Below are 115,343 nucleotides of genomic sequence, written 5' to 3'. Positions count from 1 at the left end.
GGAAACCAACCATCTTTAGTATGTTTTCCTAATACAAAACTTCCTTTACTATCAATTAATAAATAATAAAAATTTTCCGATGATTTACCATTAATTCTAGCCGTTATCCCATAAGGACTATCTTCAGCACCTTTTACTTTAGTCACATCCGTTGCAAAATCTACATTTGTAAAGTTTTTTCCTTTCCAGATTGAGGCTCCGTAATGATAAGGAATAGGTTGTTGTTGAAATAAACTTCCTTTTTTAACCATTGAGCCATCGGTTAAAGACCAATTTTTAGAAGATTTAAAGCTTTCTTTTATAACAATTTTTTTGAAATCATTTGTATTAAATTGTTGTTGCCATAACCAATATCCCAAAACTCCAATAACACCTAAAGCAATCAAAATGATTTTATAAAAGAATTGGTTTAAATTTGGTTTTTGAGAATAACTTGGTTTTGGCGATAATTTTTTATAAGATGAGGCTAAATTAGAAGAACTTGAATAAAGGGGTAAAGTCGGTTCAACATAAGTTTTTTGATGTTTGATGGCAGGAGGAACAATCAAAGAACTATTATCTATTTTTTGATTTGACTTTTTTCCTGTTGAAAAATTCGTTTTAGAAATTTGTTTAGAAGTTGATTTGAGCGAAGATGAATTTAGTTTAGATGTACTACCAGACGATAAATTAGAAAAACCTTGACTCAAATTACCACTTAAAGGTTTAGAGTTTTTTGGACTACTGATGATAAATTGACTGGCCCCGCAAATTTGGCATTGTCCAGGTTTTATCGATAAAATGATTTCATTCCCACATTTTCGACATTTATAAGTAGGCATGATCGTACTCTGAAGTAAATAGAAAAACCCTGATTGAGTAATTGAACTAAGAATTGTCTTGGATTGAGTACGTTAACCATGAAAAACTACTTACAAGTAGTTGGGGAACAGGAGAGCCGAAACTCTCCTTATTATCTAAATGTGTGAGAGGGTGAATATTCATCAAGAATTTAAAATAAGCATTTGATACTAATGATGATTACACCTTGTGACGGGAGTAGTCATCTTGGAAGCGGATGATGTCATCCTCTCCTAAATATTCCCCATTTTGCACTTCAATTAACACTAATCTGATCACACCTGGATTTTCTAGGCGATGGGCGGTACATTGGGGTACATAGGTCGATTGATTCGCTGCTAAGATTTTCTCGCTTTCTCCACAAGTAACTTTAGCTGTACCCGAAACGACGATCCAATGTTCACTCCGATGATGGTGCATCTGTAAACTGAGACGGTGACCAGGGTTAACTTCAATTCGTTTAATTTTATAGCCTGGGCCTTCTTCTAGGGTCGTAAAAGAACCCCAGGGACGCATTTCTGTAGCTCCAGTCGGTTCAACAACAGAGATCATTCGAGTCATTGTAGAATTAGCTTCTTTCGTCATAAAATTTATCTCCTAAGTAACCAGACAATAGCAAAAAAAAAATTCAAAAAGTGAGTATGTGTATACCTTTGTCTAAAGATAACAGTTAATTTATAAAATGGTGCAAAATCATTATTATAAACTTCCAAACCAGAATTTATGATAAATTGCTCTACAATATGCTATTATAAGAAATAGTGTCTAAATCAAGAAACTTTAAAAGAATTCAGATATGGCTAAAAAGTCCATGATTGAGCGCGAGAAGAAGCGCGATCGCCTAATTGCTAAATACGCTGCAAAACGGGAAGATCTAAAAGAACAATTCCGTCTGGCAGAAACTCTAGACGAAAAACTAGAAATTCACTCTCAGATTCAACAACTTCCCCGTAATAGCGCACCGAGTCGCCATCGTAACCGTTGTTGGGCAACTGGAAGACCTAGAGGTTACTACAGAGATTTTGGTTTATCCCGTAACGTTTTAAGAGAATGGGCGCATCAAGGTTTACTTCCTGGTGTTGTTAAATCTAGCTGGTAGTTCACTAACAACCAGTTTCTCTAGTCGTTAGGATGTTTGTCTAACGACTTATTTTTTAGAATTTAGTTTTTGTCTCTTAAATTCCAGCATGGCCCAGAGCTAGTCCTGTGACTAACATACCCAAAACTAAGAAAGGTTGTGCGCTTGCTTGATATTTCACATCATTTTTTAGCGGATCACGTAAAAAATACATATCCTGAAAGGTGATTTGAGGAATAATCAGCAATAAAAGTATCGTTGCATAGAGTCTTTGATCGATACTAATGAGATATCCGGCAATTCCCGCTTGAAAAAGATCGATCATGATCACACAGATCCATGCTGCAGTAGTAATACCGAACATAACTGGTAAAGATTTTAAACCAAGTTGGCGATCGCCTTCCACACTCTTAAAATCATTTACAACAGCAATACCTAAACCTGCCAAGCTATAAAACAGAGTCAGTACTATAATTGTCGTATTCAATTGACCAAATAACGCATGACCCGCCCACCAAGGTAAAGCGATATAACTCGAACCAAGGGCATAATTCCCTAACCAGCCATTTTGTTTAAGCTTAAGTGGAGGAGCCGAATAAATATAGGCAATAAACGCCCCAAATAGGGTTAAACAGGTCATAATCGGGAATGCGTGGTCAGCCCAAAGATCCAACAGATAGGAAATTCCGATCCCAGCAATGAGTAAGACTATAATTTGTGTAATGACTTGGGGAACTGAAATCGCACCCGATGGGATAGGGCGATAGGGTTCATTAATTGCGTCAATTTCTCGATCGTAAAAATCATTTAGAGTTTGGGTATAACCTGCCATCAAAGGGCCAGATAACAGCATACAGGTTAAAGCTTTGAGGAAATCTTCTAGACCCCAAACATAGCCACCCGAAGACGCAGCACCACAGACCACCCCCCAAATTAAAGGAATCCAAGTAATCGGCTTCATTAATTGTAGGCGAATCTTCCAAATTGAAGTTTCTCCAGGTGCTGCCCCTTTCATGCCTAAAAGTTGTCGAGTTTTGGCAGAGCGATCATTAGATGTGCTGCTTTGCAGTTCGCTTTGGGGTTCTGGTGTTGGGTCAGAAGTCACGTTAGACATAATATATTTTTAGAACGAAATAATTAAATAACCATCTTGAAATTTAGCCCCTTTTACGGACTGACCACTTAAAGGAGCGGGAACATTAATATTGCGTCGTTGATCCCCTGCTTCAATGGTAATTTCTGGGCCGAATTGGGTCAGTTTTACTTGTTTTTTGTCAAATCCTGGTAAAAAAACTTTAACTTGTCGGGCTGCACTATCGATCGTTAGCGGTTGAGGAATTGATATAGATTCTCTAAAGTTTGGCAAGGCATCAATCACAGAATTCCAGTCGGAACCTGTGCGAGATTGTACTGCAATGACTGATAGAGGTGTAAATTGATTGGTAATGGTTTCAGAGGGTTCCCCCTGATTGAGTAAAACTCCTTTGACGCTTAAACCGATTTGTTGTGCGCTTCCCCAAAGATATTTGGCTGTAGCGACAGAAATAGGATCATCCGTTGTCACTAAATAAGCGGCGAATCTCGATGGATCTGCCATCACGGCTTTTCCTTCTTCAAGGATATTATTAGCTGGATTATTGGGATCTTTTACCCAATCTTCAGGGTTTAAAGAAACATTGAAAATAGTACTAGCTAACGGTTGGATAAATGGAGAAATAGCGCGACCTAAATCTGAATCCGCAAAAACTTTACGAAAACGACGGACATACCAGCTTGTTACTTCTGGTATCCCTAGCATTCTCAGCATATTGAGATCACCAGTTCCATCATAAACGATCGCATCATATTTTCCGCTTTTCTCGTATTCTCGGAGGGCGTTCAGTGCTAAACCATTATCCATTCCTGGTAATATTCCTAATTCTTGCCCATAGACATTTTTTAGAATTGGAGATCTTAAATATTTTTTTTCTAGTTCTTTAACTTCTTCCCAGTTGCGCTCTAATAAAACTGTCGTCACTAATTGAACAACGGCTAAATTGGGGGCAATCTCGATGGGAGAGGCACTTGGAGGCACTTCGAGAAGCATCCCCCAAGCTGGACTAGGATCTTGTCCGACCAGAAGTACACGAACTCCTGTGTTAGCAAGTTGTTTTGCGGCTGCGATCGCCATTGTACTGCGACCACTGCCCCCCTTACCCAAAAATGTCAAAATCAAGGTCATAGTCAAAAATTCTCTCTCGTTAGTGCCTCTCTCCTTCTTTCTATTCTATCGGTTTCAATTCGTCTTCAAAGAACCAGATAGAGGTCTTGTCACTAAATTCGACAAAAGCACCTATACCGCTACCATCTGTCATTTTAAAGTCTTTGATCACGCCGACTTTACCGAGTTGGCCAGCTATTTGGGTAGATACCCGATCTCTTAGACGATAGACCTTAACTTTTTGTCCGATTTCCATTCCCAATTAATCTCAATTGTATAATTCTACAGATCATCACTCAGTGTAATATAAATTTGCTATCGCCAAATCGTTTTTGTGTTTAGACACTGCTGGTGAAGCAAATCAAAAAAGCGCACTGCGAAAGCGCATCTCTTCCTTATCGCTCATTCTCGTTTACGTTTGATTAAGCGAGTAAACAATCAACAGCCAGATTAACTGTTAACTGTTTACTATTTACTGATGACTTTTAATAAGCATCTTGTAACTCATAAAAGTCTGGTGAAATATAATCTTTACGAAGCGGCCAACCGACCCAATCTTCTGGCATTAAAATCCGTTTTAGGTTAGGATGTCCTTCGTAAATAATACCGAACATATCGTAACTTTCTCGTTCTTGCCAGTCGGCTGCTTTCCAGATCCAATAAACCGAAGGTACTCTAGGATTATCTCTTGGTAAAAAAACTTTTAGTCTAACTTCAGTAGGTTGTACAACATCATCACCGACTTTCAGCAAATGGTAAAAACTGACTAACTCTTTACCAGGACCTAAATCATAAGCACCCTGACATTGAAGATAATTAAATCCATTCGCATACAAAGCAGTGGCAATCGGAATTAAAAAATCTGAATCGACTTTTATTAATTCAATCCCTAAATGATCGGGGGCTAATACTTCATGGTCAAAACCATTATCATTGAGCCAAATAGAAGTAGGCCCAGCCTGAACTATACTTGAGGTTTCGGTTACTGCTTCTGGTGCATTATCTTCAGCCACGAGCAATTTCCTCCTTTTCAATTTGTGCTTCACTGAGTGCAGAAGAGATCGGCATTTCGGATGCTGCTTCTAAAGATGGTGGTGCGATTCGAGTTGCCGCCTGAAGATATGTTCCCGTAAGAATGGGTGAAACGGGGGTCATTTCGTGAGTTGTACTATAGTAGCGGTGGGTTTGCTGCATCAAACTAGAGCGTTCTTGAACGGATTCATTTGATACTTTTTTCCGTAGTTTAATAATGGCATCAAAAATCGCTTCAGGACGCGGGGGACAACCTGGAATATATACATCGACGGGAATTAGTTTATCGATTCCTCGAACGGCGGTTGTCGAGTCACTGCTAAACATTCCCCCAGTAATGGTACAAGCGCCCATCGCTATCACGTATTTAGGTTCGGGCATTTCTTCATAAAGTCGAACCAATGCTGGAGCCATTTTCATTGTAATTGTTCCGGCGGTAATGATTAGATCCGCTTGTCGTGGACTTGAGCGCGGTACTAACCCAAAACGGTCGAAGTCGAAGCGAGAACCAATTAAAGCGGCAAATTCAATGAAACAACAAGCTGTCCCATATAATAACGGCCAAATACTTGACAATCTCGCCCAGTTATGCAGGTCATCGACGGTTGTTAAAATAATATTTTCTGAGAGATCTTGGGTAACTTGCGATCGACTAATCGGATTAAGGATTTTTTCGGTTTGTTGTTGAGCCAAACGCTCTAGTTCACTGGTAGGATTGGGACTCATAATTTTAGTTATCAATGGACGAAATAATAAAGAACATTAAGACCATTCCAAGGCACCTTTACGCCAAGCATAAACGAGAGCAATTACTAAAATAGCAATAAAGATGAGAGCTTCGACGAAAGCGAGTAAACCCAACTGACTGAAGGCAACTGCCCAAGGGTAGAGAAAAACCGTTTCTACGTCGAACACAACAAAGACGAGGGCAAACATATAATAACGGATATTAAATTGTATCCATGCTCCGCCGATCGGTTCCATCCCTGATTCATAAGTGGTTTTACGTTCAGGTCCACCCCCACTCGGACGTAAGAGTTTAGAGGCGGTTAGTGCTAGGATTGGAACAAGACTACAAGCCAGCAGAAACCCTAATAAATATTCGTAACCTTTTAAAACAAACACGGTTTTGCTATTACTCCTCTATAGATGAGTATCTCTCGTTACGATAAACGCGAGGCATACATTTCTTTACATTGCATAAGTTTTATTATAGGGGGTCTGTCGATTTTTGCGATTGGTGTTGACGCTTAACTTGAGTTCGGCTAAAAACTGGATAATTATATCAATATGAGAAGATCGCTGATTGATTTCGCCCCTTTTGCTTGGCCAAATAGAGGGCTTGATCGGCTTGATGGGTCAGATGATGCGGTAAGATTTTGATGATGGGGCTGACATAACTGATTCAACAAATTCCTAAGTTGTCTTTTATTTTAGCTTTGAGCAGAAGTAAAAACCGTTAAAAACAAGGTAAAAACAGGGTAAATCCAGGTAATACGTTTTCACCATCTAAAGTAGCAGGAAGATTAATGATCTCGACAGATTGGTTAGGGCGATAGATTTCGACCTCTCCCCCGTCCCCTCTCCTGCAGGATAGGGGTGCCGCAGGCGGGGTGAGGTTAATCAGCCATCCTAGTCGTAAACCACTGTTGAGATATTCTTGCATTTTCTCGCGTAGGGGAGACAGATCATCCGTACGAGAACGTAATTCAATGACGAAATCAGGACAAATCGGGGGGAATTTTTCTTGTTGTTCTAAGTTTAGAGATTCCCACCGTTCTAGACTAACCCATGCAGCATCAGGCGATCGATCTCCGCCCTTGGGTAAGCGAAAAATCGTCGAAGAACTAAACACTTTGCCGAGTCTTGTCTGACGATTCCACAACCCTAAATCAGTAATAAAATCCGCTTCTCTTTCTCCACTAATTCCCCCAACAGGTGGCATAACGACTAATTCTCCTTTAGCGGTTCTTTCGAGTTGCCAATCACGATTAACTTGACAGAGGCGATAAAATTGCTCGTCAGTTAGTTCTACAGTATCTAGATTTAAAATGACGGCTGACATAACTTATACAACGAATTCCTAAGTTATTTTTTATTGTAGCTTTGAGGATAAGTAAAAACCGTTCTCGCAATAAGACTCAAATGATTAGATACAATATTGTCAATGAGGCGTGATCATTTTAAAATCTTTTACTTTAAAAACGCGACGATCAATTTGGAGTAGCTGGAGAACAAAACAAGCATGGGTAGAGTAGTCGGCATCGATTTAGGGACAACAAACTCAGTAGTAGCCATTATGGACGGGGGAAAACCTCTTGTAATTGCTAACTCAGAAGGTATGCGGACAACTCCTTCTGTGGTAGGTTTTAATAAGGATGGAGAACTCGTCGTCGGACAAATGGCACGCCGACAAGCGGTATTAAATCCACAAAATACATTTTATGGGATCAAAAGATTTATGGGTCGTCGCTACGCCGAACTTAATCCCGAATCTAAACAAGTCCCTTACACCGTGCGGCGCGATGAAGAAGGTAATATTAAAATTAAATGTCCGAAACTTAAAAAAGAATTTTCGCCAGAAGAAGTTTCCGCTTTGATTTTACGACGGTTAGCCGAAGAAGCAAGCCGTTATTTAGGGGAAGAAGTGACAGGTGCAGTTATTACCGTACCCGCTTATTTTAACGATTCCCAACGACAAGCGACCAGAGATGCAGGACGTATTGCCGGGTTAGAAGTTCTTCGTATTATTAATGAACCCACCGCCGCGTCATTAGCTTATGGTTTAGATCAACGAGAAAGCCGCAAAATCCTCGTTTTTGACTTGGGTGGCGGAACTTTTGATGTTTCTATCTTAGAAGTGGGTGACGGTGTTTTTGAAGTCAAGGCAACCAGTGGCGATACTCAGTTAGGGGGCAATGACTTTGATAAAAGGATTGTAGACTGGTTAGCTAATCAATTTTTAGAACTTGAAGGCGTAGACTTAAGAAAAGATCGCCAAGCCCTACAACGTCTTACAGAAGCGGCAGAAAAAGCAAAAATTGAACTCTCTGGCGTGAGTGTGACTGATATTAATCTTCCCTTCATTATTGCGACCGATGACGGGCCAAAACACATAGAAACCCGTCTCACACGCACAGAATTTGAAACCCTCTGCGGTGATCTAATTACTCGGTTACGCCGTCCTCTAAAACGTGCTTTATCGGATGCTGGTTTAACCCCTGTACAAATTGACGAAGTTGTGCTAGTCGGCGGGGGAACTCGAATGCCGATGGTACAAGGTTTGGTTAGAAGCTTTATCGACAAAACCCCCAATCAAAATGTTAACCCTGATGAGGTTGTAGCGGTCGGTGCAGCCATTCAAGCGGGAATTTTGGGCGGACAAGTCAAAGATATTCTTTTACTCGATGTTACGCCTCTTTCCTTGGGTTTAGAAACTATTGGCGGTGTAATGAAAAAACTAATACCCAGAAATACGACGATACCCGTCCGTCGTTCTGATATTTTCTCGACTGGGGAAAATAATCAAACCCTCGTTGAAATTCACGTCATGCAGGGGGAACGAGAAATGGCAGCCGATAATAAATCTTTAGGACGGTTCAAGTTAACGGGTATTCCACCAGCCCCGCGAGGCATTCCACAAATACAAGTCGCTTTTGATATCGATGCAAACGGTATTCTACAAGTGACGGCACGGGATAAAATGACAGGACGTGAGCAAAGTGTTGTGATTCAAGGGGCATCTACTTTAAGTGAATCTGAAATTGGCCGAATGCTTCGAGAGGCGGAGGAATTTTCCTCTCAAGACAGAGAACGCCGCGAACGGGTCGAAAAACGTAACCGCGCTAAATCTTTGGCCGACCAAGCCCAACGCCGCTTAAAGGATGTTACTTTAGACTTCGGTAATGAATTTACACGCCCCTATCGTCGGCAAGTCGAAACCCTGTGCGCTGAAATTAACGAAAGTCTTGACAAAAATGACGAAACACGCTTAGACCGGGCGCAAGCCGATTTACAGGATGTATTGTACGAAATTAACCGAGAAGTTCGTTTACAGTACGAAGAAGATAACGAAGGTTTCTTTAGTTCAATTCGTAAGACTTTGACTGGGGATAATGATGATGATTATCTTTATCCTTCTTCACGCAATAATTACCGTGATGATTATCCTTCGCGTCCTGGATCGGGCTATTCTGATTATCCCTCTCGAAAAGAACCTTATCGAGATGATTATCCGTCTCGTCCTAACCCCGGTTATCAAGATTCGAGAGCAAGTTCTAATTATCGCAATGATTCTTCGACTCGCCCAAATTCGGGTTATTCTGACCGAAGAGGGGGTTCGAGTAATGATGACTATCGTAACAATTCTAATAATTCTGAGTCCTATCGTTCACCAAATCAAGATAATTACTCAGATGGGCGAGAGAACAGACGTTCTCGTCAACAAGATGATTATAATGATCAAGATCGCCGTAACACAAGGTCTAGCCGTTCCCGCAATATTCCCCCTCAAAATAACTGGGATGACAGCGATGATGACTGGTTCTAAAACGTCATATTTTTAAAGGTTTGAGTGAAGGGGAGGTAATCAATGTTAAGTTAGAACCAATCGTTTTGATTCGTTAATTATTCTTCCTTTTCGTTACTGAATTAACAATATTAATCACTGTTTTATGCAGCAAGTTCGTAACTATTATGAAATTTTGGGTGTTCCTCGCAATGCTTCTAATGATGACATCAAAAAGGCATTCCGAAAACTAGCGCGTCAATATCATCCTGATGTTAATCCAGATGATAAAGCCGCCGAAGAAAAATTTAAAGATATTAACGAAGCTTACGACACTCTTTCTGATGACCAAAAGCGATCGGAGTATAATCGATCGTTACTCGGTGCAAGTCGTCGCAAAACCACCAAAGCGAGAGATCAAGTTACAGCAAACGGTAACGGTACATCTTCAGATTATCGTCAAGAATTCGATCTGTGGAAGTTTAAAGATTTTAGTAATACCAGTACCAAACGTGCTAAAGTAGCCCCTGCACCCCCTCCCCCTCGTCTTTCTCGTCGAGATGTGGAAGCACGATTAACTTTACCACTTGAAAGAGCCTATCAGGGTGGTAGACAGCGTATTCGTTTAGAGGATGGACGTTCTCTAGAAGTGGATATGCCATCTGGTATGATCGATGGTCAAAAAATTCGTCTCAAAGGTCAGGGCATTGATGGCGGTGATCTTTATCTCAAGATTACGGTTGCACTTCATCCCCTTTTTAAGGTACAAGACTTAGATATTTTCTGTCAAATTCCAGTTACACCCAGTGAAGCGACTTTAGGAGGTTTGATCGAAATTCCCACTATTGATGGTTTGGTTAAAATGAATGTCCCTAAAGGCATAAAATCAGGGCAAAGATTACGTCTTGCTAATAAAGGATATCCTGGATCTGAAGGAAAACGCGGTGATCAATTGGTAGAACTTCAAATCGTTAGCCCCCAACAACTAAGCGATGAAGAACAGGCATTATACCAAAAAATTCGAGAAATGGAAACCTTTAACCCACGTCAACAATTACTCAGTTATTTTTAGTTGCGCGAATTCCGATGATTATTACTGTAATGAAATCTGGCTCCTGCCCATTGTAATTTATCTCGCAGGGTTTCATAAAAAGAATAATTTTCTCGCAAAATAATAAATCGTGCTGGACGTGATGCCATTCTAACACCGACCCATTGTCCAGGCCAGATCGATGTACTTAAAGAACCATCCGCCCAAAGTTTCGTATACAAATCTTTATCTTCTAGCGGCCATACATTGACTGATGAACCAGGCGGAATTACAATAGGACGACTCGATAAACTTAATGGACAAATGGGTGTAATAACGATCGCATTCATTCCAGGATGTACAATTGGCCCGTTAGCAGAAGCAGTATAACAGGTTGATCCGGTTGGTGTCGCTACGAGTAAACCATCTCCTTGATATTGATCGACGACTTCTCCATCGACTTCGAGTTCTAAAATTGAAGTGGGCATTCGATCGATACTGGCGGGCTTGACACACATCTCATTTAGTGCATAGAAACAATCACTTACTGCTTCAGGTTGGATGCGATCGCCTTCATAGATCCTCGCTTCTAACATCATACGTTCTTGGACTGCATAACGGTCAGATTTGATGCGTTCCCACACTTTTTCGCTATCTTGAAACAATTCAAACGGTTCCGTCAAAAACCCTAAATGTCCCCCAACATTCACCGCTAATATGGGAATACCTTCTGCTGCTAAATAGCGAGAGGCAGCCAAAACGGTACCATCACCCCCCAAAACAATCGCTAAATCGATTTTTTCGGATGCAGAGGCTAAAAAAACGGGATAGGGATTATCTTTAAAACCACTTGGCCCCATCAAAACTTTACAATTCATCGCCTCTAGTTGAAGAGCGCATTTTTCGGCCCAAGCTTTACTTTCAGAATGATTTGCTTTATGGGCAATAAGTACCTGTTTTAGATCCACGTTTTTGTATTAGAGATATCAACATTCTAGCTTTTACAATAACTCAGTTCTGCTCTTAAAGACCTATTCGTTTTTTGGCATGGAACGAATGTTACTACAACAAAGTCTCAAAAAATTGCACTAATCCAGTATCATATTAGGCTAGTGTTTTTAATTTAACATTATTTTAGTACATAAATATTAAAAAAATAGGTTAGAGATGTCCTCTTCTAAACGAATTTTATTTATCAGTAACGGTCACGGAGAAGATAACCACTCTTCCCATGTTATTCAAACATTGCGAGAATTATCTCCTAATTTAGAGATAGCTGCGATGCCCATTGTTGGAGAAGGGAAAGCTTATCGCGCTTTGGATATTCCTATTATTGGGCCAACGCAAAATTTACCCTCTGGTGGGTTTACTTACATGAACCGTCTACGGATGATTAAAGATATCCAAGCGGGAATTATTGGTCTAACTTGGAAACAGTTACAAGCAGTACAGCGTTATGCTCCAAGTTGTGATTTAGTAATGGCAACGGGTGATACAGTTGGTCAATCTTTTGCTTATTTATCTGGTCGTCCTTATGTGTCTTTTATTTCCTGTTTATCGAGTCTCTATGAAGGTCGTTTACAGTTGGAATTAGTTTTATCTTATTGTTTGCGATCGTCTAAATGCTTGACAATTTTTACAAGAGATGCTTATACAGCCGAAGATTTACAAAAACAGGGTTTTAAGAAAGCAAAATTTGGCGGTATCCCATCACTCGATCGACTTATTCCCACCAGAAAAGATTTACAGTTATTGCCCGATGTTCCCATGATTGCACTTTTCCCTGGTTCCCGTCTTCCTGAAGCAGAAAGAAACTTTAGTTTACAGCTACAACTCGTTTTAGAAATAGCGAAAGTCATGGGACAACAACCAGTAGCATTTCGGGCGGCTTTGGTGTCGAGTTTAATGTCACAATTAGGTGAAATTGCCTCTAGTTTAGGATGGCAGCATGATAACGGGAAATTAACTTATACTGACGAAAAAGGTTCGATTGTTGCCGAAGTTTTATGTTATTGCGATGCCTTTAACGATATTGTAAATTACTGTACATTGGTTATTGGTATGGCAGGTTTAGCCGTAGATCAAGCAGTTGCGATCGGTAAACCTATTGTACAAATTGCCGGAGAAGGGCCACAATTTACTTATGCGTTTGCTGAGGCACAAACAAGACTTTTAGGATGTTCAGTACAAACAGTTGGCACTAAAGCCGCAGATGCAGAAATATTAAAAGAAGCAGCACAAGTTGTTAGTAAAACTTTATACAATAAAGACTATTTTGAGGCTTGTCTAGAAAACGGTAGCCGTCGTTTTGGTCCCTTGGGTGCATCCTACCGCATTGCTAATGAGTTACTAACTTATTTAGGTGAAAGACCAAATCAAGCTATAAATTTAGATTTGTTGACCGATAAAAGTCGATAAACTACTGATTTGTTTAAGAAAGTTGGAAAAATAGTTAAGAATTGCAGAAAAATCTTATTTATCGATATGATTGTCTAAAAAAATGGGCAAACTAAAAGATAGACTATTTTATTCCTTGACCTTGTTTCGTCCAAAATTATAGACATGAACCCTCAGTCTCAATTGCTCACTGAAGATAGCTTAATTCCTGATTATTGTACTCAAGTTGAATACCTGATCGATGTTGTACAACAACTGTCTCTGGCTCGAAATTTACAAACCATTATGGATATCGTTAAAAAGGCAGCCCGTCGCTTGACGAACTCTGATGGTTCTACTTTCGTTTTGCGAGATGGGGACAATTGTTATTATGCTGATGAAGATGCGATCGCTCCTTTATGGAAAGGTTCTCGTTTTCCCTTAGAAATTTGTATTGGGGGTTGGACAATGAACAACCGTACTAATGCAGTGATTGTAGATATTGTGGGTGATCCTCGTATTCCCTATGAAGCTTATCAACCCACTTTTGTAAAAAGTCTTGTCACAGCCCCTATTCGTACAAAAGATCCCATCGGGGCGATCGGGACTTATTGGGCGCAACGTCACCAACCCACCCAAAAGGAAATTAAACTATTGCAAGCTTTGGCGGATTCTACTGCGATCGCTATGGAGAATGTTCAATTGTACTTAGAACTCGAACAACGAGTTAAAGAGCGTACACTTGAACTATAAATTACCAATCAACAACTCAAAACTGAAATCATCCAACGCCAAAAAGCCGAAGAAGAAGTACGTCAACTTTCTCTGACTGATGAATTAACAAAACTTTACAACCGTCGGGGTTTTATTTGGTTAGGAGAAAGAGAAAGAGAAAAAGCTCATCGACACGAACAATATTGCGTTCTCTTTTTTATTGATCTAGATGGACTCAAAAAAGTTAATGATAACTATGGTCATGAAATGGGCGATCAAATGATTATTGAAACGGCTAATATACTTAAACAAACATTCAGAGTCATAGATGTCATTGCTCGTTTAGGAGGAGATGAATTTGCTGTGCTTGCCATTGTAGATGATTATTCTACTATTGAAATCCTAGAGCAACGACTACAAAATAATTTACAAAAGTTTAATCAGTCTTCTTGTCACGTTTACCAACTATTAATGAGTATTGGAAAAGTCGCCGATAACAATTGGCAAAAACCTCAGCCTTTAAATACTTTGATGATGCAAGCTGACGAGCAAATGTATCATCAGAAAAAGCAAAAGAAACAGTGCAGATCTTAATTTATTTTAAATTTGGATAAATTATAGGGATTTGGTATCACATTATAGTTATGTAGAATTGAAGATTTAGTATCAGTGATTGGTATTTTAGCCCTTCAGATAGAAGATGCTTATGAAGCAACTTTAGATAGAACTAGAGGCCAAATCCTCTAAAGTCATTACTAGACAAAGATTGATCTGAATGGAGAATAGGAGACTCGAACCCCTGACCTCTGCGGTGCGATCGCAGCACTCTACCAACTGAGCTAATTCCCCATTATTTTTAGAATAACATTTATCGCAATAAGGATGTCAAAATTAAGATAGCGTTCTTGTACTGTGATGTTTTTCTTTGTCATCTGCTGCAACTGTCTACTGAGTTTATTCAATTTCTATCTAGTTTTTCGTTTAATGCAATTACATCGGGTATTAACGAGAGTGACAAAAACCTTAATATATGTAGAAAGTCGTCTTCATCGAATTTTCTATCCCGCGCCAGATTATATTTTAATTGGACAGCAAGGAACACAACGGCTGCGAGTATACTATCAAGTTCTCGGATTGCAAATTAAAAGCTTTCAATCTATCTTTATGTTATTTTCTCTCGGTGTTCGTTTTTGGCATAAGCAATCTAAGCGTCAAAAAAATTTATCAACTCATAATTTTCCCCTATCTTTGCTCACAGGTCGATTTTAGAGAAATAATAGAATTAGATTTTTACTCAACTAAAAAACGATGAGCGATCTAACACAAGCTAAATGTATACCCTGTCATGGTGCTGCTGCTGCTGCAACAAGTGATGAAATTGCAGAACTCAAATCTCAGCTTTCAGACTGGAATGTGATCGAGTATGAGGGAGAACTACGCTTAGAAAAGGTCTATAAATTTCCTGATTTTAAAAGTGCGATCGCATTTACTAACGCTGTGGGAGAGGAAGCGGAAAAGGAAGGACATCACCCCGCTTTACTGACACAATGGGGTAAGGTTACAGTAACTTGGTGGACACATGCAATTAATGGTCTACACAAGAATGATTTTATTATGGCAGCTAAAACCGATGCAATTAAGTAAGGACGCATCTTAGTTCTATTGATCTAACCAACGACTGGCGATCGGCATTCGCCAACCTGTGCCGAAAGCTCTATCTGTTATTTTAAGTCCTGGGGGGGCTTGTTTGCGTTTAAATTCAGCACGTGTAATTAATTTAACTACTTGTTGTACCACTATTGGATCATGTCCTGCCTGTATAATTTCAGTCGAGGATTGATGTTCATTAACGAATCTTTCAATAATATCATCTAGGATCTCATAAGGGGGTAAAGAATCTTGATCCAATTGATCGGGTTTTAATTCTGCACTTGGCGGTTTAATTAATACATTATAGGGAATAATTTCTCGATTTCGGTTTAACCAGTGACAGAGTGAATATACTCTTGTTTTAGGCACATCGGCAATAACGGCTAATCCTCCATTCATATCGCCATACAATGTACAATATCCAACCGCCATTTCAGATTTATTACCAGTTGATAGTAATAAATAACCAAATTTATTAGCAATAGCCATTAAAAGTGTTCCTCTAATGCGAGATTGCAGATTTTCTTCGGCAATACCGAAACTTGTTCCAGTAAAGATAGGTTTTAGTAATTCTTCATAACTATCCATCACTTCAACAATGGGTAATTGCTCACTTTTAATACCCAAATTATTAACTAATTTTTCGGCATCAATAATCGAATATTCCGAACTAAAAGGAGATGGCATTAATACACCTAATACGTTTTCTTTTCCTACTGCTTCTGTTGCTATAGCTGCTACTAAAGATGAATCAATTCCCCCACTTAATCCCAAAATTACTTTAGTAAAACCACATTTATTCGTATAGTCTTTTACTCCTAAAACTAAGGCTGACCATATTTCGGCTTCTTCTAATTCTGGAAGTGATACAATAGAAGTAGGAAGTAAATCTTGTTTTTCAGGATCAAATTCTAAAATTACTAAATCTGTTTCAAATGATTTGGCTCGACATATTACTGTACCTTCGCGATTAAAAGCGACACTATTACCATCAAAAATTAAGTCATCATTTCCCCCAATTTGATTAGCATAAACAATCGGAATATTATAATGTTTAGCACTATGAGATAACATCGCTTCTCTCAGTTTTTGTTTACTCACTCTATAAGGTGAAGCAGATAAATTAACAATAAAATCAACTCCCAAATTAGTAAGATCTTTCATGGGATTAACTAGATATTGTCGTTTACCCCAAAAAAGTTCATCATTCCATAAATCCTCACAAATCGTAACACCAATTGATAAATAATCATCTTTTTCTGAAGAGAGTTGAATTTTATAAAATTCGCTTTCTTCTCCTGGTTCAAAATAGCGAGCTTCATCAAAAACATCATATGTTGGCAATAAACGTTTAGAGAAAATTTGTTTAATTTCGCCATTTTCTAGACAAGCGGCACTATTAAATAATGGTTTTTCGCCCGACGAACTAGCATAAGGATTAATTGTCGCTATTCCAACTAAAACAGCGATATTTTTCGGGATTCTTGCGGCTAAATCTTCTAATTTTTTATTCATTTTTTGAATAAAACTATGATTGAATAATAAATCTTTTGGAGGATAGCCACATAATGATAATTCTGGTGTTAATAATAATCTCACACCTTGATTTTCTGCTTCTTGTGCCGCTTGTAAAATTTGTTGGGCATTCTTTTCTAAATCACCAATTGTTGGATTAAGTTGAGCGATCGCTATTTTCATATTTTTTTACTTAAATAAATAATAATGGTTGATCTTTTAAAGGAGCAAAAGAAGGCGCATCAAAGCGATATAAACTAGCGGGACGACCTGCACCTTTTGTCACTTTAACACCTGTATCAAACAAAAAACCTAATTTTAATAATTTGTTTCTAAAGTTTGAATAATCAGAAAAGTTTTCCCCCAAAATAGTTGTATAAAATTGATATAAATCATTTAAGGTAAATAATTCTGGTAAAACATCAAAGACAATTGGACTATATTTAAGTTTACTTTTTAATCGTTGATATCCATAGTCTAAAATTTGATTGTGATCGAAGGCTAATTGAGGTATTTTTTCGATCATATACCAACTTGGAAAATTTGATTGTTTTTGAATTAATTCTGCTTCTTCATAACGAACTAAGGCGAAATAACTAACAGAAAGATAGCGCACACCAAAAGATTCTGGTAATTCTCTGGGATCTCGATTTGGACCACCAAACGTATATAATTGTTCTAAATAAAGATTATTAACTCGAATCAATTCTGATAATGTTCTATAGGCGGCTTTTTCTAATGTTTCTCCTTGACGTACTAGAGTTCCGGGTAAACTCCAATAACTCGAAAAAGGATAATTTAATCTTTTAATTAATAATACTAAAAGGCGATTTTGTTGGGTATCCACTGAAAAAATAACGTTATCTACACCAACTTTAAAATCAGCTAATTCTATAGGCTCAATTGGATTCATGCGTATAATTTTTCTTTATGTATATATTCTCTAATCGGTTGAGTAACTACTGTATAATCGTGTTGTTCTCGATAAGCTGTAGATGAGGCTTCAGGTGCATTTAGATCAGCAATTTGACAACTTCCTCCTATTTTTTCTAATGCGGTAATATCTTCTGTATAAATTGGATATCCACGACGAGGAACTATAACTATTTTAGCTTTTTGTAAGAGTTCTTCGCTTTGATACCAACGTCTAATCTGTTGTATTAAATCAGAACCGATGACTAAATAATATTCAGCATCATTACCCCAAATTTTTCGAGCTTTATCGACACTAACTAAACTTCTTCGATGACTTAAATCTTTTCGCAATTCAATATTATTTTTTGAATTATTAATCTCTTGAATTAATAAATTCAGCATTTCCATTCGATGTTCTAAAGAGGTTTGATGTGTTTTAAATGGGTTATCAGATGCCCAAACTGCTACCCAATCAAAATGATAGGACAACCATTTTAAGATTGCTTGATGTCCTGCGGTTGGTGGATCAGCACTGGTTCCAAAAAGAGCAATTTTAAGCATGATCAATCAGGTTTTTTAAAGCAGTAGATAAAGAAATAGAAAGAGAATTAGGTGCATTAATTTGGCGAGTTGATGGGGGAAGTTTTGTTACATTTATTCGAGTTCTTTGTTGAATTGTTGTTAGAGATTCGGGTTGCTGTATCACTTCGCCTTGTTTCATCACTAACTCTAATAAAGGGATTTCTTGATGATTCGGTGTTTCTTCTATTAAGGCTATACGATCGCTATAAATTTGTAAGTCATCTTGGCTACGGAAAATTTGTTTACGCCCAGGATAAGTTATTTTATCCGTTGATTTTTTCATCGTGGGAATTCCTTTAATTTCCACTAATTTATAAACGCCATTGACGGGTGTACCTGTGACTAATTTTGTTCCTAAACCATAGCCATCAAAACACGCCCCTAATTCTTTTAAACGGGTAATTTCCCATTCATCTAAATCACCACTCGCAAAAAGTAGACTATCGGGTAAAAATCCTCTCACTTTTTGTGATAAAGTCACTAAATCACCCGAATCAATTCTGACACCAGAAACCTGTATTTTCCCCGCTTTAATTTGTTCTGATAATCGTTTTGCCGCTTCAATTGTGTCATAGGTATCAATAAGTAAAGGTGCATTGGGAAAATAGCGATGAAAGATTCTAAACGCTTCATCTTCTCCCCCTTCTAACGCCCCAACTGCCATAATAAATGAATGTGCCATTGTGCCACTGGGTTTAATCCCTAATTTTAGGGCGGTTGCTACATTCGATGTACTGTCTAAACCTGCGGCTAAAGCTGCACGTGCTGCCCACATCGCCCCCTGTGGACTAAATGCCCGTCTTGTGCCAAACTCTAATAAGATGGCATCATCTCCCGCTACATCGCGTATTCTGGCTGATTTAGTCGCAATTAGGGTTTGATAATTAATGGTATTCAGTAAATAGGTTTCTACTAATTGGGCTTGCCAGAGGGGGGCTTCAATTCGTAAGATCGGTTCATTGGCAAAAATTGGCGATCCTTCTGCAACGGCATAAACATCCCCCGTAAATTTTCCCGATGCTAATGTTGACCAAAATTTTTTAGGTGCATGAGTAAAAATACCTGTTTTTTCTAGGGCTTCTAAATGGTTCGAGGTAAAGTGGAAGGATTGTAAATACTCTAACCCTTGGGCTAATCCCATCGCAATTAGATAACCAAAATTGGGGGGTAAACGACGGGTAAACAGTTCAAAACTAGCGGGATAATTTTCGATACCCTCACCACAATAACAAGCAATCATCGTCAGTTGATACAAGTCGGTTAAAAGACTGTAATCATCAGGGGTAGGGTTCAGCGTTTGAGCATTGGGTGTCATTAATGTCGTTGTTGGTGATGTTGTTTCTATTATAGTAAAATTTACCAAAATTAGTGAAAATATTTTTAAGCAATCAGACTTAAGTATAAATGCTTGTTTTTTTGATGGGATAAAACTTATCAAAACATATAAAGTATTATGTCGATCCTTCAATATTTATGTAGCCCTGAGCGATATCTAGTTTTTTTTTGGATAATAAAAATAGAAGGAATAAATAAGACATAACCTTCTAACTAAGTTAAAGTTTACCCAAAAATAACGCGAGAAGATGGAGGTCAGAAATATGAACGTATCGCCCAGTCTTTTTCTAAGCTTAACAAGAACTTTCGTTAAATTATTTAGTTTGGTTCAATATTTAACCGAAGGCTTTGCCAGAATTTTTAGCCCCACCGATGATCATTATCCAGAAACAGGAGTACAGCCATTTGATAGCGAACCTTATGCAACTCCTAAGAGTTAAATTTTTTAATGTGTTTGCCTTGATATGATGATCATAAAGGTGGTTTATTCCCACCTTATTTTTTTGAGATTCTTTTTACGGGTTGGATGGAACATACAATTAAAGTAGATAATCTAGAAGCAAAAAGTAAAATTAGATTTTGCTCCTATGAAACTACGCGAATTATTAGCTAACCTATCTATAGACTCTCCTGTAACCGATCATTCTACCCTAGATGCAGAAATTAAAGGAATTTGTACGAATTCCCATGCTTGCAAAGCGGGAGATTTATTTATTGGAATGCCTGGTACTCGTGTCGATGGGGGGGACTTTTGGCAAAGTGCGATCACGAGTGGTGCGATCGCTGCTATAATTTCACCAGAAGCAGCCACAAAATACCCCCCAACAGAGAATGATTGTGTGATTCAATGTGCTGATATGGTGACAGCTTGCGCGAATATTGCCGCCACTTTTTATCATCATCCCACACAAAATTTAAAACTGATTGGGATCACAGGAACCAACGGCAAAACCACCACGACACATTTAGTTGAATACTTTTTAGAACAAACCAACCATCCTACCGCTTTACTTGGAACCTTATATACTCGTTGGAAAGGATATCAAGAGACAGCGACGCATACAACTCCTTTTGCAGCAGACTTACAAAAACAATTTTTTAATGCAGTCAAAGCAGAAAATGAATATGCAGTCATGGAAGTTAGTTCACACGCACTAGCCCAAGGACGAGTCAAAGCTTGTACTTTTGATGTGGGTGTTTTCACGAACCTAACACAAGATCACCTCGATTTCCATAAAGATATGGAAGATTATTTCGAGGCAAAAGCAAAATTATTTCATCCAGATTATCTTACAGGAAAAGCAATTATTAATTTAGACGATCCCTATGGACAACGTTTAATTAATTCTTTACCTTCTGATCAAGTCTGGAGTTACAGTGTAAGTAACAGCGACGCAGATTTTTATACTAATGCGTTAACCTATGGTGCGACGGGTGTCAGTGGTGTTTTATATACTCCCATTGGTGCGTTTAATTTTCGTTCTCCCTTAGTAGGACAGTTTAACTTATCTAACCTACTCGCCGCGATCGCATCTACTACACATTTTGGTTTAGATATACCAACATTGTTACAAAAATTACCCGACTTTTCTGGCGTTCCAGGAAGAATGGAACGGGTTCAAATTAGTGATAAACAAGATATTAGCGTCATTGTTGATTATGCACATACGCCCGATAGTTTAGAAAATCTCCTCAAAGCATCTCGCCCTTTTATTTCAGGTAAAATGATCTGTGTGTTTGGTTGTGGAGGGGATCGAGATCGAACAAAACGCCCAAAAATGGGAAAAATTGCCGCAGAATTAGCCGATGTAGCCGTCGTTACCTCAGATAATCCTCGAACCGAAAATCCAGATCAGATCCTACGTGATATTTTAGATGGTATTCCTGCATCTGTTAAGCTACTGGTAGAAAAAGATCGATCTACGGCTATTCATACAGCAATTTTACAAGCCTCATCAGGTGATGGTGTGATTATTGCAGGAAAAGGACACGAAGATTATCAAATTTTAGGAACAGAAAAAATTCATTTTGACGATCGTGAACAAGCTAAAGACGCTTTAATGAAGAGGTTAAAATAATTCTATATTGTGGAGAATTTGGATACCTCAATAATATATTTACTAGCCGTCGTGTGGATGTAAAAATCCACTTTACAATTTCTTTTTAAGGTTAACCCCTGAATGCGTCGGCTGGTTTTTTGTTCTTTTGGTAATTCTGATTTTAATAAGTGCTAGTGTTTTGTTGTACTTTTGATTGCATGATTTTTCGGTAATCCAAACTGGGGATTAATTGTAGGAGAAAGGAAAATTGATGAACTCTATCGGAACCGCCTCAACTAACCAGACACCGTTCTCGGATAAGTAAAATTGAATCCCCGACCGCCACATCTCCCCCGCCCGAACTTGTAGAACGACGGGTTTACCATGCCTCTGACTAACAGCGCGAGCCGTTGCCTCATCGAGCGATAGATGGACGTGCCGACGACTCTGGGAATGTAACCCCTGACTCTTAATCGACTCGATAAACCGCGTAGCTGTACCGTGAAGAAGGATTTCAGGAGGTTGCCGCACTTCGAGTTCTAGATTGATCGCGATCGAATGACCCTGATTTGCTCGTATTTTTGTCTCATCATCATTGAACGAGAATCGCTGTTTATCATTGGTTCTAACTACCCTTTCCAGTTGAGAAAGAGTGAGTTTCCACCCTTGAGCATTAGTGCTTATTATTAGCTCGTCCACATCCGCCCACCCGTTTTCATCCAAGGTCAGGGCGATAACTTCGGGTTTATGCCTCAGTACCAAACTGAGAAACTTACTAATCTTCTTGTCCTCTCGTTCCATAGTATATCAGTTGGCATAACCTTACTTACTCTATTTTTAATTGTTGTAGACTAAATTTGGATAGTCCGCCCACTCTTATAGTTTAATATTGAATGACAACCGATTTTAAGATAATTATCGTATTACAAGTAAATTTTGACAAATTTTTTTGAGAAGTTGTAAACAAAGCGATTGTGACACCAAGGAAAAATAAGGCTTAAGTTAATAGTATAAGTGTTCTAAGCTAAATTATTTAAATTTGATAGGCAAGAAAAGTTTAATTTTTGCCAAACTATTAAGCAAATTTAGATAACTTGCAAAAGTATAATAATGTTTAATTGGACGGCAACCACACAAAATAAAGATGAAAGCTATAGCAATAAAAACCGCAGGAGATCCAGACGTTTTACAATTACAGGAGATACCAACCCCTAAAATTAAAAATAGCACCGAAATTTTAATTCGTCTAAAAGCGGCAGGAATTAACCCAATTGATACGAAATTACGTCAGCGAGGGACATTTTATCCAGAACAAATGCCAGCTATTTTAGGGTGTGATGGTTCGGGTATTGTCGAAGCGGTAGGATCACAGGTACAACGTTTTAAAGTCGGGGATGAGGTTTATTTTTGTGCAGGGGGTTTAGGCAAACAAGGAACGGGAAATTATGCAGAATATACGGTTGTCGAAGAATATTTAGTCGCCCGTAAACCTGTTTCTTTATCTTTTGCCGAAGCAGCGACAGCACCTTTGGTTTTACTAACTGCATGGGAATCATTATACGATCGCGCTCTTTTAGAATCAGGTCAAAAAGTCCTTATTCATGCGGGGGCGGGTGGTGTTGGTCATGTGGCGATTCAACTTGCTAAACTAAAAGGGGCTAGGGTTTGTACCACTGTAGGATCACCCGATAAAGAACGATTAGCGCGTCAATTTGGTGCAGATTATCCGATTTTCTACAAACAAACTGATTTTATCCAAGCGGTGTTAGATTGGACGGATGGTAATGGGGTTGATGTGGCGTTTGATACAGTAGGTGGCAAGGTTTTTTTTGATACTTGTCAAGCGGTGAAAGTATACGGAGATGTTGTAACTATTTTGGAACCAGATGCTAAAATTGGTAATTTAAAAGAAGCTCGTAATCGTAATTTACGCATTAGTCTAGAATTAATGTTAACGCCTGCTGTTAAAGGTTTAGTCGATGCCCAAAAACATCAAACCAAAATTTTAGAACAATGCAGCAGATGGTTAGATGAAGGAAAACTCAAAATTCATTTAAGTCAATCTTTTCCCCTAATAGACGCAGTAAAAGCCCACAAACTCATCGAAACGGGTTCAACGACTGGAAAAATTGCTTTAATTATCGATTAAAACTAATACTGATTTTACAGGGCGTTTAATGGTTTTTCCCTCTGGATCGACTTTGCCATAAAATGTTTTACCTTGATAATAAAGGCTAGAAGAACTACCACCATCTAAATTTAGGGCTTCTTTTGCCCCTAAACTTTTTAGAAAATTAGCTAATTCAGGTAAAGACATTCCAGAGTCTTTCGGTAATTCGGGTTTTTGGGCAATCATCACCCAGATTAAATGATTTTCAGTAATCCCGATCGCTGTTCTGGCATTGCGTCGATTATAGCCTAAAGCATCTCTAATCATTTGTCCATTCTGCATCGTGATAAATGCTTCGGTTTGGGCCGTTAGAGAGGGTAATAAACGGGGCCCACCTCCGATAGAATTGATTAATTTACAGCCTGCTGGAATGGGATCTTGATGAAAAGCGATTGAGTATTTTAGTGTATTCTGACATTGATACTGTCGCCATTCGCTTCGATTTAAAATTGCTTTTAGATAGGCTTGTAAATCAGGATTATTCATTAAACGTTCATTTTGCTTAGGATCTCCAGTGATTTTGCCATTTTGGATAATATAAGAGGTGGTTTTCTGATTTTTTGGATCGAAAAAACCCGCATTCAAGACAGCAATAGCGTTCGTTTGGGCGGCAAATTGTTCGACATACTCAACTTGGGGCGAAACTTTGAGATTTATAGAATAAGAATTGTTAATAGGGATTGACAAAATGTGTGCAATACTACTTGGTAAATCTTTTTTTTGATAAAGAATCTGATCCTGAGAGGACACGGGTGTGGACGCAGGTTCCGCACCTTGAGATGTCCGTACGAGTTGATTAGAATTGGAGCAAGTTAGTAAAGTGATGCTCAATCCTAAAGATAAAGAAGCGATACGGAAAAAATGGATCAGTTTCATATTAGCTTGAATGATAGATATTTTTGAATCGAATACCCAAGAAACACTTTAAGACTTTGTGTACAGACTTATCAGACGCAATACAGTATATTTTGATAATTAAAAGATTATTCAGTTAAGAGCCATTACCATTAATCCTATGCCAGACGAAACTACTCCAACTCCAGACTCTGAAATATCCTCAGAGGTTGCGGAAGTCGCCGAAGCTAAACCCGAAGCCAAACCTAAAGCTAAACCAGCAGAAGCAGGGGAAAAACCAGCCGCCGCACGGACATCTCAAGGTGGGGACGCAGGTTCCGCACCCGTGTCCTCAAAGAAACCCAAAGCACCAGCTATAGAAGATAAACCGTTTACTGAGTTTATCGAACAACATTTTATACCTGGGTTAAAAGAAGCGATCGCAAAAAAAGGCATTTCTGATGTAGAATTGTCTTTTAAAAAAGAACCGCTTCCTATTGCAGGATTGTCTACTAATGAGCAATACTGGCAAGTAAAGGGAAACTTACAAGCAGGAACACGTCAATTTAATCTTTATTTCTTTGATGAAGATATTAACGGTAAAAAAGGCTTTTCTTATGCAGTGAATGACTTAAAACCTAGTACCCTAGAGTCTTTCATGATCGATGAAAAGAAAGCCCCATTAGATTTATTGTTGCTGTATACGATGCAACGATTGAACGCTCAAAAATGGTTTTCAGGTAATTAAACTGTTTAAGGTGGGATTTCTCCCGCCTTACGGTTTATGATTGAGTTATTAAAGATTCTGAGTCAGGGTTAGGTAATTCTTCTGAATCACTGACCGAATTAAGGTTTTCTTCTAAAATATTGAGAACGACTTGAGGATCGGTTGACTGTTTCATAATCTCAGCTTCCCAGTCATAGCGATTTTTTAAATTGGGTAAGTCGGTTCGCATTTCTTCGAGTAAGGCAATAATCTTAGCCGTTTTCTGCTCAGTGAGAAGATTAATTTGTAACATTAAATGCGATCGTTGTTCGGCTAAATTTTCTTGATGTGACTGACGAACTAATACACCTGTTGAAATCAATAAAGCAGCCATATCGAGGGTTTGGTCTTGAAAGTTGTATTTAGGAAAATTGAAGGGTAAGGCCGCATTACCTGTAAGATAGCTCAAAGCGATCCAAATAGCAAAGAAAATTAATTGAGCGTATAAAAAATTAGATTTACCAAAAATAGCGGACACTTGATGTAATAATTGTTCGTGCCGAGGTGCTTTTTGTTCTTGTTTGGCTTGAAAACCAATAATCGTTTCTATATTATCAATGACTTGCTGTGGTAGAGGGTATTTTTCTCCTTCAATGTATACCGAGCCTGACGACTTTTGAAAAAAATTCTGGTTTTGAGAGCGAGTAGTCATCGTTGTTAAAAATTTTTTATAGTCTTAGTTATAGTCATACGATACAAGACTGAACAACATACTCCAACTACACACGGATAGATATTCCTTATGATTTCGCAGCATCTTTTATCTGTCTTTAGACTAACTCATAAACTCATCTTATTTTAAAGTTTAGAATTATTGATTGTGCATTTGTTCACACGCCCCAATACTTACCCAATTACTCGAACCATCCGACCAAAATTCTTTTTTCCAAATGGGTACATTATGTTTAAGGGTATCAATTGCATAACGACACGCCTCAAATGCTTCACCACGATGGGGACAACCAACGGCGACTAAAACACTAATTTCACCAATTTTTAGTTTACCAATTCGATGATGGATTACTACTTGATTCGCATCTTTCCATTGTTGACGAAGATTAGTCGCTATAGTCCGAAAAACTTCGATCGCCATCGGTTCATAAGCTTGGTATTCTAGATATAAGACGGGCTTTCCATCGGTTTGATTGCGAACTGTGCCACTCATCACAATGATCGCACCATTAGCCGGATCATCCGCTAGTTTATATACTTCTTCTAAAGAGAGTGGTGCAAAACTGATTTTAAAGTGATCTTGAGAAACCGTTGGTAAGCTCATGGTTATTTCTTTGAAGAGTAATTTTGTTGATTGTATCAAACCTGACAGACAGCATCAAAGTTACTCACCCTAAATTAATAGTGAGCATTAAGAAGATCTAAAAAATCAAGAATTAATGACTTTTCTTGAGGCAAACATTCTAATTTTAGCGACATAATTAAATTAGTCTACCAAAGTGTTTGTCGGCTCGATAAAATGCGACGGGACAAAGAAAAATTGTTAAAGGTTATGACGGACATCTGACACGAGTCCGCCAAATCTATGTCTTTGGGCGTACTACCAACAGACAGTTAAGGTATAATGGATGACCAATTAACAATCATTTACCCGATTTTCACGCTCTCTGGCTAGGGTGTGATATCTACCACTGAAATGCTTTGCTTTTTCTGCAACACAACCGTTTATTAAATTAGTTTCTATAACCAGAATGGAGCCTCGAATTAGAATGAATAAAGACGATCGCCATTTAGCTACTCACTCAATAGATCCTTTTTGGGGCCCAAGATGGCTCGTAGATGAACGAGATGCGTGCGGAGTCGGGTTTATTGCCGATGTTAAAGGAAAAGGAAGCCACAAACTGATACAACAAGCTCTTTTAGCATTAGGCTGTATGGAACATCGGGGCGGATGTAGCGCGGATTATGATTCGGGTGATGGTTCTGGAGTGATGACAGCCATTCCTAGAGAGGTTCTAGCTTCATGGTTTAGCGAAAATCAGATGGAAATGCCCCCACAAGAGCAACTTGGTGTAGGAATGGTATTTTTACCCCAAGATCTCACCAGACGAGCCGAAGGCAAAGCACATATTGAAGAAATTGTCAAGAAAAATAATCTTAAAGTTTTGGGATGGCGCGAAGTTCCCGTGCGTCCAGAAGTTCTAGGAAAACAAGCCAAAGAAAATCAGCCTCATATAGAACAAATTTTAGTGACATCCGAGACGGGATTAAAAGGAACAGAATTAGATCGAATTCTCTACATTGCTCGTTCTGAAGTGGGCAAACGATTAGCAGATGATTTTTATATCTGTACTTTTTCTTGTAGCACGATCGTCTATAAAGGTATGGTGCGATCGGTCATCTTAGGAGAATTTTACGAAGATCTGAAAAAGAGCGCTTATTCGAGTCCCTTCGCCATCTATCATCGTCGTTTTAGTACTAATACGATGCCTAAATGGCCTCTAGCTCATCCGATGCGCTTACTCGGTCATAATGGCGAAATTAATACCCTTTTGGGAAATATTAACTGGATGGCAGCACGAGAACTCAATTTAGAAGTTCCAGGCTGGACACCAGAAGAACTCCAAGCATTAACCCCGATCGTCAATCCCGCCAATAGTGACTCCTATAATTTAGATAGTACAATGGAACTATTAGTGAGGGCAGGACGTAGCCCGATGGAAGCAGCAATGATCTTAGTTCCCGAAGCTTATAAAGATCAGCCAGACCTTAAAGATAATCCAGAAATTACCGATTTCTATGAGTACTACAGTGGTTTACAAGAGCCTTGGGATGGGCCAGCATTAATTGTATTTAGTGATGGAAAAATGGTCGGAGCTTGTTTAGACCGTAACGGTTTACGACCTGCCCGTTATAGCATTACCAAAGATGATTATATTGTAGTTTCTAGTGAAGCCGGAACCGTTGCGATCGACGAATCGGAAATCATCGAAAAAGGACGACTAGGGCCTGGTCAAATGATCGCAGTTAACCTAGAAACACAAAAAATTCTAAAAAACTGGGAAATTAAACAACAAGTCGCCGAACAATACCCCTATGGTGAATGGGTGAAATTAAACCGCGTCGTACTAACTTCTCACGCTTTTGACATCTCAGAACCGACTAACGCATCAGCAGAAAACTTATTATCTTCTCAAACAGCTTTCGGTTATACCGCCGAAGATGTTGATATGATTGTAATTCCGATGGCGCGAGAGGGAAAAGAACCAACTTTTTGTATGGGAGATGATACGCCTTTGGCCGTTCTCTCGGATAAACCTCGTCTGTTGTATGACTACTTTAAACAACGCTTTGCTCAAGTCACTAACCCCCCGATCGATCCACTACGGGAAAGCCTTGTTATGTCCTTAAATGCCTATTTAGGGGAACGGGGAAACCTGATGAGTCCGAGTCCTGAAGCGGCTAAAGTGCTTCAATTGAATACGCCAGTACTAAATGAAGCGGAACTCGCAACAATTAAAGCATCGGAGTTTAATACAATAGAATTATCGACTCTCTATGATCTCACCAGTGGACCCAAAGGCTTAGAAACAGCCATTAATAATCTGTGTGAACAGGCGAGTCAAGCAGTCAAAGGGGGAGCCAAGATCCTAATATTAAGCGATCGCGCTGCGGGTCAGACCATCGGCGAACACACCAGTTATATACCCCCTCTCTTAGCCGTTGGTGCTGTCCAACATCATTTGATCCGCACGGGTTTACGTCTTTCTACTTCTTTAGTCGTCGATACCGCTCAGTGTTGGAGTACCCATCATTTCGCCTGTCTCATTGGTTATGGAGCATCCGCCGTTTGTCCCTATCTCGCCTGGGAAACGATTAAAGCGTGGTGGTATGACCCCAAAACTAAAAAACTGATGGAAAATGGCAAAATCGCTACCATTACTCTCGAAAAAGCTTTAGCTAACTACCGCGTTTCCGTAGAAGCAGGATTACTGAAAATTCTCTCAAAAATGGGAATTTCTTTACTCTCATCCTATCAAGGCGCACAGATATTTGAAGCGATCGGACTTTCGGCCGAAGTCATTCGTTTAGCCTTCAATGGTACTACGAGCCGTGTTGGAGGCTTAAGCTTAGTTGAAGTAGCCCAAGAAGTGATTAACTTCCACAGTCGCGCTTTTCCCAACCTCACCGCGAAAAAACTCGAAAACTACGGCTTTGTTAACTACCGTCCAGGGGGTGAGTATCACATGAACTCGCCAGAGATGGCTAAATCTTTACACAAAGCCGTCGCCACTTATAAAATCGGAGCCAATGGAGCCAACGCCGAAGCATACGATCACTATGAACTCTATCATAAGTATCTAGAAGATCGTCCCGTCACCGCTTTAAGAGACTTACTCGATCTCAATAGCGATCGCCCCAGCATTCCCATCGAAGAAGTAGAACCCATTGAAGACATCGTTTCTCGTTTCTGTACAGGTGGAATGTCCCTCGGAGCATTATCCAGAGAAGCTCATGAAACATTAGCGATCGCCATGAACCGTTTAGGCGGGAAATCCAACTCAGGAGAAGGCGGCGAAGATCCCACCCGTTATATCACCCTCTCTGATGTCGATGAAAACGGTCATTCTCAAATTTTCCCTCATCTTAAAGGTTTAAGAAACGGAGATATTGCCAGTTCTGCCATTAAACAAATTGCATCAGGACGGTTTGGCGTAACTCCAGAATATCTGATGAGTGCCAAACAACTTGAGATTAAAATGGCACAAGGCGCGAAACCTGGTGAGGGTGGACAACTGCCAGGGCCAAAAGTTAGCCCATACATCGCCATGTTACGCCGTTCCAAACCCGGTGTATCCCTAATTTCTCCGCCACCTCATCACGATATTTATTCCATTGAAGATCTCGCCCAGTTGATCTTTGATCTCCATCAAATTAACCCCAAAGCGCAAGTCTCCGTTAAACTCGTCGCCGAAATTGGCATCGGAACCGTAGCCGCAGGTGTCGCTAAAGCTAACGCCGATATCATCCAGATTTCGGGTCATGATGGGGGTACAGGTGCATCACCTTTATCGAGCATCAAACACGCGGGCGGCCCCTGGGAACTCGGAGTTACTGAAGTTCACCGTCTCTTGATCGAAAATCAACTTCGTGAACGGGTTATCTTACGGGCTGACGGGGGCATAAAAACCGGATGGGATGTCTTGATGGCCGCATTAATGGGGGCAGAAGAATTCGGTTTTGGTTCCATTTCAATGATTGCCGAAGGTTGTATCATGGCGCGAATTTGCCATACTAATAACTGTCCGGTTGGAGTCGCAACCCAACAAGAACGCCTACGCCAACGCTTTAGCGGTACTCCCGAACACGTGGTAAACTTCTTCTATTTCATTGCTCAAGAAACTCGTTCTTTATTAGCACGTCTGGGATATCGATCGCTTTCGGAAATTATCGGACGTAGTGATCTACTCAAAGTTAAAGAAAACGTAAAACTTACCAAAACGGAAGCTTTAAACCTTGATTGTTTGCTCAATTTACCAAATGTTAAAGAAGATCGATCTTTCTTAAAACATGAAACTGTACATAGTAATGGCCCAGTTCTCGACGATGAAATCTTAGCCGATGCGGATATTCAAAACGCGATCACCACTCAAGGAACAGTCACTAAAGAATATAAGATTGTTAATACCGATCGTACAGTCGGCGCGAGAATTTCGGGTGTCATTGCCAAACAGTATGGAAATGATGGTATGACGGGCGAAATCAATCTTAAATTCAAAGGTGCGGCGGGTCAGAGTTTTGGGGCATTTAACCTACCAGTCATGTCTTTATTTCTTGAAGGCGAAGCGAATGATTATGTAGGAAAAGGGATGTATGGCGGAGAAATTGTCATTGTTCCTCATCAAGAGGCTACTTATGATCCGTCTTTGAACGTGATTATCGGTAATACTTGTTTGTATGGTGCAACAGGTGGTGTTCTTTATGCCAACGGACGCTCTGGCGAACGTTTTGGGGTACGCAACTCCAAAGGTCAAGCCGTTATCGAAGGTGCAGGGGATCACTGTTGTGAGTATATGACTGGCGGTGTGATCGTTGTTCTGGGTACTGTAGGCCGAAATGTTGGTGCAGGAATGACGGGCGGTTTAGCTTACTTCCTCGATGAAGATAATTCTTTTAATGAGAAAGTCAACACCGAAATCATCAAGATTCAACGAGTACAAACGGCAGCAGGTGAGGCTCAATTAAAGGGTTTAATCGAAGCTCATGTCTCACGCACAGGTAGTCAAAAAGGTCAAATGATTCTCGATAATTGGTCAACCTATTTACCGCAATTCTGGCAAGCAGTACCCCCAAGTGAGGCTAATAGTCCAGAAACTAACCCTAATGTACAACTAGAACAAGAGAAAACCTTGACTTCTGTTTAATTCTGTTTAAAGGGTGGGAAAATCATTCCTACCCTTTGAGTCCGCCAGTCCGCCAGGGATTTAAATCCCTGTCTTATAGCTTAAGTCGGCGGGGCTTACAAGCTGGGCGCGCAGGTCGCCCAGACAGCCCCTTGTTAAAACCGACTAACCTTTAATACATTCAAGTCCATTTTAATGGACTTATGCTATGAGACAGTGAATTCATTCACTGGCTGCCTTAAACGCTCCGTAATTACTTCTATGTTAATTTCTTGGCCTTCTTCTAGAAGAGTAGTAAATTGATTGGGATCATCAAAATTAATAGTTTGGATTCGCTGTAAAGCTTTTCCCTCTGCTGAGTTAGGATCTAAATAGATGATTTCGCCATCTATCTCTAAAGGAATTTTGGCTTGATTAGTTTGAGTCATGGTTAAAAAAAGTGTTATGACTTTTATTCTACTTCAAAATATTTATTCTAAGTTCTTGTATAACACCTTCTTGATCCTCTATTTGAGACTGAATTGTTAAAGTTTTTGTCTCTTTTAGAGGTTTTTGTCGTAATCTAAATAAATAATAGCCATGTTTTTCTATTGGTTTTGTTAGATAAGTTTCTTCCGTAATCTGACACCAATATAAAGGAAAACTAGAGCGATCGTATGTCGTAAAATAAATATCGTAGTCATTAATAATTAATGGCTCGATCATAATTTTTAATGACTGATTTTTCGCTAAATATCCATAGACAAATTCTGTATCGGGTGCGCCAACGGGTAAAAACTCTTGTTTAACAAAAGATTCACCTAACCATTTTCTGTATTTTAGAATCGTAAAAATATAATAATGTAATGCTAGATAAAACCAATTTTTCTGATTAATTAAGTTTTTGTAAAAATCATTGACATTTGGTGAAACTTCTGATTTATCTACCAATAATTTGTCATCAACTTTAACCGTAGGTAATTCCAGAGAATCAGACCAATGATAATATCGTAATCCTATACTGTATAAACCTGGTTTTACAGTAATTGATATCCAATCTTCTTGGGAAACAATTTGATTTGAATCTAAATTTGTAATTGTTTCGTAACTTGGAAAACTATAAATTACTACAATCCAAGATTGAGCCGATTTTTTAAGAATATTTAGATCTAAACTAATTGTTTCTTGGACTTGAAAGGGGCCGAGGGTTCCGATGATTGCGTGAGTATTCCAGCGTGGGCCTTTGGTCATCAAAACTGGTAAACTGAGAAAGGTTTCAAGGGTTTGGGCTGATAAAACTCGCCATTGTTTGGCTTTGTTTTTTTTAATGAAGAGAAAAATAGTATAAAGAATTCCAATAAAAAATTTATTTATTTTGTAAAAGATAAAAGAAAGAATAGCTAAGGGAATTTCTAGGATATTAGTCATCTCAAATCGCTCGCTCTTTGAATATTATTAAATAGTACCATTTCTATTATTTACCACCTAAGTTACAGTGCAGGACAAATAGCAGATTTTTTTCGTATGTGTTGGGTTTCAGTCACAGTAGGATTATAAGCCGCCTTTTTCATTAAAAATCCATCCTTGAGCGGGTTCAAGAGTTGTAGGTGTAGGAATTGTCGTCTGTTCAGTTTGTCGAGTTTGTGTGGGTACAGGTTCGACTAAATCGACTTGAACCGCACCACTACTAAGATTATCATCGATGCTAGGAGGCAACCCACCCCGTCCAGTAATTATTAATTCACTTTTTCTTCATTTTTGACAGGGATTTTGAATCACTAAAGTAGTAGGATTAATTAATGTTTCGGGTAATTTGATTAATCCTTGACTGGGGTCAATTTCTGGCGTATTTAGTTCTACAATTACGTTAAATTTAAGACATAGAGCCGATGCTGCAGTATTACTAATGTCTAGAGTTAAGAATTTTTCTTGAGTGTTAATAATGATTTTTCCGCCTACGGTATTTACGGCATTAGCTGTAATATTGCTATTATTAAAGGCAGCTAATACACCAGTAGTGCCTGTACCATATGTGCTGTATTTAAAAATAATAAAACTCCGCCAGCGAGACGGAATTGCTCAATCAAGTTTTTTGACATACAGAGTTTAAGAACAGCCAGCGATACAAAGACATTTACTTCCTGATTGGCCGCCAGATAGAAGGCCGCGTCCGCAGTTACAATTACATTATGATGGTGTAGCAGTAATAGTCTCAGATGCCTCAGCTTCTTTTTCAGCTTCTTTCTGTTGTTTTTTAGCTTCTTTTTTAGCTTCTTTCTGTTGTTTTTTAGCTTCTTTTTCAGCTTCTTTCTGTTGTTTTTTAGCTTCTTTCTTTAGCTCTTTAGCCGTTTTGATGTCAGTTTCAGGTGTAACAACTTCTGTAGGTGCTTGGGCTATCTGCTCGGCTAATGCAGTAGTTGTCGATACAGTAAAAATCCCTAAAGTCAAAGTTACAGAAAAAAGGATGGACAGTGAAATTGTAATGAGTGTTTTAATTTTCATTAATCAAATAACTACCTTTCTTAAAGATGTATACAAATTATACAGTAATCAATTTTTATTGACTCTATTTTAAGATTATTTTAAGAAATAAAAAATATTAAGATTTGCAAAATAAAGATTTTTTTTATGTTTATAAATCTGTAACTACGGCTGTCTATCAACCCACTAGAAAACTTAGTATCTGAAGAGTGGAACGAGTATGGCGACTCCCCATGTTGCGGGCGTAGCGGCTCTTTGGGCTGAAAAACTGAAGAAAAACGGACAATTTAATACACAAGAACTGATTAAATGTGTCAATAATTCTGCAACGACTGAAAAACTTGATCCCGATGAATGTGATGTTTCTGACGTGGGAAAAGGACTGATCCGCGTTCCACAAGATTAAGTTTTTATAAAAAGTATAAATCATTGCAGAATAATTTTAGCTAATTCGGTTGGTCGTTCGATGTGTAAGTTATGTCCTCCTGATAAAATAATTTTTTTGGCGGTTGACATGGCTTTTTCTTGTAAGATTAAATCTTCGGGGCGATTAAATTCGCTCATGTCGCCATAAATCAAAGTAATAGGACATTGAATCGATTTTAAAAGACTTAAATATTTTGCTTGATTAATACCATTAAATTCTAATCCAGCGCGGGTTCTTAATTTAGCATCCCAACGCCAATGTATACCATTTTGAGCGGGTTCGGTAATACGTTGGGCCAGTCGTAAAGAAAATTCTTCAGACATCGCAGGAGTCGCTAAACGTAAACGTTCGGCCGCTTCTTTAAGATCTTTAAATATAGGATAAGAAGGAGGTGATAAAAGATAGTCTAAATGAGTGGCTAATTGTTCGACGGTTTCGCTTTCGTTAGAATTAGGAGGAATAACGGGATCGACTAAAATTAGTTTTTTCACTTTTTGGGGACGGATACTCGCATACATTGAAGCGAGAACAGATCCGAAAGAATGACCAACGAGGGTAAAGTTTTGGTCTGTGATCATTGATGCGATCGCATCGATATCCCCTAAGAAATCTAACATATTATACGATCCACCACACCCAACATGATCAGATTTTCCGTGACCGCGTAAGTCTGGGGCAATAATGCGATATCCAAGTTCAGCTAAAGGAATAGCCACATTTTCCCAAGCTAACCCTTGTTCTAGAATGCCATGTAAACAGAGGATCGGTTCTCTATCTTGGTTATGCGTACTTTTTGCCGTCCCGTGTTCTCCCCAGTTACACAAACAAAGGTTAAGAGAACGAACCCAGATCATTTCTTCATTCATCTGTGTCCGATCGCTTTTTTGTTCGGGTAACTGATAATTTAAAGACATAGCAACTTTTCGGGTTGTTTCTGTCAGGGGCTGCGGTAGTTTAATATTTTTCCAACTATCAGCAAGGGTGGGATCAATTTTTTTACGTTTGAGGAAGTTTGGATCACCGACGGACATCGACTGGTTATAAACTCCATCCGTCATCCGTTGTCCTTCATAAGGGTTAACTAGAGACGGATCAAAGGATATCCCTAAAAACTCAGATAACTTTTGCATTACCTGAGTGGGGTTTTTCACCAACTCTTCATACACGATCAGATGATGGCGATCGTTACTAATATTGCATAAAAAGTCTAATATATTTTGGTTACTCTTTGTCCAGATTAACTCAGCAATAGAGTAAGGATCGCCGTCTTTTGCACCGACTAGCTTATCCATCCGGAGACGATAGAATGACTCGATCACCGCATAAGGATGACGTACTAAATGGATGTATTTTGCATTGTCGAACATTGCTTCGGCCCGGTCAAGGGTTTCGCGGTGAAATGCGTAGGTCGGTGACTTATCGATGAGAATACGATCGCCTGCTAATTCCTGTAATAATGTATAAACTTCAGGAATAGAACGATTATCTTTAACGAGTTCTGCTATTAAACATTCACTTTCTGTTGCATCTATTCCTTTTAGATCAATAAATGCACGTTGTAAACCTTCACCTAAATGAGATAGGGTTAATTCTTTTGAGCGTTGTTCCATTGTATCGAAGGGAAGCAAATGAAGTTCAGGAGGTGACGCAAGTTCCCGATGTCCTGCTAACATGACTCGTAATAGAGTCGATCCTGATCTCGGACTAGAAAGAATAAAAACAATACCAGGTAGTTTTTGTTCTAATGTATAAGGGGTGGGTTGCGAGGAAGAAACAAAAAACTCTTCATTATGAGATGTCTGTTTTGGTTCTTGTTTAAGAGGTGTTTTCTTTTCGTAAGTTCTCTTAAACTCACTCGCTAAATATTTTGCTAAACCGTTGATGCGAGGACGTTCATAAAATTCTCTGGGATATAGCATTAACTGAAGATCGGTTTTAAGTTGGTTAATGGCTTCCATGACCATCAGTGAATCCATCCCTAAATCGAGTAGACTATCGGTAGGGGAGATCTGATTATCGTTTAGCTGCATGATCAGAGCGATCGTTGTCTGTAAATAGTTAACTAGAAATGCTTCTCGGTTGTTGTCTGGTGTTTCTAAAAGGGTTTCAAAAATGGTGGGTTTGGATACCAAAATCGAGGGTTCTGTTACTAAACCCCGACTGGTTTTCTTCGATGGTTTAGATACGGATGTTAGGATGTCTTGGAAATAGGGAGACTCGGTAAAGTTAGGAAACTGCTGACTTATTGTGTCCCAATTAGCAGAAATAACTCCTATTTGTGTGCTATTCAATAATTGCGGTAATACATTTAATGCGTCTTTTGTCAAGATTGGGTTTAGTCCTTTTACGGCAACGCGAGAATGAGTCGCCATTCCATCAGAAAGTATTCCCCAGTTGATCGAAGTAGCGGGAAGGTTTTGTGCGTGTCGATAATGTGCGATCGCATCTAGAAAACTATTCGCAGCAGCATAGTTTCCTTGTCCTGGCGATCCGATACTGGATGCAGCCGAAGAGAATAGAATAAAGAAGTCTAGGGGTTCATCTTTGGTGAGTTGATGTAAATTCCAAGTTCCTTGTACTTTCGGGGCTAAAACTAACTCAAATTTTTCCCAAGATAAACCTTGTAAAAGACCATCATTTAAAATTCCTGCACAGTGAACAATTCCCCGCAAGGATGACATATTACTCTTAACGGTAGTCAGAATATCTTTTAATTCTTGTTCTTTTGTAATATCTGCTTGACAAACAAATAGATTTATGCTTTGTTTTTCTAAAGTTTGTAAAATTGAAAACGCTTTTTCAGACGGTTTTTTTCTTCCCAATAATACCAATGATTTCGCGCCTTGAGACACCAACCATTGAGCAACTTTTAAACCGACTGCACCTAAACCACCTGTAATTAAATAAGTTCCTTCACTATAATCTATTTTTTTGCTTATTTTAGGAATAATACTATGTTGAAGTCTAGCAACATATCGCTTACCTTGGCGGAATGCGATTTGATTTTCACTATCTGAGTTAATAATCTCATTTAACAATAAAGTGACTTCATTTCCATCTGTTGTCGAGGAAAGATCAATAATTCCTCCCCAGTATTCAGGATATTCTAAGGCGATAACTTTACCAAGTCCCCATAAAGTTGATCCTGTTAACAAAAGTTTTTGCTCATTTCCTGTAACAGATTGAGTATTATTAGTTGTAATCCACAGTTGAGAATTGATGGAATATTCGGTTAAAGTTTGCAGAAGATATAATATGCTTTGGGTTGTTGTCTTTTGGCTATTTTCTAAGACGCTTGTGGATAACTCTTGATTTTGCTCTAAACTCCATAGATGAATAATACCCTGTAAGTTTAAATCTTTAATCTCTTTACATAGAGTTTGATAATCTTCTTTGGATGCTGGATTAATTTTATAGATTTCGGGTTCAGTTTTTTGGTAAGTTTCCCCAGGATAAACCAGAATACAAGACTGATTTATTTTTTTGAATTCTTCCACTAAAGTAGAGACGAGACATATCGCGTCTTCACCCTTAGCTTGTTCAGCAAAGATTAACCAGTTTCCTGCAAGAGGTTTTATCGTAGTAGCAGAAGGATTAGATTTTTGTATCCAGTTAATCTGATAAAATTCTTCATCAAGATTATTAGATTCTCGTTTTCTTTTCACTTCTTCTAACCAGTATCTTTGACGTTGAAAGGGATAAGACGGTAAATCGGTTATTGTTTGATGGGGATAATCTTGTGTAAAGCCTTGCCAATCGATCTTAATTCCTAAATAATATAATTTAGCAAGACTTTGTAAGATTTGTTGCCAGTCATCTTGATCTTTTCTTAAACTGGGTAGCCAATAATAAAGCTTATTATTACTTTGCTCACTTTCTAAAACTAATCTTCCCATACCGAGTAGAGTCGGTTGTGAACCAATTTCGAGAAAGATTTGGTATTCTTTAACAAGATATTCTATACTCGCGGCAAATTTTACGGGTTCAACAATATGATTTACCCAATATTCAGGTTTAGTAATTTCCGATGTAACTTTTTCCCCTGTTAAATTAGAAATAATTTCAATCGTTGGAGTTTGATAATTAATTTTTTGAGCTATTTTCTCAAAATCTGACAAAATAGGACGCATGAGATGAGAATGGAAAGCATGAGAAACTTTTAATTTCCTCGTTTTAATATTTTTCTCTTTAAAACCTTGTAAAACGTTTTCTACTGCTTCTATTTCTCCCGAAATAACAATATTATTATTTCCATTAATTGCAGCAATATTTATTTTTTCACCGTAATCTTTAATCGCTTCTTGTACGGTTTGTTGATCAGAAAAAATGGCTACCATCACGCCATTCTGGGGTAAACCTTGCATTAATTTAGAACGATGAGCAATTAATTTTAATCCATCTTCTAAACTAAAAACACCAGCAATACAAGCAGCAACATATTCACCAACACTATGTCCCATCACAGCACTTGGTTTAATTCCCCAAGATAGCCATAATTGAGCTAAAGCATATTCTAGAGCAAAAATAGCTGGTTGAGTATAGAGTGTTTCATGAATTAAATTATTGTCTGAATAGAGAATCTCTAATAAAAGTATTCCTTGTTGTTCTCCCTCTTGGTAGGAGGGGGCTAGGGGGCGGTACGGTTTATCAAGATAAGCTTGTAAAATTTCTGCACATTGATCGATGGCTTTTTTAAAAGTGGGTTGGGTTTGATATAATTGTTGTCCCATCCCTGTATATTGCGATCCTTGTCCAGTAAATAAAAAAGCAATTTTTGGGTTAATTTCAAGAGAAATAGCTTTATTTTCTTGTACCGTATTCAATTGTTGTAATAATTGTTCGCTCTTATTAGCAATATAGCATTGACGATGATTAAAGTGGGTTCTTCCCGTCGCTAAAGTATATTCTAAATTGGTTAGATTAATATTTGGATTAGATGTCAAGTAATCTTTATAAGACTTAACTAATTCTTGTAAAGCGGGTTCCGTTTTAGCAGAAAAAGTGAACAAATATAAGGGTTTTTCCCTTATCCCCTCTCCTCGTAGGAGAGGGTAGGGTGAGGTGGAGGGTGTTAGGGGGAGGTTGGAGGGTGTAGGGTGAGGTGTGATTCCTTCTTCTATAATGATATGTGCATTAGTTCCCCCAAAACCAAAGGAACTAATACCCGCTAAACGAGGTTGATCTGATTTTTGCCAAGATTGAACTTGAGTCGGAATTTTTATGGGTGTATTTTGTAAATCTATATGAGGGTTGAGTTTTTGTAAATGTAGATGCGGTGGTATTTCTTCATGTTGCAAGCTTAGAATTATTTTAATTAAACCTGCGATCCCTGCGGCTGATTCTAAATGTCCTATATTAGTTTTAACTGATCCTAACCATAAGGGTTTTTCGGTAAAGATCGCTTTTAAGGAACTAACTTCGATCGGATCGCCTAAAATTGTACCTGTGCCGTGTGCTTCGATATACTGGATTTGAGAAGCTTTTAGATCAGCATCAAATAACGCGCTTTTAATGACTGCTTGCTGAGAAAGTCCATTTGGTGCAGTTAAACCGTTACTCCGTCCATCTTGGTTAACCGCAGTTCCCCGAATCACGGCTAAAATGGGATTACCGTCACGCACTGCATTACTTAGACGTTTTAGAACAATTACTCCGCATCCTTCCCCTCTGACGTATCCATTGGCACTTTCATCGAAGGTTTTACATCTTCCATCAGGTGACATCATTCCTGCTTGGGTAAAGGTTTCGGTTAATTCAGGAGATAATAATAAATTAACACCACCTGCGATCGCTTGTTCACATTCTCCCGTCTGTAAGCTTCTCACTGCTAGATGTACTGCAACCAACGAGGAAGAACAAGCAGTATCAACGGTTAGAGAAGGGCCATTAAAGTCATACCAATAGGATAACCGATTTGCGGCGATGCTGTGGGCATTTCCTGTACCTGCATAAGCATTCGGATCTAAGTCATTTTTTAGGCGAATTTGGGAATAATCTGAACTACTAATGCCAATAAAAACACCAGTTTGACTTGAGCTAAGTTTTTCAGCAGCAATACCCCCATTTTCTAATGCTTCCCAACTGACTTCTAAGAGTAAGCGTTGTTGGGGGTCCATTTCTTGCGCTTCTCTGGGGGAAATACCGAAAAATTGCGGATCGAATTGATCGACATTTTCTAAAAAACCACCCCAAGTTTGAGAATAAAAGCGATCGCTTATACTTACTGCATCAATACCATTGCGTAATAATGTCCAAAATGCTTTTGTATTTTTCGCACCAGGGAAACGACACCCCATCCCAACAATGGCAATTTTTTCGTTTATAGTTCCCTCTCTTTTTAGGACAGGGTTAGGGTGAGGTACAGGTGCTCCCGTCTCTACAACTCCTAAATAATTCGCTAAAGCTTCAATGCTAGGATAATCATAGGCTAAAGTGGGCGATAATTTGCGTCCTAACCAGTCTTCTAATTCTGCGGATAAACGAACTGCTTGTACTGAGTCTAAACCATAACTCGCTAACGGTTCTCTAATATCAATCTCAGAAGGTGACACATCTAAACGTTGTGCAATATTCGTCACCAACCAAGTAATAATTTTTTGCGTCGTTTGATCAACTTTTCCTATATCCTGTTTTCGTGTCTCTTTTTCTGCTTGTAATTTTGTTGTTTTATCTCCTTGCTTCCATTCTCCAACACTTGCTAATGTATTTTGTAAAAACTCTGCTTTACAAGCGTGTCTCTGAATTTTGCCGCTAGAGGTTTTGGGAATACTACCCGTTTTCAGTAAGACAATGGCGTAAGTTTGTAACTCATGGGTTTGTAAGACTGCTTTGACTATAGCCTGAGTCACTTCTGTTGCGTCGAGTTTCCGTAGATAACTCCGCTTCACCTCATAAGTAATAACTAATTTTTCTTCTCCTGCGACATCGAGTGAAAAAGCAGCGCCACAACCTTCTCTTAATGCAGGATGACTTTGTTCAACGGTAGATTCAATATCTTGGGGATAATGATTTCGTCCTCGAATAATGATTAAATCTTTTAGACGACCTGTAACGAAAATTTCTCCATCTTGAACAAATCCTAAATCACCTGTTCGTAAAAAGGGTCCCTCTTGAGTATCAACAATATAAGCTTGAAATGTTTCTTTGGTTTGAGTTGGACGGTTCCAATAACCTTGGGCTACACTATCATTACTGACCCAAATTTCCCCAATTTCATCGGGAGAACAGAGGGTTAAGCTTTCTGGGTTAACGATGCGAATTTTCCCTTCGACAATTTGCCCGCATCCTACTAAGGTAATACTATCAGGTGTATCGGTTTCTTGGGTGATGACTTGATTTTTTTCGATTCCTTTGCTATCGAAGGTTTTAAAAATGGGGGGATTTTCTTTTCTTCCTCCTGATGTTAGCAGTGTGGTTTCTGCCATCCCATAACAAGGATAAAATGATTGAGCGCGAAAACCATAGGGTCCGAATGCTTGTACGAAGTTTTGTAAAGTTTGTGTGCGAACTGGTTCTGCACCACTAAACGCTAATGTCCAACTACTAAGATCTAAGGTTTCTCGTTGTTCGGGTGGAATCTGATTAATACAAAGATCATATGCGAAATTGGGACCGCCGGTTGTCGTCACACGATACCGAGAAATTGTTTCTAACCAACGCGAGGGACGTTGTAAGAAGGCGACAGGAGACATTAAAATCTGAGATGCACCGACGTAAACGGGTTGTAGAATACCGCCAATTAAACCCATATCGTGATAGGGTGGCAACCATGAAACAGCAATACTTTCTGAGGTGTCTTGAAAGCATTGATTGATCATACGGGAATTATGAATTAAGTTGCCATGATTGACCATGACTCCTTTAGGTGTTCCTGTTGAGCCACTGGTATACTGTAAGAAAGCGAGTTGGTCTTCTGTAATCTTTGTTTCCTGCCACGATAAAGCGAGATCTAAATCAATTTCGTCTGTTGTTACACAATGTAAATTTTCATGAGTAACTGATTGCGTTAATCTCCCTTCTATGGTATCAACAAGGGAGGATGTTGTTAAGGCGAGTTGAGCAACTGAATCAGAAACGATCGCCTGTAAACGTTCAAAAGAGCGATTCGCACGAGGTGGATAGGCAGGAACGGCAATGACTCCAGCATATAAACAGCCAAAATAAGCGGAAATAAACTCTAAACCTGGTTGATAGAGTAATAAGGCGCGTTCTCCTTGCGCTTTTAGCTGTTGTAATTTGAATGCGATCGCTTGAGCTTGTTGATCTAACTGTAGATAGGTTAGGGAAGATGACACACTTTCCCCATCTGACAAGAAGGTAAAAGCAAGTTTTTGAGGTGTTTCTGTGGCTCGATAACGAAGTACATCAACAAGATTGGAGAATGTCCGGCTCATCTATGGTTTAGTGTTTGGGTTAGGCTATTAAGAACGCTGTGTATGGGATGATTTATTTATAATCCTCTCTAGTCTACAGGCTAGTGTTCCCTCTAAGGAAGGATCACCGCTCAATCGTCGGATAGAGGAACAATAAAAAGAACTAATTCTTCGCTCTTTCTGACTCTCCTGTTCTTTTTCATCACGATTAAATGTAGTTTTTAGTTTTAAGGGAAAAATTTGGCACTATTCCCATTTTATCCTAATTTTTGTATTTTTTCAGAATACAGTCTCTAATTGAAGATATGCGAAAGCTATCAATAAGCGTCACTTGGGCTGGCTTGATCTGCTGTTTGTTCGGTAGTAATTAGAGTCAAACTATTAGAATTTTAAAACTTGATCGTTTAGTTTTCAGTAATTTACTAATGTTAAATCAATCTTATTAGTAATTTTAATCACTACTATTTAAAATCATAAAATCAGCAATCAGGCTCAAAATAACTAAAGTGATAGTGATGTAGCCTAGTTTTATTCCTGATACCGCTATTGAGAGAAAAAAGCTAAGATTGACAGAGTTTAGGATTAAGAATAGCTTCAACAAGCTGTGTGCTGACAAATTGACAAAGAATGATGACTCAAATTGTGAGAAAAATTGCTTTAGGTATAATTGGTTTACTGATGATTAGTGCGATCGCTTTTTGGAAACTCCCCGCATCAGCACAGACTTTTTTTATCCCCTCACAACCGCGTTTTTCCTTGACACAACCGAGTCACAGAATTGCTATAACTGGAGACATTGAATACACTTCGGTTTATTTGGATGGATATGCTTTATTTCAAATCGCTTCTCAAGATATTACAACCGCAGAATCAGAACAAAACGGAAATTTATCACCCATCCAAAGAAGGGCGAGGCGCATTGAAAGAACACTAAACAGCATTGTTAATACAGGTTTTGACCCAAAAACTCTCTTAATTACAACAGCGACTCTTAATAACTTAACGGTCATCGTTGCTTATGATCAAAAAGATTTATCTCGGCAGGTTATATTAACTGTAACTGAAATAGATGCTTTAATCGATTCATCCTCCGTTTCTACTTTAGCCGAGCAATGGAGTAATATTATTTACAATGCTCTTATTGAAGCTTGGAATGCCCGTCAACCTAAAGCGCGACAACGTCAGATCGCAACAGTAGCGATAATTGCGATCGGGTTAATTATTATAAGCTGTTTACTAACTTGGGTACAAAAAATCTTAAAAACTCGCTTTAACTGGCTGAAAAAAAGAGCTAAAGAGCAATCAAGCAGAGAATTAGAAGCCGTAGCACCATCCCATAAAGCCGAGCGCTTTTTCTATGAACCTCTAGGGGTTTTGAATGCGTTTCACAATCAAGCAAATATCCAGCAGCAGCTAATTCTAAATATATTGCTACAAAGACTAGATCAAATCGGATTAATCTTACTTTGGTTTGGTGGTGTAGCGGCTATTTTATATGTATTTCCTGAAACACGTTTAGAAGGGCGTGGCGTAATTCGGATACCCTTAAATCTTTTTATGATCTGGTTAGTTTTAACACTGGTCAGCAACTTAGTTAGCTTATATGTTAATTATAAATTACGAGAATGGGTTGAACAGGGATCGGTCGTTTCTGGAGATCCTCAACGCCGAATTCTACGCGCACCGACTTTACTCACAGTATTACGGGGAATTATTGGCTTTGTTTCCTTCTGTATTGGAGTGATTTGGTTTTTGACTTGGAAGGGGTTTTTACCTAGCTCATTCTTGACGGGAGCGGGTTTAGTCGGAGCCGCACTTACTTTTATTTTCCAGAATTTATTAAAAGATTGGGTTAATGGGATTTTAATTATCTTTGAGGATCAATATGCAGTTGGCGATATGATCGAGTTTGAGGGATTGATCGGAATTGTGGAAAATATGAGTTTACGAGCGACTCAAATTCGTACAGCCGATGGACGTTTGAGTACAATTCCCCATAATCAGATTATCGTCGCCCACAATTTGAGTAAAGATTGGTCACGCGTTAATTTTACAATTGAAGTGGCTTATCAGACTGATCCGACTGTAGCGATCGAGTTAATGAAACAAGTCTCTCAAGAAATGGCAATCGATCAACAATGGCAGGATGATATTATCGATCCAGTTAACGTTATAGGTGTCAGTCGCGTCGCCCATACAGGAATTGAAATAATGATGCGGATCACCGTTAAACGGTTGCGTCAGTGGGATGTAGAGCGCGAGTTTCGTCGTCGTCTGAAACTAGCATTTGATCAAAAAGGAATTGCGATCGGTATTCCTCAACAAAGTCTATTCTTTCATGGGGATACTTAGTTAAACGAAGTCACAGCCGAATCATCGATAATATGAGTAATCCCCTAGAGATAGGAACTCTGGGGAGTTGATGAAAAATCTTTCTCTTTCTAGGAGTGTAGCAAAAATGACCACAGTTACAGAAGCCGATTTAAAAGAACTAAAAGACTTAATTAATAATCGGTTTAGTGATTTAGACCGCAAAATTAGTGATTTAGACCACAAAATTAATGATTTAGACCGAAAAACAGACGCGATAGACAAGAAATTAGAAGTTTATATCGCCAAAACGGATGAACAGCTAAAGGGTATTGAAAAAAGACTAGATGAAACAAATAAACGAATTGATGATAGTAATAGCCGTCTCAATACATTAACCCTTGGGATTTTTGGCATCGTTGGAGTTTTTGCCACAGGAATTTTAGGAATTATCGGAAAAGTCGTATTTTTTCCCAACCCTTAAATCATATCAAAAGTAGCCCACTTTCATACCGCGATTGTTTAACGAAATCACAGCCGAATAACCCATAATATGAGTAACCCCCTAGAGATAGGAACTCTGGGGAGTTGATGAAAAATCTTTCTCTCTTTAGGAGTGTAGCAAAAATGACCACAGTTACAGAAGCCGATTTAAAAGAACTGAAAGACTTAATTAATAATCGGTTTAGTGATTTAGACCGCAAAATTAGTGATTTAGACCACAAAATTAATGATTTAGACCACAAAACAGACGGGATAGACAAGAAACTAGACTTACATATCGCTCGTACCGATGAACAGCTAAAAGCAATAAATAACACGATATCTTTATTGGATAAAAAAACCGATCAACGGTTTGATGATCTTAATAGACAAATGAATCAACGATTTGACGATAGCAACAGACGCATCGACGATAACAGTTCTCGTCTTAATACTTTTAGTATTGGCTTTTTGGGGATTGTTGGGGTTTTAGTGACAGGTTTATTAGGAATTCTCGGAAAAGTTGTATTTTTTCCCAACCCTTAAATCACATCAAAAGTAGCCCACATCAATTAAAAATTAATCTATCTTCTACGCTGAAAAGTACTGAGGGATTCCTGTAAGATGGGCTGTGCCGACGCATCAATTAGCAAAAATCTAAATTTTTGATCTTGACTGAGATATTTTCCGTAAGCAGAGGTTAAAAAAGGTTTAAACTGCTCATTTTTAGCGAGATACACCTCAAAAAAAGCTACAACAATTGGATCTCGGTAACTATTGAGTAAATCAGCATCGGGTAAGATGAGTCCAGGCATAGAATCTAATACTTGAGTGATCCCTGCATCGAGTTGAGAAAAGTCTACATGAGCTTGTCCTTCTGCTAATGCTAAATATTTATCGGGTGTTGTTAACCAAGTAAAAGCGCGAACTTGTTCTAAAACAAACGGGGTTGCTGGATCGTAGTTTCCCCCAGTAATCATGACAGGAATCTGAATTTGTGCGAGTCCTGATTGACCAAAAATCGTGCTATTAACGGGGTTTTTCCCGATTACCGCTTTAACTCTTGGATCTCTAAACTGGTAGGTAGGAAAGGACACATCTAAAGCGCGACACTGAAGTAATAATGAGACATTGAGTCCACTAAAGGGTTGATCGCAGACTGATTTAAGATAGTCTAAATTAATCTCGGCTCCAGCAACCGCTAAGGCACCATATCCCCCAAAAGAATGCCCGACAACTCCAACATTTTCTAAGTCCAATCGTCCGCCAAATTTCGCTTGATTACGGCGTTCTAGTTCATCTATGACAAAGCTAATATCTTTGGGGCGATCGTAAAATTCGCTTTTCTCGAAAACTTCTCTAGATAAACCATTAAGTAAATTTAGTTTTTGTTGAAAATCACTCCCAGGATGCTGCGGTAGGGCGACGACAAAACCATAAGATGCTAAATGTTTGCCTAGATCCGCGAAATCTTCTGGCCTAGATGCTAACCCATGAGAGATAATGACAACAGGCGTTTTCCCCGATCGATATGTTTCGGGGGTGATGAGAATCATATAAAAAGTACGCTTTCTACTCGCATCCGTTAAAGTCAAGGTTTCTTGACGAACTTGAAATGATCCTTTGTTGCGAAGCTCTGGAAGTTTGCTAAAATCTACGGTGCTAGATTCGGCTTGTTGTGTCGCTATTTCACCCATTTGAGCGGTAAAATAGTTCGTTGCTTCAACAATGAGATCAACTGTGTTTGAGAGTCCTATCAGATACTCTCCCTGTAACTGCATATTGGTGGGAAAATTACGCAAAACATTCAGTAATGTCAGTCCTTCTGGCTCAAAAGCAGCTTTTATGATGGCAGATCGTAGAGCAAATTTACCATTGCTTCCACCCTGAATGGTAATTCCTCGACCCGCACGTGCTAATATATCTGCGCCCAATGCACTGTTAAAAAAACGAGAAAGCAAAACAGGACTAACATTAACTTGTTTGACTAAAGCTTGTCTAAACTGCTCTCGTTGTTCTCTGTTAAGACTTCTCATATAAAATCTTAGATTACTATTAACTGTGCCATCTTTAGCAAATGTTTCTAATGATTCAACTCTAATTGATCCTTTCCAAGGTCCATAAGATACCAGAATTTCCCCTGCTGCAAATACAGGTAAAGCGGTAAGAATAGTAGTAAAAACAGATAGAGTTAGGGCTTTTATCATTAGATTTAATATTCCTTTATCCTGACAATTTTATTTTAAATTAATCTTTTCAGTTTTTTATTTATGCTATTTATTTGTTCAATTAGCAAAATCCATATTATCATATTACAGAATGATGAGCGAGCCAATTTTTTTAATTATTAATTTAACAATTGTCACTTTCATTTCCAGTAGCCTCGATAATTTGTTATTACTAATCGGCTTTATGGGGAATTATAGTTCTTATAAAAGAGAAGTAGTTATTGGCTATTTAATGGATATTTTTATTGTTAATATAGTGGCTTTAGTATTTTCATATTGGTTGGGTATTTTTCCGATTCATTTTCTTAAGTATTTGGGAATTATTCCCATTTCATTAGGCATCTATCAAATTTTACAGATCTTTAATAGATCTTCAACTAATGAATCAGTTAAGCAATTAGATGTATCTAAATCGAAAATTAAAATTATTTTAACGGTTTGTGGAATTATGTTAGCTAATAGTGGCGATACCCTTGCTGTTTTTTTAGCTTTTATGACGGATACACAACAAGGTTTAAGGTGGCTCGTTTTAGTGACATCATTATTCATGGGGGTTTTGTGGGGGATTATTGCAAGAATCTTTTTGTCTAGCAGTCGCTTAAAATCTCTCATTGAACCGATTTCTAAATATGTTTTACCTTTTGTTTTAATTTTCATTGGTTGGTATATACTAACTGATAGTTCAACTGATACTGAAGCCCTAATACAACAATTTAATAACTATGCTTATTTCTGATGATTGAATGATAACTATGCTCAATAAATCAATTACTTTATCGATTTTAGGATTAATATCTATTCTCGTTTTATTTCCTTTAGGTGTTGTTTTTATAACTTCTATCGTTCCGATAGGGATGACAATAAAAGAGGCAATAACACAAAACTATTATACTTGGGAAAACTATCAAGAAGCATGGAAACAAGGTAATTTTATTTTAGCATTTGCTAATTCTACAGGAGTTGCGATCGCTGTTACTTTTTTTCAGATTGTTACTTCTACAACTGCGGGTTATGCCTTGTCTCGTTTATCTTTTTCTGGGCGAAATAGTATATTACTTTTAGTCTTAGCGACTTTAGTTATTCCCTTCCAACTCTTGGTTATTCCAATTTTTTTGGTTCTTAAATGGGGAAATTTAATTAATACCTATTGGGCGATGATTTTACCAACTGCAGCCAATGGCTATAGTATATTTTTGATGCGACAATTCTTTTTAACAATCCCAATAGAATTAGAAGAAGCTGCATTATTAGATGGTGCTAATCGTTTACAAATTCTTTGGAACATTCTTTTACCTTTATCTCGTCCTGCGTTAGTAACCCTATTTTTGATTAGTTTTATTGCGGAATGGAACGACTTATTTAAACCCTTAGTTTTTACAACTCGTCCCGAACTCAGAACCGTACAATTAGCAGTAGCCGCCTTTCAAGAAGAATTTACAAATAGTTGGTCAGTTTTGATGGCAGTTGTTGTTATTGTAACCCTTCCGATAATTATTTTATTCCTCTTTGGACAAAAGCAGTTTATTAGAGGAATTGGTACAACAGGTTTAAAAAATTAAAGACTATGATGAAATTACCCATTTTTAAAAATCAAACACTTTGGTTATGTGCCTTAACCCATCGTTCTTATGTTAATGAATGTTCTGATGTATCAGAACACAATGAACGTCTAGAATTCTTGGGAGATGCCATACTTTCCTTTTTAGTTGGTGAATTACTATATCAAACTTATCCGAAGATGACGGAAGCACAATTAACCCGTTTACGAGCTAATTTAGTTGATGAAACACAGTTATCGAAATTAGCGAAAGAACTTAAATTAGGGGAATTATTACGCTTAGGAAAAGGGGCAATAAAAGACGGTGCGCGAAATAATACTGCAATTCTGTGTGATGTATTTGAAGCGATGATTGGGGCTTATTATTTAGATGCAGGAATTGAAGCCGTTAAAGAATATGTGGAGAGCATTTTTACCGCCGTTGCTGCTGAAATTATTTTACCTGAATCGGAGACTGAGAAAGTATCATTAGTTGATTCAAAAAATCGCTTTCAACAATGGGCATTAGCAAACTTTACTCAAAATCCAGAATATGTAATAATTAGCGAATCTGGCTTAGATCATGCTAAAGAATTTATTGCTATTGTCAAAGTTAAAGACAAAGTTTACGGAAAAGGCAAAGGCAAACGTAAACAAGAAGCGACAAAAGCCGCCGCCGAAGATGCTTTAAAACAAATAGAATTAAGAAAAATTAATGAAAACAGATAGTATTTTTTATCGCTTATTTCAAGAATTTCCTCAAACCTTTTTTGAATTAATAGGAAATTTACCCACTGAAGCGGAAAGTTATAAGTTTACCTCACAGGAAGTTAAACAACTTGCTTTTCGGATCGATGGATTATTCTTCCCCACAACAAATGAACCGAATAAACCTTTTTATTTAGTAGAAGTACAGTTTCAGCCCGATGAAACTCTTTATTATCGGCTATTTAGTGAATTGTTTCTTTATCTAAAACAATACCCAATATCTCATCCTTGGCGCGTTGTAGTCATCTATCCCAGTCGCAATATAGAAAGAGAGGTTACAAGACATTTTGGCGAAATTTTGCAGTTAGATCGAGTTAAACGGATTTATTTGGACGAATTAGGAGAACAAGGAGAAACATCATTAGCCGTAGAAGTTGTTAAACTGGTGATAGAGAAGCCAGAAAGAGTCATCCAAAAGGCTACGGGGTTAGTGCAACAAGCGAGACAAGAGTTAAGCGATGAAGCTGTTATCCGTAATTTAATTAATTTGATTGAAACAATTATTATTTATCAATTACCGAGTAAGTCTTGGGAGGAAGTAAAAGCCATGTTTGGATTAGATGAGTTTAAAATAAAAGAAACTAAAATGTATCAAGAAGCTTATCAAGAAGCTTATCAAGAAGCTTATCAAGAAGCTAAGTTAGCAGTTTATGAAGAAGCTAAGTTAGCAGTTTATGAAGAAGCTAAGTTAGAATCAATACCTCGTATGATTCAACTTGGATTAAGCTTAACTTTAATAGCACAATCTTTAGATTTACCCCTAGAAGTTGTTCAGCAAGAAGCCGAAAAAAGTCAAGAATCACAAGAAACTTAAGTTTTGCCGAGAAAATCGACTAAAGGTTTAAATACAGGAACCAAGTCATCACGACTTAACGTCAAGCAAGGAAACGATCGCTGTCCATAATTTTCGCCTATATTTAAGGGGAACATCGGTTCAGGGGACAGGGAAATAAAAACCCCACCTGCAGCCTGTAAAATCGCCCACACTGCCGCTAAATCCCAGATTTTAGGGGTTGCTTCCACTCCACCCAAAGCCGCCCCAGAAGCCACTAAAAGAATGTTATAGCTGGCTACTCCAATCAGTCGGACTTTACAAGGAAATGGATTTTTGAGAACATCTATACTACGAGCGCAAAAATTAAAAAGATGATTTTGACTGGGAGAATCTAAACTGGTTTGAATCAATTCTCCATTACAATAAGCCCCTATTGGCCCCATTAAACCAGATTCGCCATACCAATAACCATAATAAGACTGTTGTATTTGCGGGAAATAAACGTAACCAAAAACGGGCGTTCCTTTGTAGAGTAATCCTAATGAAATTCCCCAGATTGGAATTCCTCTAGTAAAGTTTGTTGTACCATCAATGGGATCAACAATCCAACACCACTCATTATCGGGGAAAATATGGGTTGTTTCTTCGGTTAATACGCCATGTTCAGGAAATCTCTCGTAAATAGATTTTCTAATTTCTCCGTCAGACCATTGATCGGCTTTTGTGACTAATGTACCATCTTCTTTGCGGGTTGCTTGTATTTTTCCAAAGTCTTTGACTAATGTTTCGCCGACTCGTTTTGTGGTTTCTTGGCAAAAAGTTAAAATGTCTGTCCAAAATTCATTCATTATGATTTAATTCCAACTGAAGAGGAAATATTTGATAAACCCGACTGATCCAGTTTAGCGATTAATCCTTTTAGAATAGAAGGAATCATCCAAGGTCCCTGATAAAGCCAACCTGTATAGGTTTGTAATAGACTCGCTCCGGCGGTGATTTTCTCCCAGGCATCGTCTACAGTAAAGATACCACCAACGCCAATAATCGGGAGTGTTCCGAAGGTTTCTTGATAGATAAAACGGATCACTTCTGTAGAACGATCGCGCAACGGTAAACCACTGATCCCCCCTGCTTCAGAGCTTAAAGGTTTTCCTGTCTCTTTTAAGATTTTGGTTTGTAAGATATCCCGTCTAGTCGTTGTATTTGTGGCAATAATTCCCGATAACCGATAATTTTGGGCTAGTTTAATAATATCTGAAATCGCATCCCAATCGAGATCGGGTGCAATTTTAATTAAAATCGGTTGATTGTTTTGATTGGCATCGGTTAAAGCGGCTAAAATAGGTTCAAGTTGTTCACCAGATTGTAGCGATCGCAGTCCTGGTGTATTGGGAGAACTGACATTAATCACGAAATAATCCGCCCAATCTTTTAGATACTGAAAACTGCCGACGTAATCTTGTGGCGCGTCTTCTAAGTCCGTTATTTTAGATTTACATAGATTAATCCCGATGGGAATCGATCGAGGTTTTCTGTCCCAAGTTTCTTGTAAGGTTTTCGCCATTACCGCCGCCCCATTATTATTCGCTCCCATACGGTTTAAAGCGGCTTTATCCTGTGGTAAACGGAATAAACGAGGTGGGGGGTTACCCGATTGTGAATGCAGCGTAATAGCTCCTAATTCGGCAAATCCGAAGCCAAAATTAGACCAAATTCCCGCCCCTAAACCATCTTTATCGAAACCTGCGGCTAATCCTAGTGGGTTACTGAAATTGAGTCCCCAAAAACTTTGAGATAAACGAGGGTCGTTATAACAAAAGGATTGTTCTAATTCTGATAATAACCAATTGCCGAGGGGTTGAGCGCGGGTGCGATCAATCCAATTTAGGGTTTTGAGTAACTGTAGATGAGTTTCTTCTAAGGTTCCTCTAACAGCCGAAAAAGCGAGAGGATAGGCAGGTTTTAGGAGTTCAAACATTTTAAGGTTATTTAATGAAAATCGATTTGACCTCACCCCAACCCCTCTCCTAAAAGGCGAGGGGCTTACCCTCTCCAATATATAAAAGGTATTCCTTATAGTTCCCTCTCCTTTTAGGAGTGAGTTAGGGGGAGGTTAGTGGGTTAGGGGGCGATACCTAACATAATTTTTATGGTTCAACCCAACGACCATCGGCTTTAATGAGATTAATCAACTCTTCAACGCCTTGGTCTTCTGGAACTCGTTTGATTTCATCTCGTCCGCGATACAAAGCGATATAACCCGCTTGTTTACCGACATATCCATAGTCAGCATCAGCCATTTCACCAGGTCCATTTACAATACATCCCATGACGGCAATATCTAAACCGGTTAAGTGTTTGGTGGCTTCCCGAACTTTGTGTAAAACATCTTCTAAATTAAATAAAGTACGCCCACAAGACGGACAAGCGACATACTCTACCATTGTTTTTCGCATTCCTAATGCTTGTAGGATGCTGTAACACACAGGTATTTCTTTTTCGGGGGCTTCGGTGAGGGAAACGCGAATGGTATCACCTATCCCGTCTGCTAAAAGTGTAGCAATTCCGGCGGTTGATTTAATCCGTCCATATTCGCCGTCTCCTGCTTCGGTGACACCGAGATGTAAGGGATAGTCCATTCCTAACTCATCCATCCGTTTGACCATCAAGCGATAAGCTGCTAACATGACAGGAACGCGGGATGCTTTCATGGAGATGACGAGGTTACGAAAGTCTAAGGATTCGCAGATTTTGAGGAATTCTAAGGCCGATTCTACCATTCCTTGGGGTGTATCACCGTAGCTAAATAACATCCGTTCGGCGAGTGAACCATGATTAACGCCAATTCTCATGGCTTTATTCTGTTCTTTGAGGGATAAAACGAGGGGTTTGAGGGTTTCTCGAATTTTATCGCCAATTTCATCGAATTCCCCTTGAGTATATTCTAGGCGATCGGATTTTGGTTTCTCAAAGACGTATAATCCAGGATTAATCCGGACTTTATCGACGTGTTGCGCGACTTCTAGGGCGATTTTCATGCCGTTGTGATGGACATCCGCGACTAGAGGAACGGGTTTATAAGTTTTGGCCAGTTTTTCTTTAATTTCTGCTAAGGCTTTGGCGTGTGCCATACTGGGTACAGTAACTCGAACAATCTCGCAGCCTATTTCGTGTAAGCGTCGAATACCTGCAACGGAACCATCAATATCTAGAGTATCTTCATTAATCATCGACTGAACGACGACTGGATATCCGCCACCGATGATAACATCTCCCACTCGTACTGGACGGGTTTTGCGTCGGTGAATTGTGGTATCAAATTCAGGGGCGGTTGCTGTAGCCGTTTTGGGGTTTGGAAGAGTTTGCATAATCATTCACTGAGCAATAGGGAGGGAGTTTATCCAAAATTTCAATTGCTTATTGTATTGTCGCAAATTAGGGTACTAAAATATAATTGAGGCTTTAATCGTATCTGTGATAGATATCTTGCTTATTCATTGATTTAGAGCCATCCTTTGAGATGATAGATCAAAATACCAATATATTCTTTTATGGCTTTGGTAGTTTGCTCTAAATAACTGGCATTGGGTAAAATGTTTAAGACGATCGCAGGTATACTTTGATTTAAGGCTTCTACATCGGGTTGACTGACTAAAAAATCGGTGGGCGCTGCTATAGCATCGATTCCCAAATGTTGGAAAATGGCTAAAGAACGTGGCATATGTAAGGCTGAAGTGACTAATAAGATTTTTTTGATGCCTTTTTCGTCTAAGATTTTTTTAACATTAACTGCATTTTCGTAGGTATTCAATGAGTCGGGTTCTTGAATAATTGCACTTTTGCTCACTCCCATCAATTCTAATAATTGTCCCATATCGGCTGATTCTGGTTGTTCTGTACTTAACCATTTAATGCGACCTCCAGATGCAATAATTAGAGGTGCTTTTTGGTCTAAATATAACTTAGCAGCATAAATAACTCGATCGCCCTGTTCATTAATATCTACCATCGGACGGGGAAAAGACGCGCTTTTAGTCGAACCACCGAGTAATACAATAGCTTCGGACTGGGGTAGTTCTGTGGGGATATTTTGCCATTCTAGGGACTGAACCATATAAGTGCTTACCTCCCCATTACTCGCGCTTAAAATCACGGCTACAGCTAAAAATAGGGGAATAGAAGCCCAACGCGATCGCATCCATTGTAAAACAAGGGCGATGATCAGCAAAAGACTCGCTAAACCTAACGGGTAAATAAAAATGGGGAGTAATTTAGATAATAAAAGAAACATAGCCCCATGATTTATGAGCTATAGCGTTCTTCTAACCAAGGATCACCACGACGATGATAGCCGTTGCGTTCCCAAAAACCGAGTTCTTCATGATCGAGAAATTCTAAACCATGTATCCATTTAGCACTTTTCCAAGCGTATAAATGAGGAACGACGATACGCATCGGGCCACCATGTTCGGCGGATAATGGTTCATTAAGGACTTTAAAACCGAAAAAATTATCATCTCGTGCAAATTCTTCTAAAGTTAGGTTGGTTGTATAACCACCGTAACTATGCTGCATGACATGAGTGGCTTTTGGAGATAGTTCAATTGTACTTAAAAAATCTGTAACTTTGATTCCCGTCCAATCCATATCTAATCTAGACCAACGAGTGACACAATGAAAATCGAGATGGAATTCGGAGATCGGTAGGGACATCATATCATCCCAAGAGTATGTCTTCTCTGTTGCGAGTCCCCATACTTTCAATGTCCATTCTGCTGTGCTAATTTTGGGCGTATCTCCATAGGTCAAAACGGGAAACCCTTTAGTTAGATATTGACCTGGAGGAACACGATCGCCTTGAGAGGGTTCTGGTTTTTGAAAGAATTTCCCTAACATATTGCTCGTTCAGTCATTTTACAAAATAATCAGGGGATTAACAAATGATCTTGCTGTGTCCCCATCCTATCAATTTACTACTCTTCGTCGTCCTCTTCTTCGTCTTTAGGATAGATAAAACCTTTAGAACGTCCAGTGAGAACCGATTTTCCTAATGATAAGGCTCTTTGGGCTTGTAGTGCCGCTTGTTTTCTCCATGTAGCGCGACGTTTATCACGCTTAGATTTTGATGTTTTCTTCTTAGGAACTGCCATAGTTACTTAACTCTCTTTCTTTCTCTAATTATCTAATTTTAGGGGCGAGCCAAAAATTTACAGATGGCCAAAAGTACAGTTTACCATGATTAGTTCTTTTCTTGACCTAAACTAAAATAGTCAATTGCTTCTAGAATGCCCCAAGCATAAGAAGATTTAGCAAAGTAATGATTTTTTGTTCCAGATTGATTGTACCATTGAGCTAATTCGTTTTGAGCATTATTGACAATTACGCCAAGGGTTCCGTGTTGATAAAGACTTAAATCATTGCCAGAATCACCACATACTAAGGTTTGAGTGAGGGGAATTTGTAACTTTTCTCGTAAATACATAGCCGCTAACCCTTTATCGGCTGCTTGAGGTAAAATATCAATATCTTTGCCACTACTAAAAATAATTTTGGCTTGTATTCCCATCTCTAAAATATTTTCGTGTACCGTATTCAAAATAGCGGGTTTAGTATTAGGATGTAGACAAAAACTAACTTTCCAGGGATTTTGTTCAGTTTCGCTCTGAGGCAATAATTGAGGAAATTTTTGTGTTAATTGAACAACTCTATTGCGATCCCATCCTTGAGATATATTTTTCGCCCAATCATAGTCTAAGATGCCTTGATGATAAATTTCACTACCAACACCTGTAATTAAATAATCTGGTTTGAGGAAAGTTTCTCCAGTTGATAACCAAAAGTCCCGCATGAGATGAACAACTGAAGGAAAAGAGCGTCCTGTTGCATATACTAGATAGAAACGATCACGGTATAAAAAGAGTTTTTCTTGTAGAGCGATCGTTGCGGAGTCATCTCCTATCCAAGTATTGTCTAAATCAGAGATGAGCAAAAATTTCACGTCTTGAAAAATTTATATAATAAAGATTACAAACACAAGATAACATATCGGTTAGTCTAAATACCAGTTATGAATCAACAAAGCGTTGTTGAAATAGCAAGAGATCTTTTTTATAATCAAGCTTTAGTAAAATTTCAGGGTAGTTATGTAGGAACCGTCGCTGCAATTCCTCGTCACGCTGGACAAGATTTGAATTATAACGAAATTTTTATTCGGGATAATGTCCCGACGATAATTTATTTACTGTTAGATGGTCAATTTGAGATTGTCCGTCATTTTCTCAACACTTGTCTAGAATTACAAAGTCAAAAGTTTCCGACAGTTGGCATTTTTCCCACGAGTTTTGTCGATATTAATGGAGAAATAAAAGTTGATTATGGACAAAGGGCAATTGGGCGAGTTTGTTCGATCGATGCTTCTTTATGGTGGCCAATTTTAGCTTATATTTATGTACAATGGACAGGGGATAAAGAATGGGCTACTAACTCACAAGTTCAGTTAGGAATACAGAAATTTTTAGATTTATTTCTACATCCAGGATTTAGAGATGCACCTACTTTATATGTTCCTGATGGTTCTTTTATGATAGATCGTCCTTTAGATGTTTGGGGTAGTCCTTTAGAAATTCAAGTTTTATTATACGGTGCGCTAAAAAGTTCAGCCGCTTTAATTTCTTATGATTTGGAACATAAAGACTATTTCAATCAAGAAACTGCTTTATTTGAACCGTTTATCCAACGACAATTTTATCAACTCAATTTAAGTATTAATTGGCTAAAAAAATTAAGAACATATCTTTTAAAACACTATTGGATCAATACTAATATTGTTCAGACCTTACGACGTAGACCTACTGAACAGTATGGAGAAAGCATTCTCAATGAACATAATATCCAAACGGAAACTATCCCAAATTGGTTACAAGACTGGTTAGGAAAAAAAGGAGGCTATTTAATTGGAAATATCCGCACAGGTAGACCAGATTTTCGGTTTTTTAGTTTAGGAAATTGTTTAGGGGCTATTTTTGATGTAATGAGCGATGCTCAACAATCTTCTTTTTTCCAATTAATGATTAAAAATCAGACGGATTTATTTTCAGAAATGCCTTTAAGAATTTGTCATCCTCCCATTGAAGATCTTGATTGGAAAAGTCAAACAGGATACGATCGGAAAAACTTACCTTGGTCTTATCATAATAGCGGTCATTGGCCTTGTTTATTTTGGTTTCTTGTTTTAGCGGTTTTACGCTCAAAAGAAAAGAGTGAAGAAATGGAGGAATTACTAAATATATATTATGAGTTATTATTGCAAAGATTACCTAAACAAAAATGGGCTGAATATTTTGATGGACCGACAGGTTTATGGGTAGGACAACAAGCTAGATCATATCAAACTTGGACAATTGTTGGCTTGTTGTTAGCACATCATTTTATAAAAGTCAATCCTGATGATACTAAGATTATGAATTTACCAAGTTTAAAGTTTTTGCAGAATTTAAGTACCATCAACTTTTTCTAAAAAATCATGCAACAACTCGACGCAATATCTCCCCCATCTTCGTCATCTTTAGATTATTTTCTCGTCTGTGGTTTAGGAAGTTTAGGACAACATTGTGTGGTTGCGCTCAAAGAATTTAATGTCTCTATTATTGCTATTGAATGTAGTCTCCCTACTAGCTGGGAAATTCCCGAATTATCTAACTTAATAGAGCAATTAATTGTCGGAGATTGTCGTCAAAAAAACATTTTAGAAAAAGCAAATATTACATCTTGTCGCGCTGCTTTATTAGTGACTTCTAGTGAGGAAGTTAATACAGCAACCGCTTTAGTTATTCGTCAACTCAATCCTCAAACTCGTCTAATTGTTAGATCAGCAAAAGAAAATCTTAATGAATTATTGGGAGAACATTTAGGAAATTTTATCGCATACGAACCCACCGAATTACCGGCTGCTGCATTTGCTTTAGCGGCTTTAGGAACAGAAACGATTGGATTTTTTATGTTAGATGAACAACGATTCCAAGTGATTCATCGTCAGATAAAATCACATGATTCTTGGTGTTATAATCGTCTGCTACATGACATCAATAATCGAACTCGCAGACTGATTAATTATACGCCAGAAGGTCAAAATTACAGCAATAATTTTTATAAATGGGAATCGGAAAATACGATTAATCCAGGTGATACGATTACTTATCTTGAAATTGTGGAGCAACTTACTTTTTTTTCTGAGCCGAAGTTATCTAAAAATAGTAAAACAGCAAAAGATTCTACATTAAAAATACCGATTATCAAAAAAACACAAAATTTTCTACAGCATTTTTGGAAATTGAGTTTACAACAACAAATTAGACGAGTAGCGATCTTTTCGGGAATTATTGTTCTTTTCCTGCTCATTATTGGAACAATTCTCATACATTGGTTTTCCCCACAACTAAATCTATTATCATCACTATTTATTACTGCAACGCTTCTTTTAGGTGGGTATGGTGATATTTTTGGAGGATTTGAAAATATTACAGATGTTCCGAGTTGGCTGCAAGGTTTCGGTTTATTATTATCTTTAGCTGGTACAGGTTTTGTGGGTGTTTTATATGCTTTACTCACAGAAGCACTTTTATCGACTAAATTTGAATTTATTAAGCAACGTCCGCCAATTCCTCAACAAGATCATATTATTGTTATTGGACTGGGTAGAATTGGTCAAACTGTTGTTAAATTATTACAAAATTTTAATCAGTCTTTAGTCGGTATTTCTTTTAATTTAGATTTAGAACAACGGATTTTACCTAATATTCCATTAATTGTGGGTAAGCAAAAAGAAACTTTAGCAAAAAGTAATCTAGAAACAGCCAAAAGTGTTGTTATTGTCACGCCAGATGATATTGTTAATTTAGAAGTCGCGTTGATGGTTTATCAAAAAAATCCCAATTGTAATTTAGTAATTCGTACATCAGGAATTGGTTTAAATTATTTAACACAACTTTTACCAAAAGCTCAAGTTTTAGAAGCGTATAAAGTTGCGGCTGAAGCTTTTGCTGGTGCAGCATTTGGCGAAAATATTCTTTATCTTTTTCGATTAAATCATCAAACAATTTTGGTCACTGAATATAAAATTGAAATGGGAGATACATTAAATGGGTTATTACTATCAGAAGTCGCTTATGGTTATGATGTTATTCCTGTTTTGCACCAAAAACAAAATAATTCTTCTCATTTAATGCCATCAGAAGATATTTTACTATCAGAAGGCGATATCATGGTTATTTTAGCTACACCAGAAGGTTTACAACGTGTGGAAAAAGGGAAAGGAAGTATCAAACCGAAAACGTGGCGAGTACGTGTTAATACTGTTTATGGACAAGATGCAATTTTTGAGGGTGCAAATGCAATTTCTCGTATTTCTGGTTATCCCCTTAATAAAACAAGAGAAATAATGACTCATCTCCCAACAACCTTACCACCACTGTTGTATAAACTGCAAGCTCAAAGATTAGTTAGAGCCTTGATGAAAGCTGGTGTTAATGCGGAAGTTATTTCTATTTAGTTAGATCAAACATCTAATAAATGAGCTTGATAATTCAGGGATAATATTTCTTCAAAAGTAGAACAAATTCGAGTTTGAAACCGTTCTTTATGCTTTAACTTTAAAAATGGTCGTACCCATTCTAATGTTTTTATTTTACCATTTCTATCATCGAGAATCGAAATCGTTCGCAAAGTCCCTAATTTTAATTCTTTTTGGATCATCAATTCAGAAATTCCCGCCGCAGCCACTCCAGTTTCTAAAACTGATTTAACCATTTCACCCGTATTTAAAATCAAAATAACATTCAATTGACTTGGATGAATTCCCCAACTCATTAAGGCTTCTTCAAATTGTTGTTGAGTACCTGATCCCGCTTCCCTCATCACCCAATCTGTTTGAGTTAGTTCAGATAAATAGATTTTTTTTTGATTAAACCAAGGGTGATTTTTCCCAACAACAATTTGTAGACGATCGCTTCCTACGATCTCTTGTTCTATACTGTTTTGGAGAGATGCTTTAACCTCTCCTTCAATTAAAGCTAAATCAAATTGTCCTGTTGCTGTTCCGACACAAATTTCTTCTGTATTTGCTAAAGTACAATGAATAGAAATTCCAGGATAAGTATTGTGAAACTGACTAATTTTTTCAGGTAGCCAATAATTCCCAATTGTTAAACTTGATCCCAATTTTATTTGACCACGTTGTAAGTCATTCAGTTCTTTTAAGCCCCGTTCCGTCAGTGTAACTTGTTCTAAAATTTTTTGGGCTTCTAACTGTAATAATTTTCCCGCATCTGTTAACTCTATACGACGACCAATCCGATGAAAAAGCTTCACTCTGTACTCTCGTTCCAAATTTTGAATCGCTGCACTAACAGCAGGCTGTGTTACATAAAGAACTTCAGCCGCACGGGTAAAGTGTAGATATTCCGCTACAGCCACAAAAATGCGTAATTGCTCTAATGTCATGACTGCCATAAGGTCTTGCTTGTGGGTCTAAATGAATCACAAAACAATCTAAATTGTATTGCACTGCAAATTATAACAGATTTTTCTTTTAAATTCAAAACATAATTATTTTTATTTATTTGAAAAACAAGAATATTTGCTCCATCGAGTCATAGGGCTTAAAGTGAATAGCAGGTGATACCACAGAATGAAAAGAAATTTTATCCTCGATCATGTCTATTTTCTCGCCCTCCAATCAAAAAAACAATCCAACCGTTAAAAAATATAATTCTTCTCGCATTCGAGATCATTTAGCTAATGAAAGAACCTATTTAGCTTGGATGAGAACAGCGATCGCTCTGATGGGTTTTGGTGTAGTCATCATGCGTTTGCGGGCGTTTCATCCCCCGGAAATACCCCGACCTGGCTATGGCTGGAAATTAGGCTTACTTTTTTCTTTATTGGGTTTATTAACTGTTTTACTTTCAACTCAACATTATTTTGCGGTTCGTCATGATATTGAGGAAGATACTTATGAACCAGCCGATCGATGGGTCATTCTTTTTAGTTTAGCTGTGGCACTTTTAGGAACAGGTATTATTTATTTTATCTGTACCAGTCCGATGACGAGTTTTAGTAATATTATGATTCTGATTTTTTTGGCATAAGTCTCACTCAAATTTTATTTTTTTCAGCATTTTTGCCCCAAAAATAAATAAAGTGGCTAGATAAACATCAGACTTTATTACAAGGTTTTCTGATTGTTTATCTAGCTGGACTTGAGCATAACAGGGAAAATATAATCTTTGTTAATTCTGAATGTATCCTAATTGTATCTCAATACATTCAAAAAAGAAACATAATTTTTGATATAAATCGAAAAAATATTTTTATGGTGGCTTTATAATTGAATCATTTATAACAAATCTGAGCGGAGTGTCCCCTTTGCCGTTACAATGGGCTACTGCGGTAAAAGACGCGTGGATAATCAACGCAGTAGCATTAGATTCATTAACTAGATTAAATCAATATGGCTAAAGTTCTTGTTTCAGACCCCATCGATCAAGTGGGTATCGATATTCTCTCGCAAGTTGCCCAAGTAGACGTAAAAACAGGATTATCTCAAGAAGAACTCATTAAAATTATTCCTGACTACGATGCTTTGATGCTACGTTCAGGAACACGAGTCACCAAAGAAATTATCGAAGCGGGCACGGGGTTAAAAATTATCGGACGTGCGGGAGTTGGTGTCGATAATATTGACGTTCCATCAGCAACGCGCCAAGGTATTGTTGTTGTTAATTCTCCTGAAGGAAATACGATCGCCGCCGCCGAACACGCCGTAGCGATGATGTTAGCACTTTCTCGTCATATCCCTGATGCTAACCAATCGATTTGTCAAAAGCAATGGGATCGTAAACGTTTTGTGGGAACAGAAGTTTACAAAAAAACATTAGGTGTCGTTGGACTTGGTAAAATTGGTTCTCACGTTGCCTCAGTTGCTAAAGCAATGGGCATGAAATTACTCGCTTATGATCCTTTTATCTCCAAAGAACGGGCAGATCAATTAGGTTGTACACTTGTCGATCTCGATTTACTATTTTCAGAATCCGATTATATTACGCTTCACGTTCCCAAAACCCCAGAAACAACTCATTTGATCAACAGAGAAGCGATCGCCAAAATGAAACCCACCATCCGCATTGTTAATTGTTCTCGCGGTGGTATTATCGATGAAGATGCTTTAGCTGAAGCCATCCAAGATGGAAAAATCGGCGGTGCAGCCTTAGATGTTTTTGAACAAGAACCATTAGGCGAATCGAAACTACGTGGCCTAAATAATGTTATTTTAACGCCTCATTTGGGCGCATCCACCGAAGAAGCTCAAATTAATGTAGCGATCGATGTCGCGGAACAAATTAGAGATGTTTTACTCGGTCTTCCAGCGAGATCGGCGGTGAATATTCCTGGTTTAACGCCAGATGTGATGGAGAAATTACGCCCTTATTTACAACTTGCTGAAACTTTAGGTAACTTAGTGGGTCAATTATCAGGGGGTCGCATTGATCTACTCAACGTTAGCTTACAAGGTGAACTCGCCAGTAATGACAGTCAACCGATCGTCGTTGCGGCTATTAAAGGGTTACTCTCAGAAGCTTTACGCGAACGAGTCAACTACGTCAATGCAGCCATCGAAGCCAAAGAACGCGGAATACGAGTCGTTGAAACCAGAGATTCACAAATCAGTGATTATTCGGGATCATTACACTTAGAAGCGCGGGGCTCAATGGGTCAACATTCCGTGACAGGAGTTCTTTTAACAACAGGAGAAATTCGGATCACGGATCTCGATGGTTTCCCGATCAACGTTCCGCCGAGTAATCATATGTTATTCACTCTACACCGCGATATGCCTGGAATTATCGGGAAAATTGGCTCACTTTTGGGCAGTTTTAACGTTAATATTGCGAGTATGCAAGTCGGGCGCAAAATTGTCCGAGGTGATGCAGTAATGGCGGTGAGTTTGGATGATCCTTTACCATCGGGTTTATTATCGGAAATTACTAAGGTTTCTGGGATTCGTGATGCTTATGCGGTTAAACTGTTGGTTAATCCGTCTAAATAATCTAATCGAGCGTCTGATCGCTACCGCCAAAATGGTAGACAAGGCTGATGATTAATAATATATGTCTAATAGCTGGTGGGAAATAAGAATACTGTGTGATCCTCAATTAGAAGAGTCGGTTTTTTGGCGACTCGAACGATTTGGCTGTTCGGGAACGGCAACTGAGGTCAAATCATCGGCTCTAATTCGGGCTTATATTCCCCAATTTCAAGCCCAGCTATTAGATTTAGCCGCTTTGTCTTTGTGGTTAGCTCAAGATGCGATTCTTGCTGAAGTAGCCCCACCTTTGACCCAATGGAAACTAATTGATGAGGAAGATTGGTCAAGTAGCTGGAAACAACACTGGCAAATTACGGAAATTGGCGATCGCTTTTTAATTAATCCTGCATGGTTAACGCCACCCGAAAATACAAATCGTGCGATTATTTTTCTCGATCCTGGGGTTGCTTTTGGTACAGGGGCGCATCAAACGACCCAACTCTGTCTAGAATCCTTAGAAATGCGTTTATTACCCGATCATATGGGTGAATTAGTCATTGCTGATGTGGGTTGTGGTTCTGGTATTTTGTCCATTGGTGCAGTTTTATTAGGGGCGCAAAAAGCCTATGCGGTGGATACTGATCCCCTTGCGGTTCAGTCAGCCCGAAGTAACCGTCATTTAAACCGGATCGATCCGTCTGATCTGGTTATTAATAAGGGAAGTGTTGAAGAATTAATGGCTCTTGTTCCCGATGGTGTCGATGGTATTGTTTGTAATATTCTTGCTGAGGTGATTTTAGATATGATACCTCAGCTAACCCAATTAGCTAAACCGACGAGTTGGATGATCCTTAGTGGTATATTAGTCGGGCAAGCTCAACCTATTTCCGCAAAATTAGAAGAATATGGCTGGTTAGTCGCTACTTTATGGAAAAAAGATGATTGGTGTTGTTTTAATGTCAGACGTAATAATCGCTAACTTCCCCATTTTTCCACTGCTCGACGTAATGCACCATCGGGTAAACTTTCTTTCTTAAAAGATTTCCCTTCTTTGACTCGTTCTAATGCTTCAAAAAAAGCCCGTACACCAGAGGCTGAACCATCGGGATGATCCATAATTCCTGTACCTGCATTTAAGATAACATCTTGTCCATAATCGGCTAATGCTCTTGGAATGATCCCAGGATGAATACCCGCAGACGGAACGGGAAAAATATTACGCACACGTAGTATATTTTTAATCTGGCTTTCCTCATTGGGATCAAAGGGTAAACTACCATAGGACGCAGGATATAAAACCGCATCAGCACCCGCAAAAGCCATCAGTGTACCTAAAACCACTGAATAAGATAATCCTGTATCTTCTGAGGCACACATCGCCCCCGCAAAAGCAGGATGAGCGAAAATCGGGACATTAATTTCAGGATCAGCCGCTAGAGCTTCTAAGACTGAAAAACCATAGGTTAAAACGTTTAATAATAAAGCATTTGCTCCATTATTGACTAATAGTCGCGCTTTTGAAAGTAAATGATCGGCGAGTCCCGTGACATTGACTGCATAAAGAACGGTACGCCCAGTTTTTTCTCGTACTTCATCCAACACGCGACGACACGCCAATAATCGATCCTTCGTAGGAGCAACGGCTAGATCGCCCATGATTTCATCATCTTTTATGATATCCAATCCTGCAAATGCTACATCTTTAAGAATATCGGCATGATCCGCCGCAGAAAGTCCCAAAGCGGGTTTAAAAATAGCCATGATTAAAGGACGAGCGCTCACCCCCAATTTTTCCCGAATTCCAGTAATTCCCAGTTTCGGTCGAGTTCCATAAGAATCAGGGAGATGCACCCCTATTACTTTTGCGCGTCCAGCCATCGAATATTTGCCGAATATCATGGTTAAAAGGCTTGCGATATCATTTTCGGTATTAAATACGGGAAAACGAATTTTAGCCACATTATTATCGACTTGCACGACTTCGGCTAAATGTTTTTCTAACTGACGATCGCGGTGAGAAAATCTTTGATCCCAACTGCCGGCGGTTTGTCCTATTGCAATAATTTTCGCCTGAAGTTGGGCATCTACATCAGGGGGAAAACGATAATCTACTTCAATCATTAACTCATCACCCCTTGAGGAAAACGAACCACAGTTTCGGTATATTCAGGTATCCAGCCTTCTGTAGTGATAAAATATCTTACCGCTTTAATCCGTTTTTTCTCAGTTAGATGGAACCAATGTTCTGTATTTGCGGGTACATTAATATATTCTTCAGGCCCGATGGTTAACTCAACTTGAGTCTTGTCTTTTAGAACAAAGCCAAAAACTCCCTCACCATCAACAATATAACGGACTTCATCATCGGCGTGGGTGTGGCACCGTTCAAATTTAGATAACATTGCATCTAAATTCGGGATATTGGGATGTAATACAATTAAATCACGAGCTTGATAACCTTCTTTTTGCTTCATTTCCTCAAAATAGCCGTCTAATGCTTGTAAAACGGTTTCTTTTTCTTCATCCGATAAAGCAGCTTTGTTTAATAAGTTACGAGTTTCTCTATTATTACCAACTGTCCAATAATTTAACGCAACATTCAACGGTGCTAAAGTTTTGGAAATATCTTCTAAGTTTGTATAAGTTGTTCCATCTTCAAAACGGAGAATCGCCATTTTACTCTTTCTCGTTTAATAGCCAACTTTTCTATCTTAGCTTGGGTTGATGTGGGGTTGTTGATTGAAATTTATTCGGGCTGCATCAAAAAAACCTAAGACAGCATTAAGGTTATTCTAAGCAAAAGAGAGATTAATGATTATGATGTATTGGACAAAGAGTCTTTCTAAGATTTTTCGCTGTGATTCAGACTGCATAAAAGTCGTTTTTACTGTTCATATAAAATTTGATTAAGAGTGTATATTTGTTGATTTCGATATTGTTTTTTAGAGTTTTGATACCAGTTCACACTCAAATTAAACTCAACGAACTTTAATAATTAATACAGAAAAATAAGATAAATTTAACTGTGAATAATTTTTTAAATTATGATAAATGACCTGATTAGGAAAAGTAGCTCTTTCAACAATAAAACTTGACTCTAATAAATTTAGACTTTCTAAAATTGACCAAACTTGCTGATAAACTGAACTCACTTTCATCAACACAACAACTTCAGCCCATTCTAAAATTGTTTTTAAATCATCAATTGTGTATAAAGCCGGTAAAACCACTAATTTTTGTTGTCGTATTGTTAAAGGAATTCCTAATGCTGAAGCAGCAGCTAAAGGAGAACAAACACCAGGTATCATCTCGATTTTGACTTCTGGGTAATGTTCATTTATTGTTTGAGCCAGATAATTAAATGTGCTATAAAAACTAATATCACCTTCACAAGCAAAAGCAACATCTTGACCAATTTTTAGATAATTCCAAACTTTTTCAGACGCTATATTCCAAGCTTTTTGTAATAATTTTTCGTCTTGAATATAAGGAAATTCTAAACCCAATTGAGTTTGTTCTGAGTGTAACCAATGTTGAATAATTTTTTCGGCGATACCCTGTTGATTATTAATACCAGACGGAAAAGCAACAATTTTTACTTGTTGTAAAATTCGTAAACCTTTAACAGTAATTAATTCTAAATCACCAGTTCCAACACTGATCCCATAAAGAGTACCAATTTTCATATTATTTTAACTAGACCTTCAATCATGCTACCTTAAATCTCATCTCATCAGTGAAAATACGGAAATTCATTTGTACCTTAACCAAATTTAAATTTCATAGTCGAATCTTAATGATAACTCAACCTAATTATTCTTCCAGTTTTAATTTATTAAGTCTGATCAATGCAAATTCAGTAGATTTAATGGTTTAATTTTTACTGAGTTAAGGGTAAACTTAGACAAGCTGGGGGAATCGTCAAACAATGCGCGATCGTCTTTCATATATGCTCAATTTAACTGAATTAAAAACCCTAACCCAATCGACTCTATCTGTTTTAGAGTTATTGCGATCGCCTATCTGGATTTTTAATCTAGAGAAAAATCAAATAGAATGGGCTAATAATGCTGCGTTACAATTATGGCAGATCAAGAGCATAGATGAACTTTTTTCAATTAACTGGAATGTTTCTTACCCATTTACCGAAACAGAATTAGAACAAATAACCCACAAAAAATCAATTATCAAACGTTGGTTTTTTAATTTAAAAGATAAACATCTTTTTTTAGATGGCATTTGTACAAGTATTGAACAAGATAAAAATCACTCAATATTTTTAATTGAAGGAAATGATTTATCTTTAGAACAACACATTTATGCTTGGCAAATCCAAACACAAAAAGAATTAAAATATCGCTTAGATTTTGAGCAGATTATAGCCACATTATCAACTCATTTTATTAGTCTTGATAGTCAAAAAATTAATCAAGGAATTAATCATGCTTTACAGATTATTGGCGAATTTGAAAAAGTAGAGCGAAGTTATGTTTTTATTTTTTCCGACTCCTCATTAAAATTTTTGAGTAATACTCATGAATGGTGTGCAAATGGCATCGCATCATACATCGACATTTTACAAAATATTGAAACAGGGATGATTCCTTGGTTTACTGAAAAAATTAAAAAAAATGAAATTATCCACATTCCTGATGTAAGTAATTTAAGTGTAGAAGCAAATACAGAAAAAGAGCTTTTAGAAATTCAAAGTATTAAATCATTGTTATGTGTGCCTATTATTGATTATGAAAATATTCTAGGTTTTGTAGGTTTTGATGCAGTTAATAATAAAAAATATTGGTCAAAAGATAGTATCAATCTTTTAAATATTTTTGCTGAAATGTTAGCGCAGACTTTACATCGTCAAAAATTTGAAATAGAAATAAAAGAACATCAAAGAAAGCTGGCACATTTAATAAATTCCCTGCCAGGAATTGTTTTTAAAGCAGATAATGACCATCAATGGTCAATGAAATATTTAAGTGAAGGTTGTTTAAAATTAACTGGATACGAACCAGAAGAATTAATAAAATTAGAAAAATTAACTTATAATGATCTTACCCATCCTGAAGACTTACCAAGAGTAATAAATACTATCAATGAGAGTATTTTACAAGGTAATTATTATGAAGTGGAATATAGAATATACACAAAAAGCGGCGAAGAAAAATGGGTTTGGGAAAAAGGAAGCGGTGTGTTTGATGATTTAGGAAATGTCAAGAGAATAGAAGGATTTATTACTGATATTACTCAATTAAAGCGAACAGAAAATGCTTTAATAAAAGCAGAATTTCAATATCGAAGTATTTTTGAAAATATTACTCAAGGGATTTTTCAAAGTACATCTGATGGTCAATACATAACAGCAAATCCAGCATTAGCTCAAATTTATGGCTATGATTCACCAGAAGAATTAATCAATACATTCACCAATCTTGAAACACAATTATATGTCGAACCACAACAGAGAGATCTTTTCATTAAAAGATTAAAACAACAAGGATATATTAAAAATTTTGAAATACAAGTTTATCGCAAAGATAAAAGTATTATTTGGACATCGGAAACAGCTAGAGCGGTCTATGATGAAAATGGAATTTTTCTTTATTATGAAGGAACAGTTGAAGATATTACCCTACGTCGTTTAACAGAAACAAAATTATTACACGACGCATTTTATGATAAATTAACAGACTTACCAAATCGAACTTGGTTAATGTTGCAACTAACCACATCAATTATAGATTTTCATCAAGATCCTGAAAAAATGTACGCTGTTTTATTTATTGACTTGGATAGTTTTAAAGTAGTCAATGATAGCTTAGGACATTTAGTTGGAGATGAATTAATTAAACAAGTTGCTAACCGTTTAAAAAATGAATTGAGAGCAAAAGATAAAATTGCTCGTTTTGGGGGAGATGAGTTTGTTGTTATTTTAGAATCTCTACAAGATATTAATGAAGTTATTAAAATTGCCGAACGAATAAAAGAACAATTTAAACGCCCTTTTATACTAGGAAATGATCACGTTTTTACTGGAGCTAGTATTGGGATTACAATGAGTTCTTTTGGCTATAATACACCAACAGAATTACTTAGAGATGCCGATATTGCTATGTATCAAGCAAAAGCAAAAGGTAAATCATGCTATGTTATTTTTAATCCAGAAATGAAAAAAGCCGCCTTCGATAGGCTGCAAATTGAAAACGATTTACGTCAGGCAATAGAAGAAGAAAACTTACAGTTATACTATCAACCAATTATTTCTTTATCCACTGGAAAATTAATGGGTTTTGAAGCTCTAATTCGTTGGTCACATCCTAGTAGAAATTGGATTATACCACATGATTTTATTCCAATTGCGGAAGAAACAGGACTTATTGACCCTCTCAGTATATGGATTTTAAAAGAAGCTTGTCATCAACTCAAAAAATGGAAAGTAGACTATCCTCAAGCAGCTAATCTCGTAATCAATGTAAATTTATCAGCCCAACAACTAAGAGAAATTAGACTCATTCATCAATTAATGAACATTTTAGAACAAACGGGTTTAGAAGGGAAAGATTTAAAATTAGAAATTACTGAAAGTTGTTTCTTAGAAGTCATTGAAAAACAAAATGGCGTAGTTGAGCAACTCAAAGCTTTAGGAGTTGGTCTCTGTATTGATGATTTCGGCGTTGGTTATTCGTCTTTAAGTCGTTTGCATGAATTTTCCATTGATATTCTAAAAATAGATCGCTCATTTATTCATCGTTTAGATAATAATCAAACCGCTATTGTTCAAACTATTATTACTCTTGCTCATAATTTAGGATTTAATGTCGTTGCAGAAGGGATCGAAACACAAAAACAACTTGAGCAATTAAAACAATTAAAATGTGAATTAGGACAAGGATATTTATTCTCTAAACCGCTAGATCGAAATGCAGCGACTCAATATATTTGCTCATCTCAGTCTTTTTATAATACTTCCATTTAATTTGGTTGATAGCCAAGACAACTAGCACTCAAATAAAGTAAGCTGATCAAAGGCGCGTGTAAAGAGAAAAAATGACAACAATTAATGATAACTACCTCAAACTAAAAGCGGGCTACTTATTTCCAGAAATAGCACGACGGGTGAATACATTCGCCCAAGCAAACCCAGACGCTAAAATCATTCGTCTGGGGATAGGAGATGTCACCGAACCCTTACCAGAAGCTTGTCGGATGGCGATGATCCAAGCAGTAGAAGACATGGGATCGCGCAATACCTTTAAAGGTTATGGGCCCGAACAAGGTTATACTTGGTTACGAGAAAAAATCGCCGAAAACGACTTTCACCGATACGGATGTACGGTTGATGCTGATGAAATATTTATTTCAGATGGCTCAAAATGTGATACAGGAAACATCCTTGATATTTTTGGCGACGATAACATTATTGCTGTAACCGATCCCGTCTATCCTGTTTATGTAGATACGAATGTTATGGCGGGGCATAGCGGAGAAGTCAACAACCAAGGGGAATACGAAGGGTTTGTTTATCTTCCCATTACAGCCGAAAATGATTTTACAGCCCAACTACCGACACAAAAAGTCGATCTAATTTATCTTTGCTTTCCTAATAATCCCACAGGCGCAACAGCAACAAAAGAACACTTACAAGCATGGGTTAATTATGCTAAAGAGAATCACTCAATTATTCTCTTTGATGCAGCATACGAGGCTTTTATCAGTGATCCTAGCGTACCCCATTCCATCTATGAAATTGAAGGGGCGCGAGATTGTGCGATCGAGTTTCGTTCTTTTTCTAAAACCGCAGGGTTTACGGGTACTCGCTGCGCGTTTACCGTTGTTCCCAAAACCCTAACAGGGAAAGCGAGAAACGGTTCTGATGTCGAACTTTGGAAACTATGGAACCGCCGTCAGTCTACGAAATTTAACGGGGTATCCTATATCGTACAACGTGCCGCCGAAGCCATTTATAGTGATGCAGGAAAAGCCCAAGTTAAAGACTTGATCCGCTTTTATATGGATAATGCCAAAATTATTCGAGACAAACTCACCGAAGCGGGCTTAACCGTGTATGGTGGTACAAATGCACCCTATGTCTGGGTCAAAACACCACACGGGTTAACCAGTTGGGATTTCTTTGATAAATTATTACAGACCGTTAATGTTGTGGGAACCCCAGGATCTGGGTTTGGCGCAGCAGGTGAGGGCTACTTCCGCATCTCGGCGTTTAATAGTCGAGAAAATGTCGAAGAAGCGATGCGTCGAATTACTGAAAAATTTAGAGAATAGAGTTTTAGATAGGGGCTTGGTTTTCAAGCCCAATTTATGCCCAAACAAAATAGAGGGTTTGGCGATTAAATTGCTGGTAAACTTGCAAAAACCTTTTTAACAACGTGTTGTGCTTTAGTTTCTAAACCTTGCCAGTCTACATTTTCCGTTTCATCTAGTAAAAATGTATCAATTTCAACGTCTTGGCTAAGATCTAAATTTTCTTCTGGACTTTCAGTACAATTGTAATTCAGAAAACAAACTTGATAACATAGATCCCAAATATCCACGATGACTGATTGATTATTTTTAGTTAAAAATAATTTATATCCAGGATAAGGGTATTGAATTTCTTGATAAGTTCCTTGCCAAGTTGTATTTTCTAATTCTTTACGAATATTATCGATTACTCTAATAAAAGCGGGTTGCATTAATACTTGGGCTTGTTCCCACGCCAGAAGCGTTTTAAATTTTGGTTTCATAGCGAAATGATTAAATCATTTAACCTAAATTGCTGAATCTTTTAATGAGCATAACTGAAATCGATGGCTAATTCTCAAAATTATTATGAAATTCTGCAAGTTTCTCAAAATGCCACATTACAAGAGATTAAAATAGCATTTCGTCGTTTAGCCCGTCAATATCATCCTGATTTACATCCTAATCAACCGACGGCAACTGAACAATTTAAAAAATTATATCAAGCCTATGAAGTTTTAAACGATCCTCAGCAACGCCAAAAATACGATCAAGAAATTAATCTTCAATTTGTGCAAAATGATTTAGAAGAAACCAATCATTTTAATCAACAAGACTTTTATCATCGTGGTATCCGCAAAACCCAAAATAAAGAATATGAAAGTGCTATAGAAGATTATAATAAAGTGATTCAAAATAATCCTAATTTTTGGGAAGTATATCTTAAAAGAGCAGAAGCGTATTATCAATTATTTAAAGATAATTCTGTTTTAGAAGATTGCCAAACTGTTTTGAGACTTAACCCCAATTCTTCACAAGCTTATTATTTTTTAGGCTTATCTCGTCAAAGATTAGGTTATACTCAATCTGCTATTGATGCTTATAATAAAGCTATTAAAATCGATAATAAAATGCCACAATTTTATCAAAAGCGAGGTTATGCGTATGAAGAATTAGCCAATTACTCTCAAGCAATTAATAATTTTAAAATGGCGATTAGTCTTTATAGAAAAAATAGAGAAGCTCAAAATATTTCTGTAATAAAACAAAAAATTTATGATTTAACCCAAAAAAAGCAAAACAGCAAACTACAATGGCTGACAAATATTATAGATAACACTTTTGGTCTATTTTTAAAATTTATTTTAGCATCATGGTTAATTTTAAAACATCCTCAAGAAGGTTTATTGCTAGCTTTTATGAGTTTGGACAAAATCCAAGCTTTACTAATTGGAATAATTTACGGTTTAATCGCTGTATGGCTGTGGACTATAAGTCATAAATTGCTTTTATTTTATGAAATTATCCTTGGATTATTGCCTTTTATCTCAATTTCTCTATCTTCTGGTTTAGGTAGACGTTTAACGAAAAGTTATGGCTATTTAGTCGGTGATATTTTTTTAGGAGGTTTTGCTAGTTTATTAATTTCTCTCATATTTTATGTGAATTTAAGTAATAATAATTTACCCGAAGCCATTTTATTATCTTTGACTTTCATTCTTTTATTTTATCTCGGTTATAGTTTGAAAAATGGTTATACTCAAATTTCTAATATTTCTTCAAAACTAAACGTTTTATTCGTCACTTGTGTATTGTCTTTGATTATTTATTTTTTGATTGTTTGGCTCTAAAAACGCTTGAATTTAATTATCTCTCTTCTAAGTACCTAAGCACTGTATTAAACGTCAGAATTATAATAATATTGGTTTAATATCATATTATGATTATGTAATGTTTAAAAAAAAGTGTAAAATTTTAGAGCAATCAAGTCATTTTTTACCTCGTTATTTTAAGTGTCATGTGGAAAAAGAATAAAAAAGTTAAATATAATAAAATTATGATCCTTATCCTTGGTGGGATTTCTGTTATTGTTATTAATATAGAAAAAGCGATAACAACACCCGATCCAGTTATTATGAGTAATATAATATCTCCAGTATTAATCCGTTCGCTCATCGAACAAGCAAAAGACTCTTGGATTAATGGAAATGCTGAAAGTTTTGCCGCATTATTTACCTCAGATGGCGAATTTATTGTACCAGGGAATCGATGGAAAGGACAACAAGCAATTAAACAAGCGGCTGCGGATTTTGCTAATAATACATCAAGTGTCAAGATTGAAATTCACCGTATTATTATTGAAGGAAATCAGGCCGTTGTAGAATGGTATTGGGAAGATACAGCAAAAGTTACAGGTCAAAAAAGTCCCGCCGATGATGCGATCGTCATTGATTTTGTTGATGATAAAATAAAACGTTGGCGAGAATATATCGATACAAAAACTCCCTTATCTAACTCCACTCAAAAAGGTTGATTGAGATAATATTCTGAACGGGGAAATAAATCAGTATTAATCGGTGATGGTTTTCCATTCTTACTCTGAGAATAATATTCAACTTTAGCAGTTTTCACATTATGGCGAATTTGTTCCACTTCAACACCCGCATTATTTAAAAACTCTATTACATCTGGATCAGCTAACTTAGTTAATAACGCTTCTCGATTAAAATATACTTCATGAACGCTACCGATTAAAACCGACAAGTTTTCATTCATCGTTAACTGAATAACATAAGGAAACACGCTTTGAAATGTTTGTGTTGTCCCCCATCCCACATTCCATTCAACGAATATCCCACCAGGTGCAAGATGTGAAAGAACTTCATTGAAAAACTCTGATGAGTAAAGCATTCCAGCACGCGATCGCCAAGGATAGATCGCATCTGCTTCAATAATATCAAATTGCTGATCCGTCTTAGCTAATTCTTGCCGTCCATCACCAACAATAAATTCATATCGATAATCGTTAAATAAAAAATGCAAAGGACGACCTATAGGGGTTTTAGCATATTCATCTAAGACTTTCAACTCAGCACCGAGTAACTCGATCACTTGAATTTGTCGTGTCAAGGGGTTGACTCCTGCTGTATGTGCGGTTCCCCCTGATCCCAACCCAATAATCATAATCCGAGATGGATGAGGATGAATTAAAGCGGGTATACTGCCGAGTAGCCCATGCACTATCATATAAGGAAACCCTGCTTGTGCTTGACCACTTGCGAGTAAAGTACCCTTTCCATTCGCTTCAGTGACACCCGCTACACCCGTCGCGTCTTCTCTTGCAATAAAATATTGCTCTCGTGGAATACCGTGTAATGCTGACCATAAATGGGTATTATTTGGGAAAAAAACGGTAATTAGAATCAGAATAACTAGACCAAAATACTTAAGCGATCGTAATTTAAAGGAACTCAGTAATAAGAAAACCAAACCCAGAACAAGAAGAAATCTTAGAGATCCCGCAGTTCCTAAAATATCTAAAAACCATAAACCTGTGACAAGACTTCCGGTTGTATTACCAAGAATATTAGCAACTTGAATTAGTCCGACGCGTTGTCCAATTTGTTGATCGTCGGTTTGAACTGCTTTTTGTACTAATGGAAAATAAAAACCCAAAAAGAAACTCGGTGGAACTAAGATAATAAAAGGTAAAACAAGATATTTGAAAAATAAAGTAGTATCAATTTTTTGCGGATCAATATATCCGATATCGACTTGTAAATCAGTTGGATGAGATTGCCAGTATATACTTACTAACCAAATGCTCATCACCGAGTAAATGATCACACTTCCCATGAGGATAAAAAAGAACGATCGCGGATGACGTATCAAACGAATACAAGATGATCCGATGATACTTCCGATCGCATTCCCGATTAAAATAAATGCTAGTAAATGAGCATAAGTATAAGAAATTGATTGTAAGATGGTATCTAATAATCTAAACCAGATAATTTCTAAAGAAATAGCCGCAAAACCCGATAAAAAAACGAATACACACCATTGTATGACTAAAGAAGATCTCAATGAGTTTAATGGAAATTTTAAATTTTGTAAGCTTTGATGAGACTCAAACTTAAAAGCGAAGATTAAAGCTAAAAAACCGACTAAAATACTTAAAATAGCCCCAAAATAAATCGTTTTCTCATAGCCAATTGTTCCGATGATATACCATCCCGAAAGTAACGCACCCAAACCCGAACCAAGGGTATTAATACCATAAAATAAACTAATTCTAGGTGCTGCTTGATGCGCTTGACGACTAATTGCTTTAGAAATTAAAGGAAGCGAAAAACCCATTAGGATAGTGGGAAAAAGTAAACTAATGAAAACAACTAATAGAATGATGGCTGTAGATTGAGCTAAAGATTGAAATTGCAGAAATAGTAAATCATAAAATAAAAAACGACTAAAAATCGCAAAAATACCAATACCTAAATTACAAAAACCATAAAGTTGAATTGCTTGACGGTGATTTAAGCGATCGCTCATAAAACCACCGATTAAACTACCTATTCCTAATCCTAAAAGATATGACGCGATGACAATTGTTACTGAACGAACATCAGATCCCGAAAATAATCCTAACATTCTTTGCCAGACTACTTGATACAGTAGAGCGGTAAATCCTGTAATGAAATAGAGGATTGATAATGGAAGCATCATTTAATCATTGATTGAGTGCTAAAAAACAGTAATTTTATTATCTTAAGTATATCTTTGCCTCGTTAAATTTAAGAGTATTGTAAGTTATCGCTGATCAATGTTTTTATTATTTTGCTCGTAAAACTAGAATTTTATCAAATAGCCAAATTTTATAACTACACCTTCCGAAATATTTTTACTACAGTAGCCGACTAAAGCACATATTTACCAAAAAACGAAAATATGACACAAATATTTAATCTAAAATCATGATTATTTTATAACTAATTAAAAAAGGAATAATAATCATTATCAAAAGCTTTCAGTTTCCTTAAAAAGTTTATAGTTTGTTCTTAAACCGGTATTGATAAGGTGTTCATGGCCATTAATTAACCCAAAAAGTCTCGATGAATACTTGTAAAATTAACAATAATTTAACGATTGTTCTGTTAACAATCGGTATAGTTAGTGCGCTCAATACACCTGAAATTGTGCAAGCAGGTTCGATCACAACAACTAAAAATGTCATCGTGATGATCGGTGATGGGATGGGGTGGGAAATGTCGCGTACAGCAGCGATCGCCCGTCAAATTCAGCAAGGGGCGACAGGCAATACTCTTTCAGATTATTATACATCTGGCCAAGGTTCGGGATTAAGTTTTCAAACCCTCAATAACTATGCTCTAGCGACGACTTACGGTACAACGATCGCGCCAGCTAATGGTATTTTTAATACAAGTAACTCAGCACTCGATAAATCTAATCCTCTCACTGGTGCAAGTCCGATTTTACCTGGTTTTACCTTCACTCCGACTTTTAACCCAGGTACGACATTATCTGGGGGTGCAACAAACCCTAACCCATTTGCTGTGGGTAACTTAGTCGGTTACGATCCCGTCAGAGGGGGTGCTACTCCTTGGGATGCCGCTTACTATGGTGGTAATGTTCCATCTGGCTTTGACAAAGAATACATTAAATCTAGCTATCCAGATTCAGCCAATACAGCGACAACACTTTACACAGGAGTTAAAACTTACAACGCGGCGATCGGCGTTGATATTTTTGAAACACCGCTTCAGACCATTTTAGCGCAAGCTTCTGATCTAGGAAAATCGACGGGTTTAGTGACTTCCGTTCCCATTGATCACGCGACTCCAGGGGCTGCAGCCGCAAACGTGAATAATCGCAACAAATATGATGGTGATTATCCAATGCTCGACAATATTCTACAACAAGAGCTACGCAAGTATCAGCCAACCGTTATGTTAGGGGGTGGACATCCTCTATCGGGTGCGAGTACAATGCCTTTACCCGGTGGAGTTGAAGGCACAGACTACACTTATATCAAAGAGTCTACTTATGACGAACTGAGTAACAATCCTAATAATAATCTTTATGGCTACACCTTTTTAGAACGGGGAACCGATGCAGCATCCGAACTTTTAGCAGCAGCAGCGATGCTCGATCCCAATAACGGCGAACGTTTATTAGGATTATATGGTGCAAGAGGACAAGAAGGAAACTTACCGGTTAGTTCTGCTGATGGTGACTACAGTACAACGGGTTTGAGTATGTTTTCTCGGTTTAGTACAGGTGGACTTAATCCAGATCTGACTCGACCTTTATTACCTGGAGAAACGGACGCGCAGTTTATCGCTAGAGAAGTTAATGAAAATCCGACCTTGAAAGAATTAACGGAAGCTGCTTTAACGGTTTTAGAGAAAGATCAAGATGGTTTTTGGCTAATGGTAGAAGGCGGTGATATTGACTGGTCAGCCCACGACAATAACCTAGATAATTTATTAGGTACAATGTTTGATTTTGATAACACGGTTCAATCTGTTATTACTTGGATCGAAAATAATGGAGGATGGGAAGAAAATCAATTAATTGTTACGGCCGATCATGATCATTATCTAACCCTTAATTCTGATTTTCCCGAACTGTTGCGAACATATGGTGCCGAAGCTTTAACCAATGCCCAAGATCCTGCACTAGCGGGTCATTATTGGGGTTCTGATTCAACTGTAAAATATGGTTGGGGTAGTCACTCCAATCGTCCTGTACCCGTGTATTTCCAAGGGGAAGGCTCAGAAGTGCTACTAAACTCGGTTGGACAAGGCTATCAAGCTTACGGTCAGAATGTTCCTGGTATTCCTGGTTTAGTCGATCAAACTCATATCTACAAAACACAGAAAGCGGCTTTTACTGCTGTTCCTGAACCTTCTTCAGCAGTTAGTCTCATTAGTTTGGGAACTGTTTTAGGTATTACATCTTTCATTCAACGTCAGCGTAAATTGAATCGATAAGCGGTTTAAACGTAGATTGTAGGGGTTTGGTCACCAAACCCTCTTTTTATCCCGATATGGTCGCTAAAGCCTGTATATTACTGGATTTGGATCGCCATACCCTACATCATTACATCACCTTAAAATTAACAGTACGTTTGTTCAATCCTACTCATCCATCAAACCCTAAAAACCCTAAATTTAACTTTTTTGTTGAAAATAACTCCGTAATTGTTCTAAAACGGAATGAGTGGGTGAATAAACCCATTTAACGCCTTGATCCCAAATTTGCATAAAGGGAATGATTTCCATGACACTATTACTATAAGCAACGACATCCAATTCTTTGATAAATTGAGATGTCCACTGATTTTGTTGTACGGGAATATTTTGTAATTTTAACCAGTTGAGCAATTTAGAGCGAGCAATACCAGGTAAAAGTCCCTTTTTGAGATCGGGTGTATACCAACATCCTTTAGTCCAACCCCATAGATTACCCGTACTGGTTTCGAGCCATAATCCCTCAGTATCTACCAATATCGCCTCTTTTGCGCCGAAATGTTGCGCTCGATTGGAAGCTAACCACGCACCTAAATAATTAGCTGTTTTATGATGACTTAATGAGCGCTCAAATAATGGATCTTGTGCTACCCATCCGATAATCCCTTTTTGCTGTCGTGTAGATAAATCATTGGGTAAAGTACGTCCTATAATCCATTCTGTCCCATCTGGAAAAATAGCGATCCGAATTACTGGATAACTGGGTAATAATGTTTCAACTTCTTGACGAATTTGTGACCAATTGGGCGACGGCCAGCCAAAAGCTTGTAAACTAGAATTTATGCGATCGCCATGTTCCTGCCAATGCGTTAAAGGATGTTCTAAGGATTGTTCATAAACTCGCATGGTTGTAAATACCATTGCACCATAGAGTAAACTGGGATGATGAATACTTAAAGTAAGTTCATCTTTTTCGATTAACTGACCATCGTACCAAAACATAGTTTTTTCTCAGCAAGAATTTAAGAAGCTATCATCTAAAAATTAGATTAATTCGTCACAATGATTAATATTATTATTCTAATTGTAAAATTTTAAGCTCTTGGCACTCCTCCTATGGTGAAACTTTGGCCAAAAATTGATCCTCATTCTTTACAAGTTCGTTTAATTGCAGGAGTCGCCACAGTTTCTACAATGGCGTTGGGGAGTGTTGTAACCTGGATGAGTTGGCAAATCCAACATTTATTAGTTGAAACTCATAAACAAAACCTTGAAGTCATTGCTAACCGTTTTCCCCGCGATGTAGAAATCTACAGCGATATGGTGTCGCTAGAAACAGGAATTCAAAAAAGTATTGATAATCTTACTAATAATAATACTCTATTATGGGTCAAAAATTCGGCGGGTCAAATCGTCGCTCAATCTCAAACTGAGATGATGGATAGTAAAGGAAAAAAATTAACACTTTTGACTCAAGTTGTTCCCCAACCCAGTTTACAAGAAATTAATGGCAATTATTGGCTATTGTCTGCTAATCCTTTGATTACTCAAAAAAAGCTTTATGGACAATTGTATATTGCTCATAATATTACGAGTGAACAAACGATGTTTCTCGATTTGACGAAAAGTCTTATTCTATCTAGTTTATTAGCAATTGGTGTGATGTTAGGTGCGATCGCATGGTATGTGAGAAAATCTTTACAACCACTCCATCGAATTAGTGAAATAACCCAAAGTATTTCTGTTGAAAAATTAAAGGATGCTCATATACAGTTAGAAAATGCTCCTAGTGAGATCAAACAACTGGTACAAACTTATGAACAAATGTTATTTCGTCTTTCTCAATCTTGGGATCAGCAACAACAATTAGTTAGTAATGTTTCCCATGAGTTACGCACTCCTTTAACGATTGTTTCTGGATATTTACAAAGTTTATTGCGTCGCGGTGATAATTTAACGCCATCTCAAAGGGAAGCGATCGAAGTTGCTACATCTGAAGCGAATCGCACGATACAACTTTTACAAGATTTACTCGATTTAGAAAGAGCAGATAGTGGTAGAATGCACTTTTATTTGGATTTAGTTAATCTCAATAATTTATTAACTGAAGTGGTTGAGATGACTAAAAAATATAGCGATCGTCTTTGTTTACTTGAGCTTCTTGAAGCAACAATTATGCTTACAGTTGATGAAAATCGCCTCAAACAAGTTTTAATCAATTTAATTGATAATGCCATCAAATATTCTGAACCTGATACACCAATTACTCTACGTTTACTACACGAAAAAGAGCAAATTATTATTCAAGTTTGCGATCAAGGTATGGGGATTCCTTTACAACAGCAAGTCAGGATTTTTGAGCGGTTTTATCGAGTAGATGAAGTTCGGAGTCGTACAACCGGTGGTAGTGGTTTAGGTCTTTCGATTGTTAAAACTTTTGTTGAAGGAATGGGGGGTACAGTTTCGATTTATTCTAAATTGAATCAAGGTAGTATTTTTTCGATTATTTTCCCTTATGAAATTAAATAAAAAATTTAAAATATCTTAAAAAAGAATTATAATTATAATTTGATTAATTTGTTTAATATCATTTTTCAATCATTCATGCAGGTAGAGACGCGCCATGGCGCGTCTCTACAATTTTTGAAAAATAGTATAATTTGTAGGGGTTTGGTATCCCAACCCAAAAAGTGTATTTAATTAATTTGAGAAATGATATATTTAGAATATTTATGTTACCTATTTTAATTGTTATTTGCGGGGCAACTGCTACAGGAAAATCGGGATTAGCGATAGAATTAGCACAGAAATTAAATACAGTTATTTTAAGTGCAGATTCTCGTCTAGTTTATCAGGAATTTGATATTGGTACGGCTAAACCATCCAAAGAAGAACAACAATTAGTCCCTCATTATTTAATTGATATTTGTCATCCGACGGAAACATTAACTTTAGCTGATTATCAAGAAAAATCTCAATACTTAATTAATTCTCCTCAGTTAAATAAATTACCTTTACTATTAGTTGGAGGTACAGGATTATATATAAAATCGATTACAAAAGGATTAAAAATACCGAGAGTTTCGCCTAATGAAGAGTTGCGATCGCAATTACAAACTTTAGGACAAAATCAACTTTATGCTTTTTTATCTCAAGTTGATCCCATTGCTACAAAAAAAATTCATCCAAATGATCAAATTAGAACCCTAAGAGCCTTAGAAGTTTATTATGTTACAGGGAAAACGATTTCTGAGCAACAAGGAGAATATCCTCCTAATTATCCGATTTTGCAAATTGGTTTAGAATGCGATCCTGAACATTTACAAAAAAGAATTGAATTTAGAACCGAAAAAATGATCGAACTTGGACTTATTGAAGAAGTGGAATATATAGGTAAAAAATATGGATGGGATTTATCGTTATTAGATACATTAGGTTATGCAGAAGTAAAGCAATATTTACAAAATGAAATATCGTTAATTGAAGCGAAAGAACTAACGATACTACATACTCGCCAATTTGCTAAACGTCAGAGAACATGGTTTAGAGCCTATCCTGAAATTGAATGGTTTGATATCAATTCTAATGATTTATTCGAGCAAGTTTGGCAAAGAATTCAAGATTTTTTAGCAGATATTTCTCAAACATTTGAGGAACAATAGAAAATAGAGGTTTGGTGACCAAACCTTGTATATAAATCCTACAGACGCGATATATCTCGTCTCTACATGGTATTTATGGCGTAGCCAATTTTATACCAAATTTAGAGAAAATATCCCCAAATTAACGTTAAATCAAGCTAACTTTGCTGGCATTCGGTGCTATCTTTTCCTTTATCCATAGAACCTAAAATGGTTTTGATTCTGACACATCTGTAAGGAGTATTAGATAAATTTGGAATTGTTAGAGTGACGTTTTCATTGGGTTGAAGAGGGCTATTGGGTGCAATACTTCCATCATTACTAAAAGTAATGCTATTACCTTGAATGAGTGATAAGGTTATCTGATTAGCTTCTGAAAGATTTAGGCAATCATCCCTAGGACTTTTTTTATTGCCTAAGCTATCCAAATACGTCCAACAGCTACTCGCGCTGCTATCTGTACGATACATACTCGCTTGAGGAATGTTGTTACTAACGCGGAAATCTACCCGAAAATTCTGTGCTTCTTGTTTAGCGCGATTTTGGGCGTTTCGGAGCAGAGTTTCGGTAGCATCAGTCGCTTCATTAAGTCTTTGTTCATTAATATATTTAAACCAATTGGGCATAGCTACAACCGCTAGTATTCCCATAATCATAACGGTGACTAGCAATTCAACTAGGGTGAAACCTTTGTCAAAGTGGCGCGATCGCTGATATTTTTTCATATTTTTTTTCCTTTAATCTGGAACGGTTTTTCTGACAACACCCCGACTAATCGATTGAACTTGAAGCGTTCCTAACATTTGATCTTTATCAACACTTGGTTTACCTTTTGCGTTGCCGATTAAAAACAATAGTACATCTTGATTAAATCCTTCAACCGTAGTGATACTAGAATCTCTTACACAAGCAAAAAAGCTTCGAGCATTAGTGGGTTTATATACTGTACTTGTTCCAGTTGGTTCCGGTCCGTAGGGTGAGGGTTGATAAATAAACTGACCGTTTTCTTGGGTTATGGGACAGTTAAAATCGTCGTTAGTGGTGGTTGATGAATTAACAAAAGTTGGGGAAGCGACAAAATCAACTAAAGTGGTGAGATTCGTACTGTCAGTAGTTGGTAATGATGCTTGTGCAGAGACTGAATCAATATCGTATGGCCATTGTTGAAAAGTACTATTAACTTGGGGATCTACATAACCTGTTGTCACCGTTAAAGTTGTCGGATTACTGTATTTACGGAGTTGGTAGCGCATAATCCGAGAGTCACCTTTCCATTTATTATTAGAGTTATCCGTAGACTGAAGATAAACGACTAAAGTGTAGGTACGCTGTTCAATTCTGATTGTTTTACATTCATTGACCTTGCCTCCAGTAAAAGAAGTACAATCAGCAGGAAGAGTATTAGTAGAACCACTATAGGGGACGATTTCAACTTTCCAAAAGGCAACGATCGGACGAGTATTAGTCCCAAAGTTGGGTAAAAAGTTTTTCACCGGGTTTAAAGTGCTAGTATCTACCGTGCGGGTTTGTTCTAACTCCTTACCTGTGTAGACATAAACAGCCTCGCGCATCTCAGTAGCCATATAGTTTAAGGCTTGTTTCATCTCTTCATTTGTACTGTTACGAGCTTGATCAGATTGACTGGAACTCATTAGATCCACCATGACGTACAGCAAAGTAGAAACCAAAATTGATGAGATAGCAAGGACGACCAACATTTCAGTCAGACTAAATCCTAATGCACGTTTAGCTTTTTTTGTCAATATTTTTTTATAAAACATCACTATTTGCCTTAATCTAAGTATTTTTTGTATCTTTGTAAGGATAGTTGTAAATCACTACGGCTAACTTCTGTATAGAGAACAGCTAAGGGTTTAATTTTCTGTTCTCCAGGTCCTTTAGACAAACCCAGAGAAGCTGTTTCAGTTTGCAAAGAGCCTAGATTATCTTTAGCGACACCTGCATAAACTCTAATACCCATTTGAAAGATCGCTAAATCACCTTCAGCACTACCAGAAGTAAATCTTACTCCGTTGTCTCGGAACATTTGAACTATAAATTCGGGCTTGCTATCGTTGTCATTATCGACGGCTAAGGCTTTACTTGGAGAGTCTAAAGCATTTGGATCAGTTACTAAAGAAGTTGGGGGACCAACTTGAGCAACTTTTACTCCGTTTCCTGCTGCTGGTGGGATTTTACCTTCTTGAGTTTGTTGTACTCCTTGGGTCATTAATGTTTGAACACGGTTAATTTCACTTTGGGCTAGTTGCATCGCTTGTTCGGCTCGATAGTTCTGTACACGTGTACTCATGGCAATGAGAAGTACGGGAGCCATTGCAGCTAGTACAGCAGAAGCGATCGTAAAACCAACCATCACTTCAATCATGGAAAAACCTTGATCAGAAGTTTTAAATAATCGGTAATAGTCATTTAATTTGGGCATAGTCAGTTACTTTTTAAAAATATTTAATTAAAGATAAATAGGAAATTCCCCCGGTTTGATTGGGGGAGGTTTTCCTTTAGTTACAATCTGTAGCTTTGGTGTCTATTTTTACTCCGTTAACGGTTGCACAGCGTAACTGTTTGGTATAAGGATCATCGGCGGCTAATTGTTGATAGAATTCGTTGCGAGGACTACCAACACTAATAAAGCGAGCAGCTACTGGACCTGGAGGATTGTACTGCAAGGCGACATCGTAACCCCAACGACGATTAGGCGGACTATAAAACCTGATGGTTTCACCTGTTGTAGGATTTTGTCCAGGTTCCCAAGCTTCTTGATCCCAAGGGCCAGTCGCATAAGTACTAAAGTTTAATTGGATAAAAGCACCTAGAATATTAAGAGGTTCACCGCTCCAATTTTCGATATAGCGCGGGAAGTTATGTAATCCTCCATAAGACTGCTTGGCACGAGAAGGCACTAAACCACTAATAAAGATGGCGTTCGTTCGTATATCTTCATTAGGATCAACTGTATTAAGGGTTTTGTCATCACCTAGAGTTCGATAATCGGTGAAAACTGTTCCATCACTTTTCACGATTTGGGCGTTGCGATCAATGCGTATTGGCGCATCTAAAGAATCTGCGGCTGCTTTTAGATTTTCGCGTTGCCATGTTGTTAAGCCATTTTTGGCTAGGGTACTATTGCGGTATGATGATGTTCCTGAAGGACAAGACCCATTATCATTTCTGAATCCATCTTCTACGGTTCCATCACAGAAGCTATTAGAGAGAACGGTTAAAGCATCTCCCAGAATTTCTACTGGTCGCCATCGATCGTTTGCTTCTTTGGCAAATTTGGTATCTAGAGTGTCTCGGGAATAAAAGTTGTCCCAGTTAGAAGTGAGTTTTTGGGTAAATTCTTCGAGGCGCGCTCCTCCGCTAGTTTGGTGAAGATTTAGATTTCCTTGAATATAGACTGGATTATCACTAATAAAAGACACACCCATTTTAGTGCCAGTGCGACTGACATCTGAGCCATTGATTAGGCGGAAACTATGGAGACGACGCGCCGGATCTGCATAGTAATCAACGGGTTTAATGCTGACTCCTGTAGTCGAGTTGTTGGGCGGATCTTGTGATATTGTTGTATTTACTTTCATCCGACAACTACTGCTAAATACTTCAGTTTCGGTATTACAATTGTCAAAAGTCGCACCAGCAGGACGAGCAATGCCATCTTCACGTACTGCATCTTCTCGGAAAGCATAAATAATACCGCTTTTCGTTAGCCAAGTATCTGTCCCAATTGAATTATTATTCAACATTTTTAAATCGACATTAAGAGCGCGAACCTGCATTAACTGACGACCATCATAAAATGCAGTATCGAGGAAAGGTATACGAGCAAAAGTTTTAACATTATTCGGATAAAACTCAATTTTGTTTACTCGATCGCTACTGGTTCCCGTTGGGCTAGGGTCAGTTGTACTGATATTTCTTGGTAGTTTCCAGTTAGATAAAGTTCCATCTAAAGCTTTTGGTTGAAGTGCAATTTTGGCTAGGCTATCGAGATCATCAATATTATCGGCTCCTGCTGCATCTGTCGTATTATTTTTCGTATCGCTTAAGATGTTGAATGTGCGAGTTAAAGGACGATCAAGAGCGAGATAAGCGTCATCAATATACTCTTCCGGCACTCCGTTAGCTCCTGTAGCCCCTGTCTTTGGCTGATTGTCGCCAATCCCAAAGGCATTTTCTGTTGTATCATTTCCTAAGAACCCTAAGTAATTATGGTTGTATCTGGGGAAAATAAAGTACAAAGATGGATATTTAGGAGTAATAGCTTTAGAACAGAAAGCAACTGATAGCCCAGCTAAATCGATATCTGAGAGGGAAAGCTTAGTCCCATCAGGCTTCGTGTTAAATATTTCTGGGTCACAGACTGTGTTAAATGTTTCTTGTTGATTAGGAGTGGTACCTGTTATTGCTGCGGTGTTTAGTCCATTACCAACAGAGGAAATAATATTCAAAGGAGGATCACTTAGAACAACACCATTAATATTGGTGCTATTAACAACAAGCTTAGGATTTACGATTGACTTACCATTTCCATCATCTGTAGAGTTGGTAAAAGTGGTTTCCCAAGAGGTCTTGTTAGTTTTCGCTGCGAGTAGAGTAGGAGAAGCCATATACCCTTTTTGAAAGCCAAGTGTGCGATCGCGTTCTACTTGAATATATGTTGCAAGCAGACGAGATCTAGCCAACAACTTATCTGCATCTTCTTGTTGTAAAGTTTTTAAAGCTATAAATGAAGGCATCTTTTGAAAAGCTTCAATGTATTGGTCTGGCGTGAATTGACCATAAAAAGTGGCTGCATCTTTTGAAGCATCATAATTTTTCGGAAAAGGAACTTTAGGACTGATTAAATTATTGACTTCACCGTTAGTGGTATCTCCATCAACCAACTGTTGAAAAAAGATTGCTAATGCCTTCATTATTATTTTAGAATTACTTGAATCTATTTTATATAGGACAGAGTCCTTTGTTATTCCTTCATACTGTTTTTTCAAGTTATCTAAGTTATAAGCGAGAAGTCCGAGCGTTGAGGCTGCTGTTTGAACAGTGGTGCGATCGGCTATACTCAAATCACTATAAGTTATAGTTTTTGGCGAACCGTTGGCATTGAGCAAAACTCTTCTGAGTTCGGAAAAATTCCCCCACATCGTATAGTCTGGATTGGGATGAATAATACTCCCCGAAGTTTCTTTAACGGGTGGAAAGGCTCCTTGAGAATCACCTGCAAAAAGAGCTAAATTATTGAGGGCAATTCTTAGAGGATTAGTGGAACTTTCAATCATAGTCGCAAAAGCCGCCTGATCTGCCGCGTTGCCTGGTGGATTAAATTCCCATCCATTCGTCCCAACTCCAGTTAGAAAATCGGTATTTACATGATCGATTTCTGCTGCATCAAAATTGGTATTTTGGAACTTGTAGGGTAAGTTTCTAAAACTCAGACTTTGATCTCTTGTTTTTGTTGTTCCGGGGTGAACGGTTGTTGCAATAGTAGCAACGGGAAAATCTTTATCGTTTTGATAGTGATAGACGAGAGTTGATTGTACGGCTGCGAGATTATCTCTGAGGGAACGACGTTGCCGATCAAGATTGGTTAAAGTGGTACTGTTTGGCAAATAAAGAGGATCATTATTTCCAAACCATCCGAAAGTATTACCAAGCTCTAAACGTTGTCCAACAATTAACCGTAATCCTTCAACTCTGGCGCGTCGTTCCCAGTATCCATCTAAACCGACTTCATCAGGAAAAGCGCTAGGGGGTTCTTCTTTGGTTAATTCATCTGAAAAGGTTCCACTGATGTCTTGACCATAGGCCGCCGCCGAAGGTACTTTAATTTTATTGTTATAAGTGGGTTTTGGTCCCCAGCGATCGTCGGCACGATAGAGATCATCAAGATAGGGTCTTCTGATCAGTTTGTTCCGCATACGATGGTCTAGGTAAGTTGAGCTTCCTGTCCAGCTTGACGATCGAACTGATGCGTTTGTTGGATCAGCCGTGTAGCGAGAGACGGAACGATCTTCTGTAAAAACGGTGATCGGATCGAGGCTAAACTGATAAGGTGAGCCTGTTTGAAGACTATCTTTTACTGAGTCGGTGCTTTTGTTTAGTCCAACTGCTTTATAACTTCCAGATGGGGCTACTCCCGCACCAGGATAAAGATCGATTTCCGATTTTCCCTCAAAGTTATCAGGAGTCGGATTTCCCGTCATTATTTGACCTTGAAAGGTAATTTGTCCTTGTTTTGTTTCATTTTGCGCGACGGTGATCTCAGATGCGTCTTCTGTGTATAAACAGGAATTTGGTGAACTAATCAAAAATGTACTAATTCCTGTACCACCACTTGTATCACCCCAGATGATATTTCCGTCGGTGTGCATTGCACCATTCCAGTTAAAGTCAGGTCCTGGATAGGCTTCTAAATCATAGCGAAACCAAACGCCCCATTTATTGCCCATGTCCATTTGACGATCTTGCTGAAACTCAATACTAGAAACGTTACGGAGATCGGACGTTTTTCCGGCTTCTACTTTTTTGACGACTACAGCGTTGACCTGAAAGTTTTTTCGTACTGTAGCGGTATTAATGGCATACCATCCCTCTACTTTTTCCCCTTGTGCCCCTGGAATACTACAGTTAGCGATACTCATTCCGTTTAATAGGGTTAATGGCCCATTTCGCGTGACTTGCTTCGATGCTTTTGTATTAAGTGGACTGTTAAGATTCGTTGTATCTCTTCTATTCCTCATCAGAATCGAGTAAACAACGGTTTCATTGACTCCATCTCCGTCAATATCTGTGTCATAAACCCAAGCGTTATCAGGTTTATTGTCTTTGTCAATGTCGATACGAGTTTCTTGGGGGAGTGTATAGATATCCTCATAGACATTCGCATCGTTTGTATAATACGCCACGTCTGGATCATTTTGTCTATTCCACATCAATCGTTCTAAATATTCTTCGGTTGGAATAGCGTTAGGAAAACGAGAATCGCGTTTAAAGAGAAACTCGATTTTAGATTTGGCTCGCTCAACGGCGGGAGTGGCTAAATTATAAGAAACTTGTGATTGACGACTTCCTATCGTTCCTTGGGTGTTCTGTGCGGTTCTGACTAAAATAGAACTGACTACTAGGCTAAAAACCATCAAAATCATGGTAATGGTCGGCAAAATAAAGCCTTTTGACCATAAACGCCGTCTTTTTCCGTATTTACTACTCGAAAATAGATTTCTACTAATTCCCGTTAAAATATCTTTCGGTCTTCTGGTTTTAAGTCGAACTGGATGAGTTTTACTTCGACCTTGAAAATTTAGCTGGCGAAAATTTAATAATGTGCGACAAAGGGTGTTGATTTTACTCCCTGTCCGTTTAATCCATCTAGGAATGTTAGTGGCTCTCGATTTTGACATATTCTCACCCTAGTTTCGACTCTACCGTTTTTATTGTTCCCATTTCTTTACAATAAATTTCACTTTTTTTGGTGTGATCGTGATCACAAGTGAAATGTACTCACAATTAAAAGTGTGTTTGTGTAAAAATATTCATGATTTTTTTAGCAATAAAATTTTACAATAAAAGCCGCAATTACTTAAATTTTTCGATGAGTTTTGGGAAAAATTTAAGAGAACTCAAAATGATTAGGTCTCAATTTAACTTGATGAATCACAAGTTATGTCTAATCAATCAATGCGGTTCTTTCAAACTTGGGTACTAACCCTCTATCAATCATCTGTATTTTATCTAAGTGTACGCAGTAAACATAAAATTTTTAGGTCTATTATATCAAAAATCAAATTAATTAAATACAGTAAAAATAATGAAAGAAAAGGAAATTAATCAGAACGATCGCTCCGTTAATCCACAGACATTATCTTCTAGCAAAGAGCATCAATGGCGTAATGCGGCTCGATATACTGGAAAACGCACCATGAAAAAAACTTCTAAAAGTCGATTATGGTGGGTATTAATATCTACTATTATTGCTTGTTTCTGGACTTTAAACATAACTTTTAAGTATTATGTTGATTTGATGAATTTAATTTTGGGTAAAATTCAAAACTTTTTTAATCTAGAAACACTTTATATTCCGCAGCCACCCGCTTCTAATTTAGTAACTACTTTAATTATATTATTGCCTTTTTGTCATTGGATTCTGGATATTTTTATAAATCAGTATTTTCACGTAAGTAAATTCACGCAAGAGCATTTAGATCAATACCCAGAAACCGACGAAATGTTAAAAAGATTTACACAACAATATCATCGATCGCCACCAAAGCTCAAAATTATTCAAACACAAACGCCTTTGATCATGACTTACACAAGTCTTCCCAAAACATCCAGAATTATAATTAGTAACGGGATGCTAAAAAGTCTTACTGATGAAGAACTTGCCACAATATACGCAACGCAGTTAGGTTATCTACTGAATGGAGATTTACCCATAATGTCGTTGTTGATGACCTTATTGCAAACTCCTTATCTAATTTACTGGCAAATAGCGAGTTTAGGAGACCAAAAAAGGTTTCATCTGATCAAAAGACCTTTAGCATGGCTTGCAGCATTCTTTTATGGGTTATACTGGCTGTGGAAATGGCCGACTTTATGGTTATCCCGTCAAAGAGTGTATTATGGCGATCGCTTTGCTGTAGAATTCACCAAAAATCCCAATGCTTTAAGTCGTGCTTTACTCAAAATAGCGATCGCTCTGTGTGAACAAGTCGAACAAAACAGTTATACACCAAGAATTCTCGAAAGTTTTGATCTCCTGCTTCCCATAGATCCTAAACAAGTTCTCAGTAAGGGCAGTTTATCGCCACAGATTCCATTAAATAAGGTTTTAGAATGGGACTATACTAACCCTTATCGTCACTGGTTAAGTCTGTTTACAACTCATCCTTTGCTCGGTGAGCGCTTGTATCTCTTAGAAAAATGCGCCCAATTTTGGAATCTTAAACCAGAATTGGAATTAAGCGATCGTCTTTCACCCACAATAAAAAAAGTCAATTTGTGGACAACGCTGAAAAATTTGCATCACACTTTACCTTTACTGCTCAGTTCCTTTGTATTTGCTTTGGGGTTTGGCATTGTTTTAAGGTGTTTATTTTGGGGTATTGGCTACCTCAGCGCACAATTCAACTTTCAACCCCTAGTATGGATGTATAGAGCCTATCCTTTACTGAATGCTTGGGTCGGTTGGCTAGTAATTTTACTGATCGTACTCTTGATTTTCGGCTTAAGTAAACGCTTTCCCCATCTTTTTACTTGTGTAGTTTTACTGACAACGGCTTTTAATTATTTATGTGAAGCGGCGGATGGACGGTTTAACTGGCTCAGGGCTAGAGATCCGGTGTTTGAAGCGTGGGTCTTAATTGCACTAAGTGTTACGCTAATTATTTCAACTAATCGTTATTTTCCTTCCCCGCAAAAATTTTTTAAACTGGATGAACCCAATTTATCAGAATTACTGAGCGATCCTGAAACATTACCCTACCAAGGTCAGATTGTTTCGATGAGCGGTAGACTTTTGGGTCATTCTGGCGTAGGGAACTGGCTAGGACAAGATTTAATCTTACAAACCAATAGCGGATTAATTCGACTCAATTTTGTTGCTTCAGGTGGTTGGGTCGGCGAGCTATTATCTTTACTACCACATCCTTGTCAATCTGTCAATCAAATGGTTACGGTTCGAGGTTGGTTTCGTCGCGGGAGTTCTCCTTGGATCGATGTAGAACAAATGACCACAGAGCGCGGTCAAAAAATTCTTGGCGGTTATCAAATGTTCATTACCCTTGTAGCGTTGGGTTGTGCCGTATGGGGAGCCTATAAGATTTTGAAAATATAAAGTGTAAAGGAATGTTAACCCACATTGAGAAATATGTAAAATTTGTGGAGTAAGACTGCGGAGTGTGTAAATAACATGATACTTTTGATGGATGTTGCTCATTACTATACTGTAGTCAACAAGGAGGACACTTTGGAGCGGTTCAATACTCAAGCCGATAATCAGTCAGCAGCCAGAGAAAATATCTGCGAGTATGTTGCTGAATTACAACTCCACATGGCTTTACAAGCTCGTAATTTAGTACCGAGTCTAGCTCAAATGACCGATAGCCGAGGACGTTTATTACAAGAAACTCAGGCGACGATCGAAAAGTTAGTCTCGCGTCAAGGATTTTAATAATTGTTAGACAGGTTTAGAGTCGCGTCATCCGGCTAAGGAATGAAAAAAAGGAAATTGTTTGAGAAAGCTTGCTAGATTATTGAAAGTAATTTTGGCCAAAATGTAGCCGAATCGTTTTTAAGAGGCAATGGTCTTTTGATGAGCTTGCTATTCTCAATCCCTTTTCAATTTCTCGCGGTAGCTGCTGAAACTGAAGCGGCTGATAGTTCCCTTGTATTAGCGGGTATATTATTAAGCTTAGTTGTCGTCTACTTCGCCAGTAAGTTAGGCGGTGAACTTTGTGTTCGTCTCAATTTACCGCCAGTGTTAGGCGAATTAGTGGGCGGAGTTGTTGTAGGAACTTCGGTTCTCAGTCTTTTGGTTTTCTCTGAAAGTGGCGCAACAGCCGATAACTCCCTAATTATCAAATTTTTGGAATTAACGTCGAGTTTAACGCCAGACACCGCCGAATCTGTATTTATTGCACAAAGTGAAGTGATTTCGGCTCTTTCCGAATTGGGCGTAATCATTTTATTATTTGAAATTGGTTTAGAGTCAGACTTAAAAGAACTGATTCGCGTTGGTCCAAAAGCGGCTGTAGTTGCTGTGGTTGGAGTAGTGACACCTTTTGTTCTTGGGACTTTAGGTCTAGTTTATCTGTTCCATGTTCCCCTCATTCCGTCGATATTTGCAGGGGCAGCATTAACCGCGACGAGTATCGGTATTACGGCTAAAGTCCTAGCAGAAATCGGTCGTCTTTCGTCTCAAGAAGGACAAATTATTATTGGTGCAGCCGTACTCGATGATGTCCTCGGAATTATTGTTCTAGCGGTTGTCTCAAGCTTAGTCAAAACAGGCGAAATTCAAATCTCTAAAGTCATCTTTTTAATCATTAGTGCGGCCGCTTTTACCATTGGTGCGATCGTTTTAGGTCGTTTCTTGGGTCCAATTTTGGTCAGATTAATGGACAATATGCAAACGAGAGGGAAAGTTTTACTGGTTTCCCTGATTTTTGCCTTTATTTTGTCCTATATTGCCCAAGTAATTCAGTTAGAAGCGATTTTAGGTTCATTCGCGGCGGGTTTAGTCTTGGCAGAAACCTCGAAACAAGCAGAACTCGAAGAGCAAATTATTCCAGTTGCTGATTTATTTGTACCTCTATTCTTCGTTTGTGTCGGCGCACAAACCGATTTAAGCGTTCTTAACCCAGCAATTCCCGAAAATCGAGCAGGATTAGCGATCGCTGCGTTCTTGATTGTGGTCGCTATCTTCGGTAAGGTAGTTACAGGTTTTGCTGTTTTTGGCAAAGAACAACTCAATCGATTAGCCATCGGAGTCGGCATGATTCCACGTGGCGAAGTTGGGTTAGTATTTGCTGGAGTGGGTGCTGCAAGTGGAGCCCTTGATCCAGCAACTCAAACCGCCATTATCATGATGGTTATTATTACGACGTTTCTCGCACCACCTTTACTAAGGGTGGTATTTGAAAAAGATCAGCCGAGTGTCACTCTAGCTGAAAATCCCCAAGAACCATCATCTTAAAATTAAGTGAAACTTGGAGGTTAATATCTACGTCCCTTGTAGTTGATTCTTATCTATTCGCTGTCTCACTTCTCAATAGGAGCAAGCATTGTGAGGTTTCACTGGCTACTACTGAGTGTTTTTAGTTCTTTTCTGTTGGCTTTACCTGCACAAGCGGGAAAGTTAGTATTTTGGCGATTTGATTCGGGTCAAAATCGTCTGGTATTTACAACAGATGATCGGGTGCAACCCACTGCTCAGTTAATTCCAAATCCAACACGAGTTGTTATAGATCTTCCAGGTATTGTACTCGGTCAGCCTAGTGTGACCGAGAATTTTAGTGGGACAATCAAAAGTGTTCGTATTGGTCAATTTGATGCACAAACAACTCGTTTGGTCATCGAAATTGCTCAAGGTTATACGGTTGATCCCCAACAGGTCAAAATTAGAGGAATTTCACCGACGCAATGGACGGTAGATTTACCTCAACCGCAACGGGTTAACTCGTCTCCTGATACGCTCCCTCCTCTTCCTCCCGTTCCAAGTCCTTCGACAACGCGCCCCAATGCGACCACTACTACTACTACTACCAGTAATACCAGTGATACCAGTGGTGATTTCCAAGTGACTCGTAATGGGCTATTTGTTCGTCTTGAACGCAATGGAGATGAACGGAAAATCAGCAGCAAACGAAGCCGCGATCGCCAAAAAATTGAGTTTGAGTTACCAGGTGCCACGCTGTCGGAAAATTTGCTCGGACAAACTTTCCCAGTTAATAACTATGGTGTAAGTCAAATTCAATTTGAGCAAGTCTCCGGCTCAACGGCTCGGATTACCTTGTCGGTGTCGTCTAGTAGCCCTGATTGGCAGGCGTTATATAGTCGATTTGGTGGGCTGGTTTTGCTACCCCAAGGCGGTTTATCTAGTTTCAATAACGGAAATGCCCCTAACTCGCCCGCTCCGATTTCGATTAATATTCCACGAAATCAACAGCAACAGGCGATTATTCAATCCATTGATCTAAATAGTAGCAATACTCAATTAAACATCAGTTCAGATCGTCCCATTCGAGGTAGCGGCAATTGGAATTTTAATCAGGGCGTTTACGAAATTCGCATAGATAACGCTTTGCTTTCAGATTCTTTTCGCGGCCCTCGTTTGGGTACTAGAAGTGCTATTTATCAATTACGCGTCCGCCAAGAGGATGCGGATACCGTTTTAATTATGGTGCAACCGGCTCTAGGTTATCAACTAGGGCAGTTACTCCAAAGTTCGGATCAGCTTCTAGCCTTGGAATTACGCTCCCTGAGAACGCCCTATGAGCCGAATCCTGTAACACGTCCTCCTGTTGTAAGTATTCCACCGAGTAATCCCCCCAGTAATCCGCCGATTTCTCTTGATCCTACGCCACCCCCAAGGCCAAATCCTCCGAAAGGTCGAACCCTAGTGATTCTTGACCCCGGTCATGGTGGTAAAGATCCAGGGGCGATCGGAATTGGGGGCTTACAGGAAAAAGATATCATTTTACCGATTTCTCAAATGGTGTCCCAAATTTTAGAACAACAGGGCATTCAGGTGATGATGACTCGCTCGTCTGATTATTTCGTGAGTCTCGAAGGTCGAACCAATATGGCTAATCGGGCGGGAGCGTCACTGTTTGTCAGTATTCACGCGAATTCGATGGGGGCGGGTCGTCCTGATGTTAGCGGGTTGGAAGTTTATTATTTTGGCGATCGCCGTTTGTCTGATACGATTTACCGTAGCATTGTGCGAAGTGTGAATGTTAAAGAACGAGGAGTACGTCGCGCTCGGTTTTACGTGTTGAGAAATTCTAAAATGCCATCTACACTAATAGAAGTAGGGTTTGTTACAGGACAGGAGGATGCAGCTAAATTGAGAAATTCTAATTATCAGCGTCAAATGGCTGATGCGATCGCGAGAGGAGTCATTGAATATATTCGTCAAAACCGATTATAAATAAATAACTTTCTATCAGATATTTTGTATTTACTTCACCAGTTTTTCATGTTTCAATATCAACAACTTATTTATTTATTCATAGCACATTGATTATTTGTTTCCATGAGAGAATCCCAACGTAGTCCAATTGGTGTTTTTGATAGTGGTGTGGGTGGACTTACCGTGTTAAGGGAGCTATATCGTCAACTTCCCAATGAATCGGTTCTCTATTTCGCTGATACGGCCCGACTTCCTTATGGAACTCGTTCACAAGAGGAAATTGTGCAGTTTGTGCGAGAAATTATTACTTGGATGACCCAACAAAAGGTCAAAATGGTTATTATGGCTTGCAATACAAGTTCGGCCCTAGCAATTGAAACGATTCGAGATGAATTTAGTCCTTTACCGATTCTAGGAATCATTTTACCTGGAGCTAGAGCCGCCGTACAATGTGGTAAACGCATTGGTGTTATTGCAACTCCCGCAACCGCGCAAAGTAATGCCTATGCCCAAGCGATTCATGAAATTGATTCATTAGCGCAAGTTTGGCAAGTCGGTTGCCCTGAGTTTGTTCCTCTAATTGAACAAAATCGCATTCTTGATCCTTACACCTTAGAAGTAGCCCAAGAGTATATCAGACCACTATTACAAAAGAAAATTGATACGCTGATTTATGGTTGTACCCATTATCGGCATCTTGAACCTGTGTTTAGAAGTTTTATACCCCCGACAGTTCAATTAATCGATCCAGCTAAATACTTTGTTGTCGCCATCGAAAAAGAACTGGAGTTGATGGGTTTAAAAAATACTTACGCTCCTAGTCCCACTCGTTTTGGGGTCAGTGGTCATCCTCAACAATTTGCTAAATTGTCTCAAAGATGGCTTGGTTTTGTTCCTCATGTCGAAAAGATTTATTTACCCATTTCTCTTTCGACTTCTGTCTCGGTTCCTTTAACGGTGGAGCGGGAATAAAATTACAAGGGGATTTAAAGTATATATGATATTTTAAACCCCGTTTTCAGTTTACTAAAAAAATATATGACTAAATGATTTTGGTCATATATTTTTTGAAAAATAAAATTATCTAAATTTACCTATGATTCTAGATAGATCCCATCTTAGTTAATCGTTTGGCGATCGCTAAAATGAAAAAAATTAACAACAGATAAACAACCGCTAGAAATACAATTGTATAGGGCATTTTCTTAAAAATGAGAATAGATAAACGAATACAAACTAAAAAAAGAGTCAGTCATTTCTAATCTTCTGAATTTATTACTTTTAAGCACAAGAAAATAATCGCTCACTCACCACAAAAAGCCAGCACAATTTCGAGGCAAAAAGCTCATTAATTAAAAATCAAATTTGTTTGTTCCAGAACCGCTAAATAAAAATTGTTTAAGCAAAAACTGTTTAAGCAAAAATACTTAGCTGTTCAGTTCTGGACTTTAAGTTTGTTGGAAATTCTTAAAACCCTTTAATAATAGCCTAACATAAGTTATTCAAATTGAAACGAATTATTACTTAAGAATTACCTTGTGAGCAAAGCTCGATCGCTCCAGCAAAAGAAACCATGATCTTAATGATATGCGGATTTCCGTTAAGAATCTATTTCACAGTCTGGGAAGGTTAGCTTAAAATAAATGTAAGGATATGTAAACTTTCGTAACTATCTCGCCAAACTCGGCTAACTAATGATCACAACTACTTCTTCTATTTTTGTCCCTGTCGAAGCTGATCTCCGTCTATTGACTGATAATCTCACAAAACTCATTGGCGCACGTCATCCCATTTTAGGGGCGGCTGCCGAGCATTTATTTGGTGCAGGTGGTAAAAGAATCAGACCTGCGATCGTCTTTTTAGTCTCACGGGCGACTCTGCTGGATCAGGAGCTTACTTCACGACATAGACGTTTAGCGGAAATTACCGAAATGATTCATACCGCTAGTCTAGTTCATGATGATGTTGTCGATGAAGCACAATTACGTCGCAATGTACCAACCGTTAATAGTTTATTTGACAATCGGATCGCTGTCCTTGCGGGTGATTTTCTCTTTGCTCAATCTTCTTGGTATTTAGCAAATCTAGATAACCTAGAAGTGGTTAAACTCTTATCAGAAGTCATTCGAGACTTTGCTGAAGGAGAAATTCAGCAGGGAATCAATCGGTTTGATACCAGTTTAACTATTGAAGCTTATTTAGAAAAAAGTTATTATAAAACCGCTTCTTTGATTGCTAATAGTTCTAAGGCAGCTTGTGTTTTAAGCGATACTTCAACTGAAGTATCCGAACAATTGTACTTATATGGACGGAATTTAGGACTTGCGTTTCAAATTGTCGATGATATTCTCGATTTCACATCACCAACTGAAGTTTTAGGTAAACCTGCGGGTTCTGATTTAATCAGTGGAAATATTACAGCACCTGCTTTATATGCCATCAAAGAAAATCCCTATTTAGAGGTTTTGATTGAACGAGAATTTAGTCAAGACAATGATATCGAAAAAGCCTTAACCATCGTTAAAGAAAGTAATGGTATTCAACGAGCAAGAGAGTTAGCCTTACATCATGCTGAAGCGGCTGTACAACATATTACTTGTCTTAAACCATCTGTATCAACCCAAGCATTAATTGATTTAGCAGATTATGTTTTAAGCCGTTTGTATTAATCAATCAAGATTTTGTTAATTAAAATAAGTGGTAATAAGTTTAAGTTTAAGTTTAAAATTCACCACTTCAATTTACTATGATTATTTTGGCTATTTTTTAACGTTTTCTGGCTACAATTTGGAAAATATGCCAATGTCTATTTTCTTTTAAGGGTGTTAGCCCATCTTGTTCTTGTTCTTGAAAAAGTTCTACTTCAAAAGGTTTTAGCAAGATTTCGACTTGTTGACAACTCAGATGAGTCATACTGGGATAAATTGCCCATGAATCTCTATCCCCAAAGAATTGACCTGAAAAACGACCCCCAGAACGTAAAGATTTAACAATTTTTTCCCATAATGTAAAAAAAGCAGATGAAGGACAAAAAGGAAGAGAAAAACTAGCATTAATTAAATCCGTTTCTAAAGGAAGTTTTAAGACTTCAAAACGGATTATTTGGGTTTGTAGAAGAGTATGATCAAGATCTGAACGATTTTTTAAACGAGTAATTGCTGTTCTTTCTCCATCGATCGCTAAAACATTCCAGTTGCGTCTAATTAATTCAATTGTATCCCGTCCATCACCACAGCCGAGATCCACTGCTAATTTATTTCCAAAGTTTTCTTGAGCATCAAAAAGATTTAAAGCAGTAATTAACGTATTTCTGGGAGGATGACCCCGCACAGCGTCATAATAGTCCGCCCAATTGCGGTTCACTAAAGGATCATTTAAAGTTAATTGAGTATTCATGCTCAGTTTTTTAAAAGTACGCCAAAACCTTTTTTTAAGTATGAAGAATTAGAATGTTATTATTTTGTTATAAATGATACAAAGTATCAAAATTTTAATTAAAAATTATTAAAGCTGAAAAATTCTAAATTTAATAATAACAAAATGCAAATTATTTTAATTTTATTTATTATTTTTTTGATTTTTCTCGGCTCTATCACATGACGATTTACGCCAAAATGTTTAGCAGATTCTGTCATCACAAAATTGATTAATTTACTATTACCTAAATTCTGTATAACCTTTGGTTTATACGGTTTAATCTCTAAAGCTTTCATAATTTCTGAGGCAATTGCTTTAGCTAAAAGTGGTGGGACAGAGTTCCCAATTTGTCGAAATCCATGCCATTTTGTCCCATGAAATCTAAACCAATCTGGATAAGAATGTAAACGTGCTGCTTCACGAACAGTTATACATCTAGGAATAAAAGGATGAATGGGTCTAGGAGATGTAAAAGCTCCTCTATTACTCGCGGTTCCTGCTCGAAGTGTATTACAAATTCCGTTAGGGTGAAGTTTATAAAAACGGCTAATCGGTTCAGTTTTGCCACCTAGAGTATTAGCAAATCTTTGTATCGATTCTGGAGAATGTTTTGTTCTTAAACTCGATGTTAATATGCTCGAATTGTAATTGCGATCGTATGAAAAATCATCATAGCTTGTCTCAAAACCGCATATTTTTTTTACATAATCACTCGGTTGACCAAAATCTGCTATTATCCAATCTTTTTCGGATAATTCTGGATAATTTTCGATGGTTGGTAAATCCTGTAGTGCATCCCAAACAGTAGGACTTAATGGTAAATTTTCTTCAAGTTTTGTTTTTTTTAAATTAGCTGGTTTAGTGATAGGTTCTGGATAATTTGGTAACTTTCTATCATAAAGACAACCTAATAAAAATAGTCGTTCTCTATTTTGTGGAACTCCGTATGCAGCAGCATTTAATACTTGATATTCATGACAAACTTGATAGCCATTTTCTTCAAATTTATAAATAATTTCTGTGATAAACTTCTGATGTTGTCCTAGAGTCATTCCTTTAACATTTTCTAAAACAAAAAATTTAGGCTGTAGCTCTAATACTAATCTAATATAATGATACACTAGAGCATTTCTTTCATCATCTAATGAGCGTTTACCAATCATCGAAAATCCTTGACAGGGTGGTCCACCAAAAACGACATCAATTTCTTGATCACTAATAGTAGAAAGTTTTCTTATTTCATTCCCTGTAAGATTATTCACACTTTTACATAGTATTGACCAAAAAGGAAAGTTAAATTGATGTATTGCACAATGAACTGGATCAATTTCTACAGATGCTAAAACATCAAAACCCGCTTGCTCAAATCCTAATGTCATTCCACCCGCACCCGCAAATAAATCAACAGCAATTGGTCTATGTTGTATTTTATGTGTATTAATACTCATTTTTGGCGTACTTCAAAATTCTACTATAACTGGAGTATGATCACTGGGTTTTTCAAGTTTACGAGGAGAAATGTCAATTTTACAGCTAATTGCTTTTTCGTATAACTTAGGGGTGAGATAAAGATGATCGATGCGCCATCCTCGATTTCTAATAAAACCTGCGCTACGATAGTCCCACCAACTAAAATGACCTTCTTCTGTTATAAACTTCCGAAAAGCATCTTTTAATCCAATTGATAAAACATTTTGTAAAGCTTGTCTTTCTGCTGGAGTAGACATAATATGGTTTTCTTTTCCTTTGGGATCATAGATATCTTTATCCTCTAGCGCAATATTAAAATCACCGCAAACACAGAATTCTTGCGAGGTTTGATCTCTTAAAGTTTTGAGATAATCTTTAAGAACTTCTAACCAAAGTAGTTTAAATTCGTATTTTTCACTACCGATTTCTGAGCCATTAGGAACGTATAAATTTATAATACGTGTCTTGTTAACTACACCTGTAATGACTCGTTTTTGTACATCAAACTTTTCCCCGATAGTTCCTCCTAAAATTGGAGTAAATCCCATACTAATATCATTGAGTGGAGTACGACTAAATATGGCGACTCCATTATATGCTTTTTGTCCATAAATATAGACATGATACCCTAATTCTTCAAAATTGCTTTTAGGGAAATCTTCATCAATTACTTTGGTTTCTTGTAGACATAAGACATCAACGGGATTACTCTGCAACCAATTAGTAATATGAGTTAATCGCGTCCGTATTGAATTGACGTTCCAAGTAGCAACTTGCATTTTAATTGATTAGTTTTGAATTTCTGTATAGTAATTTACTATTTTAAACCTAAATTAGAACCAAACAAAATTTAATTTATTCTCAATATATCAAAATCGCCTAAATCCTCAGTAATCAAGTCATTTTTGTGTCTTTGTGTTTTAAATTACATTAGTTGCTCAGTTTGGCTCAAATCAAGTGCTATTTTATACCAAGAAGAATATTTCTTTTGCGGATGGTAAAATAAAAAATATTTGTTAATCTAGGAGATGTAGAGAGTTATAACTATTTAAGTTGGTATCAGTAGAAATACTCTTATACAACCCTGTTAATAACTACCTACAATTTTAGTATCAAATGCAACAAAATTAAATAGCTTTATGTGCTAAATTTTCACTTGCTTTTGAGTTCTAGCTTGGATTAACCTTAGCGTAAATTAAATGGTGTCTAAAATCACCTCAATTTAAGTTGGTTAAAATCTCATCGGTTATGTTTGTTTTTGGAACCTAATTGCTTATTCGTTGTCTACGCATAAAAAAAGAGTCCCTAACCTATAAAATTAGCATCGAGCAAATGCGGAAAGCACATATATAGCTGTTTTCTCAATAGAGTAGTGTGTTATTACAAAACAAGGAGGAGATGAACAAAAAAAGCCAAGAACAAATACTTAAGTAATTAGTCCTAATATTATTGCAATCTGTCATATTTTAGGTAAAAACTCTTGATTAGTCTGTAGTAGTAGTTGGGAATTCTAGAAACATAAGTAAATCAAAAAAACGTATCGAGGAAATATGAGCGTAACAGACTTTACTATCAAACATCTCGTTTTCAGTCATTGGGTTGAACCGACTCAAGCAAAAAAACAAAAATCGTCTTTTAGAGAAAAAATTAATCTTGTCAACAGTTTACGGACATGGATTAATAATCTATCGATCAATAATCCTAAAGTTGCTCACAAAATTTGTCATCTAATTCCTGCACAATGTCCTTTTGCAAGAAAAATACAGTTTTTAGGACGAACCATCGTTAGTATCCCTCCTTTATGTAAGATTAATCCAGTTTATGACGAACTAATGATGCTACGTTTTCGTGCGTTGTCCTATTTAGCTGACGAATGTGGTGAAGATATCAGCGCTTATTGCTAAGATTGAAAAGCATCTTTTTAATCTAACGATCGCACCTCATCAAACGCCGCATCTATGGCCATTATTGCACTAAAAGCTTGGTATTTGGAACATTACGAACCAATTAAAGACGTTGTAAAGCGTCCCCATGATTTACGTCTAAACCGTAATAGTTTACTAAAGTCGGGTTTAAGAGCAGACTTTTTGGATGATAGTCTGGACGTACAAGCATCACTGTGGTTTCAACGTTACCTAGAAGGGGAAACCGTCGAATTTTATATCGAAGGTAGTGGAGGTTATGTAATCTCTAACATTGATCTGATTTCCCATGAGATTTATTTGACTAAACAAGATATCACCTCGTGGTTAGAACCGATTATTTATTTTAGTCCGCAATTACAGTATCCGTCCTCAAGTGTTGCATTACGGGAAACACTCTTAAGTACGATCGCAACATATAACAAACGCTCTCGTTATTCTGTAAGTTTAGAAGAGACACCATTCTCGAAAAATGCTCCCCTTAGATTAAGTGACACACAACTTCGTAAAATTCGGAAAAGTTTACTATTTATTGCAGATGGAACCCCGATTCATGCAGTAGACTCAAATTTACTGGTTAATCCTAATGTTTGCGTCGAGTTGGGTTATGCTATTAGTACCAAACAAACTGGACAAATCTTATTTACCTATTTAGATAGACCAGAACTCAAAGGAGAGTTTTCCTTTGATTTTCCGCAACACCAGCAACTTAAGTTTACTTCTGTAACAGAATTGAAAAAAACCCTACCCTCGCTTATCGAAACATTACTACAACGTTTTAACCTGACAACAGGATGATTCATAATGGGACTAGAAATATCGTAAACTTGAACATATGAGTAGAAAACCAGACGAATACGCGATCTTTATCCTCCTCAATAGTGGTCATCGAGAAGAAGTACGCTTTAGTAGTATTCAAGACTTCCAGAAGTGGTATAGCGGAGAGTTAGTCCCAAAAAGTGACTCTAACGACTTTATTAATATCCCCATTAAAAATATACAAGGTGAATATATGGTGGTTCGTCCGTCGAGTATTGTCGGTATTCGCGTTGAACCGGTCTTTTTTGGGAGTGTTGAACGTCTATAGAGTGAGTAGTTTTAGTCTAGTGTTATGCTTCAAAAAAATCTCGCTATTCTCTCTGTTGGTTTATTCAGTTTGCTCCCCTATGGACTCATCGCGCAAAATAGTCCCTTAATAAAAGTTGATACGACTCAATTAGAAGCATCTTTAGGATGGGATGATCAGATATGGGGAAGTTGGGGTCAAAAAGGCGATCGCCAAGCTTTACTCAAAGCAATTGATCATAGCTTAGACTATATTAATACGACCAAAGCCGCCCAAGCTTATCAAAATTATCCCATTTCTGGAATTACCCGCGATCGTGTTAGACGTTCTTTAATTCGGTTTCGTCAACTGGTTGTTTCTTCTCGCACACCCGAAGAATTACAAAATGCTGTTCAAAAAGAATTTATTTGGTATCAGTCTAAAGGAAACGATAATTTAGAGACTGTTGCTTTTACGGGATATTTTGAACCCATTTATCAAGCAAGTCGTAAACAAACCGCAGAGTATCGCTATCCTCTCTACCGCAAACCGACGAACTTTGGACGCTGGGAAAAACCCCATCCGACTCGTAGCGACTTAGAAGGAAACGATGGGTTAAAGGGTGCAAAAAGTCCCCTTGCTGGATATGAGTTAGTCTGGTTAAAAGATCGTCTCGAAGCTTATCTAGTACAGGTTCAAGGTTCAGCCAAACTACGTTTAAGTGATGGTAAAATGATGGGTATTGGATTCGATGGCAATACCGACTATCCGTATACGAGTATTGGTAAAGAATTGATCAAAGATGGGGTTTTTTCTCCAGATGGGTTAACTTTACCGATGGTGATCGAATATTTGCGATCGTCCCCTGAAAAACTTGATATTTATTTACCCCGCAATAACCGTTTTATTTTCTTTAAAGAAACCTTTGGTAAACCTGCAACTGGTAGTATAGGTGTACCTGTAACTGCCGAGCGATCCATTGCTACGGATAAATCGATTTTACCTCCTGGTGCTTTAGCAGTCATTCAAACTACTATTCCTGTCGTCACTGAAAAAGGAAAAATAGAAACCCGCGAAGTGAGTCGCTATGTTTTAGATCAAGATACTGGAAGTGCGATCAAAGGTGCTCTAAGAGTCGATATTTTTATGGGTACTGGGAAAATAGCAGGCGATCGGGCCGGTTTAATCAACAATACGGGAAAGTTGTATTATTTATTATTAAAGTGAATGTTTAAGCCAAGTAACATAATGTCTTCAAATTAAGTTAGAATAAGAAATTATCTTACTGTGTGAGAATTTGTTCTAATAAATTTGGTGCAATACGAAATCCTGCCTTACTGACTAAATCATCAATCACAGTTTGCAAATCATCAAGTACACCTGATTGTTTAGCACGTAATAAAATCCCCAAAATACCAGTAACTTTCAATTCCAAAGATTTAGCCACTTTTCGTCCTTCTCTTTCATCGAGCAATATCCAATCTGCTTTAAGTTCAATAGCAAGTGCAATAGCTTCAGCTTCTCCGTGATCCAATGTTTGTTTTAATAAATGAATAAACGGTTTATTATTAACTTCCTGAATGTGTATCCATCCTGCTAGAATTGCTTCACGAATTGCTTTTGAACCAAGTCGCTCCTCGTCAATTTTCAACTCGTTAAGCACAGCCACGGGTATAAAAATTTTGCTGAATTGTTGATTTAGAAGGAAAAGTTGATCGACAATTGCTAAATTTAAAATAGGTGATGTGTTACTCACTACAAACATAGGTTAAATCATCATCTAATTCTGGAGAACTGTAATGACGTACAATACCACGTTTGCCGAGTAATTTTCCAAACTCATATTTATCCATCTGAGCAAGTTCTCGCGCTTTCCCAAATGATAGAAAATCTTGAGCATAAAGAGTCACTGCTAATTCTTGGAGTAGTTCCTGTTCTATACGCTGTTCGGGTAAGCGAATTGCTTGCAAAATGGAATCAGGAATTAAAATCTGTAGACTCATCTTGTTAAAAAATTATACCTGTTTTTCCTATACCTAACCTAACACGAAAAGCAGCATTAATCGGAAGACTCAAAACGAATACTACCTTTATATTGTCCTTCAACTGCTGTCATTGTATTTGATTGCATTGTATTTGATTACAACAATTTAAGAGCCCCCTCAGTTGAGGAGTTATTGACGAAGATGTCCAACAATTATTTTTATTTCTTGACTTTTAGCAATTTATATGCTATGCGTTTTTATAAGATAATTCCACGCTGAAATGTTAGATTTTTATCGGCTCGATCAGCGTGGGACGTTGTCGGGAATATAGATAACAATCACTTTTTCCCTGTTTCCTGTTTATGCTTCTTTGTTAACGAAAGGAAGTAAGGCGACAATGCGAGCACGTTTAACGGATTCAGTTAAAGCACGTTGTTGTTTTGCTGTCAATCCTGTAATGCGACGAGGTAAGATTTTTCCTCTTTCGGTGATAAATTTCCGTAATAAATCTACATCTTTGTAGTCGATGGGTTGAGTCGGGGGAATGGGAGATAGACGCTTACGATAGTAACTCATAATTGTTTCTGTTGCTTTTTGGGTAAAAAAACTATTTAATTTCTTTGTGTACAGTATGTCTGTTACAGTTGGGGCAGAACTTTTTCAGTTCTAGTCGTGCTGTAGTATTACGACGGTTTTTGGTCGTGGTATAACGAGAAACACCAGGAGTCCGCTTATCAGGGTTAGAGCGACATTCGGTGCATTCTAGAGAAATAATTAGGCGAACACCTTTTTTACTGGCCATATCTTAACAAGTAGTAGTTTTTCGTGCGATCTAGATTGACACGCAATTGACCATTATGACACAATAGACAAGCTTTTAGCAATAACTGATGGCTTATCCTATTGGGTAGCGTTTTAATTGCGACAAAAACGGCGTTCTTTATCAAACTCGCTTTCTTGCCAAGAAAAAGCAAAATGACTAATACTCTTGATACGGGGTATATTGTTGCGTATGGCGAGCATTTGCTCTTCTAAAGACGGTCGATTATCATAGATTCTACCCCATTGTCCAGCAAGTGCGGGAATAACTTGAGTTTGGGGAGAGGCAGCACTGATAACACGTTTGACCTGTTCTGTAATACAGTTAGCTTGATTACAGACAGCATAGGACATCGGATGCCATTCTATAGAAGTTGGAAATCGATCCCAAGCTTGTAAACGAGAATCAAAGCCTTTTTCACCTACAGGTTGATTACCATCAGGAAAAAAGACTGCACCGGCTGGAATTCCTCGATTTTGTGCTAAAGTGGCGGCTTTTGTGAGATAATCAATAACACCTTGGGCGGCGTGGGCTACGGTAAAGTACCAAATTTCGTTTTTAAGACGTTGAAAGCGAACTTGTACTGGATCTTCCATTTCTTTTTCTGGTGGTACGCGCCCTTGCCAAAGTGGAGAACCTTCATCGGGATAGAGTTTATCGACTGCTATAATATCTTCTGGGGTAATATATCCCTGGGTCACATAGCGATCGAGTAATGCCCGACCTTTATTATTAAGCGATCGATTGAGTAAAGCATTCCGAGAAGCAGTACCATAAATCCAGAGATCTTTTACTTCTCCTGCTGCTGATTGATTGCCGCTACCCCTAGGATAACGGATATAGTCGAATAAGATCCCATCGGGTCTACGTTTGAAAATGGCTTGTAATAGTTGATAATAATCTTGTTGCGCTTGGGTGTTATAGGGATCGATAAACGCTTGAGATTGATCATGAACAAAAGAGAGACTTGTTTCACCTTTGCCATTACGGGCTAATACATCTTGACGATCGCTCCTTTGAGCATAAGCATAACCGAAATTCATACTAAAAAGCCACGCATACACAACTAAACCGCGTTCATGGCCTTTTTGAATCACTTGGGCTAATAAATCAACATTTTCAGCCCCAGGATATCTAACAACCGAATCCCAAGGAGTAGGATTATCATTAGCAGGAAGTAAAACTTGACTATCAGAAAAAACTTCAACGTAAATTTTGTTGTAGCCCTTATTGACAATACGGTCTAAAACCTCATCAATGGAACCTGGACGAGCATCACAAGAATATAATCTTAACCAAATTGATTGTTCTTGTAGCCAACTTTGGGCGCGACAACGACGCAACGAGTCAGCGTGTTTTCTAATCGTACTATTGTAATCTTTTTGAGCTTGATTACTACCTTTAAGAGCAGTTTGCAATAAACTTTGTTTCGCGTTAATTTCAGAAGAAGTGAACTGACAAAACTCATTCATTGCCGCTTTTCCAGATGGATGATTAAAAAACAGCAGTTGACTGGTCATCAGTCCACAACTCAAATAACGCCAGATTGAACGATGAAAAAAGGTCTTAATCACAGACTACCCAAATAGATCACAATTACGTCCTATTGGTGATTGTAGTAGATTCGCTTTTTTTAAGCCGCAGCAGATAAAGACTGACTCGCTAAAACCCCATGATAATAGTCTCGTAGTTGACGAGTAGCTGCAGTCCAGCCCCATCGTTCAGCTTCAAGACGAGCATTCTGTCTTAAATATTCCCGTTCCGAGGGCGCGGCTAACAGTCTTTGTGTGGCTTTAATTGCACCATGGGGATCATTAGGATCAAACAAATAACCATTAACCCCATCTGTCACAATATCAGGAATTCCACCAGATGCGGCGGCAACCACAGGACAACCAGCGGCCATTGCTTCAAGTAAAACAAGTCCTAATGTTTCGGTACGAGAGGGGAAAACAAACGCATCAGCAGAAGCAAAAGCCGAGGCTAATTCTTCACCCTGTAGGTAGCCGACAAAATGGGTCTTAGTTCCAGCAAAATGAGCCTCTAAGGACTCTCGATGGGGTCCGTTACCCACAATCGCCAAACGAGCATCGGGAATCGTTTCTAGGACAGGTTTTATTTGATCGATTTGTTTTTCAGCCGAAACACGACCAACATATAACAATAAAGGACTATTAGGATGACCTTGAGAGAGTCGCCAACGCATTTGATCCGATGCGAGATGGGGTTGAAATAGTTCTGTATCTACGCCTCTTTGCCAGAGATCGACTCGTTCGATGCCATGATTAACTAATTCATTGACCATCGCCGTCGAAGTACAAAGATTTAATTCTGCTTGATTGTGACCCAGTTTCAAAAGTTCCCATAATAACCCTTCAAGAGAACCTAAACCGTAATGTTGGAGATATTGGGGTAAATGAGTGTGATAGGAAGCAACGAGGGGTATGCCCATTTTTTTAGCGTAATAAATGCCACCCACTCCCAAAACTGCGGGGTTGACCACATGAATTAAATCGGGGTTAAACTTTTCAATAACTTTTCTTAATCTTGGACGAGGAATTGCTATCTTTAATTCAGGATACATCGGTAAAGGCATTCCTGATACACCGTGAATCTTCGCGCCTTTGTATTCCCGTAAACCACCATCGGGAGAAATAACCAAGACTTGATCCCCAAGGCGTTGTAACTGTTCTACTGTATGCTTTAAACGAGTAACAATACCATCAATTTTCGGTAAAAAAGTTTCTGTAAATAGAGCGATACGCATAAAAATTAGTTGACGACAAGCTATCGTTTGTAATCATATCTGATATAGGAACCTCTTGAACGAGCTAGTTCATTCATAATTTTATGTATCAAATCACTTTTGACTTACCTGAATAAACTGCACTTGCTCTCAAATTGTCTCCAGCACAACTTAGTGTAGAAGTGCGTTTAGCAGAGGCTGTTAAACTTTATGAGTTAGGTCAACTATCTTCGGGTGCTGCTGCTAATCTTGTATGTATACCAAAAGTAGTATTTTTAGCTAAACTTTCTGACTATGGAGTTGATAGCTTTCAATTGACAGAAGAAGAATTAATAGAGGATTTAAGGAGTGCCTAATGTTATTGTTAATACTGCGGACTAGCTACCTAACAGAACACTTATTGTTAAGCTCCCTTAATTTAAGTTGACAATATATAGCAAGATGGTAAATTAAATTTATCTAATCTGGACTAAAAAATTAGAAAAAATTACTTTTTTTAAGAAAATCGATGAAGATTTTGTTAGTCAATGATTATGCAACGCCTACGGGTGGTGCAGAAATTCTAACACTAGCTTTAAGGGAGGGATTGCGCTCACGCGGGCATGATGCTCGTCTGTTTGCCAGTTCTGCTCGACCACTCAATGCGTATAGCCAAGCTGATTACTCTTGTTTTGGCACAACCTCTCGTTTCCGAACTCTGCTGCAAACTGCTAATCCATTCGCCTTTTATAAATTCCACCAAGTTTTAAACGAATTTCAACCCGATGTCATTCATGTTACCCTATTTCTTACCCAACTTTCCCCTTTAATTCTTCCTCTTCTAAAAAATTTCCCTAGTCTTTATTATGCTGTCTGGTATCGGTCTGTTTGTCCTCTCGGTACTAAAATGCTGCCGAATAGTACAGCTTGCCAAATCCAAGTAGGAACAGCCTGTTATAGATATAATTGCTTGCCATTGCGGGACTGGTTGCCTTTAATGGTACAGATGCGGCTCTGGAAAAGCCAGCAGAATGCTTTCAAGCTCATTGTTGCTGCTAGTGAAGCAGTTAAACAGCAGTTAAAGATAGACGGAATAGAGTCAGGCGCAGTAGTATGGCACGGCGTGCCGCTTCAGATTCCACGATCGCCCCTATCATTTCCGCCTACAATAGCCTTTGCTGCTCGATTAGTCAAGGAAAAAGGAGGAGAAATTTTACTCAAGGCATTTGCCAAAGTGGTTAACTATATTCCAGAAGCCCGTCTGTTGCTAGTCGGAGATGGGCCAGAACGGGATAGACTTAAACAGATGATAGATGACTTGATGCTGACAGCTAACGTTACCATGCCAGGTCAAATGGATCGGCTAGAAATGGAAACATTATTCTCTAAAGCTTGGGTGCAGGTTGTCCCCTCCCTGTGGGCGGAACCATTTGGTTTAATTGCGGCTAATGCTATGATGCGAGGAACAGCTGTCGTTGCCAGTGCATCAGGAGGTCTAACAGAGATTGTGCAACACGCCAAAACAGGGTTTTTAGTGCCACCTGGTCATGTTGATGCTTTGGCTGATGCGTTGCTGAAGCTCTTACAAGATCGGGAACTGGCAGAACAGATGGGCCAAGCGGGAAAAGAGGTAGCGATTGCACAATTTAGCGAAGATGTGTTTGTCGATAAATTAATTAATCTTTATCAACTTTTGGTTGAAAATCATTAGAAAAATGGAAAAGACAATACCATTAGTTATTTTAGGATTAGATGCAGGAACTCCAGAGTTTATAGAAAAATGGGTTCAAGAGGGCTATCTTCCTAATATTGCCGCTATTATGAAACGGGGATGTTGGGGGCGCACCACAGGAATAGACCTATTAAATGAAGATGGGGTGTGGACTAGGATGTTTAGTGGCATTCCTCAAAGTCAGCATGAATTTTATTATTTTCGTCAATTAAAATTAGGAACTTACGATTTATATCCCGTCTCTGAAATCGAAAAAAGTGATTATGTCTTTTGGTCACTTTTACAAAAACAACACAAAAAAGTTGCTCTGATCGATGTTCCAGAAATGTCCATTCTTCCGAACCTAAATGGCATTCAGTTAGCGAACTGGGCTGTGCATAACTCTCACTATATTCCATCTGCAAGTCAACCCTCTAATCTCTTGCCAGAAATTCGACAAGTTTTTGGCCAGGCGATGAATATCACCGAAAATTTTATCAGTAGTTTTGCTAAAGATCGACAAATCTATCATCGTCTATTAGAACGGGTCGAAAAAAAAGGTCGTTTGTGTCGTTATCTTTTAGCAAAAGATAAGTTTGACTTAGCGATCATCGTTTTTGGGGAATGTCACACAGGCGGACATCAATTATGGAAATATCGTCCAGAGGCACAAGGAGACGAAAAAGTAACCGACCAAAGCGAGTTAACTCATAGCATTCGAGATATCTATCAAGCCATTGATCGACAGATTGGTTTACTGCTGCAACAATTGCCCGATCACATTAATCTGGTCGTCGTTTCGTCGGTGGGTATAAAAGATCAATATCCAACAGGAGGACTGATTGAAGATTTCTGTCGAAAATTAGGCTATCAAGTCTCAAGAGAACCTAATTCAAAACCTGCTAGTCTTCTGTCTTTGGTGCGTCAGTTAACCCCAGAAGCCTGGCGGGTAGCTCTTAGCCGTTACTTTCCTAGAGAAACAAGAGAGCGTTTATTAGCTGAACAATTCCTTAGTAGTACTAATTGGAGTAAAACAAGAGCTTTTGCTATTCCTTCCGCTTATATGAGTTTTCTACGCGTTAACCTGCAAGGGCGAGAACCCCAAGGCATTGTTAAGGTGGGAACTGAATATGAGACCGTCTTACAACAGTTAGAAGAAGATCTACGCCAGCTTATCGATCCTCGAAGTGGTCAAGCGGCGGTTAAAGAAATATATCGGGCCGATCATCTCTTTGGCCCTGAGCGTCATCAGGGATTACCCGATCTGTTCGTCAGTTGGCAGCCTTTTCCTTATTTTATGGATTGTGTCCTTCACCCCAAAATAGAATTGACCCAAAAGAAGCCAGACTTTTTTCGAGGTAGCGATCATTCTCAACAAGGTTTTTTCGCTGCAGCCGGTCCATCAATTCAACAGCAAGGGACAATAGGGGAAATTTCATTACTTGATCTAGCACCAACCTTTCTAGAACTACTCCAGCAACCCATTCCAGAATGGATGTCTGGACAACCCATAATTAAATCGAGCGGTAGAGTGTAGAGGTAAACCAAGAACCGAGGACTAAAGATTGATGGCTGATGACCTTCACGCTCCACCACTCATACTGCTGAGTTTCGACGGTGGTAACCATGAACTAATCGAACAATGGGCTAAGGAAGGCTACTTACCGACGATCGCTGCTTTAATGGAGCGAGGTTGTTGGGCAAAAACAACAGGACCCGAACATATTGCAGAACATGGTACTTTCTTATCCTTGTTAAGCGGTATCTCCCGTCAACAGCATGGTTATTACTACTTTCGCCAGATGCAGTCTGGTAGTTATGACTTGCAAGCGTTTTCGCATCGGGATACGAATCTCTTGCCGTTTTGGTCACATTTACAAGGCAAAAAAGTAGCTATTATTGATGCGCCTGACAGTAATCTTGTACCGCGACTACCAGGGATTCAACTGATGCAATGGTCAGTTCATGAAGCAGCTATTCAAATGCAACCGCCTTGTGCCGAGCCAGCAACACTACTATCCGACGCTCGACGAATTTTTGGCCCTCAGATATCGGTGTCAGAATTTAAGGCTAACAGTACCTTATCTGACGATTACCAGATGTATAAGCAATTTTTGCGTCGGATTGAGAAAAAAGGCCAATTATGCCGCAAGTTATTATCTAACGATCGCTTTGATCTGGTAGTCGTTGGTTTCTATGAAGCTCATACGGCTGGACATCGCTTGTGGAAATATCGTCCTGAAGTTGAAGCTGAGAACACTCTCCTTACCCATGCTATCCGCGATATATATCAGGCTATTGATCGAGAGATGGGATCGCTACTTCAGCAGTTGCCCAACGAGGCTAATGTATTTATTCTGTCGTGCTTCGGCATCAAGGATCAATATCCAACCACCGGATTGATCGAAGCATTTTGCCGTCAGCTTGGCTATCAAACTATTTTAGAAGCCACTCCATCTCTAAAGCCTTTAAATCTTGCTCGCCGCCTGCTTCCTGAGAGTTGGCGTGCTACCATCGGGACTTATCTTCCCCTGCACGTGCAAGAACGCTTACTCGCCGATCATTTTCGCAATAGTACGGACTGGAGCAAAACGACAGCATTTGCGATTCCTTCTCTCTATACTAGCTTCGTGCGCGTCAATTTACGAGATCGTGAACCCCAAGGCATTGTACAACGGGGAAAGGAGTATCAAATGATCTTGGATCGACTAGAGCTTGATTTCAAACAATTGATCGATCCTGTTACAGGAAAACCGGCGGTTGAGCGGATTGTTAGAACCGTGGACTGGTTTAATTGTGAACCCCCTGATTCATTGCCTGATGTCTTTGTTGAGTGGCAAGCGGCTCGTTATTTTATGCAGCAAGTGCTTCATCCTAGGGTAACGTTAGTACAAGAAAAACAGATGAACTATCATCGGGATAGCTATCACTCGCTCTCTGGGTTTATGGTAGCGACGGGACCTTCTCTTCGGTGTCAAAATGGGCTTTCAAATATCTCGATTTTGGATTTAGCTCCAACTTTTCTAGCTTTAATGGGTATATCAGTTCCAGAGGAGATGATGGGAAGCGTATTGCAGGCAATTATAAGAGATTGAAACGTCGTGAGTGAGTCATCTGCCTAACCACGCAGTACTCTAAAAGGAACACTATACGGGTTTTTAAGCAAAGCCTTACTTTTAACTTGTCCGCCCTTCCTAAGTCCCCCACTATAGCAAAGCTTAGTGCGCTCTCTAAATCACGGACAGAAACTGTGATATAATCCCTCTTTTGTTAGATAAGGAAGTAAAATAGAAAAAACAACTGATGGAGAGAAGGAGTTAGAAATGGTAACTCTAAT

General features: G+C 38.1%; 97 protein-coding genes, 1 tRNA gene and 1 pseudogene (1 of these 99 running past the window's edge). 47 read left to right on the top strand and 52 right to left on the bottom strand.

Annotated features, from left to right (window positions below; all coding sequences use genetic code 11):
- Together C7H19_RS00490 and C7H19_RS00485 are read right to left on the bottom strand one after the other, a co-directional pair.
- Window positions 1-821 carry the 5' portion of a hypothetical protein gene (locus tag C7H19_RS00490; protein ID WP_106454922.1) on the bottom strand. The gene continues 226 nt to the left of window position 1, outside the view, so 821 of the gene's 1,047 nt are visible here — the first part of the coding sequence; its start codon is at window positions 819-821; its stop codon lies beyond the left edge, outside the window.
- A gap of 199 nt (window positions 822-1,020) precedes the next feature.
- Window positions 1,021-1,401, bottom strand: coding sequence for a phosphomannose isomerase type II C-terminal cupin domain (locus C7H19_RS00485; RefSeq protein ID WP_245927223.1), 381 nt, complete (start codon window positions 1,399-1,401; stop codon window positions 1,021-1,023).
- Window positions 1,402-1,636: 235 nt separating this feature from the next.
- On the opposite strand from C7H19_RS00485, the gene rpsN reads away from it, so the two are divergent.
- On the top strand, window positions 1,637-1,939 hold the full coding sequence (gene rpsN / locus C7H19_RS00480) for a 30S ribosomal protein S14 (protein ID WP_106454920.1): 303 nt from the start codon (window positions 1,637-1,639) through the stop codon (window positions 1,937-1,939).
- Between the two features lie 76 nt (window positions 1,940-2,015).
- On the opposite strand, the gene chlG is transcribed toward rpsN, so the two are convergent.
- From chlG to C7H19_RS00445, 7 genes are all read right to left on the bottom strand, one after another.
- Entirely contained in the window at window positions 2,016-3,032 is a 1,017-nt protein-coding gene (gene chlG, locus C7H19_RS00475) for a chlorophyll synthase ChlG (RefSeq protein ID WP_106454919.1), read from the bottom strand.
- A 9-nt stretch (window positions 3,033-3,041) separates the two neighbouring features.
- A complete protein-coding gene (locus C7H19_RS00470) occupies window positions 3,042-4,139 on the bottom strand; it encodes a Get3/ArsA fold putative tail anchor-mediating ATPase NosAFP (protein ID WP_106454918.1) in 1,098 nt (365 codons plus the stop codon).
- Between the two features lie 40 nt (window positions 4,140-4,179).
- Complete coding sequence (petP, locus tag C7H19_RS00465; RefSeq protein WP_106454917.1) at window positions 4,180-4,374, bottom strand: cytochrome b6f subunit PetP; 195 nt, start codon at window positions 4,372-4,374, stop codon at window positions 4,180-4,182.
- Window positions 4,375-4,603: 229 nt separating this feature from the next.
- Complete coding sequence (locus C7H19_RS00460) at window positions 4,604-5,131, bottom strand: NAD(P)H-quinone oxidoreductase subunit J (RefSeq protein WP_106454916.1); 528 nt, start codon at window positions 5,129-5,131, stop codon at window positions 4,604-4,606.
- Window positions 5,124-5,876: a photosynthetic/respiratory NAD(P)H-quinone oxidoreductase subunit K gene (gene ndhK / locus C7H19_RS00455; protein WP_106454915.1), complete on the bottom strand. Its 753-nt coding sequence runs from the start codon at window positions 5,874-5,876 to the stop codon at window positions 5,124-5,126. The genes C7H19_RS00460 and ndhK overlap by 8 nt, the downstream gene beginning before the upstream one ends.
- A 36-nt stretch (window positions 5,877-5,912) precedes the next feature.
- The gene (gene ndhC, locus C7H19_RS00450) at window positions 5,913-6,275 is read right to left on the bottom strand and encodes a photosynthetic/respiratory NAD(P)H-quinone oxidoreductase subunit C (RefSeq protein WP_106454914.1); all 363 of its coding nucleotides are present in this window, start codon (window positions 6,273-6,275) and stop codon (window positions 5,913-5,915) included.
- 334 nt (window positions 6,276-6,609) lie between these two features.
- Entirely contained in the window at window positions 6,610-7,215 is a 606-nt protein-coding gene (locus tag C7H19_RS00445) for a Uma2 family endonuclease (RefSeq protein WP_106454913.1), read from the bottom strand.
- A gap of 180 nt (window positions 7,216-7,395) precedes the next feature.
- On the opposite strand from C7H19_RS00445, the gene dnaK reads away from it, so the two are divergent.
- Together dnaK and C7H19_RS00435 are read left to right on the top strand one after the other, a co-directional pair.
- Window positions 7,396-9,699, top strand: a complete 2,304-nt coding sequence (dnaK, locus tag C7H19_RS00440) for a molecular chaperone DnaK (protein ID WP_106454912.1) — start codon at window positions 7,396-7,398, stop codon at window positions 9,697-9,699.
- A 124-nt stretch (window positions 9,700-9,823) separates the two neighbouring features.
- Complete coding sequence (locus tag C7H19_RS00435; RefSeq protein ID WP_106454911.1) at window positions 9,824-10,729, top strand: DnaJ C-terminal domain-containing protein; 906 nt, start codon at window positions 9,824-9,826, stop codon at window positions 10,727-10,729.
- Here the strand turns inward: C7H19_RS00435 and C7H19_RS00430 are convergent.
- Complete coding sequence (locus C7H19_RS00430; RefSeq protein ID WP_106454910.1) at window positions 10,726-11,655, bottom strand: NAD(+) kinase; 930 nt, start codon at window positions 11,653-11,655, stop codon at window positions 10,726-10,728. The two genes, C7H19_RS00435 and C7H19_RS00430, sit on opposite strands and share 4 nt — an antisense overlap.
- A 199-nt stretch (window positions 11,656-11,854) precedes the next feature.
- Here C7H19_RS00430 and C7H19_RS00425 point away from each other — a divergent pair, with 199 nt between their 5' ends.
- The 3 genes from C7H19_RS00425 (at window position 11,855) to C7H19_RS26625 (ending at window position 14,371) form a co-directional block, all read left to right on the top strand.
- On the top strand, window positions 11,855-13,105 hold the full coding sequence (locus tag C7H19_RS00425; protein ID WP_106454909.1) for a lipid-A-disaccharide synthase-related protein: 1,251 nt from the start codon (window positions 11,855-11,857) through the stop codon (window positions 13,103-13,105).
- A 144-nt stretch (window positions 13,106-13,249) separates the two neighbouring features.
- A complete protein-coding gene (locus C7H19_RS26630) occupies window positions 13,250-13,816 on the top strand; it encodes a GAF domain-containing protein (protein WP_245927194.1) in 567 nt (188 codons plus the stop codon).
- Complete coding sequence (locus C7H19_RS26625; protein WP_342752254.1) at window positions 13,817-14,371, top strand: GGDEF domain-containing protein; 555 nt, start codon at window positions 13,817-13,819, stop codon at window positions 14,369-14,371.
- Between the two features lie 182 nt (window positions 14,372-14,553).
- On the opposite strand, the gene C7H19_RS00415 is transcribed toward C7H19_RS26625, so the two are convergent.
- A tRNA-Ala gene (locus C7H19_RS00415) sits at window positions 14,554-14,626 on the bottom strand.
- A gap of 162 nt (window positions 14,627-14,788) precedes the next feature.
- Between C7H19_RS00415 and C7H19_RS00410 the strand changes: the two genes are divergently transcribed.
- Both C7H19_RS00410 and C7H19_RS00405 read left to right on the top strand, forming a co-directional pair.
- Window positions 14,789-15,046, top strand: coding sequence for a hypothetical protein (locus C7H19_RS00410; protein ID WP_245927192.1), 258 nt, complete (start codon window positions 14,789-14,791; stop codon window positions 15,044-15,046).
- Between the two features lie 39 nt (window positions 15,047-15,085).
- Window positions 15,086-15,421 carry a 4a-hydroxytetrahydrobiopterin dehydratase gene (locus C7H19_RS00405; protein ID WP_106454907.1) on the top strand — a complete coding sequence of 112 codons (336 nt, stop codon included), beginning with the start codon at window positions 15,086-15,088 and terminating at the stop codon, window positions 15,419-15,421.
- 15 nt (window positions 15,422-15,436) lie between these two features.
- On the opposite strand, the gene C7H19_RS00400 is transcribed toward C7H19_RS00405, so the two are convergent.
- The 4 genes from C7H19_RS00400 to C7H19_RS00385 are packed head-to-tail and all read right to left on the bottom strand — an operon-like array spanning window position 15,437 to window position 19,754.
- Window positions 15,437-17,125 (bottom strand): NAD+ synthase, encoded by a 1,689-nt coding sequence (locus C7H19_RS00400; RefSeq protein WP_106454906.1) that lies wholly within the window; start codon window positions 17,123-17,125, stop codon window positions 15,437-15,439.
- A gap of 10 nt (window positions 17,126-17,135) precedes the next feature.
- On the bottom strand, window positions 17,136-17,855 hold the full coding sequence (locus C7H19_RS00395; protein ID WP_106454905.1) for an NUDIX hydrolase: 720 nt from the start codon (window positions 17,853-17,855) through the stop codon (window positions 17,136-17,138).
- Window positions 17,852-18,418: a nicotinate-nucleotide adenylyltransferase gene (locus C7H19_RS00390; protein WP_106454904.1), complete on the bottom strand. Its 567-nt coding sequence runs from the start codon at window positions 18,416-18,418 to the stop codon at window positions 17,852-17,854. The genes C7H19_RS00395 and C7H19_RS00390 overlap by 4 nt, the downstream gene beginning before the upstream one ends.
- Window positions 18,411-19,754: a nicotinate phosphoribosyltransferase gene (locus tag C7H19_RS00385; RefSeq protein WP_106454903.1), complete on the bottom strand. Its 1,344-nt coding sequence runs from the start codon at window positions 19,752-19,754 to the stop codon at window positions 18,411-18,413. Before C7H19_RS00385 ends, C7H19_RS00390 begins: the two co-directional genes overlap by 8 nt.
- Before the next feature lie 283 nt (window positions 19,755-20,037).
- Here C7H19_RS00385 and C7H19_RS00380 point away from each other — a divergent pair, with 283 nt between their 5' ends.
- Entirely contained in the window at window positions 20,038-20,214 is a 177-nt protein-coding gene (locus C7H19_RS00380; RefSeq protein ID WP_245927189.1) for a hypothetical protein, read from the top strand.
- A gap of 147 nt (window positions 20,215-20,361) precedes the next feature.
- Window positions 20,362-21,852 (top strand): UDP-N-acetylmuramoyl-L-alanyl-D-glutamate--2,6-diaminopimelate ligase, encoded by a 1,491-nt coding sequence (locus tag C7H19_RS00375; protein WP_106454902.1) that lies wholly within the window; start codon window positions 20,362-20,364, stop codon window positions 21,850-21,852.
- 207 nt (window positions 21,853-22,059) lie between these two features.
- Here C7H19_RS00375 and C7H19_RS00365 read toward each other — a convergent pair whose 3' ends face one another.
- Window positions 22,060-22,614: an RNA 2'-phosphotransferase gene (locus tag C7H19_RS00365; RefSeq protein WP_106454901.1), complete on the bottom strand. Its 555-nt coding sequence runs from the start codon at window positions 22,612-22,614 to the stop codon at window positions 22,060-22,062.
- A gap of 343 nt (window positions 22,615-22,957) precedes the next feature.
- Here C7H19_RS00365 and C7H19_RS00360 point away from each other — a divergent pair, with 343 nt between their 5' ends.
- Entirely contained in the window at window positions 22,958-23,962 is a 1,005-nt protein-coding gene (locus C7H19_RS00360) for a zinc-dependent alcohol dehydrogenase family protein (RefSeq protein WP_106454900.1), read from the top strand.
- Here C7H19_RS00360 and C7H19_RS00355 read toward each other — a convergent pair.
- A complete protein-coding gene (locus C7H19_RS00355; RefSeq protein WP_106454899.1) occupies window positions 23,948-24,859 on the bottom strand; it encodes a phosphodiester glycosidase family protein in 912 nt (303 codons plus the stop codon). The genes C7H19_RS00360 and C7H19_RS00355 overlap by 15 nt on opposite strands.
- A gap of 304 nt (window positions 24,860-25,163) precedes the next feature.
- On the opposite strand from C7H19_RS00355, the gene C7H19_RS00350 reads away from it, so the two are divergent.
- Window positions 25,164-25,565, top strand: coding sequence for a DUF2996 domain-containing protein (locus C7H19_RS00350; RefSeq protein WP_425428849.1), 402 nt, complete (start codon window positions 25,164-25,166; stop codon window positions 25,563-25,565).
- 34 nt (window positions 25,566-25,599) lie between these two features.
- Here the strand turns inward: C7H19_RS00350 and C7H19_RS00345 are convergent, their stop codons facing one another.
- The gene (locus C7H19_RS00345) at window positions 25,600-26,235 is read right to left on the bottom strand and encodes a DUF1003 domain-containing protein (protein WP_106454897.1); all 636 of its coding nucleotides are present in this window, start codon (window positions 26,233-26,235) and stop codon (window positions 25,600-25,602) included.
- Between the two features lie 159 nt (window positions 26,236-26,394).
- On the bottom strand, window positions 26,395-26,859 hold the full coding sequence (locus C7H19_RS00340; RefSeq protein ID WP_106454896.1) for a molybdenum cofactor biosynthesis protein MoaE: 465 nt from the start codon (window positions 26,857-26,859) through the stop codon (window positions 26,395-26,397).
- A 445-nt stretch (window positions 26,860-27,304) separates the two neighbouring features.
- Between C7H19_RS00340 and C7H19_RS00335 the strand changes: the two genes are divergently transcribed.
- Window positions 27,305-31,960, top strand: coding sequence for a glutamate synthase-related protein (locus C7H19_RS00335; RefSeq protein ID WP_106455200.1), 4,656 nt, complete (start codon window positions 27,305-27,307; stop codon window positions 31,958-31,960).
- A 185-nt stretch (window positions 31,961-32,145) separates the two neighbouring features.
- Here C7H19_RS00335 and C7H19_RS00330 read toward each other — a convergent pair whose 3' ends face one another.
- The 4 genes from C7H19_RS00330 to C7H19_RS25270 all read right to left on the bottom strand — a co-directional run bounded on the left by C7H19_RS00330 (window position 32,146) and on the right by C7H19_RS25270 (window position 34,420).
- On the bottom strand, window positions 32,146-32,367 hold the full coding sequence (locus C7H19_RS00330; protein WP_106454895.1) for a hypothetical protein: 222 nt from the start codon (window positions 32,365-32,367) through the stop codon (window positions 32,146-32,148).
- A gap of 28 nt (window positions 32,368-32,395) precedes the next feature.
- The gene (locus C7H19_RS00325) at window positions 32,396-33,346 is read right to left on the bottom strand and encodes a DUF6208 family protein (RefSeq protein ID WP_106454894.1); all 951 of its coding nucleotides are present in this window, start codon (window positions 33,344-33,346) and stop codon (window positions 32,396-32,398) included.
- A gap of 123 nt (window positions 33,347-33,469) precedes the next feature.
- A complete protein-coding gene (locus C7H19_RS25460; protein WP_181280494.1) occupies window positions 33,470-33,634 on the bottom strand; it encodes a hypothetical protein in 165 nt (54 codons plus the stop codon).
- A 471-nt stretch (window positions 33,635-34,105) separates the two neighbouring features.
- Window positions 34,106-34,420: a hypothetical protein gene (locus C7H19_RS25270; protein ID WP_146136482.1), complete on the bottom strand. Its 315-nt coding sequence runs from the start codon at window positions 34,418-34,420 to the stop codon at window positions 34,106-34,108.
- A 181-nt stretch (window positions 34,421-34,601) separates the two neighbouring features.
- Between C7H19_RS25270 and C7H19_RS26105 the strand changes: the two genes are divergently transcribed.
- A complete protein-coding gene (locus C7H19_RS26105) occupies window positions 34,602-34,805 on the top strand; it encodes a S8 family serine peptidase (RefSeq protein WP_281261710.1) in 204 nt (67 codons plus the stop codon).
- A gap of 20 nt (window positions 34,806-34,825) precedes the next feature.
- Here C7H19_RS26105 and C7H19_RS00310 read toward each other — a convergent pair whose 3' ends face one another.
- Entirely contained in the window at window positions 34,826-43,219 is an 8,394-nt protein-coding gene (locus tag C7H19_RS00310; protein WP_106454891.1) for a type I polyketide synthase, read from the bottom strand.
- Window positions 43,220-43,825: 606 nt separating this feature from the next.
- Here C7H19_RS00310 and C7H19_RS00305 point away from each other — a divergent pair.
- From C7H19_RS00305 to C7H19_RS25265, 3 genes are all read left to right on the top strand, one after another.
- A complete protein-coding gene (locus C7H19_RS00305; protein ID WP_245927187.1) occupies window positions 43,826-45,550 on the top strand; it encodes a mechanosensitive ion channel family protein in 1,725 nt (574 codons plus the stop codon).
- Window positions 45,551-45,656: 106 nt separating this feature from the next.
- Window positions 45,657-45,992, top strand: a complete 336-nt coding sequence (locus C7H19_RS00300; RefSeq protein WP_106454889.1) for a coiled-coil domain-containing protein — start codon at window positions 45,657-45,659, stop codon at window positions 45,990-45,992.
- A 143-nt stretch (window positions 45,993-46,135) separates the two neighbouring features.
- Window positions 46,136-46,537 carry a hypothetical protein gene (locus C7H19_RS25265; RefSeq protein ID WP_146136481.1) on the top strand — a complete coding sequence of 134 codons (402 nt, stop codon included), beginning with the start codon at window positions 46,136-46,138 and terminating at the stop codon, window positions 46,535-46,537.
- 38 nt (window positions 46,538-46,575) lie between these two features.
- On the opposite strand, the gene C7H19_RS00290 is transcribed toward C7H19_RS25265, so the two are convergent.
- Window positions 46,576-48,198 carry an alpha/beta hydrolase gene (locus C7H19_RS00290; RefSeq protein ID WP_106454888.1) on the bottom strand — a complete coding sequence of 541 codons (1,623 nt, stop codon included), beginning with the start codon at window positions 48,196-48,198 and terminating at the stop codon, window positions 46,576-46,578.
- Window positions 48,199-48,310: 112 nt separating this feature from the next.
- On the opposite strand from C7H19_RS00290, the gene C7H19_RS00285 reads away from it, so the two are divergent.
- Genes C7H19_RS00285 through C7H19_RS00270 form a run of 4 tightly spaced genes read left to right on the top strand, consistent with a single transcriptional unit; the run spans window position 48,311 to window position 51,338 of the window.
- Window positions 48,311-48,955 (top strand): cadmium resistance transporter, encoded by a 645-nt coding sequence (locus C7H19_RS00285; protein ID WP_106454887.1) that lies wholly within the window; start codon window positions 48,311-48,313, stop codon window positions 48,953-48,955.
- Window positions 48,956-48,971: 16 nt separating this feature from the next.
- Window positions 48,972-49,778, top strand: coding sequence for a carbohydrate ABC transporter permease (locus tag C7H19_RS00280; RefSeq protein WP_219907547.1), 807 nt, complete (start codon window positions 48,972-48,974; stop codon window positions 49,776-49,778).
- A gap of 5 nt (window positions 49,779-49,783) precedes the next feature.
- Complete coding sequence (gene rnc / locus C7H19_RS00275; protein ID WP_106454885.1) at window positions 49,784-50,485, top strand: ribonuclease III; 702 nt, start codon at window positions 49,784-49,786, stop codon at window positions 50,483-50,485.
- A complete protein-coding gene (locus tag C7H19_RS00270; protein WP_106454884.1) occupies window positions 50,472-51,338 on the top strand; it encodes an Rpn family recombination-promoting nuclease/putative transposase in 867 nt (288 codons plus the stop codon). Before rnc ends, C7H19_RS00270 begins: the two co-directional genes overlap by 14 nt.
- On the opposite strand, the gene C7H19_RS00265 is transcribed toward C7H19_RS00270, so the two are convergent.
- The 7 genes from C7H19_RS00265 to C7H19_RS00235 all read right to left on the bottom strand — a co-directional run bounded on the left by C7H19_RS00265 (window position 51,335) and on the right by C7H19_RS00235 (window position 57,297).
- Entirely contained in the window at window positions 51,335-52,147 is an 813-nt protein-coding gene (locus C7H19_RS00265) for an inositol monophosphatase family protein (protein WP_106454883.1), read from the bottom strand. The genes C7H19_RS00270 and C7H19_RS00265 overlap by 4 nt on opposite strands.
- Window positions 52,147-53,277 carry a quinone-dependent dihydroorotate dehydrogenase gene (locus C7H19_RS00260; RefSeq protein WP_106454882.1) on the bottom strand — a complete coding sequence of 377 codons (1,131 nt, stop codon included), beginning with the start codon at window positions 53,275-53,277 and terminating at the stop codon, window positions 52,147-52,149. The genes C7H19_RS00265 and C7H19_RS00260 overlap by 1 nt, the downstream gene beginning before the upstream one ends.
- Before the next feature lie 169 nt (window positions 53,278-53,446).
- The gene (gene ispG / locus C7H19_RS00255) at window positions 53,447-54,667 is read right to left on the bottom strand and encodes a (E)-4-hydroxy-3-methylbut-2-enyl-diphosphate synthase (protein WP_106455199.1); all 1,221 of its coding nucleotides are present in this window, start codon (window positions 54,665-54,667) and stop codon (window positions 53,447-53,449) included.
- A gap of 134 nt (window positions 54,668-54,801) precedes the next feature.
- On the bottom strand, window positions 54,802-55,590 hold the full coding sequence (locus C7H19_RS00250) for a YdcF family protein (RefSeq protein WP_106454881.1): 789 nt from the start codon (window positions 55,588-55,590) through the stop codon (window positions 54,802-54,804).
- Window positions 55,591-55,601: 11 nt separating this feature from the next.
- Complete coding sequence (locus C7H19_RS00245; RefSeq protein WP_106454880.1) at window positions 55,602-56,195, bottom strand: sulfite oxidase-like oxidoreductase; 594 nt, start codon at window positions 56,193-56,195, stop codon at window positions 55,602-55,604.
- A gap of 77 nt (window positions 56,196-56,272) precedes the next feature.
- A complete protein-coding gene (gene rpmF, locus C7H19_RS00240; RefSeq protein WP_106454879.1) occupies window positions 56,273-56,449 on the bottom strand; it encodes a 50S ribosomal protein L32 in 177 nt (58 codons plus the stop codon).
- Between the two features lie 89 nt (window positions 56,450-56,538).
- Window positions 56,539-57,297 (bottom strand): sucrose-phosphate phosphatase, encoded by a 759-nt coding sequence (locus tag C7H19_RS00235; protein ID WP_106454878.1) that lies wholly within the window; start codon window positions 57,295-57,297, stop codon window positions 56,539-56,541.
- 69 nt (window positions 57,298-57,366) lie between these two features.
- On the opposite strand from C7H19_RS00235, the gene C7H19_RS00230 reads away from it, so the two are divergent.
- Window positions 57,367-58,815: a glycoside hydrolase 100 family protein gene (locus tag C7H19_RS00230; RefSeq protein ID WP_106454877.1), complete on the top strand. Its 1,449-nt coding sequence runs from the start codon at window positions 57,367-57,369 to the stop codon at window positions 58,813-58,815.
- A gap of 6 nt (window positions 58,816-58,821) precedes the next feature.
- Window positions 58,822-60,846: an NAD-binding protein gene (locus C7H19_RS00225; protein ID WP_106454876.1), complete on the top strand. Its 2,025-nt coding sequence runs from the start codon at window positions 58,822-58,824 to the stop codon at window positions 60,844-60,846.
- Between the two features lie 5 nt (window positions 60,847-60,851).
- Here C7H19_RS00225 and C7H19_RS00220 read toward each other — a convergent pair whose 3' ends face one another.
- Complete coding sequence (locus tag C7H19_RS00220) at window positions 60,852-61,805, bottom strand: LysR substrate-binding domain-containing protein (RefSeq protein WP_106454875.1); 954 nt, start codon at window positions 61,803-61,805, stop codon at window positions 60,852-60,854.
- 203 nt (window positions 61,806-62,008) lie between these two features.
- Between C7H19_RS00220 and C7H19_RS00215 the strand changes: the two genes are divergently transcribed.
- The 3 genes from C7H19_RS00215 (at window position 62,009) to prmA (ending at window position 65,359) form a co-directional block, all read left to right on the top strand.
- On the top strand, window positions 62,009-62,443 hold the full coding sequence (locus C7H19_RS00215; protein ID WP_106454874.1) for a YidH family protein: 435 nt from the start codon (window positions 62,009-62,011) through the stop codon (window positions 62,441-62,443).
- A gap of 362 nt (window positions 62,444-62,805) precedes the next feature.
- A complete protein-coding gene (serA, locus tag C7H19_RS00210) occupies window positions 62,806-64,401 on the top strand; it encodes a phosphoglycerate dehydrogenase (protein ID WP_106454873.1) in 1,596 nt (531 codons plus the stop codon).
- Between the two features lie 61 nt (window positions 64,402-64,462).
- Window positions 64,463-65,359 carry a 50S ribosomal protein L11 methyltransferase gene (gene prmA, locus C7H19_RS00205; RefSeq protein WP_106454872.1) on the top strand — a complete coding sequence of 299 codons (897 nt, stop codon included), beginning with the start codon at window positions 64,463-64,465 and terminating at the stop codon, window positions 65,357-65,359.
- Here the strand turns inward: prmA and C7H19_RS00200 are convergent.
- The 3 genes from C7H19_RS00200 to C7H19_RS00190 form a co-directional block, all read right to left on the bottom strand.
- A complete protein-coding gene (locus C7H19_RS00200) occupies window positions 65,356-66,501 on the bottom strand; it encodes a RuBisCO large subunit C-terminal-like domain-containing protein (protein WP_106454871.1) in 1,146 nt (381 codons plus the stop codon). The two genes, prmA and C7H19_RS00200, sit on opposite strands and share 4 nt — an antisense overlap.
- A complete protein-coding gene (locus C7H19_RS00195) occupies window positions 66,501-67,055 on the bottom strand; it encodes a 1,2-dihydroxy-3-keto-5-methylthiopentene dioxygenase (protein WP_106454870.1) in 555 nt (184 codons plus the stop codon). Before C7H19_RS00195 ends, C7H19_RS00200 begins: the two co-directional genes overlap by 1 nt.
- Before the next feature lie 303 nt (window positions 67,056-67,358).
- Entirely contained in the window at window positions 67,359-68,066 is a 708-nt protein-coding gene (locus C7H19_RS00190; protein ID WP_106454869.1) for a precorrin-2 C(20)-methyltransferase, read from the bottom strand.
- Window positions 68,067-68,308: 242 nt separating this feature from the next.
- On the opposite strand from C7H19_RS00190, the gene C7H19_RS00185 reads away from it, so the two are divergent.
- Window positions 68,309-71,359, top strand: coding sequence for a bifunctional diguanylate cyclase/phosphodiesterase (locus C7H19_RS00185; protein WP_106454868.1), 3,051 nt, complete (start codon window positions 68,309-68,311; stop codon window positions 71,357-71,359).
- A gap of 71 nt (window positions 71,360-71,430) precedes the next feature.
- A complete protein-coding gene (locus tag C7H19_RS00180; protein ID WP_106454867.1) occupies window positions 71,431-72,666 on the top strand; it encodes an LL-diaminopimelate aminotransferase in 1,236 nt (411 codons plus the stop codon).
- A gap of 65 nt (window positions 72,667-72,731) precedes the next feature.
- Here the strand turns inward: C7H19_RS00180 and C7H19_RS00175 are convergent, their stop codons facing one another.
- Window positions 72,732-73,127, bottom strand: coding sequence for a hypothetical protein (locus tag C7H19_RS00175; RefSeq protein WP_106454866.1), 396 nt, complete (start codon window positions 73,125-73,127; stop codon window positions 72,732-72,734).
- A 63-nt stretch (window positions 73,128-73,190) separates the two neighbouring features.
- Here C7H19_RS00175 and C7H19_RS00170 point away from each other — a divergent pair, with 63 nt between their 5' ends.
- Together C7H19_RS00170 and C7H19_RS00165 are read left to right on the top strand one after the other, a co-directional pair.
- The gene (locus tag C7H19_RS00170; protein ID WP_106454865.1) at window positions 73,191-74,474 is read left to right on the top strand and encodes a J domain-containing protein; all 1,284 of its coding nucleotides are present in this window, start codon (window positions 73,191-73,193) and stop codon (window positions 74,472-74,474) included.
- 206 nt (window positions 74,475-74,680) lie between these two features.
- Complete coding sequence (locus C7H19_RS00165; RefSeq protein ID WP_245927185.1) at window positions 74,681-75,157, top strand: nuclear transport factor 2 family protein; 477 nt, start codon at window positions 74,681-74,683, stop codon at window positions 75,155-75,157.
- Here C7H19_RS00165 and C7H19_RS00160 read toward each other — a convergent pair.
- On the bottom strand, window positions 75,145-77,349 hold the full coding sequence (locus C7H19_RS00160) for a fused MFS/spermidine synthase (RefSeq protein ID WP_106454863.1): 2,205 nt from the start codon (window positions 77,347-77,349) through the stop codon (window positions 75,145-75,147). The genes C7H19_RS00165 and C7H19_RS00160 overlap by 13 nt on opposite strands.
- Before the next feature lie 386 nt (window positions 77,350-77,735).
- On the opposite strand from C7H19_RS00160, the gene C7H19_RS00155 reads away from it, so the two are divergent.
- Window positions 77,736-79,637, top strand: coding sequence for an alkaline phosphatase (locus C7H19_RS00155; protein ID WP_106454862.1), 1,902 nt, complete (start codon window positions 77,736-77,738; stop codon window positions 79,635-79,637).
- Window positions 79,638-79,817: 180 nt separating this feature from the next.
- On the opposite strand, the gene C7H19_RS00150 is transcribed toward C7H19_RS00155, so the two are convergent.
- Complete coding sequence (locus C7H19_RS00150; protein ID WP_106454861.1) at window positions 79,818-80,618, bottom strand: aminotransferase class IV; 801 nt, start codon at window positions 80,616-80,618, stop codon at window positions 79,818-79,820.
- Window positions 80,619-80,732: 114 nt separating this feature from the next.
- Between C7H19_RS00150 and C7H19_RS00145 the strand changes: the two genes are divergently transcribed.
- Together C7H19_RS00145 and miaA are read left to right on the top strand one after the other, a co-directional pair.
- On the top strand, window positions 80,733-82,145 hold the full coding sequence (locus C7H19_RS00145; protein WP_106454860.1) for a sensor histidine kinase: 1,413 nt from the start codon (window positions 80,733-80,735) through the stop codon (window positions 82,143-82,145).
- A gap of 203 nt (window positions 82,146-82,348) precedes the next feature.
- Entirely contained in the window at window positions 82,349-83,278 is a 930-nt protein-coding gene (gene miaA / locus C7H19_RS00140; protein ID WP_106454859.1) for a tRNA (adenosine(37)-N6)-dimethylallyltransferase MiaA, read from the top strand.
- A gap of 137 nt (window positions 83,279-83,415) precedes the next feature.
- Here the strand turns inward: miaA and C7H19_RS00135 are convergent, their stop codons facing one another.
- From C7H19_RS00135 to hpsA, 4 genes are all read right to left on the bottom strand, one after another.
- The gene (locus tag C7H19_RS00135; RefSeq protein ID WP_106454858.1) at window positions 83,416-83,982 is read right to left on the bottom strand and encodes a type II secretion system protein; all 567 of its coding nucleotides are present in this window, start codon (window positions 83,980-83,982) and stop codon (window positions 83,416-83,418) included.
- 12 nt (window positions 83,983-83,994) lie between these two features.
- Entirely contained in the window at window positions 83,995-85,038 is a 1,044-nt protein-coding gene (locus C7H19_RS00130) for a PulJ/GspJ family protein (protein ID WP_106454857.1), read from the bottom strand.
- A gap of 11 nt (window positions 85,039-85,049) precedes the next feature.
- The gene (locus tag C7H19_RS00125) at window positions 85,050-85,700 is read right to left on the bottom strand and encodes a prepilin-type N-terminal cleavage/methylation domain-containing protein (RefSeq protein ID WP_106454856.1); all 651 of its coding nucleotides are present in this window, start codon (window positions 85,698-85,700) and stop codon (window positions 85,050-85,052) included.
- Window positions 85,701-85,776: 76 nt separating this feature from the next.
- Window positions 85,777-90,678, bottom strand: coding sequence for a hormogonium polysaccharide biosynthesis protein HpsA (hpsA, locus tag C7H19_RS00120; RefSeq protein ID WP_106454855.1), 4,902 nt, complete (start codon window positions 90,676-90,678; stop codon window positions 85,777-85,779).
- Window positions 90,679-91,085: 407 nt separating this feature from the next.
- Here hpsA and C7H19_RS00115 point away from each other — a divergent pair, with 407 nt between their 5' ends.
- The 6 genes from C7H19_RS00115 to sds all read left to right on the top strand — a co-directional run bounded on the left by C7H19_RS00115 (window position 91,086) and on the right by sds (window position 99,580).
- Window positions 91,086-93,113 (top strand): M48 family metallopeptidase, encoded by a 2,028-nt coding sequence (locus tag C7H19_RS00115; RefSeq protein WP_106454854.1) that lies wholly within the window; start codon window positions 91,086-91,088, stop codon window positions 93,111-93,113.
- Between the two features lie 132 nt (window positions 93,114-93,245).
- On the top strand, window positions 93,246-93,449 hold the full coding sequence (locus tag C7H19_RS00110) for a hypothetical protein (protein WP_106455198.1): 204 nt from the start codon (window positions 93,246-93,248) through the stop codon (window positions 93,447-93,449).
- Window positions 93,450-93,590: 141 nt separating this feature from the next.
- Entirely contained in the window at window positions 93,591-94,973 is a 1,383-nt protein-coding gene (locus tag C7H19_RS00105; RefSeq protein ID WP_106454853.1) for a cation:proton antiporter, read from the top strand.
- A gap of 90 nt (window positions 94,974-95,063) precedes the next feature.
- Entirely contained in the window at window positions 95,064-96,929 is a 1,866-nt protein-coding gene (locus tag C7H19_RS00100; protein ID WP_106454852.1) for an N-acetylmuramoyl-L-alanine amidase, read from the top strand.
- Between the two features lie 105 nt (window positions 96,930-97,034).
- Window positions 97,035-97,883, top strand: a complete 849-nt coding sequence (murI, locus tag C7H19_RS00095; RefSeq protein WP_106454851.1) for a glutamate racemase — start codon at window positions 97,035-97,037, stop codon at window positions 97,881-97,883.
- Window positions 97,884-98,605: 722 nt separating this feature from the next.
- The gene (gene sds / locus C7H19_RS00090) at window positions 98,606-99,580 is read left to right on the top strand and encodes a solanesyl diphosphate synthase (RefSeq protein WP_106454850.1); all 975 of its coding nucleotides are present in this window, start codon (window positions 98,606-98,608) and stop codon (window positions 99,578-99,580) included.
- 97 nt (window positions 99,581-99,677) lie between these two features.
- On the opposite strand, the gene C7H19_RS00085 is transcribed toward sds, so the two are convergent.
- The 3 genes from C7H19_RS00085 to xth form a co-directional block, all read right to left on the bottom strand.
- Window positions 99,678-100,307 carry a class I SAM-dependent methyltransferase gene (locus tag C7H19_RS00085; protein WP_106454849.1) on the bottom strand — a complete coding sequence of 210 codons (630 nt, stop codon included), beginning with the start codon at window positions 100,305-100,307 and terminating at the stop codon, window positions 99,678-99,680.
- A 98-nt stretch (window positions 100,308-100,405) separates the two neighbouring features.
- Window positions 100,406-101,776 carry a DNA cytosine methyltransferase gene (locus tag C7H19_RS00080; RefSeq protein WP_106454848.1) on the bottom strand — a complete coding sequence of 457 codons (1,371 nt, stop codon included), beginning with the start codon at window positions 101,774-101,776 and terminating at the stop codon, window positions 100,406-100,408.
- Between the two features lie 12 nt (window positions 101,777-101,788).
- On the bottom strand, window positions 101,789-102,577 hold the full coding sequence (gene xth, locus C7H19_RS00075) for an exodeoxyribonuclease III (protein ID WP_106454847.1): 789 nt from the start codon (window positions 102,575-102,577) through the stop codon (window positions 101,789-101,791).
- A 771-nt stretch (window positions 102,578-103,348) separates the two neighbouring features.
- On the opposite strand from xth, the gene C7H19_RS00070 reads away from it, so the two are divergent.
- The 4 genes from C7H19_RS00070 to mltA are packed head-to-tail and all read left to right on the top strand — an operon-like array spanning window position 103,349 to window position 105,992.
- Window positions 103,349-103,702, top strand: a complete 354-nt coding sequence (locus C7H19_RS00070; RefSeq protein ID WP_106454846.1) for a Mo-dependent nitrogenase C-terminal domain-containing protein — start codon at window positions 103,349-103,351, stop codon at window positions 103,700-103,702.
- Between the two features lie 54 nt (window positions 103,703-103,756).
- Complete coding sequence (locus C7H19_RS00065; protein ID WP_106454845.1) at window positions 103,757-104,518, top strand: hypothetical protein; 762 nt, start codon at window positions 103,757-103,759, stop codon at window positions 104,516-104,518.
- Window positions 104,519-104,555: 37 nt separating this feature from the next.
- On the top strand, window positions 104,556-104,807 hold the full coding sequence (locus tag C7H19_RS00060) for a hypothetical protein (protein WP_106454844.1): 252 nt from the start codon (window positions 104,556-104,558) through the stop codon (window positions 104,805-104,807).
- Between the two features lie 24 nt (window positions 104,808-104,831).
- The gene (mltA, locus tag C7H19_RS00055; protein WP_106454843.1) at window positions 104,832-105,992 is read left to right on the top strand and encodes a murein transglycosylase A; all 1,161 of its coding nucleotides are present in this window, start codon (window positions 104,832-104,834) and stop codon (window positions 105,990-105,992) included.
- Between the two features lie 55 nt (window positions 105,993-106,047).
- Here the strand turns inward: mltA and C7H19_RS00050 are convergent, their stop codons facing one another.
- From C7H19_RS00050 to C7H19_RS00025, 6 genes are all read right to left on the bottom strand, one after another.
- Window positions 106,048-106,530, bottom strand: a complete 483-nt coding sequence (locus C7H19_RS00050; protein ID WP_106454842.1) for a PIN domain-containing protein — start codon at window positions 106,528-106,530, stop codon at window positions 106,048-106,050.
- Complete coding sequence (locus C7H19_RS00045; RefSeq protein ID WP_106454841.1) at window positions 106,514-106,768, bottom strand: UPF0175 family protein; 255 nt, start codon at window positions 106,766-106,768, stop codon at window positions 106,514-106,516. Before C7H19_RS00045 ends, C7H19_RS00050 begins: the two co-directional genes overlap by 17 nt.
- 342 nt (window positions 106,769-107,110) lie before the next feature.
- On the bottom strand, window positions 107,111-107,326 hold the full coding sequence (gene rpsR / locus C7H19_RS00040; RefSeq protein WP_106454840.1) for a 30S ribosomal protein S18: 216 nt from the start codon (window positions 107,324-107,326) through the stop codon (window positions 107,111-107,113).
- A gap of 31 nt (window positions 107,327-107,357) precedes the next feature.
- Entirely contained in the window at window positions 107,358-107,552 is a 195-nt protein-coding gene (gene rpmG / locus C7H19_RS00035) for a 50S ribosomal protein L33 (RefSeq protein WP_106454839.1), read from the bottom strand.
- A gap of 113 nt (window positions 107,553-107,665) precedes the next feature.
- Window positions 107,666-109,090 carry a family 10 glycosylhydrolase gene (locus C7H19_RS00030; RefSeq protein ID WP_106454838.1) on the bottom strand — a complete coding sequence of 475 codons (1,425 nt, stop codon included), beginning with the start codon at window positions 109,088-109,090 and terminating at the stop codon, window positions 107,666-107,668.
- 113 nt (window positions 109,091-109,203) lie between these two features.
- The gene (locus C7H19_RS00025; RefSeq protein ID WP_106454837.1) at window positions 109,204-110,337 is read right to left on the bottom strand and encodes a glycosyltransferase; all 1,134 of its coding nucleotides are present in this window, start codon (window positions 110,335-110,337) and stop codon (window positions 109,204-109,206) included.
- A gap of 131 nt (window positions 110,338-110,468) precedes the next feature.
- Between C7H19_RS00025 and C7H19_RS00020 the strand changes: the two are divergent.
- From C7H19_RS00020 to C7H19_RS00005, 4 genes and pseudogenes are all read left to right on the top strand, one after another.
- Window positions 110,469-110,672: pseudogene (locus tag C7H19_RS00020) on the top strand (UPF0175 family protein); the annotation flags it as partial.
- 152 nt (window positions 110,673-110,824) lie between these two features.
- Complete coding sequence (locus C7H19_RS00015) at window positions 110,825-112,006, top strand: glycosyltransferase family 4 protein (protein ID WP_106454836.1); 1,182 nt, start codon at window positions 110,825-110,827, stop codon at window positions 112,004-112,006.
- 4 nt (window positions 112,007-112,010) lie between these two features.
- Window positions 112,011-113,543, top strand: a complete 1,533-nt coding sequence (locus tag C7H19_RS00010; protein ID WP_106454835.1) for an alkaline phosphatase family protein — start codon at window positions 112,011-112,013, stop codon at window positions 113,541-113,543.
- Between the two features lie 31 nt (window positions 113,544-113,574).
- Window positions 113,575-115,101, top strand: a complete 1,527-nt coding sequence (locus C7H19_RS00005; RefSeq protein WP_106454834.1) for an alkaline phosphatase family protein — start codon at window positions 113,575-113,577, stop codon at window positions 115,099-115,101.
- The last annotated feature ends 242 nt before the right edge of the window (window positions 115,102-115,343 follow it).

Source organism: Aphanothece hegewaldii CCALA 016, assembly GCF_003007785.1.
Taxonomy (GTDB): Bacteria; Cyanobacteriota; Cyanobacteriia; order Cyanobacteriales; family Microcystaceae; genus Chroococcus; species Chroococcus hegewaldii.
Note: the sequence above shows the minus strand (reverse complement) of the source record. Positions and strands in the feature narration are given on the sequence as shown.

Excerpts from the sequence above, each read along its gene's own strand:
- C7H19_RS00485 (WP_245927223.1), bottom strand. The coding sequence starts at position 1,401 with ATGACTCGAATGATCTCTGTTGTTGAACCGACTGGAGCTACAGAAATG.
- rpsN (WP_106454920.1), top strand. The coding sequence starts at position 1,637 with ATGGCTAAAAAGTCCATGATTGAGCGCGAGAAGAAGCGCGATCGCCTA.
- chlG (WP_106454919.1), bottom strand. The coding sequence starts at position 3,032 with ATGTCTAACGTGACTTCTGACCCAACACCAGAACCCCAAAGCGAACTG.
- C7H19_RS00470 (WP_106454918.1), bottom strand. The coding sequence starts at position 4,139 with ATGACCTTGATTTTGACATTTTTGGGTAAGGGGGGCAGTGGTCGCAGT.
- petP (WP_106454917.1), bottom strand. The coding sequence starts at position 4,374 with ATGGAAATCGGACAAAAAGTTAAGGTCTATCGTCTAAGAGATCGGGTA.
- ndhK (WP_106454915.1), bottom strand. The coding sequence starts at position 5,876 with ATGAGTCCCAATCCTACCAGTGAACTAGAGCGTTTGGCTCAACAACAA.
- C7H19_RS00445 (WP_106454913.1), bottom strand. The coding sequence starts at position 7,215 with ATGTCAGCCGTCATTTTAAATCTAGATACTGTAGAACTAACTGACGAG.
- dnaK (WP_106454912.1), top strand. The coding sequence starts at position 7,396 with ATGGGTAGAGTAGTCGGCATCGATTTAGGGACAACAAACTCAGTAGTA.
- C7H19_RS00435 (WP_106454911.1), top strand. The coding sequence starts at position 9,824 with ATGCAGCAAGTTCGTAACTATTATGAAATTTTGGGTGTTCCTCGCAAT.
- C7H19_RS00425 (WP_106454909.1), top strand. The coding sequence starts at position 11,855 with ATGTCCTCTTCTAAACGAATTTTATTTATCAGTAACGGTCACGGAGAA.
- C7H19_RS26630 (WP_245927194.1), top strand. The coding sequence starts at position 13,250 with ATGAACCCTCAGTCTCAATTGCTCACTGAAGATAGCTTAATTCCTGAT.
- C7H19_RS00405 (WP_106454907.1), top strand. The coding sequence starts at position 15,086 with ATGAGCGATCTAACACAAGCTAAATGTATACCCTGTCATGGTGCTGCT.
- C7H19_RS00400 (WP_106454906.1), bottom strand. The coding sequence starts at position 17,125 with ATGAAAATAGCGATCGCTCAACTTAATCCAACAATTGGTGATTTAGAA.
- C7H19_RS00395 (WP_106454905.1), bottom strand. The coding sequence starts at position 17,855 with ATGAATCCAATTGAGCCTATAGAATTAGCTGATTTTAAAGTTGGTGTA.
- C7H19_RS00390 (WP_106454904.1), bottom strand. The coding sequence starts at position 18,418 with ATGCTTAAAATTGCTCTTTTTGGAACCAGTGCTGATCCACCAACCGCA.
- C7H19_RS00385 (WP_106454903.1), bottom strand. The coding sequence starts at position 19,754 with ATGACACCCAATGCTCAAACGCTGAACCCTACCCCTGATGATTACAGT.
- C7H19_RS00380 (WP_245927189.1), top strand. The coding sequence starts at position 20,038 with ATGAACGTATCGCCCAGTCTTTTTCTAAGCTTAACAAGAACTTTCGTT.
- C7H19_RS00375 (WP_106454902.1), top strand. The coding sequence starts at position 20,362 with ATGAAACTACGCGAATTATTAGCTAACCTATCTATAGACTCTCCTGTA.
- C7H19_RS00365 (WP_106454901.1), bottom strand. The coding sequence starts at position 22,614 with ATGGAACGAGAGGACAAGAAGATTAGTAAGTTTCTCAGTTTGGTACTG.
- C7H19_RS00360 (WP_106454900.1), top strand. The coding sequence starts at position 22,958 with ATGAAAGCTATAGCAATAAAAACCGCAGGAGATCCAGACGTTTTACAA.
- C7H19_RS00355 (WP_106454899.1), bottom strand. The coding sequence starts at position 24,859 with ATGAAACTGATCCATTTTTTCCGTATCGCTTCTTTATCTTTAGGATTG.
- C7H19_RS00345 (WP_106454897.1), bottom strand. The coding sequence starts at position 26,235 with ATGACTACTCGCTCTCAAAACCAGAATTTTTTTCAAAAGTCGTCAGGC.
- C7H19_RS00340 (WP_106454896.1), bottom strand. The coding sequence starts at position 26,859 with ATGAGCTTACCAACGGTTTCTCAAGATCACTTTAAAATCAGTTTTGCA.
- C7H19_RS00335 (WP_106455200.1), top strand. The coding sequence starts at position 27,305 with ATGAATAAAGACGATCGCCATTTAGCTACTCACTCAATAGATCCTTTT.
- C7H19_RS00330 (WP_106454895.1), bottom strand. The coding sequence starts at position 32,367 with ATGACTCAAACTAATCAAGCCAAAATTCCTTTAGAGATAGATGGCGAA.
- C7H19_RS00325 (WP_106454894.1), bottom strand. The coding sequence starts at position 33,346 with ATGACTAATATCCTAGAAATTCCCTTAGCTATTCTTTCTTTTATCTTT.
- C7H19_RS25270 (WP_146136482.1), bottom strand. The coding sequence starts at position 34,420 with ATGAAAATTAAAACACTCATTACAATTTCACTGTCCATCCTTTTTTCT.
- C7H19_RS00310 (WP_106454891.1), bottom strand. The coding sequence starts at position 43,219 with ATGAGCCGGACATTCTCCAATCTTGTTGATGTACTTCGTTATCGAGCC.
- C7H19_RS00305 (WP_245927187.1), top strand. The coding sequence starts at position 43,826 with ATGATGACTCAAATTGTGAGAAAAATTGCTTTAGGTATAATTGGTTTA.
- C7H19_RS00300 (WP_106454889.1), top strand. The coding sequence starts at position 45,657 with ATGACCACAGTTACAGAAGCCGATTTAAAAGAACTAAAAGACTTAATT.
- C7H19_RS25265 (WP_146136481.1), top strand. The coding sequence starts at position 46,136 with ATGACCACAGTTACAGAAGCCGATTTAAAAGAACTGAAAGACTTAATT.
- C7H19_RS00290 (WP_106454888.1), bottom strand. The coding sequence starts at position 48,198 with ATGATAAAAGCCCTAACTCTATCTGTTTTTACTACTATTCTTACCGCT.
- C7H19_RS00285 (WP_106454887.1), top strand. The coding sequence starts at position 48,311 with ATGATGAGCGAGCCAATTTTTTTAATTATTAATTTAACAATTGTCACT.
- C7H19_RS00280 (WP_219907547.1), top strand. The coding sequence starts at position 48,972 with ATGCTCAATAAATCAATTACTTTATCGATTTTAGGATTAATATCTATT.
- rnc (WP_106454885.1), top strand. The coding sequence starts at position 49,784 with ATGATGAAATTACCCATTTTTAAAAATCAAACACTTTGGTTATGTGCC.
- C7H19_RS00270 (WP_106454884.1), top strand. The coding sequence starts at position 50,472 with ATGAAAACAGATAGTATTTTTTATCGCTTATTTCAAGAATTTCCTCAA.
- C7H19_RS00265 (WP_106454883.1), bottom strand. The coding sequence starts at position 52,147 with ATGAATGAATTTTGGACAGACATTTTAACTTTTTGCCAAGAAACCACA.
- C7H19_RS00260 (WP_106454882.1), bottom strand. The coding sequence starts at position 53,277 with ATGTTTGAACTCCTAAAACCTGCCTATCCTCTCGCTTTTTCGGCTGTT.
- ispG (WP_106455199.1), bottom strand. The coding sequence starts at position 54,667 with ATGCAAACTCTTCCAAACCCCAAAACGGCTACAGCAACCGCCCCTGAA.
- C7H19_RS00250 (WP_106454881.1), bottom strand. The coding sequence starts at position 55,590 with ATGTTTCTTTTATTATCTAAATTACTCCCCATTTTTATTTACCCGTTA.
- C7H19_RS00245 (WP_106454880.1), bottom strand. The coding sequence starts at position 56,195 with ATGTTAGGGAAATTCTTTCAAAAACCAGAACCCTCTCAAGGCGATCGT.
- rpmF (WP_106454879.1), bottom strand. The coding sequence starts at position 56,449 with ATGGCAGTTCCTAAGAAGAAAACATCAAAATCTAAGCGTGATAAACGT.
- C7H19_RS00230 (WP_106454877.1), top strand. The coding sequence starts at position 57,367 with ATGAATCAACAAAGCGTTGTTGAAATAGCAAGAGATCTTTTTTATAAT.
- C7H19_RS00225 (WP_106454876.1), top strand. The coding sequence starts at position 58,822 with ATGCAACAACTCGACGCAATATCTCCCCCATCTTCGTCATCTTTAGAT.
- C7H19_RS00220 (WP_106454875.1), bottom strand. The coding sequence starts at position 61,805 with ATGGCAGTCATGACATTAGAGCAATTACGCATTTTTGTGGCTGTAGCG.
- C7H19_RS00215 (WP_106454874.1), top strand. The coding sequence starts at position 62,009 with ATGTCTATTTTCTCGCCCTCCAATCAAAAAAACAATCCAACCGTTAAA.
- serA (WP_106454873.1), top strand. The coding sequence starts at position 62,806 with ATGGCTAAAGTTCTTGTTTCAGACCCCATCGATCAAGTGGGTATCGAT.
- prmA (WP_106454872.1), top strand. The coding sequence starts at position 64,463 with ATGTCTAATAGCTGGTGGGAAATAAGAATACTGTGTGATCCTCAATTA.
- C7H19_RS00200 (WP_106454871.1), bottom strand. The coding sequence starts at position 66,501 with ATGATTGAAGTAGATTATCGTTTTCCCCCTGATGTAGATGCCCAACTT.
- C7H19_RS00195 (WP_106454870.1), bottom strand. The coding sequence starts at position 67,055 with ATGGCGATTCTCCGTTTTGAAGATGGAACAACTTATACAAACTTAGAA.
- C7H19_RS00190 (WP_106454869.1), bottom strand. The coding sequence starts at position 68,066 with ATGAAAATTGGTACTCTTTATGGGATCAGTGTTGGAACTGGTGATTTA.
- C7H19_RS00185 (WP_106454868.1), top strand. The coding sequence starts at position 68,309 with ATGCGCGATCGTCTTTCATATATGCTCAATTTAACTGAATTAAAAACC.
- C7H19_RS00180 (WP_106454867.1), top strand. The coding sequence starts at position 71,431 with ATGACAACAATTAATGATAACTACCTCAAACTAAAAGCGGGCTACTTA.
- C7H19_RS00175 (WP_106454866.1), bottom strand. The coding sequence starts at position 73,127 with ATGAAACCAAAATTTAAAACGCTTCTGGCGTGGGAACAAGCCCAAGTA.
- C7H19_RS00170 (WP_106454865.1), top strand. The coding sequence starts at position 73,191 with ATGGCTAATTCTCAAAATTATTATGAAATTCTGCAAGTTTCTCAAAAT.
- C7H19_RS00165 (WP_245927185.1), top strand. The coding sequence starts at position 74,681 with ATGATCCTTATCCTTGGTGGGATTTCTGTTATTGTTATTAATATAGAA.
- C7H19_RS00160 (WP_106454863.1), bottom strand. The coding sequence starts at position 77,349 with ATGATGCTTCCATTATCAATCCTCTATTTCATTACAGGATTTACCGCT.
- C7H19_RS00155 (WP_106454862.1), top strand. The coding sequence starts at position 77,736 with ATGAATACTTGTAAAATTAACAATAATTTAACGATTGTTCTGTTAACA.
- C7H19_RS00150 (WP_106454861.1), bottom strand. The coding sequence starts at position 80,618 with ATGTTTTGGTACGATGGTCAGTTAATCGAAAAAGATGAACTTACTTTA.
- C7H19_RS00145 (WP_106454860.1), top strand. The coding sequence starts at position 80,733 with ATGGTGAAACTTTGGCCAAAAATTGATCCTCATTCTTTACAAGTTCGT.
- miaA (WP_106454859.1), top strand. The coding sequence starts at position 82,349 with ATGTTACCTATTTTAATTGTTATTTGCGGGGCAACTGCTACAGGAAAA.
- C7H19_RS00135 (WP_106454858.1), bottom strand. The coding sequence starts at position 83,982 with ATGAAAAAATATCAGCGATCGCGCCACTTTGACAAAGGTTTCACCCTA.
- C7H19_RS00130 (WP_106454857.1), bottom strand. The coding sequence starts at position 85,038 with ATGTTTTATAAAAAAATATTGACAAAAAAAGCTAAACGTGCATTAGGA.
- C7H19_RS00125 (WP_106454856.1), bottom strand. The coding sequence starts at position 85,700 with ATGCCCAAATTAAATGACTATTACCGATTATTTAAAACTTCTGATCAA.
- hpsA (WP_106454855.1), bottom strand. The coding sequence starts at position 90,678 with ATGTCAAAATCGAGAGCCACTAACATTCCTAGATGGATTAAACGGACA.
- C7H19_RS00115 (WP_106454854.1), top strand. The coding sequence starts at position 91,086 with ATGAAAGAAAAGGAAATTAATCAGAACGATCGCTCCGTTAATCCACAG.
- C7H19_RS00105 (WP_106454853.1), top strand. The coding sequence starts at position 93,591 with ATGAGCTTGCTATTCTCAATCCCTTTTCAATTTCTCGCGGTAGCTGCT.
- murI (WP_106454851.1), top strand. The coding sequence starts at position 97,035 with ATGAGAGAATCCCAACGTAGTCCAATTGGTGTTTTTGATAGTGGTGTG.
- sds (WP_106454850.1), top strand. The coding sequence starts at position 98,606 with ATGATCACAACTACTTCTTCTATTTTTGTCCCTGTCGAAGCTGATCTC.
- C7H19_RS00085 (WP_106454849.1), bottom strand. The coding sequence starts at position 100,307 with ATGAATACTCAATTAACTTTAAATGATCCTTTAGTGAACCGCAATTGG.
- C7H19_RS00080 (WP_106454848.1), bottom strand. The coding sequence starts at position 101,776 with ATGAGTATTAATACACATAAAATACAACATAGACCAATTGCTGTTGAT.
- xth (WP_106454847.1), bottom strand. The coding sequence starts at position 102,577 with ATGCAAGTTGCTACTTGGAACGTCAATTCAATACGGACGCGATTAACT.
- C7H19_RS00070 (WP_106454846.1), top strand. The coding sequence starts at position 103,349 with ATGAGCGTAACAGACTTTACTATCAAACATCTCGTTTTCAGTCATTGG.
- C7H19_RS00065 (WP_106454845.1), top strand. The coding sequence starts at position 103,757 with ATGGCCATTATTGCACTAAAAGCTTGGTATTTGGAACATTACGAACCA.
- C7H19_RS00060 (WP_106454844.1), top strand. The coding sequence starts at position 104,556 with ATGAGTAGAAAACCAGACGAATACGCGATCTTTATCCTCCTCAATAGT.
- mltA (WP_106454843.1), top strand. The coding sequence starts at position 104,832 with ATGCTTCAAAAAAATCTCGCTATTCTCTCTGTTGGTTTATTCAGTTTG.
- C7H19_RS00050 (WP_106454842.1), bottom strand. The coding sequence starts at position 106,530 with ATGTTTGTAGTGAGTAACACATCACCTATTTTAAATTTAGCAATTGTC.
- C7H19_RS00045 (WP_106454841.1), bottom strand. The coding sequence starts at position 106,768 with ATGAGTCTACAGATTTTAATTCCTGATTCCATTTTGCAAGCAATTCGC.
- rpsR (WP_106454840.1), bottom strand. The coding sequence starts at position 107,326 with ATGAGTTACTATCGTAAGCGTCTATCTCCCATTCCCCCGACTCAACCC.
- rpmG (WP_106454839.1), bottom strand. The coding sequence starts at position 107,552 with ATGGCCAGTAAAAAAGGTGTTCGCCTAATTATTTCTCTAGAATGCACC.
- C7H19_RS00030 (WP_106454838.1), bottom strand. The coding sequence starts at position 109,090 with ATGACCAGTCAACTGCTGTTTTTTAATCATCCATCTGGAAAAGCGGCA.
- C7H19_RS00025 (WP_106454837.1), bottom strand. The coding sequence starts at position 110,337 with ATGCGTATCGCTCTATTTACAGAAACTTTTTTACCGAAAATTGATGGT.
- C7H19_RS00015 (WP_106454836.1), top strand. The coding sequence starts at position 110,825 with ATGAAGATTTTGTTAGTCAATGATTATGCAACGCCTACGGGTGGTGCA.
- C7H19_RS00010 (WP_106454835.1), top strand. The coding sequence starts at position 112,011 with ATGGAAAAGACAATACCATTAGTTATTTTAGGATTAGATGCAGGAACT.
- C7H19_RS00005 (WP_106454834.1), top strand. The coding sequence starts at position 113,575 with ATGGCTGATGACCTTCACGCTCCACCACTCATACTGCTGAGTTTCGAC.